Origin of the sequence: Pseudomonas graminis, from assembly GCF_900111735.1 — a bacterium.
Classification (GTDB): Bacteria; Pseudomonadota; Gammaproteobacteria; order Pseudomonadales; family Pseudomonadaceae; genus Aquipseudomonas; species Aquipseudomonas graminis.
In genome coordinates this window covers 1-115,343 of record NZ_FOHW01000011.1, presented here as the reverse complement: position 1 = coordinate 115,343, position 115,343 = coordinate 1, and the positions used below count along the sequence as shown (strand labels likewise).

At 59.1% G+C, this 115,343-nt stretch carries 101 protein-coding genes, 3 tRNA genes, 1 other RNA gene and 2 pseudogenes (1 of these 107 running past the window's edge); 50 read left to right on the top strand and 57 right to left on the bottom strand.

Going from position 1 to position 115,343, the window contains the following annotated elements; genetic code table 11:
- From BMY98_RS10910 to BMY98_RS10885, 6 genes are all read right to left on the bottom strand, one after another.
- A protein-coding gene (locus BMY98_RS10910) for a cytochrome ubiquinol oxidase subunit I (RefSeq protein ID WP_074888620.1) crosses the window boundary here: on the bottom strand, positions 1–1,070 show its 5' portion. 370 nt of this gene lie to the left of the window's left edge; 1,070 of the gene's 1,440 nt are visible here — the first part of the coding sequence; the start codon lies at positions 1,068–1,070; its stop codon lies beyond the left edge, outside the window.
- Between the two features lie 338 nt (positions 1,071–1,408).
- A complete protein-coding gene (locus tag BMY98_RS10905) occupies positions 1,409–2,344 on the bottom strand; it encodes an alpha/beta hydrolase (protein WP_074888617.1) in 936 nt (311 codons plus the stop codon).
- Between the two features lie 39 nt (positions 2,345–2,383).
- Positions 2,384–3,325, bottom strand: a complete 942-nt coding sequence (choX, locus tag BMY98_RS10900; RefSeq protein ID WP_074888615.1) for a choline ABC transporter substrate-binding protein — start codon at positions 3,323–3,325, stop codon at positions 2,384–2,386.
- A gap of 369 nt (positions 3,326–3,694) precedes the next feature.
- A complete protein-coding gene (locus tag BMY98_RS10895) occupies positions 3,695–5,914 on the bottom strand; it encodes a xanthine dehydrogenase family protein molybdopterin-binding subunit (protein WP_074888612.1) in 2,220 nt (739 codons plus the stop codon).
- The gene (locus BMY98_RS10890) at positions 5,914–6,900 is read right to left on the bottom strand and encodes an FAD binding domain-containing protein (protein WP_074888610.1); all 987 of its coding nucleotides are present in this window, start codon (positions 6,898–6,900) and stop codon (positions 5,914–5,916) included. Before BMY98_RS10890 ends, BMY98_RS10895 begins: the two co-directional genes overlap by 1 nt.
- Positions 6,897–7,421 carry a (2Fe-2S)-binding protein gene (locus tag BMY98_RS10885; protein ID WP_074888607.1) on the bottom strand — a complete coding sequence of 175 codons (525 nt, stop codon included), beginning with the start codon at positions 7,419–7,421 and terminating at the stop codon, positions 6,897–6,899. Before BMY98_RS10885 ends, BMY98_RS10890 begins: the two co-directional genes overlap by 4 nt.
- A gap of 306 nt (positions 7,422–7,727) precedes the next feature.
- Between BMY98_RS10885 and BMY98_RS10880 the strand changes: the two genes are divergently transcribed.
- From BMY98_RS10880 to BMY98_RS10840, 8 genes are all read left to right on the top strand, one after another.
- Positions 7,728–9,020, top strand: coding sequence for an NCS2 family permease (locus BMY98_RS10880; RefSeq protein WP_074888604.1), 1,293 nt, complete (start codon positions 7,728–7,730; stop codon positions 9,018–9,020).
- Positions 9,017–10,102: a tRNA (uridine(54)-C5)-methyltransferase TrmA gene (gene trmA / locus BMY98_RS10875; protein WP_074888601.1), complete on the top strand. Its 1,086-nt coding sequence runs from the start codon at positions 9,017–9,019 to the stop codon at positions 10,100–10,102. Before BMY98_RS10880 ends, trmA begins: the two co-directional genes overlap by 4 nt.
- Positions 10,103–10,472: 370 nt before the next feature.
- Positions 10,473–11,765 (top strand): MFS transporter, encoded by a 1,293-nt coding sequence (locus BMY98_RS10870; RefSeq protein WP_074888597.1) that lies wholly within the window; start codon positions 10,473–10,475, stop codon positions 11,763–11,765.
- A gap of 238 nt (positions 11,766–12,003) precedes the next feature.
- Positions 12,004–12,492, top strand: coding sequence for an Hcp family type VI secretion system effector (locus BMY98_RS10865; protein WP_074888594.1), 489 nt, complete (start codon positions 12,004–12,006; stop codon positions 12,490–12,492).
- 9 nt (positions 12,493–12,501) lie between these two features.
- Positions 12,502–13,455 carry a hypothetical protein gene (locus tag BMY98_RS10860; RefSeq protein WP_074888591.1) on the top strand — a complete coding sequence of 318 codons (954 nt, stop codon included), beginning with the start codon at positions 12,502–12,504 and terminating at the stop codon, positions 13,453–13,455.
- Positions 13,456–14,568: 1,113 nt separating this feature from the next.
- Entirely contained in the window at positions 14,569–14,937 is a 369-nt protein-coding gene (locus tag BMY98_RS10850; RefSeq protein ID WP_139214475.1) for a hypothetical protein, read from the top strand.
- A gap of 228 nt (positions 14,938–15,165) precedes the next feature.
- The gene (ypfJ, locus tag BMY98_RS10845; protein WP_074888585.1) at positions 15,166–16,059 is read left to right on the top strand and encodes a KPN_02809 family neutral zinc metallopeptidase; all 894 of its coding nucleotides are present in this window, start codon (positions 15,166–15,168) and stop codon (positions 16,057–16,059) included.
- A 4-nt stretch (positions 16,060–16,063) separates the two neighbouring features.
- Positions 16,064–17,053, top strand: coding sequence for a hypothetical protein (locus BMY98_RS10840; RefSeq protein ID WP_074888583.1), 990 nt, complete (start codon positions 16,064–16,066; stop codon positions 17,051–17,053).
- Positions 17,054–17,378: 325 nt separating this feature from the next.
- On the opposite strand, the gene BMY98_RS10835 is transcribed toward BMY98_RS10840, so the two are convergent.
- The 3 genes from BMY98_RS10835 to BMY98_RS10825 form a co-directional block, all read right to left on the bottom strand.
- On the bottom strand, positions 17,379–17,978 hold the full coding sequence (locus BMY98_RS10835; RefSeq protein ID WP_074888581.1) for an HAD family hydrolase: 600 nt from the start codon (positions 17,976–17,978) through the stop codon (positions 17,379–17,381).
- Positions 17,975–18,844, bottom strand: a complete 870-nt coding sequence (tesB, locus tag BMY98_RS10830; protein ID WP_074888578.1) for an acyl-CoA thioesterase II — start codon at positions 18,842–18,844, stop codon at positions 17,975–17,977. Before tesB ends, BMY98_RS10835 begins: the two co-directional genes overlap by 4 nt.
- Before the next feature lie 128 nt (positions 18,845–18,972).
- On the bottom strand, positions 18,973–19,536 hold the full coding sequence (locus BMY98_RS10825) for a GNAT family N-acetyltransferase (RefSeq protein WP_074888576.1): 564 nt from the start codon (positions 19,534–19,536) through the stop codon (positions 18,973–18,975).
- A 127-nt stretch (positions 19,537–19,663) separates the two neighbouring features.
- Between BMY98_RS10825 and BMY98_RS10820 the strand changes: the two genes are divergently transcribed.
- Both BMY98_RS10820 and BMY98_RS10815 read left to right on the top strand, forming a co-directional pair.
- The gene (locus BMY98_RS10820) at positions 19,664–20,581 is read left to right on the top strand and encodes a histone deacetylase family protein (protein WP_074888573.1); all 918 of its coding nucleotides are present in this window, start codon (positions 19,664–19,666) and stop codon (positions 20,579–20,581) included.
- Between the two features lie 195 nt (positions 20,582–20,776).
- Positions 20,777–22,015: a TIGR03862 family flavoprotein gene (locus tag BMY98_RS10815; protein WP_074888570.1), complete on the top strand. Its 1,239-nt coding sequence runs from the start codon at positions 20,777–20,779 to the stop codon at positions 22,013–22,015.
- A 23-nt stretch (positions 22,016–22,038) separates the two neighbouring features.
- Here the strand turns inward: BMY98_RS10815 and BMY98_RS10810 are convergent, their stop codons facing one another.
- The gene (locus BMY98_RS10810; protein WP_074888566.1) at positions 22,039–23,214 is read right to left on the bottom strand and encodes an acyltransferase family protein; all 1,176 of its coding nucleotides are present in this window, start codon (positions 23,212–23,214) and stop codon (positions 22,039–22,041) included.
- Positions 23,215–23,519: 305 nt separating this feature from the next.
- Here BMY98_RS10810 and BMY98_RS28070 point away from each other — a divergent pair.
- The 3 genes and pseudogenes from BMY98_RS28070 to BMY98_RS10800 form a co-directional block, all read left to right on the top strand.
- Positions 23,520–24,539 (top strand): annotated as a pseudogene (locus tag BMY98_RS28070) (methyl-accepting chemotaxis protein); the annotation flags it as partial.
- Positions 24,525–25,442 carry a methyl-accepting chemotaxis protein gene (locus tag BMY98_RS28065; RefSeq protein ID WP_425438864.1) on the top strand — a complete coding sequence of 306 codons (918 nt, stop codon included), beginning with the start codon at positions 24,525–24,527 and terminating at the stop codon, positions 25,440–25,442. The pseudogene BMY98_RS28070 and the gene BMY98_RS28065, both read left to right, overlap by 15 nt.
- Before the next feature lie 173 nt (positions 25,443–25,615).
- Positions 25,616–26,407 (top strand): substrate-binding domain-containing protein, encoded by a 792-nt coding sequence (locus BMY98_RS10800; protein WP_074888561.1) that lies wholly within the window; start codon positions 25,616–25,618, stop codon positions 26,405–26,407.
- Positions 26,408–26,557: 150 nt separating this feature from the next.
- Here BMY98_RS10800 and BMY98_RS10795 read toward each other — a convergent pair whose 3' ends face one another.
- Positions 26,558–27,025, bottom strand: a complete 468-nt coding sequence (locus BMY98_RS10795) for a metallophosphoesterase family protein (protein ID WP_074888559.1) — start codon at positions 27,023–27,025, stop codon at positions 26,558–26,560.
- Between the two features lie 3 nt (positions 27,026–27,028).
- On the bottom strand, positions 27,029–28,237 hold the full coding sequence (locus BMY98_RS10790; RefSeq protein WP_074888556.1) for an MFS transporter: 1,209 nt from the start codon (positions 28,235–28,237) through the stop codon (positions 27,029–27,031).
- A gap of 425 nt (positions 28,238–28,662) precedes the next feature.
- Here BMY98_RS10790 and BMY98_RS10785 point away from each other — a divergent pair, with 425 nt between their 5' ends.
- A complete protein-coding gene (locus tag BMY98_RS10785; protein ID WP_139214474.1) occupies positions 28,663–29,316 on the top strand; it encodes a hypothetical protein in 654 nt (217 codons plus the stop codon).
- Positions 29,317–29,505: 189 nt separating this feature from the next.
- A complete protein-coding gene (locus BMY98_RS10780; RefSeq protein WP_074888550.1) occupies positions 29,506–30,522 on the top strand; it encodes a LacI family DNA-binding transcriptional regulator in 1,017 nt (338 codons plus the stop codon).
- A 221-nt stretch (positions 30,523–30,743) separates the two neighbouring features.
- Here the strand turns inward: BMY98_RS10780 and BMY98_RS10775 are convergent, their stop codons facing one another.
- The 6 genes from BMY98_RS10775 to BMY98_RS10750 all read right to left on the bottom strand — a co-directional run bounded on the left by BMY98_RS10775 (position 30,744) and on the right by BMY98_RS10750 (position 37,971).
- Positions 30,744–31,481 carry an SDR family oxidoreductase gene (locus BMY98_RS10775; RefSeq protein ID WP_074888547.1) on the bottom strand — a complete coding sequence of 246 codons (738 nt, stop codon included), beginning with the start codon at positions 31,479–31,481 and terminating at the stop codon, positions 30,744–30,746.
- Between the two features lie 2 nt (positions 31,482–31,483).
- The gene (locus tag BMY98_RS10770) at positions 31,484–33,016 is read right to left on the bottom strand and encodes an FGGY-family carbohydrate kinase (protein ID WP_074888544.1); all 1,533 of its coding nucleotides are present in this window, start codon (positions 33,014–33,016) and stop codon (positions 31,484–31,486) included.
- A gap of 150 nt (positions 33,017–33,166) precedes the next feature.
- Positions 33,167–34,255: an alcohol dehydrogenase catalytic domain-containing protein gene (locus tag BMY98_RS10765; RefSeq protein WP_074888541.1), complete on the bottom strand. Its 1,089-nt coding sequence runs from the start codon at positions 34,253–34,255 to the stop codon at positions 33,167–33,169.
- Between the two features lie 172 nt (positions 34,256–34,427).
- Positions 34,428–35,387 carry an ABC transporter permease gene (locus BMY98_RS10760; RefSeq protein WP_074888538.1) on the bottom strand — a complete coding sequence of 320 codons (960 nt, stop codon included), beginning with the start codon at positions 35,385–35,387 and terminating at the stop codon, positions 34,428–34,430.
- A gap of 4 nt (positions 35,388–35,391) precedes the next feature.
- Complete coding sequence (locus BMY98_RS10755; RefSeq protein WP_074888713.1) at positions 35,392–36,903, bottom strand: sugar ABC transporter ATP-binding protein; 1,512 nt, start codon at positions 36,901–36,903, stop codon at positions 35,392–35,394.
- 120 nt (positions 36,904–37,023) lie between these two features.
- Positions 37,024–37,971, bottom strand: coding sequence for a substrate-binding domain-containing protein (locus BMY98_RS10750; RefSeq protein ID WP_074888535.1), 948 nt, complete (start codon positions 37,969–37,971; stop codon positions 37,024–37,026).
- A 509-nt stretch (positions 37,972–38,480) separates the two neighbouring features.
- On the opposite strand from BMY98_RS10750, the gene BMY98_RS10745 reads away from it, so the two are divergent.
- From BMY98_RS10745 to BMY98_RS10715, 7 genes and pseudogenes are all read left to right on the top strand, one after another.
- A complete protein-coding gene (locus BMY98_RS10745; RefSeq protein WP_074888532.1) occupies positions 38,481–39,737 on the top strand; it encodes an OprD family porin in 1,257 nt (418 codons plus the stop codon).
- A gap of 365 nt (positions 39,738–40,102) precedes the next feature.
- Entirely contained in the window at positions 40,103–40,927 is an 825-nt protein-coding gene (locus BMY98_RS10740) for an NAD-dependent epimerase/dehydratase family protein (protein ID WP_074888529.1), read from the top strand.
- 63 nt (positions 40,928–40,990) lie between these two features.
- A complete protein-coding gene (locus BMY98_RS10735; RefSeq protein WP_074888526.1) occupies positions 40,991–41,878 on the top strand; it encodes an SMP-30/gluconolactonase/LRE family protein in 888 nt (295 codons plus the stop codon).
- 82 nt (positions 41,879–41,960) lie between these two features.
- The gene (locus BMY98_RS10730; protein WP_074888523.1) at positions 41,961–42,944 is read left to right on the top strand and encodes a TRAP transporter substrate-binding protein; all 984 of its coding nucleotides are present in this window, start codon (positions 41,961–41,963) and stop codon (positions 42,942–42,944) included.
- A 63-nt stretch (positions 42,945–43,007) separates the two neighbouring features.
- Positions 43,008–43,535 (top strand): annotated as a pseudogene (locus BMY98_RS10725) (TRAP transporter small permease).
- Entirely contained in the window at positions 43,535–44,815 is a 1,281-nt protein-coding gene (locus BMY98_RS10720) for a TRAP transporter large permease (RefSeq protein ID WP_074888520.1), read from the top strand. The pseudogene BMY98_RS10725 and the gene BMY98_RS10720 overlap by 1 nt, the downstream one beginning before the upstream one ends.
- Positions 44,816–45,178: 363 nt before the next feature.
- Positions 45,179–45,940 (top strand): hypothetical protein, encoded by a 762-nt coding sequence (locus tag BMY98_RS10715; protein ID WP_074888517.1) that lies wholly within the window; start codon positions 45,179–45,181, stop codon positions 45,938–45,940.
- A 159-nt stretch (positions 45,941–46,099) separates the two neighbouring features.
- Here BMY98_RS10715 and BMY98_RS10710 read toward each other — a convergent pair whose 3' ends face one another.
- The 18 genes from BMY98_RS10710 to rlmE form a co-directional block, all read right to left on the bottom strand.
- The gene (locus BMY98_RS10710; RefSeq protein ID WP_074888514.1) at positions 46,100–47,059 is read right to left on the bottom strand and encodes a sensor domain-containing diguanylate cyclase; all 960 of its coding nucleotides are present in this window, start codon (positions 47,057–47,059) and stop codon (positions 46,100–46,102) included.
- A 3-nt stretch (positions 47,060–47,062) separates the two neighbouring features.
- A complete protein-coding gene (locus BMY98_RS10705; protein WP_074888511.1) occupies positions 47,063–48,064 on the bottom strand; it encodes a response regulator in 1,002 nt (333 codons plus the stop codon).
- Between the two features lie 460 nt (positions 48,065–48,524).
- Complete coding sequence (locus BMY98_RS10700) at positions 48,525–48,875, bottom strand: BON domain-containing protein (RefSeq protein ID WP_074888508.1); 351 nt, start codon at positions 48,873–48,875, stop codon at positions 48,525–48,527.
- 294 nt (positions 48,876–49,169) lie between these two features.
- On the bottom strand, positions 49,170–51,275 hold the full coding sequence (gene pnp, locus BMY98_RS10695) for a polyribonucleotide nucleotidyltransferase (RefSeq protein WP_074888505.1): 2,106 nt from the start codon (positions 51,273–51,275) through the stop codon (positions 49,170–49,172).
- Between the two features lie 172 nt (positions 51,276–51,447).
- A complete protein-coding gene (rpsO, locus tag BMY98_RS10690; RefSeq protein ID WP_037015114.1) occupies positions 51,448–51,717 on the bottom strand; it encodes a 30S ribosomal protein S15 in 270 nt (89 codons plus the stop codon).
- Positions 51,718–51,868: 151 nt separating this feature from the next.
- Positions 51,869–52,786, bottom strand: a complete 918-nt coding sequence (gene truB / locus BMY98_RS10685) for a tRNA pseudouridine(55) synthase TruB (RefSeq protein ID WP_074888502.1) — start codon at positions 52,784–52,786, stop codon at positions 51,869–51,871.
- Between the two features lie 3 nt (positions 52,787–52,789).
- Positions 52,790–53,188, bottom strand: a complete 399-nt coding sequence (rbfA, locus tag BMY98_RS10680) for a 30S ribosome-binding factor RbfA (RefSeq protein WP_074888499.1) — start codon at positions 53,186–53,188, stop codon at positions 52,790–52,792.
- Between the two features lie 161 nt (positions 53,189–53,349).
- Positions 53,350–55,887 carry a translation initiation factor IF-2 gene (gene infB / locus BMY98_RS10675; protein ID WP_074888495.1) on the bottom strand — a complete coding sequence of 846 codons (2,538 nt, stop codon included), beginning with the start codon at positions 55,885–55,887 and terminating at the stop codon, positions 53,350–53,352.
- Positions 55,888–55,914: 27 nt separating this feature from the next.
- Positions 55,915–57,396: a transcription termination factor NusA gene (gene nusA, locus BMY98_RS10670; RefSeq protein WP_074888492.1), complete on the bottom strand. Its 1,482-nt coding sequence runs from the start codon at positions 57,394–57,396 to the stop codon at positions 55,915–55,917.
- Positions 57,397–57,455: 59 nt separating this feature from the next.
- Complete coding sequence (gene rimP / locus BMY98_RS10665; RefSeq protein WP_074888710.1) at positions 57,456–57,914, bottom strand: ribosome maturation factor RimP; 459 nt, start codon at positions 57,912–57,914, stop codon at positions 57,456–57,458.
- Between the two features lie 128 nt (positions 57,915–58,042).
- Positions 58,043–58,119: transfer RNA gene (locus BMY98_RS10660), tRNA-Met, on the bottom strand.
- Between the two features lie 97 nt (positions 58,120–58,216).
- Positions 58,217–58,302: transfer RNA gene (locus BMY98_RS10655), tRNA-Leu, on the bottom strand.
- Positions 58,303–58,346: 44 nt separating this feature from the next.
- Positions 58,347–58,730: a preprotein translocase subunit SecG gene (secG, locus tag BMY98_RS10650; RefSeq protein ID WP_074888489.1), complete on the bottom strand. Its 384-nt coding sequence runs from the start codon at positions 58,728–58,730 to the stop codon at positions 58,347–58,349.
- A gap of 4 nt (positions 58,731–58,734) precedes the next feature.
- A complete protein-coding gene (tpiA, locus tag BMY98_RS10645; RefSeq protein ID WP_074888486.1) occupies positions 58,735–59,490 on the bottom strand; it encodes a triose-phosphate isomerase in 756 nt (251 codons plus the stop codon).
- A gap of 66 nt (positions 59,491–59,556) precedes the next feature.
- Positions 59,557–60,900, bottom strand: coding sequence for a phosphoglucosamine mutase (glmM, locus tag BMY98_RS10640; RefSeq protein WP_074888483.1), 1,344 nt, complete (start codon positions 60,898–60,900; stop codon positions 59,557–59,559).
- Positions 60,901–60,916: 16 nt separating this feature from the next.
- Entirely contained in the window at positions 60,917–61,768 is an 852-nt protein-coding gene (folP, locus tag BMY98_RS10635; RefSeq protein WP_074888480.1) for a dihydropteroate synthase, read from the bottom strand.
- Positions 61,769–61,776: 8 nt separating this feature from the next.
- Complete coding sequence (gene ftsH / locus BMY98_RS10630; protein ID WP_074888478.1) at positions 61,777–63,687, bottom strand: ATP-dependent zinc metalloprotease FtsH; 1,911 nt, start codon at positions 63,685–63,687, stop codon at positions 61,777–61,779.
- A 189-nt stretch (positions 63,688–63,876) separates the two neighbouring features.
- On the bottom strand, positions 63,877–64,527 hold the full coding sequence (gene rlmE, locus BMY98_RS10625; protein WP_074888475.1) for a 23S rRNA (uridine(2552)-2'-O)-methyltransferase RlmE: 651 nt from the start codon (positions 64,525–64,527) through the stop codon (positions 63,877–63,879).
- Between the two features lie 107 nt (positions 64,528–64,634).
- Between rlmE and BMY98_RS10620 the strand changes: the two genes are divergently transcribed.
- Positions 64,635–64,943 carry a YhbY family RNA-binding protein gene (locus tag BMY98_RS10620; protein WP_074888472.1) on the top strand — a complete coding sequence of 103 codons (309 nt, stop codon included), beginning with the start codon at positions 64,635–64,637 and terminating at the stop codon, positions 64,941–64,943.
- A 181-nt stretch (positions 64,944–65,124) separates the two neighbouring features.
- On the opposite strand, the gene greA is transcribed toward BMY98_RS10620, so the two are convergent.
- The 7 genes from greA to grpE form a co-directional block, all read right to left on the bottom strand.
- Positions 65,125–65,601, bottom strand: a complete 477-nt coding sequence (greA, locus tag BMY98_RS10615; RefSeq protein WP_037015137.1) for a transcription elongation factor GreA — start codon at positions 65,599–65,601, stop codon at positions 65,125–65,127.
- Entirely contained in the window at positions 65,598–68,819 is a 3,222-nt protein-coding gene (gene carB, locus BMY98_RS10610; RefSeq protein ID WP_074888468.1) for a carbamoyl-phosphate synthase large subunit, read from the bottom strand. Before carB ends, greA begins: the two co-directional genes overlap by 4 nt.
- A 122-nt stretch (positions 68,820–68,941) precedes the next feature.
- Positions 68,942–70,078, bottom strand: coding sequence for a glutamine-hydrolyzing carbamoyl-phosphate synthase small subunit (carA, locus tag BMY98_RS10605; protein ID WP_065987610.1), 1,137 nt, complete (start codon positions 70,076–70,078; stop codon positions 68,942–68,944).
- A 301-nt stretch (positions 70,079–70,379) separates the two neighbouring features.
- On the bottom strand, positions 70,380–71,186 hold the full coding sequence (dapB, locus tag BMY98_RS10600; protein WP_074888465.1) for a 4-hydroxy-tetrahydrodipicolinate reductase: 807 nt from the start codon (positions 71,184–71,186) through the stop codon (positions 70,380–70,382).
- A 10-nt stretch (positions 71,187–71,196) separates the two neighbouring features.
- Positions 71,197–72,327 (bottom strand): molecular chaperone DnaJ, encoded by a 1,131-nt coding sequence (gene dnaJ / locus BMY98_RS10595; protein WP_074888462.1) that lies wholly within the window; start codon positions 72,325–72,327, stop codon positions 71,197–71,199.
- A 323-nt stretch (positions 72,328–72,650) separates the two neighbouring features.
- A complete protein-coding gene (dnaK, locus tag BMY98_RS10590; protein ID WP_074888458.1) occupies positions 72,651–74,570 on the bottom strand; it encodes a molecular chaperone DnaK in 1,920 nt (639 codons plus the stop codon).
- A 102-nt stretch (positions 74,571–74,672) separates the two neighbouring features.
- Positions 74,673–75,239 (bottom strand): nucleotide exchange factor GrpE, encoded by a 567-nt coding sequence (gene grpE, locus BMY98_RS10585; RefSeq protein ID WP_074888454.1) that lies wholly within the window; start codon positions 75,237–75,239, stop codon positions 74,673–74,675.
- A gap of 277 nt (positions 75,240–75,516) precedes the next feature.
- Here grpE and recN point away from each other — a divergent pair, with 277 nt between their 5' ends.
- Positions 75,517–77,190, top strand: coding sequence for a DNA repair protein RecN (gene recN, locus BMY98_RS10580; protein WP_074888451.1), 1,674 nt, complete (start codon positions 75,517–75,519; stop codon positions 77,188–77,190).
- Between the two features lie 110 nt (positions 77,191–77,300).
- On the opposite strand, the gene fur is transcribed toward recN, so the two are convergent.
- Positions 77,301–77,708, bottom strand: a complete 408-nt coding sequence (fur, locus tag BMY98_RS10575; RefSeq protein ID WP_065987616.1) for a ferric iron uptake transcriptional regulator — start codon at positions 77,706–77,708, stop codon at positions 77,301–77,303.
- A gap of 98 nt (positions 77,709–77,806) precedes the next feature.
- Here fur and BMY98_RS10570 point away from each other — a divergent pair, with 98 nt between their 5' ends.
- Complete coding sequence (locus BMY98_RS10570) at positions 77,807–78,331, top strand: outer membrane protein assembly factor BamE (RefSeq protein WP_074888447.1); 525 nt, start codon at positions 77,807–77,809, stop codon at positions 78,329–78,331.
- Between the two features lie 87 nt (positions 78,332–78,418).
- On the opposite strand, the gene BMY98_RS10565 is transcribed toward BMY98_RS10570, so the two are convergent.
- From BMY98_RS10565 to BMY98_RS10555, 3 genes are read right to left on the bottom strand one after another with little or no spacing between them, the layout of a single operon-like run.
- Positions 78,419–78,739, bottom strand: coding sequence for an RnfH family protein (locus tag BMY98_RS10565; protein ID WP_074888444.1), 321 nt, complete (start codon positions 78,737–78,739; stop codon positions 78,419–78,421).
- Positions 78,732–79,166 carry a type II toxin-antitoxin system RatA family toxin gene (locus BMY98_RS10560; protein ID WP_074888440.1) on the bottom strand — a complete coding sequence of 145 codons (435 nt, stop codon included), beginning with the start codon at positions 79,164–79,166 and terminating at the stop codon, positions 78,732–78,734. The genes BMY98_RS10565 and BMY98_RS10560 overlap by 8 nt, the downstream gene beginning before the upstream one ends.
- 7 nt (positions 79,167–79,173) lie before the next feature.
- Positions 79,174–80,577: a sodium-dependent transporter gene (locus BMY98_RS10555; RefSeq protein WP_074888707.1), complete on the bottom strand. Its 1,404-nt coding sequence runs from the start codon at positions 80,575–80,577 to the stop codon at positions 79,174–79,176.
- Positions 80,578–80,704: 127 nt separating this feature from the next.
- On the opposite strand from BMY98_RS10555, the gene smpB reads away from it, so the two are divergent.
- Positions 80,705–81,187: an SsrA-binding protein SmpB gene (smpB, locus tag BMY98_RS10550; protein ID WP_074888437.1), complete on the top strand. Its 483-nt coding sequence runs from the start codon at positions 80,705–80,707 to the stop codon at positions 81,185–81,187.
- 121 nt (positions 81,188–81,308) lie between these two features.
- Here the strand turns inward: smpB and BMY98_RS10545 are convergent, their stop codons facing one another.
- Positions 81,309–82,076 carry a GntR family transcriptional regulator gene (locus tag BMY98_RS10545; protein WP_074888434.1) on the bottom strand — a complete coding sequence of 256 codons (768 nt, stop codon included), beginning with the start codon at positions 82,074–82,076 and terminating at the stop codon, positions 81,309–81,311.
- A 428-nt stretch (positions 82,077–82,504) separates the two neighbouring features.
- Here BMY98_RS10545 and BMY98_RS10540 point away from each other — a divergent pair, with 428 nt between their 5' ends.
- The 8 genes from BMY98_RS10540 to BMY98_RS10505 all read left to right on the top strand — a co-directional run bounded on the left by BMY98_RS10540 (position 82,505) and on the right by BMY98_RS10505 (position 90,745).
- The gene (locus tag BMY98_RS10540; RefSeq protein WP_074888431.1) at positions 82,505–84,211 is read left to right on the top strand and encodes a lactate permease LctP family transporter; all 1,707 of its coding nucleotides are present in this window, start codon (positions 82,505–82,507) and stop codon (positions 84,209–84,211) included.
- A gap of 68 nt (positions 84,212–84,279) precedes the next feature.
- On the top strand, positions 84,280–85,425 hold the full coding sequence (lldD, locus tag BMY98_RS10535) for an FMN-dependent L-lactate dehydrogenase LldD (RefSeq protein WP_074888426.1): 1,146 nt from the start codon (positions 84,280–84,282) through the stop codon (positions 85,423–85,425).
- 74 nt (positions 85,426–85,499) lie between these two features.
- Complete coding sequence (locus tag BMY98_RS10530; RefSeq protein WP_074888423.1) at positions 85,500–88,310, top strand: FAD-binding and (Fe-S)-binding domain-containing protein; 2,811 nt, start codon at positions 85,500–85,502, stop codon at positions 88,308–88,310.
- 211 nt (positions 88,311–88,521) lie between these two features.
- Entirely contained in the window at positions 88,522–88,812 is a 291-nt protein-coding gene (locus BMY98_RS10525) for a hypothetical protein (protein ID WP_074888420.1), read from the top strand.
- A 113-nt stretch (positions 88,813–88,925) separates the two neighbouring features.
- Positions 88,926–89,317, top strand: a transfer-messenger RNA (tmRNA) gene (gene ssrA, locus BMY98_RS10520).
- A gap of 200 nt (positions 89,318–89,517) precedes the next feature.
- On the top strand, positions 89,518–89,907 hold the full coding sequence (locus BMY98_RS10515) for a hypothetical protein (RefSeq protein ID WP_139214473.1): 390 nt from the start codon (positions 89,518–89,520) through the stop codon (positions 89,905–89,907).
- Positions 89,908–89,981: 74 nt separating this feature from the next.
- Complete coding sequence (locus tag BMY98_RS10510; RefSeq protein ID WP_074888416.1) at positions 89,982–90,428, top strand: DUF1493 family protein; 447 nt, start codon at positions 89,982–89,984, stop codon at positions 90,426–90,428.
- The gene (locus BMY98_RS10505) at positions 90,425–90,745 is read left to right on the top strand and encodes a YceK/YidQ family lipoprotein (protein WP_074888414.1); all 321 of its coding nucleotides are present in this window, start codon (positions 90,425–90,427) and stop codon (positions 90,743–90,745) included. Before BMY98_RS10510 ends, BMY98_RS10505 begins: the two co-directional genes overlap by 4 nt.
- Before the next feature lie 141 nt (positions 90,746–90,886).
- Here the strand turns inward: BMY98_RS10505 and BMY98_RS26740 are convergent, their stop codons facing one another.
- A complete protein-coding gene (locus BMY98_RS26740; protein WP_139214472.1) occupies positions 90,887–91,090 on the bottom strand; it encodes a DUF6021 family protein in 204 nt (67 codons plus the stop codon).
- Positions 91,091–91,484: 394 nt separating this feature from the next.
- Here BMY98_RS26740 and BMY98_RS10495 point away from each other — a divergent pair, with 394 nt between their 5' ends.
- From BMY98_RS10495 to BMY98_RS10480, 4 genes are all read left to right on the top strand, one after another.
- Entirely contained in the window at positions 91,485–92,663 is a 1,179-nt protein-coding gene (locus BMY98_RS10495) for a sugar transporter (protein ID WP_074888407.1), read from the top strand.
- Between the two features lie 452 nt (positions 92,664–93,115).
- Positions 93,116–93,397, top strand: a complete 282-nt coding sequence (locus tag BMY98_RS10490; protein ID WP_074888404.1) for a hypothetical protein — start codon at positions 93,116–93,118, stop codon at positions 93,395–93,397.
- A 193-nt stretch (positions 93,398–93,590) separates the two neighbouring features.
- Positions 93,591–94,439, top strand: a complete 849-nt coding sequence (locus BMY98_RS10485) for an HPP family protein (protein WP_139214476.1) — start codon at positions 93,591–93,593, stop codon at positions 94,437–94,439.
- 103 nt (positions 94,440–94,542) lie between these two features.
- The gene (locus tag BMY98_RS10480; RefSeq protein ID WP_074888396.1) at positions 94,543–94,815 is read left to right on the top strand and encodes a hypothetical protein; all 273 of its coding nucleotides are present in this window, start codon (positions 94,543–94,545) and stop codon (positions 94,813–94,815) included.
- A gap of 42 nt (positions 94,816–94,857) precedes the next feature.
- Here BMY98_RS10480 and BMY98_RS10475 read toward each other — a convergent pair whose 3' ends face one another.
- The 5 genes from BMY98_RS10475 to BMY98_RS10455 all read right to left on the bottom strand — a co-directional run bounded on the left by BMY98_RS10475 (position 94,858) and on the right by BMY98_RS10455 (position 102,681).
- The gene (locus BMY98_RS10475; protein WP_074888392.1) at positions 94,858–97,143 is read right to left on the bottom strand and encodes an Orn/Lys/Arg family decarboxylase; all 2,286 of its coding nucleotides are present in this window, start codon (positions 97,141–97,143) and stop codon (positions 94,858–94,860) included.
- The gene (potE, locus tag BMY98_RS10470) at positions 97,140–98,549 is read right to left on the bottom strand and encodes a putrescine-ornithine antiporter (RefSeq protein ID WP_074888389.1); all 1,410 of its coding nucleotides are present in this window, start codon (positions 98,547–98,549) and stop codon (positions 97,140–97,142) included. The genes BMY98_RS10475 and potE overlap by 4 nt, the downstream gene beginning before the upstream one ends.
- A 366-nt stretch (positions 98,550–98,915) precedes the next feature.
- A complete protein-coding gene (gene ampE, locus BMY98_RS10465) occupies positions 98,916–99,752 on the bottom strand; it encodes a regulatory signaling modulator protein AmpE (protein WP_074888387.1) in 837 nt (278 codons plus the stop codon).
- A 15-nt stretch (positions 99,753–99,767) separates the two neighbouring features.
- Positions 99,768–100,316, bottom strand: a complete 549-nt coding sequence (gene ampD / locus BMY98_RS10460; RefSeq protein WP_074888384.1) for a 1,6-anhydro-N-acetylmuramyl-L-alanine amidase AmpD — start codon at positions 100,314–100,316, stop codon at positions 99,768–99,770.
- A gap of 124 nt (positions 100,317–100,440) precedes the next feature.
- On the bottom strand, positions 100,441–102,681 hold the full coding sequence (locus BMY98_RS10455) for a DUF1631 domain-containing protein (RefSeq protein ID WP_074888381.1): 2,241 nt from the start codon (positions 102,679–102,681) through the stop codon (positions 100,441–100,443).
- A 384-nt stretch (positions 102,682–103,065) separates the two neighbouring features.
- Here BMY98_RS10455 and nadC point away from each other — a divergent pair, with 384 nt between their 5' ends.
- The 3 genes from nadC (at position 103,066) to BMY98_RS27805 (ending at position 104,399) form a co-directional block, all read left to right on the top strand.
- Positions 103,066–103,914: a carboxylating nicotinate-nucleotide diphosphorylase gene (nadC, locus tag BMY98_RS10450; RefSeq protein ID WP_074888378.1), complete on the top strand. Its 849-nt coding sequence runs from the start codon at positions 103,066–103,068 to the stop codon at positions 103,912–103,914.
- An 80-nt stretch (positions 103,915–103,994) separates the two neighbouring features.
- Positions 103,995–104,225, top strand: coding sequence for a hypothetical protein (locus BMY98_RS10445; RefSeq protein WP_074888375.1), 231 nt, complete (start codon positions 103,995–103,997; stop codon positions 104,223–104,225).
- A 45-nt stretch (positions 104,226–104,270) separates the two neighbouring features.
- Complete coding sequence (locus BMY98_RS27805; protein ID WP_281248165.1) at positions 104,271–104,399, top strand: hypothetical protein; 129 nt, start codon at positions 104,271–104,273, stop codon at positions 104,397–104,399.
- Positions 104,400–104,468: 69 nt separating this feature from the next.
- On the opposite strand, the gene BMY98_RS10440 is transcribed toward BMY98_RS27805, so the two are convergent.
- Positions 104,469–104,544 (bottom strand) — tRNA-Thr (locus BMY98_RS10440).
- A gap of 19 nt (positions 104,545–104,563) precedes the next feature.
- Positions 104,564–104,986, bottom strand: coding sequence for a pilin (locus BMY98_RS10435; RefSeq protein WP_074888371.1), 423 nt, complete (start codon positions 104,984–104,986; stop codon positions 104,564–104,566).
- 223 nt (positions 104,987–105,209) lie between these two features.
- On the opposite strand from BMY98_RS10435, the gene pilB reads away from it, so the two are divergent.
- Genes pilB through yacG form a run of 5 tightly spaced genes read left to right on the top strand, consistent with a single transcriptional unit; the run spans position 105,210 to position 109,819 of the window.
- The gene (gene pilB / locus BMY98_RS10430) at positions 105,210–106,904 is read left to right on the top strand and encodes a type IV-A pilus assembly ATPase PilB (protein WP_074888367.1); all 1,695 of its coding nucleotides are present in this window, start codon (positions 105,210–105,212) and stop codon (positions 106,902–106,904) included.
- Positions 106,905–106,906: 2 nt separating this feature from the next.
- Positions 106,907–108,124, top strand: coding sequence for a type II secretion system F family protein (locus tag BMY98_RS10425; RefSeq protein ID WP_074888362.1), 1,218 nt, complete (start codon positions 106,907–106,909; stop codon positions 108,122–108,124).
- 2 nt (positions 108,125–108,126) lie between these two features.
- The gene (locus tag BMY98_RS10420) at positions 108,127–108,999 is read left to right on the top strand and encodes a prepilin peptidase (RefSeq protein ID WP_074888359.1); all 873 of its coding nucleotides are present in this window, start codon (positions 108,127–108,129) and stop codon (positions 108,997–108,999) included.
- Positions 108,996–109,616 (top strand): dephospho-CoA kinase, encoded by a 621-nt coding sequence (gene coaE / locus BMY98_RS10415; RefSeq protein WP_074888356.1) that lies wholly within the window; start codon positions 108,996–108,998, stop codon positions 109,614–109,616. The genes BMY98_RS10420 and coaE overlap by 4 nt, the downstream gene beginning before the upstream one ends.
- Entirely contained in the window at positions 109,616–109,819 is a 204-nt protein-coding gene (yacG, locus tag BMY98_RS10410; RefSeq protein ID WP_074888353.1) for a DNA gyrase inhibitor YacG, read from the top strand. The genes coaE and yacG overlap by 1 nt, the downstream gene beginning before the upstream one ends.
- Positions 109,820–110,173: 354 nt before the next feature.
- Here yacG and BMY98_RS10405 read toward each other — a convergent pair whose 3' ends face one another.
- Positions 110,174–110,818 carry a hydrolase gene (locus BMY98_RS10405; protein WP_074888350.1) on the bottom strand — a complete coding sequence of 215 codons (645 nt, stop codon included), beginning with the start codon at positions 110,816–110,818 and terminating at the stop codon, positions 110,174–110,176.
- Between the two features lie 155 nt (positions 110,819–110,973).
- Between BMY98_RS10405 and BMY98_RS10400 the strand changes: the two genes are divergently transcribed.
- The 4 genes from BMY98_RS10400 (at position 110,974) to BMY98_RS10385 (ending at position 114,790) form a co-directional block, all read left to right on the top strand.
- Positions 110,974–111,873: a LysR family transcriptional regulator gene (locus tag BMY98_RS10400; RefSeq protein ID WP_074888348.1), complete on the top strand. Its 900-nt coding sequence runs from the start codon at positions 110,974–110,976 to the stop codon at positions 111,871–111,873.
- A gap of 200 nt (positions 111,874–112,073) precedes the next feature.
- Entirely contained in the window at positions 112,074–112,703 is a 630-nt protein-coding gene (locus BMY98_RS10395) for a DUF1780 domain-containing protein (RefSeq protein WP_074888345.1), read from the top strand.
- On the top strand, positions 112,700–113,239 hold the full coding sequence (locus BMY98_RS10390) for an MOSC domain-containing protein (protein ID WP_074888340.1): 540 nt from the start codon (positions 112,700–112,702) through the stop codon (positions 113,237–113,239). The genes BMY98_RS10395 and BMY98_RS10390 overlap by 4 nt, the downstream gene beginning before the upstream one ends.
- A 252-nt stretch (positions 113,240–113,491) precedes the next feature.
- Positions 113,492–114,790 carry an NAD(P)/FAD-dependent oxidoreductase gene (locus BMY98_RS10385; RefSeq protein WP_074888337.1) on the top strand — a complete coding sequence of 433 codons (1,299 nt, stop codon included), beginning with the start codon at positions 113,492–113,494 and terminating at the stop codon, positions 114,788–114,790.
- Positions 114,791–115,343: the final 553 nt, after the last annotated feature.

Here is a 115,343-nt window from a genome sequence, read left to right as displayed (position 1 = left end):
CAGCGATTGGTGTACAGCCCGCCGCGCCAGCGCAACCAGGCGCTCCACAGACCGACCGCGATCATCAGCAGGCCCAGCGCCACCATTACGCGGAACGACCAGAACACGATCAGCGCATTCGGACGGTCTTCCGGCGGGAAGGACTTCAGCGCCGGGATCTGCTTGTCCAGGCTGTGGGTCAGGATCAGGCTGCCCAGATAGGGAATCTCGACCGCGTACTTGGTGCGCTCTTCTTTCATGTCCGGGATGCCGAACAGAATCAGCGGGGTCGGTTCGTCACCGACGTTTTCCCAGTGACCTTCGATGGCGGCGATCTTGGCCGGTTGGTGCTCAAGGGTGTTCAAGCCGTGAGCATCACCCACCATTGCCTGAATCGGCGCAACGATCAGCGCCATCCACATGGCCATGGACAGCATTCTGCGGATCGCCGGATTGTCACGGCCGCGCAGCAAATGCCAGGCCGCCGATGCGCCGACGAAGAACGCCGTGGAAACGAACGCGGCGATTGCCATGTGCATCAGGCGATACGGGAACGAGGGGTTGAAGATCACCGCGAACCAGTCCACCGGGATGATCCGGCCATCGATGATCTCGAAGCCCTGAGGGGTCTGCATCCAGCTGTTGGACGCCAGAATCCAGAAGGTCGAAATCAGTGTGCCGACCGCCACCATGGACGTAGCGAAGAAATGCAAGCCACGGCCGACGCGGTTCCAGCCGAACAGCATGACGCCGAGGAAGCCTGCTTCGAGGAAGAACGCCGTGAGCACCTCATAGGTCAGTAACGGCCCGGTCACAGCACCGGCGAAGTCAGAGAACCGGCTCCAGTTGGTGCCGAACTCGTAGGCCATGACCAGACCCGAGACCACACCCATGCCGAAGTTGACGGCAAAGATCTTCGACCAGAAGTGATAGAGGTCGCGATAAGTGTTGTCGTGAGTCTTCAGCCACAAGCCTTCCAGCACCGCGAGAAAGCTCGCCAGACCGATGGTGATGGCCGGGAAAAGAATGTGAAATGAAACGGTGAACGCAAACTGGATTCGGGCGAGATCGAGCGCCTCTAAACCGAACATAGGTCTTCCTCTATCAGGTGGAACTGGCTTCAGACTCGGGGCCTGCAGCGACTGCCCCCACGGTGTATTGAGTACGAGGTGTGGCGTTTGTTCTCGTGGTTTCGTGCTCAGGTCGGCAACCGGGGAGATGCGTCAGGCGGCCAGTTCGATCAACACACGCCAAGGTATTGATCCAGGTCAGCTGACATTGAAAGAGTAGTCCCATTTCGGCACTTGCTGTGCGTGGTCTTTTGTCGCGTGGCGAGTTGACTCACCTGTCAGAGCGGTGCAGTTAGAGGGAAGCAGAACAGAGTGGGCGGATTCATAGCTTAGCCCTTACAGCGTCGAAGCAAGAGGTCCTACAGCGGATCGCGAATAAAGCCCAATAGTGCGGAAATCAGTCGCTGATAAAGCGCGTCCACTTCCGGCACCTGGCCTTTGGCCCTGAGACTACCGTGAAGCAGCCCGAGCCCGGGATCGTACTCGGTGCGCACGCCCGCTTCACGCAACGCGCGCTCGTAGGCGATGCCGTCATCACGCAAGGGGTCGAACTGCGCGACGACGATGAACGCAGGCGCCAGATCATGGAAATCACCGGCCTTGAGTGGCCGCGCATAAGCCGATTGTTCGGCCTCCGCCATGTAAAGCTGGCGGTAATATACCAGCTCATCAGTGGAAAGAAGTGGTGCGTCCGCGCACTCACGGCGCGAGGGCAAATCGTTTGCGCCCCCCAGTTCCGGGTAAATCAACGCCTGCCCGACCGGCTGAGGCTCACCGGAATCGCGCAATGCGAGGCACAGTGCAGCGGCGAGATTGCCGCCAGCGCTGTCCCCGGCGATGGCGATGCGGCGCGGGTCGATGTCCAGCCGCTGCGCCTGAATCTGCAAGGCGTGCCAGACCGCCAGACAGTCACCGAATCCCGCAGGGAACGGGTGTTCAGGGGCCAGCCGGTAATCGACGGCGACGACCACCGCGTTGAGGTCGGCCGCCAGGGCAGCGGTCAGAAAGTCGTGAGAATCGAGATCGCCGACGACCCAGCCGCCGCCGTGGATGTACATCACACACGGCGCCGGATGTTCAAGGGAAAGCCGCTGGGGCCGGTAACTGCGCACCGCCACGCCGCCGAGGGAGAAATCCCCTACATCGAGGTGCGCCGGACGGGTGGGCGTGAACGCTTCACTCATCCGCGAATACGCGCGGCGCTGCTCATTGATGTCCTCGGATGCGCTGCTGAAGCTCAGTGTTTTGGCCAAAAACTCGGACATTTCGGAGGACAGCGGGTAAGACGTAGGCATTGGCGGCTCCAGCCCGAGCCCTTGGCCAGGCCTGCTTGGTTACTTGTTCACCGCCACTTGCACGGCGGCGGCGGCGTCTTTGCCATCGAAGGTCGTCACGCCATCCAGCCAACGCTTCATGTCTTCCGGATGATCCTTGAGCCACTGGCGGGCAACGTCGGTCGGCGCCTTGCGGTCCATGATCGGCACCATCATCTGGCTCTCCTGAGCGGCGGTGAACTTCAGGTTGCTCATCAGCTTGCTGACGTTCGGGCAACGGGACGCGTAATCCGGCGCGGTTACGACTGAAACGGTCGCCGCCCCTTCACTCGGGCCGAACACGTCTTCGCTGCCGGTCAGGTAGGCGATCTTCATGTTGATGTTCATCGGGTGCGGCGTCCAGCCTACGAATACCACCCATTCATTACGCTTGATCGCACGTTGCACCGCCGCGAGCATGCCCGCCTCGCCGGACTCGACCAGCTGGAAGCCGCCGAGGCCGAACTGGTTCTTCTCGATCATGCCCTTGATGTTGGCGTTGGCACCGGTGCCGGGCTCGATGCCGTAGATCTTGCCGCCAAGTTTGTCCTTGAACCTGGCGATGTCGCCGAAGGTTTTCAGCCCGCCCGACGCCACATAATCCGGCACCGCCAGGGTTGCCTGGGCATCGCTCATGCTGGGTACGTCGAGGACCTTGACCTGATTGGCCGCCACAAACGGCGCGATGTTTTTGTCCATCGCCGGTTTCCAGTACCCCATGAACACGTCGAGCCGATCGTCGCGCAAGCCGCCGAAGACGATTTGCTGGGCGGCGCTGGTCTGTTTGACCTCATACCCCATGTTCTGCAGCAGCACTTCGGCCACCGCGCTGGTGGCGACGACGTCTGTCCAGTTGACCACGCCCATGCGCACGTTCTGGCATTTGGCGGGTTCCGCTGCCAGCAGGACGGTGCTGCTCAGCATCAACGCAGCGCAACTGATATGACGAATAAATGAGTTCATGGGTGCTCCTCGGGTCGGCTCGTTATTTTATTCAGCTCTTTTCGGCAGTTTTTCAAGGCGTGAAGACCCACGGCAATTCGGTGGCTGCCGCGTTGATGCAAGGTACGCAGCAGGCCTGAGCATCAAGCGCACCAGCGCGACCTGTGCTTGCACTGGGGCGACATTCAATAAGGGGGGGTTTAGCAGCAGATGATCGTTCCCACGCTCTGCGAGGCAACGAAGTTGATGACGGTCTGATCGTTCCCACGCTCCGCGTGGTAATGCAGTGGATGACGCTCGGCGTCATTGGGACGCAGAGCGTCCGAGGAGAGGCGTTCCCACGCAGAGCGTGGGAACGATCAGGCGCGCTCCTGCAAGGTACCGAGTCGGTTACAGCACCTTATCCAGCGTAATAGGGAATTCCCGAACGCGCTTGCCCGTGGCATGGTAGATCGCATTGGCGATGGCCGAGGCCACGCCGACGATGCCGATCTCGCCCACACCCTTGGAGCCCAGGTCGTTGACGATGCTGTCGTTCTCTTCCACGAACAGCACGTCGATCTCGCCGATGTCCGCGTTCACCGGGATGTGGTACTGGGCCAGGCTGTGGTTCATGAAGCGCCCGAGGGTGTGGTCGGTCTGGCTCTCTTCCTGCAGAGCCTGACCAATGCCCCAGACGACGCCGCCGAGAATCTGGCTGCGTGCGGTTTTCGAGTTCACCACCCGTCCCGCCGCAACAGCATCCACTACGCGATTGACGCGAATGGTGCCCAGGTCTTCATCCACCAGCACTTCAACGAACACCGCCGAGTGCGTCGCCGTCGAATAGCCTTCGCGCTTGTCGTCAGGCTTGGCGTCGATCTGCACCTCCAGCGTCTCGTGAGAGGACTCGCGGACGATGTCTGCGTAGGCAAAACGCTGATCGTCGATCAACAGGTAGCCATCGCCGTAACCGACATCGGCCATGTCCACCACCGCGTATTGCGGATGCGCCATGCGCACGGCGTCGAGCAACTTGGCGCGCAACGCACGGCAGGCCTGCTGCACCGCCGTACCCACTGAAGACACGGTGAACGAGCCACCCTGCAACGGCGACGTCGGCAGCGACGAATCACCCAGCACGAAGGTGACGTCTTCAGGATTTACGCCCGCTGCCTCGGCGGCAATCTGAGTCATGACCGTGTAAGTGCCAGTGCCGATGTCAGTGGTGGCGCTGCTCACGGTGATCTTGCCGCTGCTGTCGATGCTGGCCTTGGCGCTGGCCGGCATCTGCATGGCTTCCCATACACCGCCGGCCATGCCCCAACCCACCAGTTGCCGGCCCTGACGCATGCTGCGCGGCTCCGGGTTGCGCTTGCTCCAGCCAAAGCGCTGTGCGCCTTGCTCGTAGCAGGCCAGCAGTTCTTTGCTGGAGTACGGCTTGCCCTCGTTGCCGTTGCTGTCAGCAAAGTTGACGATCCGCAATTGCACGGGATCGATGCCGGCCGCAATGGCCAGCTCGTCCATCGCACATTCCAGCGCGACCATGCCGGAGGCGGCGCCCGGTGCGCGCATGTCCAGCGGCGTGTAGACGTCCAGCGGCGCCAACTTGTAGCTCAATGCCACGTTGTCGCACTGATAGAGCATGCCGCTCCATTCAACGACGTGCTCGGCAAAGTCTTCAAAGCGCGACGTCTGGCCGATCGCGTCGTGGGCGATCGCCATCAGCTTGCCATCCTTCGAGGCACCGAGACGCATGTGCTGGAGGGTCTGCGGGCGGTAACCGAAGGTAAACATCTGCTGACGGGTCAGCGTCAGACGCACCGAACGCTGGAGCTTCAACGCCGCCATGACGGCCAGCGGCAGTTGGTATTGCGGACGCAGGCCGGAACCGAACGCGCCACCGACGAAGGCAGCGAGGATGCGGATCTTTTCTTTCTCCAGACCAAACACGCTGTGCAGGTAGTCCTGGCAGTTCTGCGTACCCTGGGTCTTATCGTGGATCTCCAGGCTGCCATCAGCCTTGTAGAACACCGTCGATGCGTGGGGCTCCATCGGGTTGTGGTGCTCGTTGGGCGTGCTGTAGTGGGTGTCGACCGTCACCGCAGCTTGGGCAAATGCACCCGAAAAATCCCCGCGCGGCTTCGGTGTTTCCGCCGGTGCCGTGTGGGCGTCACTCTGGCCGACGCTGAGGTCGGTCTGGTGCGACTCGGTTTGATACTCGATGCGCACGAGGGAGCCGGCATGCCGCGCCAGTTCAAGGGTGTCAGCCACGACCAATGCCAGCGGCTGGCCGCTGTAGAGCACGTGATCGTTATAGAACGGGCGGAACGGCGAACCTTCCGCCGAGTCGGCGTCCTGATAGTCCTCGTCATAGCTGGCGATGTGCGGGCGGTTGGTGTGGTCAATGACCGCGATTACGCCAGGGACTGCCAGCGCCTGCGAGGCATCGATGCGCACGACGCGGCCCGAAGCGATGGTGCTGGAGACCACGCTGCCATGGAGCAAGCCGTCCTCCGGATACTCACCGGCATAGCGGGCCTGACCGGTCACTTTCAGGCGTCCGTCGACGCGGTCCATCGGTTGGCCCAGCGCAGAGGCCTTTCCCGGGGTGGGTGTATTGGCGTTCATTAAACAGTTCCTCCCAAGGTGGCGTCGCTCAAGGCGCGAACGATCGCGCGGCGCGCCAGCTTGATCTTGAAAGCGTTGTGCGCCAGCGGTTGAGCGTCGCGCAGCATCGCGTCGGCAGCAGCAACAAAGTTTTCCCGGGAAACCGGCAGGCCCTTGAGCGACTGCTCGACGGCCGTGTCGCGCCATGGCTTGTGTGCCACGCCACCCAGGGCGATGCGCACATCACGGATCACGTCGCCATCGAGCTCAACGGCCGCTGCCACCGAGATCAGGGCAAAGGCGTAAGACGCGCGGTCACGGATTTTCAGGTAATGGCTGTGCTGCTGAAAACGTGGCGCTGGCAGTTCGACGGCGGTAATCAGTTCATCGTCGGCAAGCTGGTTGTCGCGCTGGGGCGCATCGCCGGGCAGGCGGTGGAAGTCAGCAAACTCGATGACCCGGGCACCGGCACGACCCTGGACGTGAACGCGGGCTTCGAGCGCAGCCAGCGCAACGCACATGTCCGACGGGTGAGTCGCGACGCACGCATCGCTGGCACCGAGAATCGCGTGAATGCGGTTCAGGCCGTCTTTGGCCGGGCAGCCAGTGCCAGGCTCGCGCTTGTTGCACGGCACGGTCGAATCGTAGAAGTAGTAGCAGCGAGTGCGCTGCAACAGGTTGCCACCGGTGCTCGCCATGTTGCGCAACTGCGGCGAAGCGCCGGCCAGAATGGCTTGGGACAGTAGCGGATAGTCACGCTCGATCAGCGGGTGCCACGCCAGGTCGGCGTTACTCACCAGCGCGCCGATCATCAGGCCGCCGCTGTCGGTTGCGCGGACATCTTTCAGCGGGAGCCCGGTGATGTCGATCAAGTGCTCGGGGCGAGCGATGTTTTCTTTCATCAAATCCAGCAGGTTCGTGCCACCAGCGATGAATCGGCTGGCAGGACCTGCGAGATTGACCGCCTGAGCGATGTCGGACGGCTTGCTGTAGCTGAAGGGATTCATTGGCCACGCCCTCCCTGATCCGGCGCGGCATTCATGGATGGCAAGACCTCCACCACCGCCGCACGTATGTTGCTGTAGGCGCCGCAACGGCAAAGGTTGCCGCTCATCAGTTCTTTCACTTCATCGTCGGTGCTGGCGCGGCCTTCGTTGGCCAGGCCCACCGCCGAGCAGATCTGGCCGGGCGTGCAGTAGCCGCACTGGAAAGCGTCATGCTTGATGAACGCTTGCTGCATCGGATGCAGCGTATCGCCATCTGCAAGCCCTTCGATCGTGGTCAGCTCGGCGCCGTCACACATGATCGCCAGGGTCAGGCACGCATTGATGCGCTTGCCGTCGCGCAGCACGGTGCATGCACCGCATTGGCCGTGGTCACAGCCCTTTTTGGTGCCGACCAGATCGAGCTGCTCGCGCAGCAGATCCAGCAGCGTGGTCCAGGGCTGTACGTCCACTTGTCGGGTCTGGCCGTTCAACGTCAGGGCGATGGAATGCCCTGCGAACGCCTGTTCATTGGTTGCACTCATGGGAAGCCTCACGGTAGGTACTCGATCAGCGCAGTGATCTGCGTCTTAAGGAGTACGACTTGCGCGATTTCGGAAACGTTCAGGGTTTATGACGGGCGTTTTGACGCAGCGGTGCGCCTGCCTGGGGCAAGCCAATTCGGACATTTGCAATCTGACGACAAGCGCCAGGCCCCATCGCCCGGAGCTGCTGGTATGATGCGCGGCTTTTTGCAACTGGCAGAATTTGTGCAAGCCGTTTCGGTGAGCTGTGCTTTGCTGTTTCAGTCGACTACATAAATGACGCGGAGCGTCACCGGGGAGCCTTAAATGCTGGAGCGGTTGTTTCAACTCAGGGCACATAACACCAATGTGCGCACCGAAATTCTGGCCGGGGTCACGACCTTTCTGGCCATGGCCTACATCCTGTTCGTGAACCCGAGCATCCTTGGCGAGACCGGCATGGACAAGGGCGCGATTTTCGTCGCCACCTGTCTGGCCGCCGCCATCGGCTCCACGGTCATGGGCCTGATCGCCAACTACCCGATCGCCCTCGCGCCGGGTATGGGCCTCAATGCCTTCTTCACCTACACCGTCGTGCTGCACATGGGCCACACCTGGCAAGTGGCGCTGGGCGCGGTGTTCATTTCTGCGGTGATGTTTTTCCTGCTGTCGATCTTCCGCATACGCGAATGGATCATCAACAGCATCCCGCTGCCGCTGCGCTCGGCCATTGCCGCCGGTATCGGCCTGTTCCTGGCGCTGATTGCGCTGCACAACGCCGGCATCGTCGTCACTAACCCGGCCACTATGGTCGGCCTGGGCGATCTGGCCAAACCGGCACCGATTCTTGCGGCGCTGGGCTTCGCGCTGATCGTGGCGCTGGAGGCCCTGAAAGTGCGCGGCGCAGTGCTGATCGGCATTCTGGCCGTCACCATCATCTCGATTGTCATGGGTTTCTCACCCTTCGGCGGCGTGATATCGATGCCGCCTTCGCTGGCACCGACCTTCCTGCAGCTGGACATCCCCGGCGCACTGAACATCGGCCTGGTCAGCGTGATTTTCTCTTTCCTGTTTGTCGACCTGTTCGATAACTCCGGCACCCTGATCGGCGTCGCCAAGCGCGCGGGCCTGATGGGCAAGGACGGCCACATGCCGAAGATGGGCCGTGCGCTGATCGCCGACAGTACCGCGGCAATGGCCGGCTCTCTGCTGGGCACCTCGACCACCACCAGTTACATCGAGTCGGCTGCGGGCGTGAGCGCTGGCGGGCGAACCGGTCTGACGGCCATTGTGGTTGCCGTGCTGTTTCTTTTGGCGCTGTTTTTCGCACCGCTGGCCGGCAGCGTTCCGGCATTCGCCACTGCCCCTGCCCTGCTGTTCGTGGCCGTGTTGATGACCTCGGGCCTTGCCGAAATCAACTGGGACGACATCACTGAAGCAGCACCGGTGGTGATCACCGCGCTGGCCATGCCGTTCACCTATTCGATCGCCAACGGTATCGCCTTTGGCTTCATTTCCTGGACCGTGATCAAGCTGTTGTCGGGCCGGGGCCGCGAGCTGAATTCGGCGCTGGTCGTGCTGTCGATTCTGTTCGTGATCAAGCTGGGCTTTTATCCATGAGTTCTACGTTCGACCCTGCAAGCTACACCGCTCAGCTCGATGAGAAGGCCACGCGCCTGCGCGAGCTACTGGCGCCTTTCGCGGCGCCCGAGCCTCAGGTCTTCGATTCGCCGCGCGAGCATTACCGCCTGCGCGCCGAATTCCGCCTGTGGCGCGACGACGGCAAGCGTCACTACGCGATGTTCGCGCCGGGCGACAAGCACACGCCGATCCTGATCAACGACTTCCCCATCGCCAGCCAGCAGATCAACGCGCTGATGCCGGTGTTGCGGGATCGCTGGGAGGCGAGCAAGACGCTCAATCACAAGCTGTTTCAGGTGGATTTTCTGACCACGCTGGCCGGCGACGGCATGATCACCCTGTGCTACCACCGCCCGCTGGACGACGCCTGGCAAGTCGAGGCTGAGCAACTGGCGGCTGATTTGAAGGTCAGCGTGATCGGCCGTTCGAAAGGTCAGCGTCTGGTGATCGGTCGCGATTACGTGACTGAGCAGCTGGATGTCGCTGGTCGCACGTTCAGCTATCGCCAGCCGGAGGGCGCATTCACCCAGCCTAACGGCACGGTGAACCAGAAAATGCTGAGTTGGGCGTACGAGGCATTGGGCGATCGCGATGACGATTTGCTTGAGCTGTATTGCGGCAACGGCAACTTCACGCTGCCGTTGGCGACCCGCGTGCGCAAGGTGCTGGCGACGGAGATCAGCAAGACGTCGGTCAATGCAGCATTGAGTAACCTGGCGGACAACGGGGTGGATAACGTGTCGCTGGTGCGCCTGTCGGCGGAAGAGCTGACCGAAGCCCTGAATGAGGTGCGCCCGTTCCGTCGTCTGGCCGGTGTCGATCTGAAAAGCTACGACTTCGGCAGCGTGTTCGTCGACCCGCCCCGCGCCGGCATGGACCCGGACACCTGTGAGCTGACGCGGCGTTTCGAACGCATTCTGTACATCTCGTGCAACCCGGAAACCCTGGCCGCGAACATCGCACAGCTGCACGACACCCACTGGGTCGAGCGCTGCGCGCTGTTTGATCAGTTTCCGTATACCCACCACATGGAGTCGGGGGTTTTGCTGGTTCGCCGCTGAAGGCGATTCTGGCAAGTTCTTCGCATCAACCCATTTTGTAGGGGCCAGCCCGCTGGCGAACGCATTTTTGAGCCGGCTGGCTGGCGAACGCAGGGCGTCAGTCGACATCTATGTGTCTGACACTCCGCGTTCGCCAGCAAGCCGGCTCCTGCAGAGCGAGGTGTCAGCAGAACCGGCTTCAGCTGGAGAGGGTGTTTGAGTGGGACCGGCTTCAGCCGGGAATAGCGGTAATTGCAAACGCCCACACTACCTCCATGCGCCCGCAGCATATCCCGCACCATCCATCATTAAATTCCTGACAGCTAGCGGCGAACCGCGCCAGACCGGTGTATAACTCTCGGCCGTCTTTCGCTTCGATGGATGCCTTGCCTTGAGCTCCGAATCGCCCGCCCCGCCCTCTGAATCCTCCGCTAAAAGCGCCCTGCGGCTGCCCGGTTTTTTCGCCTTCCTGACTGCGCGCCTTGCTGCCGTTTTCGCCATGCAGATTCAGGCAGTGGTCGTCGCCTGGCAGGTCTACGACATGACTCGCAGCCCGATTTCGCTGGCGTATGTGGGTCTCGCGCAGTTCATTCCCATGCTGCTGTTGTTGATGCCGGCCGGCGACCTGATCGACCGCTACGATCGCAAGATGATCCTGACCATCAGTTGGTCGGTCCAAGCGGTGTGCAGCCTGATGCTGATGCTGTTCTCGGTCACGCACCATCAAGACACACGCCTGATCTACGCCACCCTGGCCTTGTTCGGTTGCGCACGGGCGTTCACCGGGCCGGCGCTGCAGAGCCTCCTGCCGCAAGTCGTCCCGCGCGAAAAACTAGCGTCGGCCATCGCGACGAACAGCATGATCATGCGCATCGCCACCATCGCCGGGCCTCTGGTCGGCGGCGGCTTATATGCAGCGGGCGGCGGCGGTTTGACCTACTCAGTGTGCATGGCCAGCTTCATCGCTGGCGTACTGTTGCTGATCCGCGTGCCGGTGCTCTATGCCGGCAAGAAGCAGATTCTCGAGTCCACGGCCTGGAAGCGCTTTACCGCGGGCATCGCCTTCATCCGCTCGCGGCCGATCATCCTCGGCACCATTTCCCTGGACCTGTTCGCCGTGCTGCTCGGCGGCGTGGTGGCGCTGTTACCGATTTATGCCCATGAAGTGCTGCACCTGGGGCCGCAAGGGCTGGGCGCGCTGCGCAGTGCAATGAGTCTGGGGGAGGTCAGCACCGGTCTGTACCTGAGCTTCCGGCCTTTTGATCGACACGTCGGTCTGGTCATGTTCATCGCCGTCGCGGTGTTCGGTGTCGCCAATCTGGTGTTCGCCCTGTCGACCCTGTTCTGGCTGTCGCTGCTCGCTTTGATGATTGCCGGTGCGGCGGACATGGTCAGCGTCTACATTCGCTCCACGCTGGTGCAGTTCTCGACGCCGGACGACATGCGCGGACGGGTCAATGCGGTGAATATGCTGTTTATCGGTTCGTCCAACGAGCTGGGCGAATTCCGCGCCGGGAGCAGCGCAGCGCTGTGGGGTGCCGTGCCCGCTGCGATCATCGGCGGCCTGTGCACACTGGGTGTCGTTGGCGCCTGGATGGTTGGCTTCAAGGCCCTGCGCCAGGTGAACCACTTCGCCGATGCCTCGCCGGTCGAGACCACCGAGAAGCAGACGGCGAGGGTCTAACCCATGTGGTTTTAGCTGTTGGCGCGCACCCTCTGCGCCAGCAGCGAATACAGCTATTTCCCACCTTTTCGACAGATCACTGCCGCGAACATCACCCTGACGGAATCTTCCGTAAGACGCGCTATGGCTCCAGCGTAGGACCGATCCGAATCGTACTTTTGCCCCCCCTCTTGGCGCTTCAAAGCCACGAATACGCTCCCTATCCTTGCTGGATCTGAACTCAGCAAGGACACGCGGCATGGCATTTGACGGATTCATCAGGCTGGACGGGATCGACGGCGAGTCGCTGGATGAGCGCAACAAGGGCTGGATCGAAATCGTGGCCTACGACTTCGGCGTCAGCCAAAGCACTTCGGCCACCGCCAGCTCAAACGGCGGCGCGGGCTCGGGTCGGGCCAGCCTCAGCGACTTCAGCTTCAGCAAGCGCCTGGATAAATCCAGCGCTGCGTTGTTTGAAGCCAGTTGCGCGGGTACGCACATCAAGGACCTGACCTTGTCCCTCTACCGCGCCGGTGGAGATAAGTTGAAGTACTACGAAGTGCGCCTCGAAGAAGTCATCATTTCTGACTTCAGCCAAAGCGGTGAAAGCGGCGAGCCCCTGGAACACGTGCAAATCAACTTCGGCCGCGTCCGCATTCTGTACACCCAGCAGAAACGCAGCGACGGGGCGGCAGCCGGCAATGTAGTCGGCGGCTGGGACCGCATCGCCAACAAGCGCTTTAGTTGAGGACAGCCCGTGTCCAAGCCCTATGTGTTTATCAATGACCGCATACAGACCTATTTCACACTCAAGGCACGGGTGAGCGGGGGTGCGAAGTTCGATGTGCTTAACGCGCACATTCGAAACGTTGTGGTGATGCCGGGCCAGCTGGTGATTGTCAGCGACGGTTCAAACGGCACTCTCACGGCGGAAGAGAAAGAGCTGATGAACCTGGCGCGTAACGTCCATCGTCAAGTGAAAGGCGCGGGCAGCCAGCTCATCGAGAACTACGACTTGCTGCAGAACATGCTCAGTTATGGATCGCTGGGTATTGGCGCTGCCACCGGGAGTTGGGGCAAGCACCTGGAGGGCGTGAAGAAAACCCTGGAAGAGATCGAGCGGCTTTACAAACTGTCGCTGGCGCGCGGAACACCCATTGCCCGGCAAGAGTTCATCAACCAGCGACGAGCGCTGTTTGCCACGCTTGATAAGCAACTGGAAGGCATTGCTCGCTGGGGGACGGGCTTACGCAAAAGAGGCTCTCTAAAGAAGATGCTGGGGTTGTCGACCAAGAGTTATCTGCATACGGGCGAGATTCAAGGATATGCAGAGCGAGTTGCGAAGATAGCCAAGGCGGCTAAGTTGTTGAAGCATGGGACGGCGATTGGGATCGGACTTAGCAGTTTTTCGGCTTACCTTGAGCTTAGAGAAGCTTGCTCCCTGGGGCGGGCGGATGATTGCACCAAAGCGAAGTACGTTGGAGGGATCAAGCTGGTATCCGGCGTTGTGGGAGGGATGGCAGGGGGCTCTGCTGGGGCTGTAGTTATTGGGCCCATTTGCATGGCGATATTGGGAGCCCCTACTGGAGGAATAGGCGCATTGGGATGCGGCATTGTTGGTGGAATGATAGGGGGCTACGGCGGTGGGGTTGGCGGCGAGATCGTGGGCGAAGACTTCGGCGAGATGATCTACGAGTGGATGCCGAAATGAGCCCACACCCAACGGGTCCCCTGGGGCTAATTTTAATAACATCGATGTGGATCAATATCTTCGTAATGATTTGGTTCACTCACAAATACATTAACCACCTTGAAAGCCTGCTGTCTGACTGCAAGTGCATCAGTGACACAAGGGCTCTTTGGCAAGGGGGATTAATTGGCAGGCACATGCGATTAAATATGGTTGTGACAGTGATTACGCTGCCCAGGGAGATGTACCGGCGGGGCCATGCCCCAAGAAATGCGCACCTCTGTGTTCCTCGCCATCTGAAATGGTGGATTTGGGTAATTTACGGTTGGCTTTTCGTTAATTGTTTCTGCCTGGCCGTATTAGTGTGGGTAATAAAAAACCGTTGAGAGCCTACAACCTGAAGGGTTTGAACTGACGAGCAAGATAGTTGCTGCAGCGAAAATGACAGAAAACACTGGAAGACATTGATTGGCTGTACCTACTGTCGGTAGCACGCGGAATACCGATTGCCCGGCCGGAGTTCATCAACCAGCCCAGCCGCAGGGGCCTATGCGTTTACCAACTTTAGCATCGCCGTGTTTGTAGCCCCCTTGAGTGGGCTGAGCGTTCTTGGCTGCGGAATAATTGGTGGACTGGTTGGAGGGTTCGGCGGCGGCAAAATCGGTGAGGCTTTTGGCGAGGTTACGGGCGAATTGGTTTATGACTGGGTACCTTGAACAATGCATCTATTAATTGACCTACTGTCAATGGCAATGTCCTTTTGGATGATCGCGACCGCCTTAGCGATGACAATTTTTTGCTACAGAAAAATAGAGGTAATTGAAAGTTATCTAAATGACTGCAGATGCATATCTGATGCTCGAAGGATGTGGGGCGACGGCATTATTGGAAGACAGATGCGCATGAACATGGGGACTGTCCTCCTTACTTTTCCGCATTTGATGTACCTCCGTGGAGATATTTCAAAAGACGCAAACTTAAGAGTGCCACCACATTTAAGGGCCTGGATACTCTGGCTCTACATCAATCTAAACACAGTATTTGTGTGCATGATCGGACTTTATGCCTTTATCAAAGCACAGTGAGAGAAGTGACAGAAATGACCGACGAATATCTCTATGAATGGGCGCAGTAATGGTAGATATCCCTGCCGGACTCTTGGCACTCATTTTGACAGTAATCACGGCCTTACATCTCGCCGGCTACTATATCTTCTTCTACATCAACTTGGAAAAAATCGAAAACTACCTATGCGACATTGAAATGTTCTCATTGAATCGAGAATTCTACGGAGACAGTTTTTTCGGACGAAGAATGAGGGAAACGTTCGTGATGCTTGTTGCAGTCGCACCTGAAATTTTCTGGAGGCAGGAGCGCATTCCCAGGCAAAAGCTTCTCAAATTACCTCGCCGACTGCTTTGGGGAGTGCGGATAATTTATGGCTCGATGATTCTCATCAGTGTGAGTAGCGGACTGCTCTATTATTTTCGCGCCCCTCATTAGCGCACTCAAAGGGCGCTACCTTGGCATGGGTCTACTTCTCCGCAGATTGAAAAATGAAAATGAAGGTACTGAGCTGCCAACCTCCATCAACAAGCTTTGCAGGTCAGCGATACCTCTGAAGAACCGATTCGCGAACTATTCCCCCTCCCCTCCTCTCTTAGTCCAGCAGACCAGACGGCGCACGCCCGCCGTCTACACTTCCCACACGACCAAAAAGAGGATTCCCCCATGCTATGGAAAAAAGGACGTCGCAGTGACAACGTCGTGGACGCACGTGGCGATTCCGGGGGTGGCGGTGGCGGCGGGATGCGCATTGGCGGCAAGGGGTTGGGGCTTGGCGGGATTGTGATCATCGTCGCAATCGGCCTGCTGACCGGGCAGGACCCGATGCGGATTCTGGGTGAGATCACCGGCCAGATGGGTTCGGAGCAGACCGCAGCGGTCAATCCGCAAACGCGCCAGGCGCCACCGGCCAATGACGAGCAGGCCGACTTCGTGCGCGCGATCCTGGGCGACACCGAGGACACGTGGCAGCAGGTGTTCCAGCAAATGGGGAGCCAGTACAAGGCACCCGCCTTGATTCTGTTCAGCGGTCGGGTGCAATCGGCGTGTGGTTCGGCGTCTTCGGCGAGCGGCCCTTTCTACTGCCCGGCTGACCAGCGCGTGTACCTGGACATGGAGTTTTTCCGTGAAATGAGTCAGCGCTTTAAAGCGGCGGGAGATTTCGCTCAGGCTTACGTGATTGCCCACGAAGTTGGCCATCATGTGCAGACCTTGCTGGGGGTTTCGGCTAAAGTTGACGCCGCCCGCCAACGCGGTATGAAAATGGAAGGTGACAACGGTTTGCTGGTGCGTCAGGAGCTTCAGGCTGACTGCCTGGCAGGCGTTTGGGCCAACAACGCACAAAAGCGTTTGAACTGGCTGGAGCCGGGTGATATTGAAGAGGCGCTGAACGCCGCCAACGCCATTGGCGACGACCGCTTGCAGCAACAGGGTCAGGGCCGGGTCGTGCCAGACTCGTTTACCCACGGCACTTCTGCCCAGCGGGTCCGCTGGTTCAAGACAGGTTTTGCCGCAGGACAAATCAACCAATGCGATACGTTCGCCGCCAAGAGCCTCTGATCACATGATGAAACCGCTTTCGATCCTGTTGTTGGGCACCCTGATGAGCCTCAATGCTCATGCAGCGGATCAGGCGGTTAAATCCATCAGCCCCGACCGGCTGCAGATCAACGGGACGACCCAGGCCACGCTCGGCCTGAGCCAGAGCTGGGTTCGTCCCAGCCCGCAGGTCCAGCAGGTCGTTATCGTTTTTCACGGCCGGCTGCGCAATGCTCAAACCTACCTGCGCAGTGTCGAGCGTGCGGCCAACCAGTCACGCCAGCGCTCGAAAACGCTGCTAATCGCGCCGCAATTTCTCGATGAAAAAGACATTGCACAGCACCGCCTGCCCGAATCGGTGCTGCGCTGGCACACCAATGACTGGATGGCGGGCGAGAAGTCGTTGGGCTCCAAGCCGGTCAGCTCTTTTGTGGTCATCGATCACATCCTCAAACGTTTGAGTGACAGCAAGCTGTTTCCCAACTTGAAGGAGATCGTGATCGCTGGCCATTCGGGCGGTGCTCAAGTGGTGCAGCGCTACGCAATGATTGGCGGCAAGGAAGATGCATTGCTGAAGAAGGAAGGCATCAAGCTGCGCTATGTGATCGCCAACCCATCCTCGTATGCATATTTCGATGCGACTCGGCCTGTGCCGGTTGATGCGGCAAGCTGCCCGACCTTCGACACATGGAAGTACGGCCTGAACAAGCTGCCAGCCTATGCCGGCAAGGAAACACCGGCTGAGCTGGAGGCTGCGTACGTAAAGCGGGACATTACTTATCTTCTGGGCGAGCTGGACACCGATCCGGACCATCCGGCGCTGGACAAGGATTGCGGTGCCGAAGCCCAAGGGCCACAGCGTCTGGCCCGTGGTCACAACTATTTCGACTACCTCACCAAGCGTCATCCGGAAGGCTTGAATCAACGCCTGGTTGAAGTGAAAAACGTCGGGCACAACGGCGACGCGATCTTCACCTCACCTGAAGGGCAGACGGCGCTTTTTAAGGCTAATTGACTTAGTGTTTTGAGGGAGGCGCTGGGCGATAACGCCTTCGCGCCTTGCATCAATTCCCTGTAGGAGCCGGCTTGCTGGCGAACGAGTCTAGTCAGGCGACAAAGGTGTCGCAGCAAGATCGCCTTCGCGGGCAAGCGCGCTCCTACAATTGGATCAGCGTCTAAACCGAAGTTTAGAGGCGCCGCGAAACCTGTAGGAGCGCGCTTGCCCGCGATCGCGGTGTGTCAGTCGCCATTGATGTTCCTGACAAGACGCCTTCGCGGGCAAGCGCGCTCCTAGAAGGGATTTGCCGCACGCCGGACCTTACCGATTGAACGCCGCCGCATCAGCGACTCGCGCCAATCATCTCCCGCAACGCCACGCAATCCTCCGCATGCCAGTCGGTCAGTTCTGGCCACGGGTTTTCCGGGAGATTGACCAGTACGGTCTGGGTGCCTGCCGCGCGGCCGCAGGCCAGGTCGAACTGATAGTCACCCACCATCACCATTTCCGAAGGCTGCACATTCCACGCTTGCGCCAGCTTCAGGAGGCCACCCGGATCGGGTTTCGGCGCCGCTTCGTCGCGACCGAGCACGTCGTCCACCGCAAAGCAGTCCGCGATGCCAATGGCCTCCAGCGTCACATGGGCAAGCTCCCGTGCATTGCGAGTCAGGATACCGAGCCGATAACCCCGCCCTGCCAGCTCCCTCACCAATTCGACAGCCCCCGTCGCGGGTTTGGACTCAATCGCCACCGCACGCTCGTGCTCCAGCAGCCAGGCATGTTTGGCCGCCGCGACGTCGGCCGGCAGCGCAGCGAGATGCCCGAGGATGTCGTCCTCCTGAGGGATATCCAGCGCGCGTTTGATGGCTGGAAAATCATGGGCGGCGACGGTCAGCGTGCCGTCCATGTCAAATACCCAGTGGCGTACCTGTGTAAGGCTCATGACCAATCCTTGCGATGGCGAATCAAACCTTCCTGGCTGACCGACGCCACAAGTTTGCCCGCACGGTTGAACACGCTGCCGCGGGAGAATCCGCGTGCGTTGCCGGCCCATGGACTGTCCATGGCATAGAGCAGCCAATCGTCAGCGCGCAGTTCACCATGGAACCACAGCGAGTGATCAAGGCTGGCGATCTGCATGTCTTTCTGCCAGACCGTCTTGCCGTGAGGCAGCAGAGAAGTGGTCAGCAGGTTGAAATCAGAGGCGTAGGCGAGCATGTAGCGGTGCAACGCGGGGATATCGGGCAGCGTGCCGTCGGCGCGAAACCACACGTATTTCACCGGGTCCGCAGGCTTGGGATTGTAGGGATCAGACTCGGTGACCGGCCGGAATTCGATGGGCTTGGGGCACAGCAGCTTGTCCTTCATGTGCTCCGGAATCAGGTGCTCGCGCTGACGCATCAGCTCAAGCTCGGACGGCAGACTTTCAGGACCGACCACGTGTGGCATTTGAGTCTGGTGCTCGAAGCCCTCTTCGTCGTACTGGAAAGACGCGCTGCAGGTGAAGATCGGCTGCCCCTTCTGGATAGCCGTCACCCGGCGCGTGCTGAAACTGCCGCCATCACGGACCCGGTCGACCTGATACACCACTGGCAAGTGCGCGTCGCCGGGGCGCAAAAAATAGCCATGCAGTGAATGCACATGGCGGGCGTCTTCGACCGTCTTGCTCGCCGCCGACAGCGACTGACCCAGCACCTGACCGCCAAACAGCTGGGGAAAGCCAAGGTCCTGGCTGCGCCCGCGGAAGAGGTTTTCTTCGATCGGCTCCAGGCTCAATAGCGACACCAGATCATCCAGCACGTGACTCATTCAGGGTTCCTCACACGGTCGTCTCGCCGACCGTCATTACATCAATCAGGCCATGGGCGCCGAAGTTCGGCGCAGATGGAAGTAGGACGAAATGATACAGAGGTTTGTAGCCCGATTCCCGCAGCGAATCACAGGGTCGCCAGCCAGCCTTTTCGGTTGATGCGATACAACACGTGGGGCCTGAGGGCATGGCCGTCGGGCAATTTCGGATGATCGAAGTTGTCAGCCGGATCGTTGCGCATGCCGATGGCCTGCATGACCTTTTGCGAAGGCAGATTGTTCACCGCCGCAAAGGCCACGATTTCATCCAGGTCCAGATGCTCGAAACCGCAGCCAAGCACCGTCCAGGCGGCTTCGCTGGCGTAACCCAGGCCCCAATGCTCGCGAGCCAGGCGCCAGCCGATTTCCACCGCAGGGGTAAATCCTGCGTCGAAGCCCACTACGCTCAGGCCGGTGAAGCCGATGAATTCGCCCGTATCCTTGCGCTCAAGGGCCCAGAACCCAAATCCGTACTCGGCAAAATGCCCGCGCACGCGGCCAATCAGCTTGGCGCTTTCCATGCGGCTCAAGGGCTGCGGGAAATAGCGCATCACTTGGGGATCGGCGCACATCTGCGCGAAAGTCGGCAAATCATCATCTCGCCATTGACGCATCAACAAGCGTGCGCTGTTGAGCTCAAGAATCGGCTCCATCGATCTTCTCCCTGTGCCTCGGCTTTCAAATTCCCTGCCGGCTGGCGATCTTCCCGCTCAGGCAAATCGCTGTGCGGTGATCGTCAGAACTGGCAAGATTCCCCTTCGAACCAGACGCGTGCCCACCATGCCCCTGCCCCTTATTTATCACGAAGACTACAGCCCGGACTTTCCGCCGGACCATCGCTTCCCGATGGACAAGTTCCGGCTTCTGCACGACCACCTTATCGACACCGGCCTGACGACAGATGCTCAATTGTTTCGCCCGCAGGTCTGCCCAACGGACATCCTCGCGCTCGCCCATGACCCTGGCTACATCAGCCGTTATATGGACGGCGCGCTGTCGCGGGAGGATCAACGTCGCCTTGGCCTGCCCTGGACCGAGGATCTCGCCCGACGTACGGTGCGTGCGGTGGGAGGTTCTTTGCTGACCGCAGAAATGGCGCTAAAACACGGACTGGCCTGTCACTTGGCGGGCGGGACCCATCATGCGCATTACGATTACCCGGCCGGTTTCTGCATCTTCAACGACCTGGCGATCATCAGTCAGTACCTGCTGCACAGCGGACGCGTCGACCGGGTGCTGATTTTCGACTGCGACGTGCATCAGGGCGACGGCACCGCGCGGATTCTCGAACACACCGATGACGCAATCACCGTCTCGCTGCACTGCGAAAAGAACTTCCCCGCGCGCAAGGCCCAGAGTGACTGGGACATTCCGCTGCCAATGGGCCTGGGTGACGACGATTATCTGAAAGTGGTCGACGACACCCTCAATTACCTGCTGCCGCTGTATCGGCCTGATCTGGTGCTGTACGACGCTGGCGTGGATGTGCACAAGGACGACGCGCTGGGGTATCTGCAGCTGACCGACACAGGGGTTGCCCGCCGTGACGAGGCGGTGATGCGCCATTGCCTGGGCCGGGACATTCCGGTGATGGGCGTGATTGGCGGTGGCTACAGCAAGGACCGGGAAGCGCTCGCCCGGCGGCACGGGATTCTGCACCACAGTGCCCAGCGCGTGTGGGTAGAGCGCGGCCTGTGAGCGATCGCAGAACTTACCCACATCCCCTGTGGAACCGCCTGTGGATAACCTGAGTGCAAGGCCACGATTCCCTGATAACACTGGGCCTGGCGCACGCTGTACGTTTTTTGATCAAAAAGTTTTCCACAGGCTGGCCGCGTTTCACGAAGCTCGCGTAGAATGCGCGCCCCTCTTTCCACCAGTGTCCGCCCAGCCATGACGTTTCCCGCCACCTCAAGCACCCAGACAGTCGTCATCATCGGCGGCGGACCTGCCGGCCTGATGGCCGCTGAAGTGCTGAGCCAGGCGGGGCTCAAGGTAGATCTCTACGACGCCATGCCCTCGGTCGGGCGCAAGTTTCTGCTGGCTGGTGTGGGCGGCATGAACATTACCCACTCCGAGCCGTCGCCTGCGTTCGTTTCCCGCTATGCCGAACGCGCCCCGCTGATCGCGCCGCTGCTGCGCAGCTTCGGCGCGCAGGCGCTGTGCGAGTGGATTCACGGTTTGGGCATCCAGACCTTCGTCGGCAGTTCGGGCCGCGTGTTCCCCACCGACATGAAAGCTGCGCCACTGCTGCGCGCCTGGCTCAAGCGCCTGCGTGAGTCCGGCGTAGTTATCCACACCCGTCACCGATGGCTGGGCTGGAATGCCGACAATACGTTGCGCATATCCGGTCCCGATGGCGAACTCGCCCTGAACCCTGCCGCCACGCTGCTGGCGTTGGGCGGGTCCAGTTGGTCGCGGCTGGGTTCGGATGGCGCGTGGGTGCCACTGCTTGAAGAACGCGGGGTCAGGATAGCGCCGTTGCAAGCCGCCAATTGCGGGTTCGACGTCTCGGCCTGGAGCGAACTGCTGCGCAGCAAGTTCGCCGGCGCGCCGCTGAAGAACATCGCGATGGGACTGCGAGACCAGACCTTGCGCCTGGGCGAATGCGTGATCACCCAGACTGGCGTGGAGGGCAGCCTCGTTTACGCCTTGTCCGCGCAGATCCGCGAGGCGATCAATCAGTCGGGCTCGGCCACGGTCGAGATTGATTTGCTGCCCGGAAAAACCGTCCCCCAGGTACAGAAGGCCCTGAGCAAACCGCGCGGTTCACGCTCGATGTCCAAGCATCTGCACAGCCAGTTGGGCCTCGACGGCGTGAAGGCGGCGCTGTTGCGCGAGCTTACCCCCGCAGTGACATTCGCTGATCCAGCCTTGCTTGCGCTGGCGATCAAGGCCTTGCCGCTGACACTGATCAAGCCGCGCCCGCTGGATGAAGCCATCAGCACAGCGGGCGGGGTGAGATTCGAAGCGCTGAACGAGCAATTGATGATCCCGTCCCTGCCGGGCGTGTTCTGCGCCGGAGAGATGCTCGACTGGGAGGCGCCCACCGGCGGATATTTGCTCACCGCCTGTTTCTCCAGCGGCCGCGCGGCAGGGCTGGGAATGGTGGACTGGCTCCGCCGCGAGTAGGCCTCAGCGTATCCATCGGGGGTTCACGCCGCGCGATCCACCTGCGGCTTCAAGCCATCACCCATGCCCTGACTGACCGGTGCTTTACTCGGCGATTGCCCGACCATCCGCTTGCCCAACTCGACGCCCTTCAGCTCGATGTACGTGTGAGCCAGGGCTGCCAGGCCAATCGCTACGAGGGTCACCGCGATCACCAGCGCGTTGTTGGCCAGCTCTGAGCCGGTGTCCATGAAACGCTGACCGTTGATCATCGGCGACAGATCTCGCCCGGTGAGCTTCTGCGCCACGATGAACACCGTCGACAGGCAAAACAGCAGCGCGGCGTGGGTCATATAGATGGAGTACGACAACTTGCCCAGCAGCCTGAATACCGCAGTTTTCAGGAAAGTCGATACCAGCCCGGCCTCGAACGCGAACACCAGCACCAGCACGCAGAACGTCAGGCTGGCAATGGGCGAGCGGTCGCTGTAGTCGTTCATCACCATCCAGTACGTTGTGCACGTCAGCCCCACTTCGAGCACCGTCATCAGCCAGCACACCGGCACGAATCGGTCGCGAATCAGCAGGTAAGCCAGGTACGTGATATTGCCGGCAAAGAAGCAGGACAGCCCCATCATGGCCCGCCAGACCAGCGGTTCGTGTTCAGTGAAGATCATCGTGAATGCAACGATGGCCACGCAGGCAAACATCACAAAGCGGCTTTTCAACGAAAGCAGGCACAGCGCGCCGAAGAGCAGGTAGATGTAGAACTCGATGCTGATGCTCCATGACGGGTAATTGAACGACATGGTTTCAGTGAGCGTCGTCCAGGCTTGCACCAGTAGCAGATTGGGCAGGATCTCTGACGGGTCGAACAGCCCGGTGAACGGCACGTTGTTCAGGGTAAACCCTTTCTTGTAGGCCGCCCAACGCACGCCTTCGAAGAGGATAAACACCAGCAGCATCACGACGTGCAGCGGGTACAGGCGGAATATTCTCGATATGACGAAACGCTTGAAGCCAAACGGCGCCTTCAGGCCATACGAGTGGGCAAGGACAAAACCGCTGAGCACAAAGAAGAAGTTGAGCAGGATCTCGGCTCTGCGAAAAAACGGCAGCTCGATGAACGCGCCCACGACATGCAGGTGATGGAACACCACCAGCAAGGCGAAAACGCCCCTGAAGCTGTCTAGCGTGGTAAATCGCTGAACTGACCCCATGGCCAAACGTCCTGTCGTGATTAGAAAATCGCCATCGGTGGCGGCGAAGTCTCGCGGCCTTTACACGGTAGTGCGTTAGCGGGCTTGCCAACAGTTGAAAGATTTCATGCCCGTTACAGATGACGGCGAAAAGATTGGCGCCAGCATTTGCCAACCTCGTACACGCTCATCAGACAAGTCACACATCGGTTACAGATTCTCCGCAGCCTGCCGATGCATTCGTACACATGAATGTTTCGCTGGCTCCATAACAACAACTCTCCAGCTGACGATTTCAAAAAATTACGGATTCTGGAGAAAATGGAATGAACAGCTGGATGGCCAACATCAGCGTCAATAAGAAGCTAGCCCTGGGCTTCGGCGTCGTGCTTGTACTGACTGCCCTGCTGGCCCTGGTGGGCTGGAACAGCCTGGGCCAGATGAGCTTACGCAGCCAATGGGTGGGTGATATCACCAAGCTCAGCCAGAAGCTCACCGACCTGCGGGTGACGCGCCTGCAATATATGCTCAGCAACGGCGACGAAGTGGCCGCGCAAAGCGTTCAGACCGCGCTCGACGCATTCAAGGCGCAGCAGCAATTTCTGCAAAAAACCTTCACTAACCCGCAGAACGTCCCGCTCATCAAAACCATGGGCGAGCAGATCAGCGCTTATGAAGGCTCGTTGAAAAAAATGCGCGAGTCCTACCTTGCGAGCGCCAAGGTGCGCGATAGCATGGGCGTCGACGCGGTGAACGCAGCCGACCTTATTGCCGCGATCAGCGATGATGTGATGAAGCTCGACCCGACGGATGAACGCCGTTTCGAGCAGTACCAGGCCGTCATCAAAGCCCGCGAAGACGTGATGCTGGTGCGTTATGAAGTACGCGGGTACACAGGCAGCGTCTCGGCCAAGACTGAAGAAGCGGCCATGCGCCAATTGACCACCGCCCTCGACGGCCTCGCGCCACTCAACGCCATGTTTGGCGGCACTCAGGCCGAGCGCCTGAAGCAGCTGGAAGCGGCGCTGATCGGCTATCGCAACTCGGTGCAGGGATTCAAGCTCGCCACTGGCAATATCAATGCTGCGCGCACCGAGATGACCGAGGAACAGGGTGTCATCGTGAAGCTGGCGCAACAGCTCACTGATCTGCAGAACACCTTGGGCCAGGCTGACATTCAGCAAGCCCGCACGCTGCAGTTGGCAGGCACGCTCCTGGCGCTGATTCTCGGCACCCTGGCGGCGATCATCATTACCCGCCAGATCACCCGTCCACTGCAGCAGACTCTGGCTGTCGTCGACCGCATTGCCTCCGGCGACTTGTCCCACAACATGGTCGTGACCCGCAAAGATGAACTGGGCGTTCTGCAAATGGGCATCCAGCGCATGGGCGCCACGTTGCGTGAGTTGATCGGCGGCATCCGTGACAGTGTCACGCAAATTGCCAGCGCAGCTGAAGAGCTGTCGGCCGTGACCGAACAGACCAGCGCCGGGGTCAACAGCCAGAAGGTCGAAACCGACCAGGTCGCCACCGCGATGCACGAAATGTCAGCCACTGTTCACGAGGTGGCGCGCAACGCCGAGCAGGCGTCGGTCGCCGCTTCTGCCGCTGACAAGCAGGCACGTGAAGGCGACAAAGTGGTAGGCGAAGCGATCGTGCAGATTGAGAAACTGGCCAGTGAAGTGGTCCGTTCCACTGACGCGATGTCGGTGCTGGAACAGGAAAGCGACAAGATCGGCAAGGTCATGGACGTGATCAAGGCCGTTGCCGAGCAGACCAACCTGTTGGCCCTCAACGCGGCCATCGAGGCGGCCCGTGCCGGTGAAGCCGGTCGCGGTTTTGCCGTGGTCGCCGACGAGGTGCGAGGCCTGGCGCAACGCACTCAGCAATCCACCGAAGAGATCGAAGGTCTGGTCGCCGCGCTGCAAAACGGCACTCGCCAGGTATCGGAGATCATGCTCAGCAGCCGCAACCTGACCGACAGCTCGGTGGCCCTGACCCGCAAGGCCGGAACGTCGCTGGAAAACATTACCCAGACAGTGTCGAACATTCAGGCCATGAACCAGCAGATCGCAGCCGCTGCCGAGCAGCAAAGCTCGGTGGCCGAAGAGATCAGCCGCAGCATCGTCAACGTGCGCGACGTGTCCGAACAGACGGCCGCCGCCAGCGAAGAAACTGCCGCTTCAAGCGTCGAACTCGCACGATTGGGCAACCAGCTGCAAATGCTGGTCAGCCACTTCAAGGTGTAAATCCGCTTTATCTGCGTCGGGCGAAAAGCCGCCCGACGCAGGCGGTGCAAGGGGTTGAAGACGAACATCGCAGGTGCACTGGCAAGAAAGGGATTTACTGATCTCACAATTGCCACATACTGCCCGCGCTGTTTTATTTCGTCATATTCATCTCCAACGCCGGGTTTATCTCCATGAAAAGAATGTTGCCTTATCTCCTCAGTGCCGCCCTCTCCCTCGTTCCTGTCGCCTTCTCCCACGCCGCCACGGCACCTGCACCGGTCCAGCTGATCGTGCTGAGTTCGGGCGGGATCATGGGCGCGTTCAAGGCTGTAGCCCCCGATTACGAACAGCGCGCCGGCGTGAAGCTGCAAGGAGAAGTGGCGCCTTCAATGGGCGCGACGCCCCAGGCAATTCCCAACCGACTGGCGCGCCACGAGCCGGCCGACGTGGTGTTGATGGTCGGTGCGGCGCTGGACAAGTTAATCAAGGAAGGCAAGGTCGATCCGAAGACCCGCGTCGATCTGGGCAAATCCTACATCGCCATGGCCGTGCGTCACGGCGCGCCGCACCCGGACATCAGCACCATGGAAGCCTTCAAGCAGACCCTGCTGGACGCCAAAAGCATTGCCTACTCGGACAGCGCCAGCGGCGTGTACTTGTCCCGCGTGCTGTTCAGCCAGATGCACATCGCCGACCGGATTCAGAGCAAAAGCCGCATGATCCCCGCCGAGCCCGTCGGCGAAGTCGTCGCACGCGGAGACGCCGAGATCGGCTTTCAGCAGCTGAGCGAGCTCAAGCCGGTGGAGGGCATCGACATCATCGGCCTGATCCCCGACCAGGCGCAGCAGATGACCCTCTACTCCGCGGGCGTGGTGATCCAGAGCAAACACCCTGAGCAGGCCAAACAGTTTCTGGAGTTTCTGAGCTCATCGGCAGCCGCGCCAGCCATCAAGGCCAGCGGCCTGGACCCGATTGCGAAGTAACCGGGATATTCGGCGAACGCTATCAGATCAAGGAGGCGGCTTGCTGGCGAACGCGGCGTGCCAGGCGACAGGGATTCATAGACTGAACGCCATCGCGGGCCAGCGCGCTCCTACGCCGGTCGGCAGAGGCGAGACCAAGACAAGCCGGGGTTATGTGAGCGCCAGCTCGATCAACTCACCGCGCACTTCGTCGCCATCGATGTGCAGCAGGCCGATCGTGATCGGCAATTTAAATCGTCGCGGTCCGGCGCTGCCCGGGTTGATGAACAGCACGCCGTTGCGCATCTGCTGCAAGGGCCGGTGGGAGTGCCCGGTGACCACGACACGGACACCTTCGGGCAATGCTTTCGGCACATCGGCCAGTATGTGCGTGGTGTAAATCGCTAGGCCGCCGATCCGCAAAACCGCTTCGTACGGCACGTCGCAGGCCCAGGCGTCGTCGGTGTCATTGTTGCCTCGCACCACCGTGAGTGGCGCGATGGCCTTCAACGCCTCGAGGATTTCCGGCTTGCCGATGTCGCCACCGTGGATCAGGTAATCGCAGCCCTGCAATGCCTGCAGTGCCTGAGGGCGCAGCAGGCCGTGGGTGTCCGAGATCAAGCCGACTTTAACGCTCATTGTTCAGCTCCCGGACGCCGACAGGGCGGCCTGTTTTGACTGCACACGCTTCATGCTGATCATCGCCAGCAAGGCCACGACGGCCACCAGCGCGGCGAAGAATTCGCCCACATGCTCCAGACCAAACACTCGCACGCTGAAACCCACCGCCACCACCGGCACCGAGATCGACACGTAAAGCACCACGAAGAATGCTGACGTCACGGCAGCCTTCTGATGAGGCGGGCTACTGGCCGTGACCGCGCCCATGCCGGCGCGCAGGATCATGCCCTGGCCGACGCCTGCCACCAGCCCCGCCGCAATCAACAGCCCCAACTGCGAGGTAGCAATGCTCAGCCCCAGACAAATCATGCCGATGATCAACCCGACGCAACCGAGGGTCATGTGCCGGTCCTTCGGCAAGACCTGCAAAAGCGCCTGGCCGATGATGGAGGCGACGAAGAACAAGCCGATCACCGCGCCGATCAACAGCCCGCCTTGCTCATGCATGACGTGGATCATCACCGACGGCACCATGCTGGTGAACAATCCTGCCACGCTGAAACCCGCCAGCCCGGCGATGGACGCGGAGATAAACACGCTGCGCACGGAAGCCGGAACGGAAGGCTTTTGGATGCCCAGTTTCAGCACCGCAGGACGCTGTACGGTTTCGCGAATCAGCGCGATGCCGAGCGTCGCCAGCACGAGCATTCCCAGGTGCACGTAGAACACCAGGTGCAGCGCGTCCGGCAGAAACTGGGAGGTGTAGCCAGCGAGCAGAGGCCCGATGCCGAGGCCGAACATGTTGGCGGCCGTGGCCACGAGCGTGGCGTTCTTCCAGCTCTTGGGGGCCAGTTCGATGACGGCAACAGTGGCCGTGCCGGTCATGATGCCCGCGCTGAAGCCGGAAAAAAGCCGGCCGATCAGCAGGCCGCCAATTGAATCGCTGAACAGAAAGATGACCGCGCTTATAGCCCCCATCGCCAGCCCTGCCAGCAACAACGGCTTGCGCCCTAATTGATCGGACCAGCTGCCGACCGCCAACAGTGCTGCGATAACGCCCGCCGCATAGATCGAGAAAATGATCGTCAACCAGCTCGCGTCGAAGCCGAGCCGCTGTTGATAGAGCGCATACAACGGCGTGGGCAGCGTGGTGCCGACCATGGCAATGAGCAACGCGCAAGCGGCGAAGATGAAATCGCGCGTGGAAGAAGGGGAAGCAGGCAAGGACATGAGCGCTCCGGGCACCGGTATAAACAAGACACGCAGTGTCGCTGATCCAGACCAGGCAAGGTAGACCTGAGAGCGTTGTCGAGGTTCATGCTCAGCCGATTTTGAAGTATGCGTGAACATATTCAACATCAGGTTAAACACTTTGACTTTGTGTGTTTCACGCCCATCAGCCCGCATGAGCGGCCCGATCCCGCAATGCTGCGGTAGTATTCACGCGGAAACTGCGGATTTAAAAAATCGCAAGAGCGGATATAACAAAAGACTGTTACTGAAGAAGAGAAAAAGCGGAAGAATGAACTTATCTGCTGTTTGGCGAGCCCGGAAAAGTTCTTTAGAGTCGCGCCCCTTAATACCGGCTCGGCAGTGAAAAACTTGTGAACAACGATCTAAAACTTATTAAATCGGCACTGACGCGCTTTAGCGTCATGCTGACGCTTACCCTCTTCAGTATCGGCATGGTGTTCATCGACATCTTCGTCGCTAAAACGGACATCCTCGAAACCTCGTTCACCGAAGTCAGCCAGGAAGTCATGCTGGCGATCATCGCGGGGGTGTTCTGGGTCTCGGCGCGCCAACCAGGGCAACGAGGCATTGGCATCCTGATTGGCGGCTTCTTTGCCTGCATGCTGATTCGTGAGCTGGACGGGTTGTTTGACCCGATCAGTCACAGTTTCTGGCTATGGCCCGCCCTGCTCACTGCTGGCACCTGCGTCTACAAGGCGTTGGGCAACAAGAGTGCGCGGCGCGACGTGGTCTCGGGCCTGGCTCGCTTCTCAGTGCGCCCAGCCTTCGGCTTCGTCATGGCGGGCCTGCTGGTGCTGATCTTCTCGCGACTGTTCGGCATGGGCTCGCTGTGGCACGGCATCCTTCAGGGCGGCTACGCGCGACTGGCGAAAACCACCGTCGAAGAAGGCGTCGAATTGCTGGCTTACAGCATTTGCCTGAGCGGCGCGCTGGATTACATGCTTGAGCTGCGCCGCGAGCTTTCCCGCTTTGACGAGCTCACCGAATTGCAGATTTCCACTCCCGTCAAAGCCAGACCCCGCGCACACGCCCAGGCAATGGAAACCAGCGTCTGACCCTGGCGCCCGGTTATCGGCAGAGCGTCATCAGACAGTCAGCCAGCGTCCGAAAATAAAGCCGTCGCATTGCTTGCCAGCCCCGACATCGTCATCCCTTTCGCGCCCTCCATCGTGCTAGCCTTGGCACTCTTTGGAGGGATGCGACTGCCCCGCAGGTTGTCCCGGATTTCAGGCAGCCAATCGCCCATGAGCAAGAAAACCCCCGTCACCATTTCCGACATCGCCCGCCGAGTGAACATGACGCCTGTCACTGTTTCCCGGGCGCTGAACAAACCCGATCTGGTCAAGCCCGCCACCCTGGCGCGCATTCTGGAAGTGGCGCAAGAGCTCGATTACGTCCCCAATGCCTTTGCCCGCAGCCTCAAGCGCAGCGAGAGCATGATCATCGGGGTCATTACCGCGTCGGTGGACAACCCCTTCTACAGCGAGATGATCAAGGCGATTTCCCGCGAGGCGAAAACCCGCGGTTACACCATCATGCTGGTGGACACCGACGGCTCCGAAGAACTCGAAGCCAAGGCAGTGGATACGCTGCTGAGTTATCGCGTGGCCGGCATCGTGCTGTCGCCGGTGTCGGACGAGCCGGCGTACCAGCCGGTCTATCTCAGTCGCCTGGGCAACGGCGACATTCCCGTGGTGCAACTGGACCGCGCATTGCCTGCCAGCCCGTTCAGCCATGTGGTGCTGGATAACTATCACAGCGGCTTGAAAGGCGCCCGCTACCTGCTGGCGCAAAGCCCGACGATGAGCCGCATGCTGGTGCTGACCGGCCCTGCGCATTCGCGGATTTCCGAGGAGCGTCTGAAGGGCGTGAAAGCGGCGATTGTCGAGAGCGGCAAGCCGGTGCAACTGGATGTGTTTGCCGGTGATTACACCCTGGAGCCGTCGCACCAGAGCACGCTGGATTACCTGCGCGACCATCCAGTGCCAGACGCGATTTTCGGCTTCAACCAGCTCATCACCCTGGGCGCCATGAAAGCCCTGCGCGACCGCGATATCGCCCACAACAGCGTGGCCATCTGCGGCATTGACCGGCTGCCGTTCGCCGACATCTTCGGCATCCCCATCGCCTGCATCGCCCACGATGCGTCTCTGGCCGGAAGCAGCGCGGTGAAACTGCTGCTGGAGCGAATCGAGGACCGGCATCTGCCGAAGGCCCAGGTGGTGATTGTCGGGGAGTTGGAGAATGGCGTTGGCGGGTGAGCCTTTATTATCGACTCATCGCCAAACCTCTCCCGTGAAACTCTTACCCTCCCCAACTCGACGCGGTCCCCTGTAGGAGCGTGGCTTGTCCCGCGATCGACCGGGAACCGGTCGCGATGACAGACGCTACGGTATTTCTGTTTCACCGCGTCGACAGACTTTGCTGCCGGTGCCCGGCAGATCGCGGGACAAGCCACGCTCCTACCATTGCGAGTTGCGTTCTACCGGCTCGTGTAACCCCCATCAATCGGCAACGACACACCACTGATCATCGACGCCGCGCTGCTCAGCAGGAACAGGATCGGCGCCGCGACTTCTGCGGTTTCAGCGAAGCGGCCGAGGGGAATGGCTGCCAGCGCCGGGTCGCGTTTGCTCGGCTCACTCCAGGCCATCTGCGCCATGGGCGTCAGGGTCACAGTCGGGTTCACGCTGTTGACGCGAATCCCGTGCCGGCCCCATTCGCCACACTGCACACGGCTCATGGCATCCATCGCGCCCTTTGACGCGCAGTAGCTCAAGTGATCGTCCAGCGCCACCAATGAGGCTTGGCTCGACACGTTGACGATGCTCCCCGCCACGCCTTCAGCGATCATCTTCTTCGCCACTGCCCCCGCGATCATCGCCGCCGCCCGCACATTGACCGACATGACCTGATCGAACGCCTCAGCGCTCACCTCGGTCGCGGACTCCAATATGGAAATCCCGGCGCAGTTGACCAGGCCGTGCATCACCGGCAAGTCCGCCAGCACTGCGGCCAATGACGGCTGATCAGCCACGTCCACGCGCAACGCCAAACAGCCCTGCCCCGCGAGCTTTTCCAGCGCCGACGCATCGCGGCCGATGGCATACACCTCGGCGCCGCTGCTCAACAGTTGCTGCGCGACCTCCCAGCCAATGCCGCTGCTGGCGCCGGTGACCAAAATGCGCTGGCCGCTGAAATCAAATTGAGCCGTGTTCACAGTCACGCTCCCTGCAAGCGATGCATGATCGGTTTCAGCGCCGGGTACAGCGCCACGTAATCGGCGAACAGCCGCGAATACAGCGCGACGTTCTCCGTTTGAGGCTCGGCCCGTAGCTCCAGTTGGACCCAGCCTTTGTGGACCTGCGCCTCATCCACCAGACCGACCGCATGAGCAGCGAGCAGCGCGGCACCGAGCGCCGCTTCGACTTCCTGGACGATGGTGTAGACCGGAAAGTTGGTGACGTCGGCGATGATTTGCATCCACAGGTCCGAGTGGCTGGCACCGCCGACCACGATCAGCCGAGGGTCCAGGGATTGCGCGCCTTTGGTGCCCGCTTCGATGTTGTGCCGAAGCGCGAAAGTGACGCCTTCGAGCACCGCGCGATACAGATGGATTCGACTGTGATAAAGGCTCAGGCCGACAAAGCTGCCGCTGGCTTTGGCGTCCCATACCGGACTGCGCTCGCCCATCAGGTACGGTTGGAACAGCACGCCATCGCTACCGGCCGGGATCTTCATTGCCGCGCGCTCGAGTATCACGTGGCTGTCTTCGCCGGTCTCGCGGCCTTGCTGCTCTTCAGCCTGACAGAACTGCTCGCGAAACCAGCTGACCGAGGCGCCGGCGGTGATTGCGCCGCCGAAGATGTAGAGGTCCTTCGCGCCGTTGAAGACGTGGGGGAAACTGACCAGGCCGTGCCGGGCGTCTACCTGCTGATTGAGGTAGCCCCAGCACATGCTGGTGCCGATCATCGCCACGTGATTGCCGGCCTGGGTGACGCCCGCAGCGAAGGTCGCCATGGCGGCATCGACACCGCCACCGAGCAGCGGAATGTGAGGGGTGAGCCCAAGGCGGTCGGCCCATTCGGGCAACAAGCCACCGACCACATCACCGGAGTGAACCAGGCGCTCGGGCATCATCGACGCCGGGATGCCCAGCGCGTCGAGCATCTCTGCCGACCAGCCCCGCGCCTTGACGTCGTAGACGCCGCCGATGTTGCCGGCAGAGCTGTGGTCCACCGCGACCTCGCCGGTCAGGCAGTAATTGACGTAGCTATTGGGCGGTAGCAGGTAGCGCGTGTCGGCCCAGACTTGCGGCTGTTTGTCCTTGAGCCAGAGCATTTTGGTGAAGCCGTAATAGCTGTCCACCGAATTGCCGGTGATCGTGTAAAGCCGCTCAAGGTCGACGTGTTGATTGACCCACTCGACCTGGGCTTCGGCGCGGCGGTCCATCCAGATCAGGCACGGGTACAAGGGTTTGATCTGAGCATCGACGGCAATGCCGGAGCCGCCATACAGGCTGCTGACACACAGGGCTTTGACGCTGTCTTTGGGCAACGCGCTTTTGCGCATGCAGGCGGCGACACAGATTTCCACGGCGTCGAGCCAGACCTGCGGCCATTGTTCGGCCCAGCGCGGTTTGGGGGTGTCGACCTTATAACTGTGGCTGTGCTGCGCGATGATCCGGCCTTGGGCATCGACCAGTAACGCCTTGGTGCTTTGGGTGCCGATGTCGACACCGATGACGTAATCCATCCGGGTGCGCTCTTGTTGTTATTGGGTTGTTTGAGGCGTGCCACGGTCCCCTGTAGGAGCCATCGGAGGTCACGACGGTCGCGAAAGCGTTGTGTCAGGTACACCGCATCGCGACCGTCGTAACCTCCGATGGCTCCTACAGAGACAGCGTTATGCGTTGACCGGCTTGAGCAGCACCTTGATCGACTTGGTCGAATCGGCCAGGGCGAACGCTTCGGCGTAGTCGTCCAGACCGAAGTCGTGGGTGACGATGCCTTCCGATGTCACCAGCCCGCGCTCGAACAGGTCGATGGCGATCGGGTAGCAATAGGGCCCCAAGTGAGCGCCGCGTACATCCAGTTCTTTACGATCGCCGATGATCGACCAGTCAGCGCTGGTCTCGGCGCCGAACACGCTGAACTCCACAAAGCGGCCCAGCTTGCGGATCAGATCAAGGCCTTGGGTGACGCCGATCGGCACGCCCGTGGTCTCGATGTAAACGTCGCAGCCGTAGCCATCGGTGAGCCCGTTGATGATCTCTTTCGCGTTGTCTCGGCTCGGGTTGATCACCACGTCGGCGCCGAATTTTTTCGCCAACTCCAGGCGCTCGTCGACCATATCGATGACCACCAGCTTCTTCGGCGTTTTCAGCGCAGCGACCTGCACCATGCACAGACCGAGGGTGCCGGCGCCGGCAATCACCAGGACGTCGTCGAGCTGAACATCACCGCGGTTGACGGTGTGAATCGAGCAGGCCATCGGCTCGATCAGCGCCGAATCTTCCAGTGAAACCGACTCGGGAATGTGGTGCACGATGGCGGTTTTCGGGATGCGCATGTACTGCGCCATGCCGCCCTCGGCGACGTCTTTCTGGAAGCCGAAGATGTTGTGCACTTCGCACATCCAGTACTTGCCGGACTTGCAAAACTTGCACTTCTCGCACGGGACGATCTGCTCGGCGATGACCTTGTCCCCCACCTTTACGCCGAAGTGCTCTTCAGCGCCCTCGCCCACCGAGTCGACATAACCGAAAAACTCGTGGCCGGGCACCACAGGCGCTTTCACCCACGGGCTCTCGCCCCCCCAGAACATCGCCGCGCCCGAGTGACATTTGCAGTCACTGGCGCAGATCCCGCAGGCTCCGATGCGGATCACCAGTTCATTGGCCCGCGCAACGGGTTTGCTGATCTGCTCCAGACGGTAGTCTTTCGGAGCATGGCAGACGACGGCTTGCATGGTGGTTTTTGTGTTTTGTTCCATGTCGGGTTACCTGTTTTGATGTTTGGATGACGGCTGAGATAGCCGATATCGTTTCAAATTCATCAGTGACTGGACCGGCCCTATCGCGAGCAAGCTCACTCCTACAATGATCGCGTCGCCCTGTAGGAGTGAGCTTGCTCGCGATGAGGCAGGCACGGACGTCGCAGATCCATCATTTATGCCGCTGCCGACTGATGAAAATCGCCAGCAAAATGATTCCGCCCTTGATCACGCTTTGCACATAGGGCGACACGCCGAGCATGTTCAGGCCGTTGTTCAGCACGCCAAGCAGCATCGCGCCCACCAGCGTGCCGATGATCACGCCACGACCGCCGGCAATCGACGCACCGCCGAGCACCACAGCCGCAATGGCGTCCAGTTCGAAGCCGACGCCGGCGTTCGGTTGCCCGCTCATCAGCCGTGACGACAACACCAGCCCGGCAATCGCTGCCGTCAGCCCGCTGATCGAGTACACCAGCAGCTTGAACCGCGAGGCGCGCACGCCGGACAGCCGCACGGCTTCTTCGTTACCACCGATGGCGTAAATGTAGCGACCGACGCGGGTGTGCTGCAGCAGCACCCAGGCGAAAAAGTAGGTCGCCAGCATGATCAGGATAGGCACTTGAATGCCGAACAGCGTGCCGCGTCCGAACCAGGCGAACCAGTCCGGCATCCCTGCAATCGGGTAGCCGTCGGTGTACATCAGGCCCAGCCCGCGCGCGATGCCCATGGTCGCCAGCGTGACGATGATCGGCGGCATTTTCAGGTAAGCCACAAAGATACCGTTGCCCACCCCGAAGCCCACACCAATCAGCAAGCCGATGAGGATCGCGATCGGCGCCGGGACGCCTGCCACCATCAGCCCGGTGGTCAGCGTGCCGGACAATGCCATCACCGGACCCACCGACAAATCGATACCGCCGGTGAGGATCACGCAGGTCATGCCGACCGCGATGATTGCGTTGATCGACACCTGGCGGGCGATGTTTTCCAGGTTCGCCCCGGTGAGAAACTTGTCGCTGGCGAAAATCATGAAGACCGTCACCACCACCAGCCCCACGAAGGGATAGAAGGCGGGCGAGCGGATCAATCGAGCGAAGTTGAGCTGCATCCGGTTGGGCTGCGCGGTCATGGGTTTAATGGAGGTGTTCACTGTTCAGGCTCCCGGTGGCGTGGCGCATCACTTCCTGCGGATTGATGGCCGAAGCCTCCAGCACATTGACGATAGCGCCCTTGTTGAAAACGGCCACGCGGTCGCACATACCGATGATTTCCGGCAGTTCCGAAGAGATCATGATGATCGCGAAGCCTTGTTCGGTGAGTGTGCGCATCAGGGTGTAGATCTCCGCTTTCGCGCCGACGTCGATGCCTCGGGTCGGCTCGTCGAAGATCAGGATGTCGCAGTGGTGATTGATCCAGCGCGCGATGACAACCTTCTGCTGATTGCCGCCGCTGAGGTTGATGACCCGGCTTTCACAGCTCGGCGCCTTGATCGACAGCTGCTTCATCAGCTCGGCGGTGGTGGTGTCCTCCTTGTGCCGGTCGAGCAGGTGCGCCGCGCCTTCGTACTTGCCCAGATTGTTCAGGGAGATGTTCTCGCGAATGGTGAAATCCACGATCAGCCCTTCGCTCTTGCGGCTTTCCGGCAGCAGTCCAATGCCACTGGCCAGCGCCTGCGCCGGATCATTGAGGTGCGCCGGCTGTCCCCGCAGCAGCACATCCTTGCTGACCACCGGCAACGCGCCGATCACGCCCAGCGCCAGCTCGGTACGCCCGGACCCTACCAGCCCGGCAAACCCGAGAATCTCGCCCTTGTGCAGGTTGAAGCTGTTGTGCGGACCATTGCGGGTCAGCTGGATGTCACGCACTTGCAGCACGACTTCGCCCTGAGCGCGGGACTGTTTGGGCGGAAAGCTCGCTTCCAGACGCCGCCCCACCATCATCTCCACCAGGGTGTCGATATCGCTGTTGGCGACGGTCAGCGCGCCCACGTTGGCGCCATCGCGCAGCACACTGATGCGGTCGCAGACCTGAAAAATCTCTTCCAGGTGGTGAGAGATGAAGATAACCGCCACGCCCTGGCTTTTCAGCTCGCGCACGATGTCGAACAGCAGCGCGGCCTCGGACGGCGTCAGGGTGGCGGTCGGTTCGTCGAGAATCAGCAAACGCGCTTCAAGGGCCAGTGCCTTGGCGATCTCGACAAACTGCTGCTCGGCCACGCTCAAGTGCTGCACTGAACAATCCAGATTGATCTTCACGCCGAGGCGGTCGAACAGCGCGATGGCTTTCTCGCGCATCTCCCCTTTACGCAGCAAGCCGAAGCCGTTGACGATCTCGTGGCCGAGAAAAATATTCTCCACGGCATTGAGATAGGGGATCAGGCTGAACTCCTGAAAGACAATGCCGATGCCGGCGGCGATGGCCTCGTTGTAGGTCGCGAAATGCTGCTCCGCGCCATCAATGAGAATGCTGCCTTTGTCCTGATGTTCGACGCCCGCGAGGATCTTCATCAGGGTCGATTTGCCCGCACCGTTTTCGCCGAGCAGCGCGTGGATTTCGCCGCGCTCGACCTTCAGGTTGATCGACTTGAGCGCCTGCACGCCCGGGTAGCTTTTACAGATGTTTTCCAATTGCAGAAGGCAGCTCATGGGCACCTCGTCGCAGCAGAACATCGCTGCGCAACTCACAAGAATCCGGGGCCAAACTCCCTGGCCAGAACCCGTGGCGCCCGCCTGACCGAAAACCTCAGGCGAGCAGCGCCACGGCCGTTACCAGGTGAAGGTTTTCGCCTTCGCCTGATCCACCAGCAGGATGTCGACCGGAATGGTCGCCGGGACTTGTGAGCCCCACTTCTTGGCGAGCGCCAGCCCGAGGGCGAGACGTACCTGATCGCGAGGGTATTGGGCGGAAGTGGCGATGAACTTGCTGTTGGGCTTCTGGATTTCCTTGATGGCTTCGGGCGCGCCGTCGACGCTGGTCAGCTTGACGTCCATGCCGCTGGATTGAATAGCGGCCAGGGCACCGAGGGAACCGTTGTCGTTGACGCTGAACAGGCCTTTGAGATTGGGCTGCGCCTGCAGCATGTTTTCAGTCACGGTCAGCGCTTGATCACGCTCCTGCTTGCCGTTCTGAATGCTGACGATCTTGATGTCTTTGTACTTGCCCAGCGCCTCTTTGCAGCCGCGCACGCGCTCAAGAATCGGCACCACCGCGATGCCGTCGAGAATCCCGACGTCACCCTTCTCGCCGATGTTCTTGGCCAGGTAATCGCAGGCCTGAACACCCGCGTCGAAGTTCTTCGAGCCAACGAACGAGTCCAGTGGGCCATTGGCCTGAGCGTCAACGGCAACCACTACAACGCCTTTGTCGTGGGCCTGCTTGACGGCGGACTGAACGCCGACCGAATCGGTGGGGTTGATGATCAGGATATCGATGCCTTTCTGCAGCATGTCTTCGATGTCGCTGATCTGCTTGGACACGTCATGGCGCGCGTCAGTGACCAGCAGCGTTGCGCCGATGCTGGCAGTGGCATCCTGAAGGGCGTCCTTCATGGTCACGAAATAGGGGTTATTGATCTCTTGAAACGAAGCACCGATTTTCAGCGGACCGGTCTTTGCGGCGTCGGCGGCTTGAACGTTGAGGGCGCTGCCGCAGGCGATAGCCACGGCGAGGGAACAGAGAACGGCGGAAAAGCCTTTCTTGAGGCGAGTTGTCATAGCGAAAAATCCCGTTGTTTTTATTGTTAAAGCGGAAATGTCATCGTTAACATTTTCGAAATTAGCAGAGAAACAAGGGGGCCGCAATATCCGCTGGCGACCGTTGGTAAGCCCGGCATCACGACCGTTGGCGAGTTTCCTGGCCGGGCGCGTTGACAGCCTAGGGATCTCTGCCGATACTCCAGTTCGCGTTGTACGACAACGCATAACCGATAACAAAAATAAAAAGGAATGCTTCCATGACGATGACTGTCGATCGGCGCCTGTCGCCTCAGCAAATCCGCTACCCCTCCCTTTTTCATTCTGCTTTTTCCGCTCTGGCTGTGCCCGCGTGTGCGCCTGTGTTTGCCCAGGCAGCCGTCAGCGATTGATCGACACGACCGTTTCGATCAGGCAGTAAGCCTCATTCAAAACCGGTGACTTGAGCACCCCTGTCAACGCCTTGGACGCCCTGGTGGCTACCTTCGGTGCGGGACCGTTTTGTCAGCAGAAAGGGAGAACAATAAGAAATGAAGATCCAGACCAACCGTTCGTGGCTGTTGATTGGCGCTGGCAGCGTCGCATTCAGCCTGCCGTTGATGAGCCTCGCTGAAGGTTTTATCGATGACACCAAGGCCACGCTCAACCTGCGCAATGCCTATTTCAACCGCAACTTCACCAATGCGGCGAACCCTCAGAACTACGCGGAAGAGTGGACGCAAAACTTCATCCTCGATGTGAAATCGGGGTTCACACCGGGCACGGTCGGCTTCGGCCTTGATGTGCTGGGTCTGTACTCACAAAAGCTCGATGGCGGCAAGGGCACGGGCGGCACTCAGCTGTTGCCGATCCATGATGACGGACGCCCCGCCGACAACTTCGGCCGGCTGGGTGTGGCGGCGAAGGCGCGAGTTTCCAATACGGAATTGAAGGTCGGCGAATGGATGCCGGTGCTGCCGATCCTGCGCTCCGATGACGGCCGCTCTCTGCCGCAAACCTTCCGCGGCGGGCAGATCACCTCCAAGGAAATCGCCGGCCTGACGCTGTACGGCGGCCAGTTCCGCGGCAACAGCCCACGCAATGACGCGAGCATGGAAGACATGTTCATGAACGGCAAATCCGCTGCGTTCAAGTCGGACCGCTTCAACTTTGGCGGCGGCGAATACACCTTCAACGAGAAGCGCACCCAGGTCGGGCTCTGGTACGCGCAGCTGGAAGACGTCTACCAGCAGGAGTTCTTGAATCTCATCCACAAGCAGCCGATCGGCGACTGGACCCTGGGTGCCAACCTGGGCTACTTCCTCGGCAAAGAGGACGGCAACAAGCTGGCCGGCGAGCTGGATAACAAGACTGCCTACGCCATGCTGTCCGCCAACTACAAAGGCAACACCGTCTACCTGGGCCTGCAAAAGGTCTATGGCGACGACCAGTGGATGCGCGTCAACGGCACCAGCGGCGGCACGCTGGCCAACGACAGTTACAACTCCAGCTACGACAACGCCAAAGAGCGCTCCTGGCAACTGCGTCACGACCTTGACTTCGCGATATTCGGCGTCCCCGGCCTGACGATGATGAACCGCTACATCAGCGGCGGTAACGTGCACACCGGCACCGTGACCGACGGCAAGGAGTGGGGACGTGAATCCGAGCTGGCGTATACGGTGCAGAGCGGCACGTTCAAGAGCCTCAACGTCCGGTGGCGCAACTCCTCGATGCGCCGTGATTACAGCACTAACGAGTTCGATGAAAACCGAGTGTTCGTCAGCTACCCGATCTCGCTGATGTAAGGGGCAAACGCCGTCGCATGCAGTGAGTGGGACCGGCTTTAGCCGGGAAGGCGTCGGGTGTCACACTGCAAAAGTGATGCTGCTCAAACTGGCCTCTTCCCGGCTGAAGCCGGTCCCACTATAGGAATGCATACCCCTGGTGGGACCGGCTTTAGCCGGGAAAGCGTCGGGCCTGACACAGCGAAGTGAAGGCGCGGCATTCTCCCGGCATCTGCACTGTGCGGACGACATTTTCAGACCGGCGTCAAAGGGGCTTACACCTTCGTCGCGTTGACAAAATTTGTGAGCACTGTTGATAATCCCGCAAACGTCATACGACAACCGATGACACCATAAAAACAACATCAGAATCAGGGCTTCCCACGATGACTGAATTCAACGCCCAGGCCCCGCTCAACCGTATTTTGCTGACGGGCGCCGCTGGCGGCCTCGGTAAAGTCCTGCGCGAAAGCCTGCGTCCGTTTGCCAGGATCCTGCGCCTTTCCGATATCGCCGACATGGCACCGGCAGCCGGCCCCCACGAAGAAATCCAGATCTGCGACCTGGCCGACAAAAACGCGGTTCATCAGTTGGTCGACGGCGTCGATGCCATCGTCCACTTCGGCGGCGTCTCGGTGGAGCGATCCTTTGAGGAAATCCTCGGCCCGAACATTTGCGGCATCTTCCACATCTACGAAGCAGCGCGCCGGCATGGTGTGAAGCGGGTGATCTTCGCCAGTTCCAACCACGTCATCGGCTTCTACCGCCAGGATGAAGTCATCGACGCCAGCGCCATGCGTCGCCCGGACAGCTATTACGGCTTGTCGAAATCCTACGGCGAAGACATGGCCAGTTTCTATTTCGATCGCTACGGCATCGAGACCGTCAGCATCCGCATCGGCTCCTCATTCCCTGAAGCCCAGAACCGCCGCATGCTCGCCAGCTGGCTGAGCTACGACGACCTGACCCAACTGATCGAGCGCGGCCTGTTCTCTCCGAACGTCGGCCACACCATCGTTTACGGCGCATCGGACAACAGCAAGGTCTGGTGGGATAACCGCCTGGCCAATCATCTGGGCTATCAGCCGAAAGACAGCTCCGAGCAGTTCCGCGCCAAGGTGGAAGCGCAGCCGATGCCGGCGTCCGATGACCCCGCCATGGTTTATCAGGGCGGGGCGTTCGTAGCGAACGGGCCGTTCGGCGACGAGTAAGACTCAACGACGAAGCCGACTGCGATGTCGGCCTCTCACCATCAAAATCAGGGAATGATCGTCATGGACGCAGAGCTGATTCTCGATGCACGCAACGCCACCGGTGAGTCGCCGGTATGGAACGCCCAGGAACAGGCGCTTTACTGGGTCGACATTCCGGCCCGTCACCTCCATCGCTGGAGCTCCCAAGACGGTCTCACCACACGCTGGGAAGCACCGGAAATGCTCGCTTGCATCGCACGCTACAGCGACGGCAGCTGGCTGGCCGGCATGGAAAGCGGCCTGTTCCACCTTCATCCCCAGAACGATGGCACTGTCACTACGCAACTGCTGAGCAGCGTCAAACACGCCAGCGACAATATGCGTTTCAACGACGGTCGCTGCGATCGCCAGGGCCGTTTCTGGGCCGGCACCATGTTCATGGACATGGCGAAGGCGTCGGCCGTAGGTTCGGTGTATCGCTACAGCGCCGACCAGACCGAACCGCTGACCGCGCAGATTACCGACATGATCGTGCCTAATGGACTGGGCTTCAGCCCGGACGGCCGTGTCATGTACCTTTCCGACTCCCACCCCTCCGTGCAGAAGATCTGGGCGTTCGATTACGACATCGACACCGGCACGCCGCACAACCGCCGACTGTTCGTGGACATGAATCACCACGCCGGCCGCCCTGATGGCGCAGCGGTCGACGCCGATGGCTGCTACTGGATCTGTGGCAACGATGAAGGCGTGATCCATCGTTTCACTCCCGAGGGCAAGCTGGATCGCTCGCTCACCGTGCCAGTCAAAAAGCCCGCGATGTGCGCCTTCGGCGGCTCGAATCTGGACACGCTTTACGTCACCTCGATACGCCCCGGCGGCGACATCAGCGACCAGCCGCTGGCTGGCGGCGTGTTTGCGTTAAACCCCGGAGTGAAGGGCCTCGAAGAACCCCTGTTTAAAGGCTGAGCCAGAGACTCGGCCAACGCTGCGCCGCCTTACCGCTTTCCCGTTCGATCTGAAAAAACAATAACAACACCGGAGAACATCCATGGACTTCAAACGCAAGTTGATCCTCGCCGCACTCCCTTTGGCGCTGTGCCTTTCAAACACAGCGCTGGCCGAAATCAAAATCAAGTTCGCTGAAGTACACCCTGCAGGTTACCCACCTGTTGTCGCTGAACAGAACATGGGCAAAAAACTGGAGGAGCAAAGCAAAGGCGAGATCAGCTTCAAAATGCACGCCGGCGGCGTGCTCGGCTCCGAGAAGGAAGTCGTCGAGCAGGTGCAGCTCAACGCCATCCAGATGACCCGCATCAGCCTCGGCATCGTCGGACCGGTGGTGCCGGACGTAAACGTCTTCAACCTGCCCTTCGTGTTCCGTGATCACGCCCACATGCGCCACGTGATCGATGGCCCGATCGGCCAGGAGATCCTCGACAAAATCACCCAGTCCGAAGCCAAGCTGGTCGCGCTGGCCTGGATGGACGGCGGCACGCGCAACCTCTACACCAAGAAGCCGGTACGCGACATTGCGGACCTAAAGGGCATGAAGATTCGCGTGCAGGGCAATCCGGTGTTCATCGACACTATCAACGCGATGGGCGGCAACGGGATTGCTATGGCGACCGGTGAAATTTTCAGCGCCCTGCAGACCGGCGTCATCGACGGCGCCGAAAACAACATGCCTACCCTGCTCGAGCACAACCACTATCAGAACGCCAAGTTCTACACCCTCACCGAGCATTTGATTCTCCCGGAGCCGGTGGTGATGTCCAAAGCCGCTTGGGGAAAACTGAGCCCTGAACAGCAGGCGCTGGTGAAAAAACTGGCGGTCGAAGCCCAGGCTGAAGAGCGTGTCTTGTGGGACAAAAAGTCAGCCGACAGCGAAACCAAGCTGAAGGCGGCGGGCGTCGAGTTCATCACGCTGACGCCGGACCAGAAGAAAGCCTTCTACGACGCGACGGCGAGCGTACGCGCTCAGTACGGCGCGCCTTATGCCGACTTGATCAAGCGTATCGAAGCCGTTCAATAAGCCCTTCAGCCCGATAGCACTGCGGTGGCGGCCAACGCCGCTCACCGTTGTTGTGGTGAGCCTATGAAAAACACGATTCTGCGTTTCAATGACGCACTGTATCGCCTCTGCATCGGGATCGCGGGCCTGTCGATGCTGACCATGGCGCTGATCATCCCGTGGGGCATCTTCACCCGCTACGTCCTGGGTACCGGCTCTAGCTGGCCGGAACCCACCGCCATTCTGCTGATGGTGGTGTTCACCTTCTTTGGCGCCGCCGCCAGTTACCGGGCCGGCGCTCACATGGCCGTGAATATGGCCACTGACCGCCTGCCGGAAGCCGCGCGTAATGCCGCCGCTGTGCTGGTGCAAATCCTCATGGCCGTGGTGTGCGTATTCATGGCGGTCAAGGGCATGAAGCTGTGCCTGAGTACCTAGAACCAGTTTCTGGGCGAGATGCCGTCATTGCGGGTTGGGATTTCCTACCTGCCGATTCCCATCGGTGGCGCACTGACGTTGATCTTCGTCCTGGAGAAACTGTTCCTGGGGGACCAGCGTCACCGTCGGGTGGTGAGTTACGACGTGGTCGAATCCAGCGAAGAGGCAGCATGATGGACGCATTTATTCTGTTGGGCAGCTTCATCGCACTGATCCTGGTCGGCATGCCGGTGGCATTCGCCCTGGGCCTGTCTGCGCTGATCGGTGCGTGGTGGATCGAGATCCCTTTCGACGCACTGATGATTCAGGTCGCGGGCGGCGTGAACAAGTTCTCGCTGCTGGCGATCCCGTTCTTCGTGCTGGCCGGCGCGATCATGGCCGAAGGCGGGATGTCACGGCGTCTGGTGGCGTTCGCCGGTGTTCTGGTCGGCTTCGTGCGCGGCGGGCTGTCGCTGGTGAACATCGTCGCCTCGACGTTCTTCGGCGCCATCTCCGGCTCGTCGGTGGCCGACACGGCGTCGGTGGGTTCGGTGCTGATTCCGGAGATGGAGCGCAACGGCTATCCCCGGGACTTCTCCACCGCGGTGACGGTGAGTGGCTCGGTGCAAGCGTTGCTCACCCCCCCCAGCCACAACTCGGTGCTGTATTCGCTGGCCGCCGGCGGAACGGTGTCGATCGCCTCGCTGTTCATGGCCGGGATCATGCCGGGTCTGCTGCTCAGCGCCGTGTTGATGGTGCTGTGCATGATCTTCGCCCGTAAGCGTAATTACCCGAAGGGCGAAGTGATCCCGCTGCGCAAGGCGCTGAAAATTGCCGGTGAAGCCCTGTGGGGCATGATGGCGATGGTGATCATCCTCGGCGGTATCCTGTCGGGCGTGTTTACCGCCACCGAGTCCGCTGCGATCGCTGTGCTGTGGGCGTTCTTCGTGACCATGTTCATCTACCGCGATTACAAGTGGCGTGACCTCCCCAAGCTGATGCATCGGGCCGTGCGCACGGTGTCCATCGTGATGATCCTGATCGGTTTCGCCGCCAGCTTCGGTTACATCCTGACGCTGATGGAAATCCCGATGAAGATCACCACAGCGTTCCTGACGCTGTCGGACAACCGCTACGTGATCCTGATGTGCATCAACGTCATGTTGCTGCTGCTGGGCACGGTGATGGACATGGCGCCGCTGATCCTCATCCTCACCCCGATACTTTTGCCGGTGATCGTCGGTATCGGCGTCGATCCGGTGCACTTCGGGATGATCATGCTGGTCAATCTCGGCATCGGTCTGATAACGCCGCCTGTGGGGGCTGTGCTCTTCGTCGGCGCTGCAGTCGGCAAGGTGACGATCGAGGCCACGGTGAAAGCGCTGCTGCCGTTCTATGTGGCGCTGTTCCTGGTACTGATGGCGGTGACGTACATCCCTGCGATCTCGCTGTGGCTGCCAAGCGTGGTGCTGTAAATCACGCGAGTCGAAAGCGCTGAGAAAACGCCCTCTTTCCGAGGGCGTTTTGCTTAGTGGTCCACGTAGACATCGTCGCCTGTCTCAACGACGAAAAGGGATTCGACATATTCAGTGACACAAACTTGTTACGCTTCATCGCGCGCCTAAATCGGGCGATCTGCGTCGATCTGTTTCAGAAACGGACAGAAAACAGCGATTTCTCACATGAAAATAAACATTTGGAAATATTCCTTCCTTGCACGTGGATAACGTTGTGCTAGGTGCTAGGCTCTGGCCTCGCCCGGCTGAAACGGCACATCTCAAGCAGTAGGTCCGATGGGCTTCTTCGTTCCTCGGTCCACGCTATGAGGTTACCGCCACATGCCCTACACGACTTTTTCGGAAGTTCAGGTCCAGGACTTGATCAAGGCCATCGACAGTAACGGATACGCCGTCCTGCCAAACTGGGCCAGCCCCTCTCAACTCGAATCACTGCAAGCACTGGTGGCCCGTACTGTTGCCGATTGCGGCAACGATTACGTGGCCCTCTCAGGCCCAAAGGCCGTGCAAGGCACGCCGCTTCATGAATGGGGCACGTCGCCGGACTTCATCGATTTATGCCGACGCATCGTCGAGGGCGTCACCGGTGAGCGCTCAAGGGACAATGGCATGACCCAGACATTGCGCTGTCTGACCGGCAGCGGCGGGCGCCGCGAATCCCTGATCTTCCACTACGACTCGTTCGTGCTGACTACCATCATGCCGGTCTGCATGCCCACCAGCGGAGAACGCGGCGACCTGCTGATGCTGCCCAACCGTCGGCCGATCCGCCGCTCCTACTTCACCAACTTGCTCGACAAGGTGCTAGTGGACAACGGCTGGGTGCAGCGCCATCTCAGGAGCAAAGTCGCGAAGGATGAGAACGCCTTTACGCGGATCGCCATGCAACCCGGCCACCTGTACCTGTTCTGGGGCTATCGCTCACTGCACACCAATATGCCCGTGGCCGAAGACGCACTGCGCGCCACGGCGGTGTTCCACTACCACAACGTGCACGGCAGCAGCTCGCTGGCCAGCCGACTGCGTCGATCACTCGGGACCTGGAAAGATAAGGGTTTGCAGGAGGATGTGCCGCAGATCTGAGGTGATCAGGTGGCACGGCAACCGTGATGCCTGGCGCACGGTGGTGACTGGGCACCACCTTGCAGGAGCCGGCTCCGACAGAAATCGCATGCTCAGCGATTTCGCGGAGTTGTCCCAAGGGCCGAGGACCGCCGTCGAGGCAGTCCTACGTTGGCACCTTCAATCCGAGGCATCCACCGACACGCGATTGCGCCCGTTCTTTTTGGATTCGTACAGCGCTTGATCTGCGCGCTCGATGAGCATCTTGTGGTCGTCCATCGGCGAGGTCATGTCAGCGACGCCCAGGCTGATCGTGCAATGAATGGCTTCGCCTTCATGCATGACCTCCAGCGCCTCGACGGCGACGCGCAGACGCTCGGCGAACATGGCGCCACCTTGCCTGTCGGTGTCGGGCAGCAACACTGCAAACTCTTCGCCGCCGTAACGGCCGGCAATGTCAGCGTCGCGGATGTGCTCACGGACCACGTCCGCCACCCGCTGGATCACCCGGTCGCCGCATTGGTGCCCGTAAGTGTCGTTAACGCGTTTGAAGTGATCAATGTCGAACATCACCAACGCTGCACTGGTGCCGTAACGCACATGCCGCGCATGCTCCAGACGCAGCGCTTCTTCCCAGTGGCCGCGGTTGTACAGGCTGGTCAGGCGGTCGGTGCTCGACAGCTTCTGCAGCTCGCGGTTGGCCGCCTGCAATTGCAGACGGTTCGTCGCCACATCGGTGACGTCGTAGATCACCAGGCAGACATGGGTCACCGCGCCGGTCGTCGAGCGCAGCGGATACATCGTGGTGTTCTGGTACATGAAGTCTTCTTGCCCGGTGATGGGCTGATAACTCTTGAAATGAACCAGAAAAGGGCGCTGTTCCCAGATCGTGAACGCTGGCGTACCAAGGGTAATCACGCTGTCGATCTTGTTTCTCAGCCAGCGTTCGTTGATCTCCGGGAACAACGAAAAGAACGAACGGGTCGACGCTTCGTAAGACAGTATTCCGGAACGGTTCTCCATGAAGGTGTTCCAGACCTGCACCCGGTATTCCTGATCCAGCACCACCACGCCGACGTCGATGCTCTGCGTCACGGTGAGCAGCCAGTGCAATTCCTTGAAATCGATACGATCGTTCATGAATCAGCTCATCATGTGGGCGAGTTTCCGCGAAAGCAGCTCGGCCGAGTCTTCGGTGAACAACATCAACAGATCGAAATGGATGTTATAGCCCTCCAGGCTGTAACTGATCTCCACAGCCAGCGTCTTCTTCCAGCGCCGCTCGTTGAGACTGATCAGCTCTTCAATGCCACTGTGCAAACCCAGCACTTGAGGGTGGCTCTGGGAAAATGCGATGTCTAGCTGCTCGGCAATGCCGCTCAGACAGGCACCGATCAGGATCGAAGACAGATCCAGCAACATCTCCATGTCGGAGTAGTCGGCGTCATCGATCTTCATCAGCTGCGCCATGTCGGCGATTTCCGAATCATGAAACAACAACAGCGCTTCGCCTGCGATCCCGCCACCGATATAACCCTGACACACCGCCGTGAGCCGGTCGTTGGCCTGGGCATCGGCCAGCGCCATGTGCAACTCGCCCACCTCCAGCATATTGACGTTGGGCACCGGCAGCCGCACGAATACGCCCAATACCCTCGCCAGCAAAGCGGCCGCGCGGCCCATTGCGACGTTCACGGTTTCGCGGAACGCGTCATTGAAACTGATGGCCGACTGGTCGAAGATCGACGCCGGGGCCAGCGACTGATTGGCGCTCTCCCCCAACAGGCCTAGCCGCTTGAGGGTCTGCTGCAGTTGATCCGGGTCGGCCGGCTTTTTCAGAAAGGCGAGCGCGCCCAGTTCGAGGGTACGGCGCACCGCCTCTTCCTGTACGTCACCGGAGACGACGATGACGCTGGTCTGCAGGCTTTCCGCGCGGATGGCGGCCAACGTCTGGTAGCCGTCCATGTCCGGCATTGTCAAATCGAGCAATACCACGCGGCCCAGACCCTGACGAATCGCCTCGATCCCCTCACGGCCGTTGGTCGCCGTGGTCACTGACACATCCCACTCGGGCGGCAGGGCCTTCATCAGTTGTTTGCGCGCCATGTTGGAGTCGTCGCAAATCAGTAAGGGAATCGTGGGCATCTACTTCTCACAGCAAAAGAGTTTCAGGCTTGGCCCGGTGTACAGCGTTGTCACAACTAGGTGAGCAAAGACTCACGCCAGACTGTAGCTGATGACAAGTCATCAAAGCGTTAAGGGGTGGGTAGATTCACCACCCATTTAACAATGGGCTGCGGGATATGCAATTAATGTGCTCAGCTTATTCCATTCATCCCGGTTGGATAGGCTCTACCACCTCATTTGGATAGCAACGCGCCCTGCAGAGTAACGCAGCGAGCGCGCCGAGAGTATGTCAAATACCTCCTTCATGGGTGAGACAGTCAGGAAGACGCGCGGAAATCAGGGCATAAAAAAAGCCCCGACGCGAGCGCCGGGGCTTTTGTTGACCACATCCTTGTGGCCTTTCGCATGAACCTTGAATCAGTCGGCTGACGACTTTCACACTGTCAGCAGGCTATTGCACAGGTTCGATCGAATGTAATTACTCAGCTTTCAGGCCATCAGCCGAAACAGCTTTCACGCCTTTGATTTTCTTGGTGATAGCTACAGCGGTAGTTTTCTGTGCTTCGGTAACAGCAACAGTCGACGACAGGGAAACCACGCCTTTGTTGGTTTCAACCTTGATGTCCGAGCCTGGGATGCCTTTCTCGGTCAGCAGATCAGATTTGACCTTGGTGGTGATCCAAGTGTCCGAAGTAGCTTCTTTGGTTTTGGCAACTTCGTTTGCAGCAACAGTCATTGGAGCTTGTGCAGAGGTCTGAGCCATGGCTACGTTGGCCATAGTCAGAGTCAGAGCAGTGGCGGTAGCAGCAGCAATAGCGAACTTCTTCATACGGGTAACTCCTGTTTTTCTCAGAATCTGCGCCAATCTGGTTGGCTGCAGGGTTACCTATATGTCGCAAGCGCTGTGCCAACCCCCTGATTCAAATAATTACTATATAAATCAATAGCTTATATTTTTAAGGATCCACTGCTGTCGTGCAGATTGCCCGCTTTGGGAAAGTTCCGCTTGCAAGATGCATGTTCTGACGGGACGCCCAGCCAAGGATTTCGTCGCTAAGCCCTTAATTGCGCTCAAAAAAAAGAGCCCCAAAGGGCTCTTCTTTAACAGCAGCGGGAGCGCGGGTTAAACCCCCGACGCCTTGGCAGCTGCGACGTCTTTGATCGACAGCTTGATGCGACCGCGGTTGTCCACGTCCAGCACCAGTACTTCGACTTCCTGACCTTCTTTCAAGATGTCGGTGACTTTCTCTACGCGAGCGTCGCTCAACATGGAGATGTGCACCAGACCGTCTTTGCCCGGCAGGATGTTAACGAACGCGCCGAAGTCGACGATGCGCTCAACCTTGCCGACGTAGATCTTGCCGATCTCGGCTTCAGCGGTGATACCCAGAACGCGCTGACGTGCAGCTTCAGCTGCTTCCTTGGTTTCGCCAAAGATCTTGATCGACCCGTCGTCTTCGATGTCGATCGACGCCTTTGTCTCTTCGCAGATGGCGCGGATGGTCGCGCCGCCTTTGCCGATCACGTCGCGGATCTTGTCGGTGTCGATCTTCATCGCGATCATGGTCGGTGCGTTTTCCGACAGCTCGGTGCGCGACTGACCAATGATGGTGTTCATCTGACCCAGGATGTTCAGACGTGCTTCCAGCGCCTGACCCAAAGCGATCTCCATGATCTCTTCGGTGATGCCCTTGATCTTGATGTCCATCTGCAGCGCGGTCACACCTTTGGCGGTACCGGCCACTTTGAAGTCCATGTCGCCCAAGTGGTCTTCGTCACCCAGGATGTCGGTCAGGATGGCGAACTTCTCGCCTTCTTTAACCAGACCCATGGCGATACCGGCAACCGGGGCCTTCATTGGAACACCAGCGTCCATCAGGGCCAGCGAAGCACCACAGACCGAAGCCATGGAGCTGGAACCGTTGGACTCGGTGATTTCCGACACAACACGGATGGTGTAAGGGAACACGTCGGCAGCAGGCAGCATGGCCTGAACCGAACGGCGGGCCAGACGGCCGTGACCGATTTCACGACGACCTGCGCCACCCATGCGACCACACTCGCCCACCGAGAACGGAGGGAAGTTGTAGTGCAGCATGAACGGGTCTTTCTTCTCGCCCTCAAGGGTATCGAGCAACTGAGCGTCACGGGCGGTACCCAGGGTGGCCACAACCAGTGCCTGAGTTTCGCCACGGGTGAACAGCGCCGAACCGTGAGTCTTCGGCAGAACGCCGACTTCGATGTTCAGTGGACGAACAGTCTTGGTGTCGCGACCGTCGATGCGCGGCTTGCCGTTAACAATGTTTTCGCGAACGGTGCGGTATTCGATTTCGCCAAATGCGGCTTTGACTTCGCTGGCGGACGGGCTGCCGTCTTCAACAGCCAGCTTGGCAACGATCTGATCCTTCAGCTCACCCAGGCGAGCATAACGATCGGCCTTGACGGTGATGGTGTAGGCCTCGGAGATCGCTGCACCGAACTCGGAGCGGATGGCGCCTAGCAGTTCAGTGGCTTCAGCTTTCGGCGCCCAGTTCCAGGTTGGCTTGGCAGCTTCGGCCGCCAGCTCTTTAACGGCCTTGATGACCGACTGGAATTCGTCGTGGGCGAACAGCACGGCGCCCAGCATCTGGTCTTCGGTCAGTTCTTTGGCTTCCGATTCAACCATCAGTACCGCTTCTTCGGTACCGGCAACGATCATGTCCAGGCTCGATGCTTTCAGCTGCTCGTAAGTCGGGTTCAGCAGGTAGCCGGTGCTCTCGTGGAACGCAACGCGCGCGGCACCGATCGGGCCGTCGAATGGAATGCCGGAGATGGCCAGGGCAGCCGAAGTACCGATCATCGCCGCGACATCCGGATCGGTTTTCTTGCTGGTGGAGACGACGGTGCAGACAACCTGCACTTCGTTCATGAAGCCTTCTGGAAACAGTGGGCGGATCGGACGGTCGATCAAACGCGAGGTCAGTGTTTCTTTTTCGGAAGGACGGCCTTCACGCTTGAAGAAACCACCAGGGATCTTGCCAGCGGCGTAGGTCTTTTCCTGGTAGTGAACGGAAAGAGGGAAAAAGCCTTTGCTTGCGTCTGCATGCTTGGCGCCGACCACAGTCACGAGAACGGTGACGTCGTCGTCAACGGTGACCAATACAGCACCAGAAGCTTGACGGGCGATACGGCCAGTCTCGAGGGTTACGGTCGATTGACCGAATTGAAATTTCTTGATTACCGGGTTCACGGTTTCCTACCTTCTTTGTGGCTCTTGGGGAACTGGTTTCTTGCGAATTCTTGGGCAGCGAGGGGAATCGGACCCTTCGGCAGTCCAGATACAACTAGAGGCTGGGAGGCCGCCAGCCCACTGGTAAAACCAGCGGAACATGACGACCAGCCAACCTCTATCCGAGTCGTTATTAGCGACGCAGACCCAGACGACCGATCAGGGCGCTGTAACGGCTAACGTCCTTACCTTTCAGGTAATCCAGCAGCTTGCGACGCTGGTTTACCATACGGATCAGACCACGACGGGAGTGGTGGTCCTTGCCGTTGGCCTTGAAGTGGCCTTGCAGTTTGTTGATGTTGGCGGTCAGCAGTGCAACTTGCACTTCTGGCGAACCAGTATCACCAACAGCTTGCTGGTAGTCGGTTACGATCTGAGCTTTATCTTCAACGCTGAGTGCCATGTGGGCATTCCTTTTATCAAGAAACCGCTCCGGGGAGACGGCTTCAACAGGCCGAGAGCTGACTCTCGTATTTAAATGTGAGGAGTGACCATGCCTGTTAACAGCCACCCTCGTACCGCCGTGCCAGGAAACCCTGCCGCGACGGGTCCGGTCACTCTGACCGAATCAGTCGACGAGGCGCAATGCGCCCGTCTTCACTCACTTCACCGATACCGATGAAGCGCCCTTCATGATCTTGCACCCGCACCATGCCAAACTTCGGCGCGTCGGGGGCTCTTACTGGCTGACCATGCAGCCAGTAAAACGAACTGTGCTCCGAGAACTGCAGCAGCGGCCAGTCCAGCAAACCGCTGTCCGATGGCATCAGGAAGCGATCAACTGCTTCGTTCCCGCCTTCGGCATGCACCGCTTCCAGCTCTTCCAGCGTTACCGTCTGGGCCAGCGTGAAGGGGCCGGCCTGGGTACGACGCAACTGGGCGACGTAAGCACCGCAGCCCAGCTTTTCACCGATATCTTCCACGAGGGTCCGGATATAGGTGCCTTTGGTGCAGTCGACAGCCAAACGAGCGGTGTCACCTTCGCACGCCAATAATTCCAGGCGCGCAATAGTAACAGAACGCGGTTCGCGCTCCACCACTTCCCCTGCCCGGGCCAGCTTGTATAACGGCTGACCATCCCGCTTGAGGGCGGAGTACATCGGCGGTATCTGACTGATATCCCCGCGAAATGCCGGAAGCACCGCTTCGATATCCGAGCGACCAACGGTCACAGGCCGCGTCTGCAAAACCTCACCCTCGGCATCGGCCGTAGTGGTGGTCTTGCCGAGCTGCATCAGGGTTTCATAACCCTTGTCGGAATCGAGCAGATACTGGGAAAACTTGGTCGCCTCACCGAAACACAGCGGCAAAACGCCGGTTGCCAGCGGATCAAGACTGCCCGTATGGCCGGCTTTTTCTGCGTTGAGCAACCAGCGCACTTTTTGCAGCGCGGCGTTGGACGTGAAGCCCAGCGGCTTGTCGAGCAGGATGATACCGCTGACGTTACGGCGAATACGCTTGACCTGAGCCACGCCTTATTCCTCCGGACCGTCTTGCTTGGGCGCCTGGTGCTGACCGTCTTCAGCCACTGCACGCTCGATCAATGCCGACAAATGCGCGCCACGGGCAACGCTTTCGTCGTAATGGAAATGCAGTTGCGGAACGCTGCGCAGCTTCATCTCACGCGCCAGCTGCATGCGCAGGAAGCCTGCAGCAGCATTGAGCACCTTGATCGACTGCGCGATTTCTTCGGCGCTGTCCTGCCCCATCACGGTCATGAAGATTTTCGCGTGGCCAACGTCACGGCTGACATCGACGGCGGTGATGGTGACCAGCCCCACGCGGGGGTCTTTGATTTCACGACGGATCAGCTGTGCCAGCTCACGCTGCATCTGATCGCCGATACGCTGGGTACGGCTGTATTCTTTTGCCATGTCTTGTTACCTGTCACTGCTGACCCATGGCAAAAGCCATGTGGTCTGAAAGCGGCAAACGCCCGGCCTGGCGAGAGCCGGACCGGGCGTTGCGTTTAGAGTCCATGACCGGTGCGGGGCATTTTCATGCTGCGCCTGCCATGACTCCTGAAGCTCGCGATTTAGAGGCTGCGAGCCACTTGGACCTTCTCGAAGACTTCGATCTTGTCCCCGACCTTGACGTCGTTGTAGCTCTTGACGCCAATACCGCACTCCATGCCGGCACGTACTTCGGAAGCGTCATCCTTGAAGCGGCGCAGGGATTCCAGCTCGCCTTCGAAGATAACGATGTCCTCACGCAGCACACGGATTGGACGGTTACGGAAGACAACGCCTTCAATGACCATGCAACCTGCGATCGCGCCGAATTTCGGCGAGCGGAACACGTCGCGGACTTCAGCGATACCCAGGATGTTCTCCCGAACGTCGCTGCCAAGCATGCCGGTAAGGGCCTTCTTGACGTCTTCGATGATGTCGTAGATGACGTTGTAGTAACGCATATCCAGACCTTCCTGCTCGACGATCTTGCGCGCGCCAGCATCGGCACGCACGTTGAAGCCGAACAGTACAGCGTTGGAGGCCAGTGCCAGGTTGGCGTCGCTTTCGGTGATACCACCGACACCGCCGCCCACTACACGCACTTGCACTTCGTCGTTACCCAGGCCATTCAATGCACCCTGCAACGCTTCCAGAGAACCACGGACATCGGATTTGAGGACGATGTTGAGCGTCTTCTTCTCTTCCTGACCCATGTTCTCGAAGATGTTTTCCAGCTTGCCAGCGTGAGCGCGGGCCAGCTTGACTTCGCGGAACTTGCCTTGACGGAACAGAGCCACTTCACGGGCTTTCTTCTCGTCGGCAACAACGCTCATCTCGTCGCCAGCGTCCGGCGTACCGTCCAGGCCGAGAATCTCGACAGGGATCGACGGACCGGCTTCTTTGATTGGCTTGCCGTTCTCGTCGAGCATCGCCCGAACGCGACCGTAGTTGGAGCCAACCAGAACCATGTCGCCCTGACGCAGCGTACCGTCCTGAACCAGAACAGTCGCAACCGGGCCGCGGCCCTTGTCCAGACGCGATTCAACTACAACACCACGACCCGGAGCCGATGGCGTTGCCATCAATTCCAGAACTTCGGCCTGCAGCAGAACGGCTTCAAGCAGCTCGTCAACGCCGGTACCCATCTTCGCGGAGACCGAGACGAAAGGTGTCTCGCCGCCCCACTCTTCAGACGTCACGCCGTGAACCGACAGTTCACTGCGGATACGGTCCAGGTCAGCGCCCGGCTTGTCGATCTTGTTCACGGCAACAACCAGCGGAACACCGGCAGCCTTGGCGTGTTGCACGGCTTCGATGGTCTGCGGCATTACGCCGTCGTCGGCAGCGACAACCAGAATCACGATGTCGGTCGCCTTGGCACCGCGGGCACGCATTGCGGTAAACGCAGCGTGACCCGGGGTATCGAGGAACGTCACCATGCCACGCTCGGTTTCTACGTGGTACGCACCGATGTGCTGAGTGATACCACCGGCTTCGCCAGCAGCAACCTTCGCACGACGGATGTAGTCGAGCAGCGAGGTCTTACCGTGGTCAACGTGACCCATGACCGTTACAACCGGCGCACGGGAGAACGTCTCACCTTCGAACTTCAGGGACTCGGCCAGGGAATCTTCCAGCGCGGTGTCGCTGACCAGGGTCACTTTGTGGCCCAGTTCTTCAGCGACCAGCTGGGCAGTTTCCTGATCCAGAACCTGGTTGATGGTGGCCGGAGTACCCAGCTTGAACATGAACTTGATGATCTCGGCAGCTTTGACCGACATCTGCTGAGCGAGATCGCCCACGCTGATGGTTTCGCCGATCTTCACTTCACGAACGACAGGGCCGGTAGGGCTCTGGAAACCGTGCGCGTTGCGCTTCTTCAGCTTGGCCTTGCCGCGACCGCCGCGACGGAAGCCATCGCTTTCTTCATCGGTAGTACGAGGAGCAACGCGTGGCGTTGGCGCCTTTTCCTTGACCGACGCACGATGCGGAGCGTTCTTGCGATCGCCATCACCACCGCCGCCGCTGCGACGATTGTTGTCGTCGTTGCGTGGTTTGTCAGGGCGACGCTGTTCGTCTTTCTTGCGATCAACGACATGTGCAGGTGCAGGTGCAGGTGCCGCAGCCGGAGTTTCCCGAGCTGGCTCTGCAGCTTGCGATGCAGGTGCCGGCGCCGCAACGGCGTCAGTTGCAGGAGCACCCGACGAAGGCTGACGGCGCGCTTCTTCTTCGGCACGCTGACGGGATTCTTCTTCAGCCTTTTGACGAGCGGCATTTTCTACCGCACGACGTTCGTCCAGCTCGCGCTTGCGTTCGGCTTCGATTTCTTCCGGGCTGCGCTGAACAAAGACTTTCTTTTTGCGTACTTCAACGCTGATGCTTTTGCTGCCAGCAACGCGGAGGGTACTGGTGGTCTTGCGCTGCAAAGTGATCTTGCGCGGCTCTTCCACCTTGGCCTTGTGACCGCTTTTCAGGTGCGTCAACAGGGCTTGTTTTTCGATATCGGTCACAACTTGTTCGGCGGCGTTGTGCGGCAAACCTGCCTCACGCATCTGCTGTAACAGGCGCTCTACCGGTGTGTCGACCGTCTTGGCCAGTTCTTTCACCGTGACTTGCGTCATGCACTTCTCTCCTCAGGCCGCATCTACTTACTCGAACCAATGGGCTCGGGCGGCCATGATCAACTTGCCGGCACGATCATCGTCAATGCCGTCGATGTCGAGCAGATCGTCAATAGACTGCTCGGCCAGGTCTTCGCGGGTAATTACGCCGCGCACCGCCAGTTCCATCGCCAAATCCTTGTCCATACCCTCAAGCGAGAGCAGGTCTTCGGCCGGATGGGCGTCTGCCAGCTTTTCCTCAGTAGCGATGGCTTTAGTCAACAAACGATCCTTGGCACGAGCGCGAAGCTCGTTGACGGTATCTTCGTCAAAGCCGTCGATGTTGAGCATTTCTTCCAACGGTACGTAGGCAATCTCTTCCAGGCTGGTGAAGCCTTCGTCTACCAGAACCTGAGCGAGATCCTCATCGACTTCCAGCTCGTCGATAAAGTTGCGCAGGATGTCACCGGTTTCCGCTTGCTGCTTGGCCTGGATGTCCGATTCGGTCATCACGTTAAGGGTCCAGCCAGTCAACTGACTGGCCAACCGCACGTTCTGGCCACCGCGGCCAATCGCCTGGGCGAGGTTATCTGCGCCTACAGCGATGTCCATGGCGTGGGCATCTTCATCAACGATGATCGCTGCCACTTCGGCAGGCGACATGGCATTGATGACGAACTGCGCCGGGTTATCGTCCCAAAGCACGATATCCACACGCTCGCCGCCCAACTCGCCGGAAACAGCCTGCACGCGCGAACCACGCATGCCGATGCACGCGCCCTGCGGGTCAATGCGTTTGTCCTTGGAGCGAACTGCGATCTTTGCACGCGAACCAGGATCACGAGAGGCAGCCATCACCTCGATGAGTCCTTCAGCGATTTCCGGAACTTCAATCCGGAACAGCTCGATCAACATTTCCGGCGCGGTACGCGACAGGATCAGCTGAGGGCCGCGGTTTTCGGTGCGGATCTCTTTGAGCAAAGCACGGACGCGGACACCTACGCGGAAAGTCTCCCGCGAAATGATGTCTTCACGCGCCAGCAGAGCTTCGGCATTGTTGCCAAGGTCGACGATGACATTGTCACGTGTAACTTTTTTAACAGTGCCGGAAATGATTTCGCCCAGACGCTCACGATAGGCGTCCACGACTTGAGCTCGCTCGGCTTCGCGAACTTTCTGCACAATGACTTGCTTGGCAGTCTGCGCGGCGATGCGGCCGAACTCGATGGAATCGATCTTTTCTTCTACTACGTCGCCAACGTTGGCACCCGGATGCGTCAGGGCAACCTTGCTCGGCCACGTTTCGATCGCCGGGTCGTCGAGATCGTCTTCTTCGACGACGGTCCAACGACGGAAAGTCTCATAGGCACCTGTATGACGATTGATCTCGACACGCAGGTCTACTTCGTCTTCAAAACGCTTCTTGGTGGCCGTAGCCAGAGCTATCTCAAGCGCTTCAAAAATCACATCGGCCGGTACGCCTTTTTCATTGGATACCGATTCAACAACCAGCAGTACTTCTTTGCTCATCGTACGCCTCGCCTTTCGCAAGCCATTGGATCCGCGGGATCCGCTGTATCTGGCACGTCTTAGTCAAACGTGGGAATAATGTTGGCTTTGTCGATCAGATCGATCGGCAACAGAAACTCGTGATCTTCAACCTGAACCACGACGTCCTGCTCCTCCACCCCGCGGAGAAGGCCTTGAAAGTTGCGTCGACCTTCAAAGGGTGAACGCAGCTTTATCTTCACTTGTGCCCCGGCAAACTCCGCAAACTGCTCAATGGTGAACAGTGGGCGTTCCATGCCTGGAGAGGAAACTTCGAGCGTGTATTCGGAGCTGATCGGATCTTCTACATCCAGAATACCGCTGACCTGACGGCTGACGATCGCGCAATCGTCCACCAACACGCCGCCTTCTTTATCGATATAGACGCGCAACATCGAGTGGCGCCCTTGAGACGAATACTCGATACCCCAGCATTCATAGCCTAGGGCCACGACCACCGGGGCCAGCAAGGCCTGCAACTCTTCTAGCTTGCTCGACACCTGAACCCCCTCGTGCATGCTGCAAATAAAAAATGGGCAAAAGCCCAATCATGAAAAACGCCTGCGAATAGCGGCGTCATAAAGTGTCCAGCTAACAAAAAGCCCCTGAAAAGGGGCTCCGCTAAAACTGGTTGCGGGGGCTGGATTTGAACCAACGACCTTCGGGTTATGAGCCCGACGAGCTACCAGACTGCTCCACCCCGCGACAAAGCTGGGGCGGAAGTATACGACCGATCCAAATCTGGGTCAATCCGACACATCCACCTACAAGAAAGCCCGCTACTGCGGGCTTTCTTGTTAATTGGTACCGAGAAGGGGACTCGAACCCCTACACCCTATGGGCACAACCACCTCAAGGTTGCGTGTCTACCAATTCCACCACCTCGGCATTACAACTCTTTTGCAGCCCCAAAAACAGCTGCGAATCCGGTATTACTTCTGCTCTGGTGTAGCAGGAACATCAGCAGGTACTGCAGCTGGTTTCTGTTGCCCTTCCAGAACCGGAACATCATCTGCTGCCGGCTTTTGCTTCACTTCCAGTACCGCTGGATTTGGCAAACCTACTTGAGTCAGCTGGTGAGCTTTCTCTTTAGCAAAGTAACCTAACCCTAAGCTGGTCATGAAGAAACAGGCGGCAAGTATAGCAGTAAGTTTACTGAGAAAGGTAGAGGAACCTTGTCCACCGAACACAGTATTTGATGCACCTGCTCCAAATGATGCGCCAGCGTCAGCACCTTTACCCTGCTGCAGCAAAACCAGAGCAACAACGCCCAGAGCACCCAGCAGATGAAGAACGACTACGACTGTTTCCAGCATTTTTTCAGTTTCCCGCGGCGCGAATGATCGCACCGAACTCATCTGCATTCAGGGAGGCGCCACCAATGAGGCCTCCATCGATATCCGGCATGCCGAACAGTTCGACCGCATTGGCCGCCTTCACGCTGCCGCCATATAGAAGACGCACACCTTGTGCGACTTCAGAATTCTCTTTCTTCAACTGCGCACGAATCGCTGCATGCACTTCCTGCGCCTGTTCCGGCGAGGCAGTCAGTCCGGTACCAATTGCCCAGACTGGCTCATAAGCAATGACCGCATTAACGAAAGCACCAATACCAAGTTCTTCGATGATGCTGCCAAGCTGCTGACCAACCACTTCGAGCGTCTTGCCGGCTTCTCGCTCTTCGAGCGTCTCACCAATGCACAGTATCGGGATCAAGCCTGCTGCCTGAGCAGCCTCGAACTTGCGATTCAGAACCTCATTGCTTTCGCCCATTATCTGGCGACGCTCCGAGTGCCCCACGAGCACGAACTTGCAACCTGCATCAGCCAACTGAGTCGACGACACTTCTCCAGTCAACGCGCCCTGCCCGGCCTGAGGGGCGCAATTCTGCGCACCGACAGAGATCGACTGCCCTTCCAGGCAATCAACCACAAGACTCACGTGCAGGCTTGGCGGGAAGACCGCCACATCTACGCCACCCGGAAGGGCGAGATTTGCAAGACCCTCGATCAGCTCAGCGACGCTGGCGCGGGTACCGTGCATCTTCCAGTTACCAGCTACCATAGGGCGACGCATGCTGTACCTCGTCGGTCAAAGTGGGCGCAGATGTTACCCAACAGTTTCAACACTGGCAAGCCGAAATCAGGCGCAAACTTCAGCAACCAGTTTTGCCAGTTGATCGGCATACCCGCGCACCACGATTTCGTCCTCGCCCTCGACCATCACACGCACCAGCGGCTCGGTCCCGGACTTGCGCAGAAGCACACGTCCACGCCCTGCCATGGCGGCGGTCACACGATCACAGGCCTCAATGACGGCGGGGTGCTTGACCGGATCGACACCTCCACCCTCAAAGCGAACATTGATCAATACCTGAGGGCATTTCTTAAGGCCTTCGCGCGATTGCGCCAGGCTCTGCCCGGTACGCTTCATCGACAGCAGTACCTGCAATGCAGCAATGATCGCATCCCCCGTCGTGGTATGCCGGAAGCACACGACATGGCCCGAGTTCTCGCCGCCCACTTGCCAATCGCGCTCAAGCAGCTCGGCGATGACATAACGGTCGCCGACGTTGGCGCGCACGAACGGGATGTCGAGATCCGCAAGCGCCAGCTCCAGCCCGAGGTTGCTCATCAGGGTGCCAACGACGCCTCCCTGCAATTGCCCTCGCTCCTGAAGGTCGCGCGCAATGATGTAAAGCAGTTCGTCACCATCGACGATCGCGCCGGTATGGTCGACCATCAGTACGCGGTCGCCGTCACCATCGAAACCGATGCCCAGGTCAGCACCATGCTCGACAACGGCAGCCTGTAGCGCCCCCATGTGGGTGGAACCGCAGTTGTCATTGATGTTGAGCCCATTGGGAGCGGCCGACAGCACAGTAACGTCGGCGCCAAGCTCACGGAACACATTCGGCGCTACCTTGTACGTCGCACCATGGGCGCAATCGACAACGATCTTTAGCCCGTCGAAATCGGTACTGGTCGGAACACTGCTTTTACAGAATTCGATGTAGCGGCCCGCGGCGTCGTTGATACGGGACACCTTGCCGAGCTTTTCGGATTCCTCGACGGTCATCGGTGCATCGAGCAGTTCTTCGATCATCAGTTCGATCTCGTCAGGGAGCTTGGTGCCCTGCCCGGAGAAGAACTTGATGCCGTTGTCATAATGCGGATTATGCGACGCACTGATCACGATGCCCGCTTCGGCATGGAATGTACGCGTCAGATAAGCGATCGCCGGCGTCGGCATCGGACCAAGGAGCATCACGTCCGCACCCGCAGCAGATAATCCGGCTTCGAGCGCCGACTCAAACATGTAGCCCGAGATGCGCGTGTCCTTACCCACCAGAATCCGGCATGCGCCCATTTTCCGGAAGGCCATCCCTGCCGCCCATCCCAGCTTCAGCATGAAATCAGGGGTGATCGGGAATTGACCAACACGACCGCGAATACCGTCGGTACCGAAATATTTTTTAGTGCTCATGGGTGCTCCAGATTTCTTATTTTGCTGACTGAACAGCAGCAATCATACGCACCACATCTACCGTCTCCGGGACGTCGTGCACACGTAGAATTTTTGCGCCATTGATCATCGCCATGGCGGCCAGCGCGAGCGCGCCATGCAGACGCTGATCAACAGGCTTGTCGAGAACCTTGCCGATCATGCTCTTGCGAGAAACACCGACCAGCAGAGGACGGCCCAATACATGAAGGGCCTCCATGTGCTTGAAGAGGCTCAGATTATGCTCAAGGGTCTTGGCGAAGCCAAACCCTGGATCAAGGATGATCCTCTCGACAGGGATGCCTGCCGCGACACACTGCTCCATGCGCTCGCGCAAGAATGCACTGACCTCACCAACCAGATCAGTGTAGTGAGGGTCATTCTGCATGTCCGTCGGCTCGCCGCGCATGTGCATGAGGCATACGGGTAAGCCCGTTGCCACAGCGGCATCGAGCGCCCCGTCACGACGAAGCGCGCGAACATCGTTGATGAGTCCTGCTCCCAGGCGGGCGGTCTCGCGAATGACAGCAGGCGTGGAAGTGTCTACCGAAATGATCACATCCAACTCGGCACTGATTGCCTCAACGACAGGCGCCACGCGCTCCAGTTCTTCAACGGGAGAAACAGATCGCGCACCGGGCCGAGTTGACTCGCCCCCGACGTCGATCAGGGTCGCACCGGCCAGCATCATCGCTTCGGCATGACGCAGCGCCAAGTCTCGCTGCGCAAAGCGGCCGCCGTCCGAGAACGAATCAGGTGTGATATTGAGGATCCCCATCACGTGCGTGCGGGATAAATCAAGAACCCGGTTGCCGCAAGGCAACCGGGTCGGGTGAAGCGCAGAAGTCATGTCAGACCTTAGTGTTCGGCAGCAGGACCGCCAATCGGCGATTCCGGACGCGGACCTACAGGTGCGATAGGGGTGCCGGAATCCCCGGAGCCACCTTCCCAGTCGCGAGGTTCGCGTGGCGGACGGCCTGCCATGATGTCATCGATCTGTTCAGCGTCGATCGTCTCGTATTTCATCAGCGCATCAGCCATCGCTTCCAGCTTGTCGCGATTGTCAGTGAGGATCTGTCTTGCAGTTCCGTAGCACTGATCAATGATGCTCCGCACTTCGGAGTCGATCAGACGCGCCGTGTCACCGGAGAGACTGGCATTCTGACCGCCACCGCCGCGACCCAGGTAACCGCCTTCTTCCTCGTCCGAATACATCAAAGGACCGAGCTTCTCGGAGAGCCCCCACTTGGTAACCATGTTTCGAGCGATCTGACTGGCTCGCATGATGTCGTTGGAAGCGCCGGTGGTTACACCATCGAAGCCCAACGTCATTTCTTCCGCAATACGACCGCCGTACAGCGAACAGATCTGACTGATCAGCGCACGCTTGGACAGACTGTAGCGGTCTTCCTCGGGGAGGAACATCGTTACACCCAATGCACGACCGCGCGGGATGATCGACACTTTGTAAACCGGATCATGCTCTGGCACAACGCGACCAACGATTGCATGACCTGCCTCGTGATACGCCGTATTGCGCTTCTCTTTGTCGGACATGACCATCGATTTGCGCTCAGCGCCCATCATGATCTTATCTTTCGCCAGTTCGAACTCTTTCATCTCGACGATGCGCTTACCGGTGCGGGCGGCAAACAGCGACGCTTCGTTGACCAGGTTGGCCAGATCAGCACCGGAGAAACCCGGGGTACCGCGAGCGATAACGCCTGGCTGAACGTCGTCACCCATTGGCACTTTGCGCATGTGTACTTTAAGAATCTGCTCACGACCGCGGATATCGGGCAAGCCCACCACTACCTGACGGTCGAAACGGCCCGGACGCAGCAGCGCAGGGTCGAGGACGTCCGGACGGTTGGTGGCGGCAATCACGATGATGCCGTCATTCATTTCAAAGCCGTCCATCTCAACCAGCAATTGGTTGAGTGTCTGCTCGCGCTCATCATGACCACCGCCCATGCCGCCGCCACGGTGGCGACCTACGGCATCGATTTCATCGATGAAGATGATGCAGGGCGCGTGCTTCTTGGCCTGTTCAAACATGTCACGAACACGGCTTGCACCCACCCCGACGAACATCTCGACGAAGTCGGAACCGGAGATCGTGAAAAACGGAACCTTGGCTTCACCCGCGATGGCCTTCGCGATCAGGGTTTTACCTGTACCTGGAGGGCCCACCATGAGGACGCCGCGAGGGATGCGACCGCCCAGGCGCTGGAACTTGCCCGGGTCGCGGAGAAACTCGACGAGCTCGCCGACTTCCTCCTTGGCCTCATCACAACCGGCGACATCAGCCAGCGTAGTTTTGACCTGATCCTCGGACAACAGGCGCGCCTTGCTTTTACCGAAGCTCATCGGTCCGCCTTTGCCCCCCGCACCGCCCTGCATCTGGCGCATGAAGAACATGAAGACAGCAATAATCACGAGGATAGGGAAGCTGGCGACAAGGAGCTGAGTCCAGATGCTTTGCTGCTCTGGCTGCTTGCCCTCGATCACAACGTGGTTGTCGACCAAGTCACCGATCAGCCCGTTGTCCTGAATGGCCGGGCGGATAGTTTTGAAGGAGTCGCCATCACTGCGCTTGCCCGTAATGACGTAACCGTCAACGGCAACCTTCTCGACTTTGCCGTCCTTCACCTGCTGGATGAATTCGGAATAGTTGAGGGTCTGCGGCTCGTTAGGACTGGAGAAGTTGTTCATCACGGTCACGAGAACCGCCGCGATGATCAACCACAGGATCAAATTCTTTGCCATATCGTTCAATTAGCTACCCTCTGAAGCAAGCTCCACGCTGGAGCGTGCCTCGCATGATATTTACCGGCCTAACGTACTACAGATCCTACAGGCGTGGCAGGCGGCGTCTGTAACCCTTTGTGAAACTTTGACTACACGATGTTGGTTACGCTCCCTTGATAAAGCCATTTGAAAAAAGCTATCGCTTGATCAGAGGCGCTCATCGCTTGCGGAGCCTTCTATGCCGCGAAAGCCTCGACCCAACAAATATTGCTCTCTTGAACGATCTCGCGACGACAACGGCTTGCGCATCTGCACCTTGTCGAACAGCTTGCGGATGTCCTTGTGGTACACGTCAAAGCCCTCACCCTGGAAGACTTTGATCAGAAAATCGCCACCAGGGCGCAGTACGCGGCCGGCCAGATCAAGCGCCAGCTCACAGAGAAACATTGCGCGCGGCATGTCCACAGCGCTCAATCCACTCATATTGGGGGCCATGTCGGAAATCACAAGGTCTACCTGTGTATTACCGACAGCCTCAAGGATCTGCGCAAGCACCTCATCCCGAGTGAAATCCCCCTGGATGAAGGTCACATCGGGGATGCTGTCCATTTCGAGGATGTCGGATGCAATCAGACGGCCCTGGCCACCAATCAGACGACTGGTCACCTGCGACCAACCACCGGGGGCTGCACCAAGGTCGATCACCGTCATGCCGGGGCGGATGATTTTGTCCTTCTCTTGAATCTCCAGAAGCTTGTAACTGGCGCGAGAGCGATAGCCGTCCCGCTGCGCCATTTTGACGTACTTGTCGTCGAAGTGTTCTTTAAGCCAGTTATGGCTGGTTTTGGAACGTGCCACGGAGCACCTCAAAAAATTAGGACGAGTCGCGATTAACCGGGCGGTCCCGGACTCGCTCGGGTAAACTGGCCGCCGCTTTTTACAAGATCAGACGCAGAGGTCAGATTATGCCGCTCACTCAAGAGCAGAAGAAACAATACAAATCCATTGGTCACCATCTGAAACCGGTGTTGATGGTGGCGGACAATGGTCTGACTGAAGGTGTGTTGGCCGAACTGGAGCGCGCGCTGGGCGATCACGAGTTGATCAAGATCAAACTCAACATCCTCGACCGCGAAAGCCGCCTGGCAGCCATCGCTGAACTGTGCAAAGTCGGCAAGGCCGATCTGGTGCAGGTCATCGGCAAAATGGCGCTGATCTATCGCAAGAACCCGAAGGTCAACAAGCAGCTGTCCAACGTCCACCGCTTCAACTGATCCTGTCAGGTCAGCGACCAAAAATCGCTGGCCTTTCGATTCGGTGCTCACCTGCAAAGATGAGCGCCGACCCGGTCAGACCCCAGCTATACCAGAGCTGCGACCGCCGGTTCGAAGGGTCAGTCGATGACCATCGAACCCGCTGACTGAATCAACACCCGCGCAATGCGGGTGTCGATCATCAAACGTGACGCACTTCCACGATTTCGTACTCGATAACACCACTCGGTGTTTTCACAGCAACGACATCGCCCTCTTCCTTGCCAATCAACGCGCGAGCAAGCGGCGAACCCACCGAAATCTTGCCCAGCTTAAAGTCGGCTTCATCCTCACCCACGATGTGGTAGGTGACGCGATCGTCCGTCTCCACGTTGGCAATTTCGACAGTCGTGCCGAAGATCACTTTGCCGGTGTGAGGGATCGTAGTGACGTCAATGATCACCTGATTCTGAATCCGGCCTTCAATGTCGCGGATGCGCGCTTCGACCATGCCCTGCTGTTCGCGGGCGGCATGGTATTCAGCGTTTTCTTTGAGATCGCCCAGCTCACGCGCAGTCCCGATGTCCTGGCTGAGCTTGGGACGAACCACCTTGGTCAGATGAGCGTGTTCCTCTTCCAGGGCGCGAGCGCCCTGAACGGTCATTGGATACTTGATCATGCTTTCAGTCCTGCATGTAGATCCTGCAAGCGACGCACGGTTTTTTCAGGACCGAACTTCAGCGCTTCACAGATGGCCTCGCCTGCAGCGATGGTCGTGGTGCAGTAGATCTTGTGCTGCAGGGCATTGCGGCGAATGGAGTAGGAATCCGCGATCGACTGGCGCCCTTCGGTCGTGTTGATGATCAGCGTGACTTCGTCATTCTTGATCATGTCGACCACGTGTGGACGGCCCTCGGTCACCTTGTTGACGCGGCGGACTTTCAGCCCGGCCTCTTCGATCAGGCGTGCGGTGCCAGCAGTTGCAACGATGTCGAACCCCAGTTCGATCAAACTGCGTGCGACACCTGCCACCAGCGGTTTGTCGTCGTCACGCACACTGATGAATGCCGTGCCGCCAGTCGGCAACACTTCACTGGCGCCCATCTGGGCTTTCGCGAAGGCTTCGCCGAAGGTGTCACCGACACCCATGACTTCACCGGTCGACTTCATCTCTGGGCCCAGGATAGGGTCAACGCCCGGAAACTTGGCGAATGGGAACACCGCCTCTTTCACGCTATAGAAGTTAGGGATGATCTCTTTGGTGAAGCCGAGTTCTTTCAGGGTTTTGCCAGCCATGACGCGAGCGGCGATCATCGCCAGCGAGACACCGATGCATTTCGACACGAACGGTACGGTACGGGATGCGCGCGGGTTGACTTCGATGACGTAGATGTCCTCGCCCTGCAATGCCAGCTGTACGTTCATCAGGCCGACAACGCCGAGCTCCAGGGCCATTTTCTTGACCTGATCACGCATTTCGTCCTGGATATGCGCCGGCAGCGAATACGGTGGCAGCGAGCATGCCGAGTCACCGGAGTGAACGCCGGCCTGCTCGATGTGCTGCATGATTGCGCCGATCACCACGTCGGTGCCGTCGCAGACCGCATCAACGTCCATTTCGATGGCGCAGTTCAGGAAGTGGTCAAGCAGCACCGGGCTGTCGTTGGACACTTGCACCGCTTCACGCAGGTAGCGCTTGAGCTCTTCTTCTTCGTAGACGATCTCCATCGCACGGCCGCCCAACACATAGGACGGACGAACCACCAGCGGATAACCGATCTTCGCCGCAGCGCGAATGGCTTCGTCTTCGCTGCGCACGGTAGCGTTTGGCGGCTGACGCAGGTTCAGTCGCTCGACCATTTGCTGGAAGCGCTCGCGGTCTTCTGCACGGTCAATGGCGTCCGGGCTGGTACCGATGATCGGCACGCCTGCGGCTTCCAGTGCGCGCGCCAGCTTCAACGGAGTCTGGCCGCCGTACTGAACGATCACGCCTTTCGGCTTCTCGACGCGGACGATTTCCAGCACGTCTTCCAGGGTCACTGGCTCGAAGTACAGACGGTCAGAGGTGTCGTAGTCGGTCGATACGGTTTCCGGGTTGCAGTTGACCATGATGGTCTCGTACCCGTCCTCACGCAGCGCCAGCGCAGCGTGCACGCAGCAGTAGTCGAACTCGATGCCCTGGCCAATGCGGTTCGGACCACCACCCAGAATCATGATCTTGTCGCGATTCGTCGGGTTGGCTTCGCACTCTTCCTCGTATGTGGAGTACATGTACGCGGTGTCGGTGGCGAACTCGGCGGCGCAGGTATCGACGCGCTTGTAGACGGGCAGCACGTCCAGCTTGTGACGGTGCGTGCGCAGGTTTTTCTCGGTCACACCCAGCAGCTTGGCCAGGCGTGCATCGGAGAAGCCCTTGCGCTTCAGGCGATACATCAGGTCGCGGTCAATCGCCGACAGGCCGAGAGTTTTGACCTTCTCTTCGTCCTTGATCAGATCTTCGATCTGCACCAGGAACCACGGGTCGATCATGTTCATGCCGAAAATCTGTTCAACCGTCATGCCGGCACGGAAAGCGTCGGCGACATACCAGATGCGCTCGGCACCCGGAACCGTCAGCTCGCGCTTGAGAATGCTCATGCTTTCCGGATTGCTCAGGTCCAGCTTCGGATCGAGACCGCTGACACCTACTTCAAGGCCGCGCAGGGCTTTCTGCAGGGATTCCTGGAAAGTCCGGCCGATGGCCATGACTTCGCCGACCGACTTCATTTGAGTGGTCAGGCGCGCATCAGCCTTGGCGAACTTCTCGAACGCAAAGCGTGGCAGCTTGGTGACGACGTAGTCGATCGATGGCTCGAACGACGCCGGGGTTTTGCCGCCGGTGATTTCGTTCTGCAGTTCGTCCAGCGTGTAGCCGACAGCCAGCTTGGCTGCGACTCGCGCGATCGGGAAACCGGTAGCCTTGGAAGCCAGCGCGGAAGAACGAGAAACCCGTGGGTTCATCTCGATCACGACCATGCGGCCGGTGTCGGGGCAGATACCGAACTGAACGTTCGAGCCGCCTGTTTCTACGCCGATCTCACGCAGGACCGCCAGCGAGGCGTTACGCAGGATCTGGTATTCCTTGTCGGTGAGCGTCTGTGCCGGCGCGACCGTGATGGAGTCGCCGGTGTGCACACCCATCGGGTCGAAGTTTTCGATGGAGCAAACGATGATGCAGTTGTCCTTTTTGTCGCGGACAACTTCCATTTCGTATTCTTTCCAGCCGATCAGCGACTCGTCGATCAGCAGCTCTTTGGTCGGCGACAGGTCGAGACCGCGGGCGCAGATTTCTTCGAACTCTTCACGGTTGTACGCGATGCCGCCACCGGTGCCGCCCATGGTGAAGGACGGGCGAATGATGCACGGGAAGCCCAGCTTTTCGAGGACCACATTGGCCTCTTCCATGCTATGGGCGATACCGGAACGCGGGCACGCAAGGCCGATGGACTTCATGGCCTTGTCGAAACGCGAGCGGTCTTCAGCTTTGTCGATGGTGTCGGCGTTGGCACCGATCATTTCAACGCCGAACTTCTCCAGAACGCCTTCGCGCTCCAGATCCAGCGCGCAGTTCAGTGCGGTCTGGCCGCCCATGGTTGGCAGCAGCGCGTCAGGGCGTTCCTTTTCGATGATCTTGGCGACGGTCGCCCATTTGATCGGCTCGATGTAGGTCGCATCCGCCATGGCCGGGTCGGTCATGATGGTGGCCGGGTTCGAGTTGACCAGAATGACGCGGTAACCCTCTTCGCGCAGGGCCTTGCAGGCCTGGGCGCCGGAGTAGTCGAATTCGCAGGCCTGGCCGATTACGATCGGGCCAGCGCCAAGAATCAGGATGCTTTTAATGTCTGTACGTTTTGGCATGGGTTGTCACTCGAATCCTGTGTCAGTCGGCAAGCCGTCTTGAACATCTCAGGTGCCGGGCGGGCTATCGGACCTTGTCCGGTCCGCCGCGGCCACCTGCTCGCTACAGTCGCAAAGCAGCCTTAGCGGCGCTTGTCCATCGCTGTGATGAAACGATCGAACAGCGGCGCGACGTCGGTCGGTCCCGGGCTCGCTTCAGGGTGACCCTGGAAGCTGAACGCGTCCTTGTCGGTGCGCTCGATGCCCTGCAAGCTGCCATCGAACAGCGACTTGTGAATCGCGCGAACGTTGCTCGGCAAAGTCGCTTCGTCCACCGCAAAACCGTGGTTCTGGCTGGTGATCATGACCACGCCGGTGTCCAGGTCCTGAACAGGGTGGTTGGCACCATGGTGGCCCAGATCCATCTTGATGGTCCGAGCGCCGGACGCGAGCGCCAACAGCTGGTGACCCAGGCAGATACCAAAGACTGGAATGTCAGTCTCCAGCACGTCCTTGATCGCCTGAATGGCGTAGTCGCAAGGCTCCGGATCACCAGGGCCGTTGGACAGGAAAATACCGTCCGGCTTGAGGGCAAGCACTTCACTGGCCGGGGTCTGCGCCGGTACGACCGTTACACGGCAACCACGCTCAACCAGCATGCGCAGGATATTCAGCTTGACGCCGTAGTCCCAGGCGACCACGTGGTACTTCAAATCGGCTGCGGCAACTTCGGGGCTGCTGTCGGACTGCAGGTTCCAGACCGTGGAGCGCCACTCGTAGGTGTCTTTGGTGCTGACTTCCTTGGCGAGGTCCATGCCTTTGAGGCCCGGGAAACCTCGTGCTGCCGCGATGGCTGCTTCTTCGGAAATGTTGTCGCCAGCCATGATGCAGCCGTTTTGAGCGCCCTTCTCGCGAAGGATGCGCGTCAAACGGCGCGTGTCGATACCTGCGATCGCAACGGTTTTATTGGCCTTCAGATACTCGGCCAGCGGCATCTTGTTACGCCAGTTGCTCGCAACCAGTGGCAGGTCGCGAATCACCAGACCCGCCGCCCAGACGCGGTCAGACTCGGCATCTTCCGGCGTGGTGCCGGTGTTGCCGATGTGCGGGTAAGTCAGGGTGACGATTTGCTGGGCATAGGAAGGATCGGTAAGAATTTCCTGATAGCCGGTCATTGCGGTGTTGAACACCACTTCACCAACGGTTTGACCGTCGGCACCAATGGCTTCGCCGCGAAAAATGCTGCCATCAGCAAGGGCGAGTATGGCTGGCTTAGTCAAGAAGACCTCCCGTAATAAAGCCTGAAAGGGCGATCGCAGGTTGTAAAAAAGCGGAATGACGTATAGACACGTCACCCCGCTTTTTTCATAGAATTATCTGCGCGCTTTTAGTGGACACACTAAAGCTGTAGCTTACAGAAAGAGGTCTTTTTAATCCACCGCTAAAATTGCCCTGAGGGCTGGGGAGTGCGACGGGACATCGCGTAGCGGGTGTGCGATAGCGTAAAACTGCCGGCAGGATACAGGGAAAGCCCCTCTCCTGCCCGCATTGTTACCCGACACGACTCGAGCTCCGATGGGCTTAGCGCAGGTCGAGTACGTCCTGCATGTCGTAAAGCCCCGGCGCCTTGCCATCGAGCCACAGCGCGGCACGCACTGCCCCCTTGGCGAAGGTCATGCGACTCGACGCCTTGTGCGTAATCTCCAGACGCTCACCCTCGGCGGCGAACAGCACAGTGTGATCACCTACAACGTCACCGCCCCGGATTGTGGCGAAGCCGATCGTCTCGCGCTCACGAACACCCGTGTAGCCCTCACGACCATAGACGGCGACCTTGCTCAAATCACGCCCCAGGGCATTGGCAACGACCTCACCCATGCTGACCGCCGTACCCGACGGCGCGTCGACCTTATTGCGGTGGTGAGCTTCGATGATTTCGATGTCCGCGTCTTCACCCATCACTCGCGCCGCCAGATCCAGCAGCTTGAACGACAGGTTCACACCCACACTGAAATTGGACGCGAAGACAACAGGGATATCCCGGCTCGCCTCCACCAGCAAGCGCTTTTGTTCGACGCTCAAACCGGTAGTACCAATGACCATCGCCTTGCCCGCCTTGCGGCAAAACGCCAGGTTTTTCAGCATGACGTCCGGCAATGTGAAGTCGATCAGCACGTCGAACTCGTCGGCGACCTGCTCCAGATTACCGGTCAACTGAACACCGATGCGCCCCAGCGATGCGAGCTCGCCGGCGTCGGCACCGATCATCGTGCTACCGGGCCGCACGATTGCTGCTGTCAGTCCGGTGAGCGGAGCGCGATCCTGCACCGCCTCAATCAGGTTCTTGCCCATGCGCCCGGCGGCGCCCATCACAGCAATGCGTCGCATGCCCTGCTCCTCAGAGATCGCCGAAGAAGCGCTTCACGCCTTCGAACCAGCCGCTGGCCTTGGGCGAATGAGAGCTGTCGCCGTCAAGGGATGCACGGAGCTCTTCGAGAAGCTCGCGCTGACGACGACCCAGGTTGACCGGTGTCTCTACTGCCACACGGCACATCAGGTCGCCGGCGCCGCCACCACGCACAGGGGCAACGCCCTTGCCGCGCAGACGGAACTGCTTACCGGTTTGCGTACCTTCCGGGATCTTCAACTTGACTCGACCGTCCAGCGTCGGCACTTCCAGTTCGCCACCCAGTGCAGCGTCGGTGAAGCTGATCGGCACTTCGCAGTACAGATGCTTGCCGTCGCGCTGGAAGATCGCGTGTTCACGCACATTGATCACGACATACAGGTCGCCGGCTGGGCCGCCCTGGGTCCCCGCTTCGCCTTCGCCCGACAGACGAATACGGTCGCCGGTATCGACACCTGGCGGCACCTTGACCGACAGCGTCTTGGACTCTTCGACACGACCTTCGCCATGGCAGGAGTCGCATGGATCGGAGATGATCTTGCCGTTGCCGTGGCAACGCGGACAGGTCTGCTGTACAGAGAAGAAGCCCTGCTGCATGCGCACCTGGCCAATGCCGCCGCATGTCGGGCAGGTGACCGGGGACGAGCCCTTTTTGGCGCCGCTGCCGTCGCACGGTTTGCAGTTGACCAGAGTCGGCACACGGATGCTGACGGTCGTGCCGCGCACTGCCTCTTCAAGATTCAATTCGAGGGTATAGCGAAGGTCGCTGCCACGCTGGGCACCGCCACGACCACCGCCGCCTGCGCGACCGCCGCCGAAGAAGTCGCTGAAGACATCACCGAAGATGTCGGAGAAGTTGGCGCCACCGCCGCCGAAACCGCCACCCCCCATGCCTTGATCGACACCGGCATGACCGTATTGGTCATAGGCCGCGCGCTTGCTGGCATCGGATAGTACTTCGTACGCTTCGTTGGCTTCTTTGAAGGCGTCTTCCGAAGCCTTGTCACCCGGGTTGCGGTCAGGGTGAAATTTCATTGCGAGACGGCGATACGCCTTTTTCAGGTCCGCTTCGCTGGAGCCACGCTCCACTCCCAATACTTCGTAATAATCACGCTTTGACATAAATTTTCCGCACTCTTGAGGACGTCCGGCATGACCCTCCTGAGCCTGCCGAACTCGTTGAGCCCCTTTCAGGCCCGGACCCAACTCACGTCAATTAAACGATCCTGGTCTTGGTTCAACGGCCTTCGATCGACCGAGAAAAGCGGCTGAACAAGCCGGAGTGCAGGAGCATCCGGCTTTGCCACAAAGCCCGCGAATCAGCTTCGCAAGCTCGAAAATTTTGGGTGTTCCAGACACGCCAACGCGGGAGCAAGCTCCCGCGCGGCGACATCCTACCAGCGACCACTGGAAAGCGGTCAACCGACGATCAAGTGAGCCTGCGCTTACTTGTGGTCTTTTACTTCTTCGAACTCGGCGTCGACAACATCGTCCGCCGGCTTGCTTTCTTCCTGAGCCGGCTGAGCACCGCCTTCAGGTTTCTCGGCTTGCTCGGCGTACATCTTCTGAGCGACCGGCGCAGAGACTTTCGACAACTCTTCGATCTTGGCGTCGATGGCAGCTTTGTCGTCGCCTTTCACAGCGGCTTCAAGTGCAACCAGTGCGGCCTCGATAGCGGTCTTCTCTTCGGCGGTGACTTTATCGCCAGCGTCCGAGATCATTTTGCGAGTCGAGTGAACCAGCGCATCGCCCTGGTTTCGGGCAGAGGCCAGCTCTTCGAACTTGCGGTCTTCGTCCGAGTTTGCTTCAGCGTCGCGAATCATCTGCTGGATTTCTTCATCCGACAGACCGGAGTTGGCCTTGATCACGATCGACTGAGTCTTGCCAGTCGCCTTGTCTTTCGCGCCGACGTGCAGAATGCCGTTGGCATCGATGTCGAAGGTCACTTCGATCTGAGGTACACCGCGTGGCGCTGGTGGAATCTCGGCCAGGTCGAACTTGCCCAAAGACTTGTTCTGAGCGGCTTGCTTACGCTCACCCTGCAGCACGTGAATGGTCACAGCGCCCTGGTTGTCATCGGCAGTCGAGAACACTTGCGATTTCTTGGTAGGAATCGTGGTGTTTTTCTCGATCAGCGCAGTCATCACGCCGCCCATGGTTTCGATACCCAGGGTCAGCGGGCTGACGTCCAGCAGCAGAACGTCTTTCACGTCGCCGGCCAGTACCGCACCCTGAATGGCAGCACCCATGGCCACGGCTTCGTCAGGGTTGACGTCTTTGCGCGCTTCTTTACCGAAGAACTCGGTCACCTTCTGCTGAACCAGTGGCATGCGGGTCTGACCGCCGACCAGGATCACGTCGTTGATCGCGCCGATGTCGATACCGGAGTCTTTCAGCGCAATGCGGCAAGGCTCGATGGTGCGTTGAACCAGGTCTTCAACCAGCGATTCCAGCTTGGCGCGCGAGATCTTCACGTTCAAGTGCTTGGGACCGGTGGCATCTGCTGTGATGTAAGGCAGATTCACGTCGGTCGAATTGCTCGAAGACAGCTCGATCTTCGCTTTCTCGGCAGCTTCTTTCAGACGCTGCATCGCCAGCGGATCACCTTTCAGGTTCATGCCGGATTCTTTCTTGAATTCGTCGACCAGGTAATCAATCAGGCGGATGTCGAAGTCTTCACCGCCGAGGAAGGTGTCGCCGTTGGTGGCCAACACTTCAAACTGGTGCTCGCCATCGACTTCAGCGATTTCAATGACGGAGACGTCGAACGTACCGCCACCCAAGTCATAGACGATGACAGTGTGATCGCCCTTCGCTTTGTCCATACCGTAAGCCAATGCAGCTGCGGTCGGTTCGTTGATGATGCGCTTCACGTCCAGACCGGCAATACGACCGGCGTCTTTGGTGGCCTGACGCTGGCTGTCGTTGAAGTAGGCAGGAACGGTGATGACCGCTTCAGTCACAGTCTCGCCGAGGTAATCTTCGGCGGTTTTCTTCATCTTCTTCAGGATTTCAGCCGAAATCTGAGGAGGAGACATTTTCTTGTCGTTGACTTCAACCCATGCGTCGCCGTTGTCAGCCTTGGCGATTTTGTAAGGCACCATCTTGATGTCTTTCTGCACGACTTCTTCGTCGAACTTGCGACCGATCAGACGCTTAACCGCGTACAGGGTGTTGTGCGGATTGGTGACTGCCTGACGCTTGGCCGATTGACCCACGAGGATCTCGCCATCATTGGCGTACGCAATGATCGAAGGGGTGGTACGAGCGCCTTCGGCGTTCTCGATAACCTTGGCCTTACCGTTTTCCAGAACCGAGACGCAGGAGTTGGTGGTCCCCAGGTCGATACCGATAATCTTGCCCATTTTTGAATCTCCCGAAACTTAAATTTGGTTGCCGCAACTGCATTTACAAATTGCGGTAATTCTTAAACGCTTGGCCTGTAAATGGGGGCCACTCAGCTAATTTCAAGCCTGCTCGTCAATAGACGGCGAAACAGGCGATGGCGCCTTGCTGACCACGACCATGGCCGGGCGAAGCAGACGACCATTGAGCTGATAACCCTTCTGGAACACCTTGAGCACGCTGTTCGGCTCCACGTCGGCGCTCTCCTGCATCGCCATTGCCTGATGGTGCTCGGCATTGAACGGCTGGCCATGAGGGTCGATGGCTTCAAGGTTGTAACGCTTGAGCGTGTCGTAGAACATTTTCAGCGTCAGTTCGATACCTTCACGCATCGGCCGGATGCTCTCGTCATCCGAGTTCGACAGGTCCAGACCACGCTCAAGGCTGTCGACGATTGGCAGCAGATCGCTGGCAAACTTCTCAAGCGCAAACTTGTGCGCTTTCTCGACGTCTTGCTCAGCACGTCGGCGGACGTTCTGCAGATCCGCAGCCACACGCAGAGACTGGTCCTGCGCCGCCTTCAGCTGTTCTTCAAGCACTTGCACACGCGTTGCCAGATCATCTTGAGAAGTCGCCGCGTCGGCAGCCTGATCCTGGGCCTGCATGTCCGGGTTCTGTTCGTCAGCCATAAACTCTCTCCTTCTAATTACATCCGTGAGCTCAACTCACGCCTCTGCCCGGCTATATGGGGTCGTAATTTTCGGGTTCAAGGGGTTTGGGTGCAGGATCGGCTGAATAACCCTACAAATGTTCCGACATGAGTTCAGCGGCCATGGGCGGTGGCGAAATACAGAATTGATGCTAAAAATTGGCGATGACCTTTTAAATCGAGCTAAGGCCGGGCATTGTCAGCCCAAAGCAAAACACTGTATAAATAACCAGACAAATTGTTTGGGAGCCGCTCTGATGCTGGTCCACCTGTCCATACATAACTACGCCATCGTTGAACATCTCGATCTCGAACTCGATCGCGGCATGAGCGTGATCACCGGGGAAACCGGGGCCGGCAAGTCGATCATGCTCGACGCGCTCGGCCTGACGCTGGGCGATCGCGCCGACAGTGGCGTGGTGAGGCCAGGTGCCGACAAGGCAGACATTCTGGCAACCTTCGACGTGTCGGATATCCCTGAAGCAAGCGCCTGGCTCAAAGAGCGAGACCTCGAAACAGACGGCCCCTGCATTCTGCGGCGTGTTATCACTGCCGAAGGCCGCTCACGCGCCTATATCAATGGGACACCATGCCCTCAGGGCGACCTGAAAGCACTTGGCGAGCTGGTCATCGACATTCACAGCCAGCACGAGCACCAGTCGCTGCTCAAGACCGATACCCATCGGCGACTGCTGGACGAATACGCGGGCGCCACTGACCTCGCCCGCCAGGTGCAACTGGCCTCTCAGCGCTGGCGGCAGACGCGTCAGGAGCTTGAACGTCTTTCCAATTCAGGCGACGAGCAGCGGGCCAAGCATCAGTTGCTGAGCTACCAGCTTGAAGAACTGGAAAGCTTGAGCCTTGGCGAAAACGAGCTCGAGCGCCTGGAACAGGAACACACCACGCTGACCAATGCCGAAAGCCTGCTGGGGATCTGCCGGCAAGTCGTCGAGCTGTGCAGTGAAAGCGATTCCGGCAATGCGCTCAACGCACTGACCGCCAGCCTCAACCGACTCAGCAGCGTGAACAACACGCCCGATGCACTCAATGAAGCAACCAACCTGCTTTCCAGTGCGCAGATTCAGGTCGAAGAGGCCGTCGGCGAGATCAATCGCTTCCTCGATCGTTTTGAAGCGGATCCCGCCCGCCTGCAGCAAATCGAAGAGCGCCTCGACACCATCTATACGCTGGCACGCAAACACCGCGTGCAGCCGACAGAAGTCGCGGCGCTGCATCAGAAATTGCTCGACGAGATCGAGACCCTCAACGCCAACGATGAAGCGATCGAGAGACTGGAACACGAGGTAGGTTCCTACGCGCGGCACTATCAAGAGAAGGCGCGCGAGCTGAGCGACTTGCGTCACCGTGCTGCGCCGGAGCTGGCCCACAAGGTCGAGCACGAAATTCAGCGGCTGGGCATGCCGGGCGGCCGCTTCAATATCGAGCTGCGCGAGAATGTAGACAAAGAGCTTTCACCCAACGGGCTGGAGCAGGTTGAACTGCTGGTCAGCGCCAACCCGGGTCAGCCGCTTAAGGCGCTGGCGAAAGTGGCATCGGGCGGGGAATTGTCGAGGATCAGCCTGGCGATCCAGGTGATCACCGCACAAACCTCTCGAGTTCCGACGCTGGTGTTTGACGAAGTGGACGTGGGTATCGGCGGCCCTACGGCTGAAATCGTTGGCCAACTGCTGCGCCGCCTGGGCGAACGCGGCCAGGTCATGACCGTCACTCACTTGCCGCAAGTCGCTGCCCAAGGGCATCAACACCTCTTCGTGCACAAGGTTCGTGAGGCGGATGTGACCCGCACGGCGGTGTCCAAGCTGAGCAAGAACGAGCGAGTGGAAGAAGTGGCGCGCATGCTGGGAGGGATCGATCTGACCAAAGAGTCGCTCGCGCACGCCAAGAAGATGGTGGTCACCTCCAAATCGTGAGGCCCATCACCGCCTGATCTGGGCGTCGCCTTTCTGGCAGCATTCGACCGACAAATGCAGAAACAACAAAGGCGACCCGCGGGTCGCCTTTGTCGTACTTCACAAGAGGCTTACACCTTTTGCTTGCGTACGTAGAGCACTAGATTGTGATCAACCAGCTCGAAGCCGTGCTTGCTCACAATAGCTTTTTGCAGTTTTTCGATTTCTTCGTCGAAGAACTCGATGACCTCGCCGGATTCCACGTTAACCATATGGTCGTGGTGGCCTCCGTCAGCCAGTTCGAACACCGCATGGCCGCCGTCGAAATTGTGGCGAACCACCAATCCGGCTGCTTCAAACTGAGTCAGAACTCGGTAAACCGTTGCCAGACCGACGTCTTCGTTGGCCTCCATCAGCGCCTTGTAGACATCCTCCGCGCTCATGTGACGCTGCTGGGCAGAATCGAGCATTTGAAGGATCTTGACCCGCGGCAGGGTCACTTTAAGTCCGGCTTTGCGTAGTTCGCTATTTTCAACCATGGTCAGCTTTCTCGCAGACGCTGCTTCGCAGCTTCTCTTAATGCAGGTATGATCGGGGTTTACGTTGTCCCAGCCAAGATAGTGGAAGTCGCCCACCGATGCAAAACACCAAGCTCTTGCTAACCAGTTTCACCTTCGTGGGACTGCTCGCACTCGCCGGTTGTTCATTCCCCGGGGTTTATAAAATCGACATCCAACAGGGCAATGTCGTCACGCAGGACATGATAGACCAGTTACGCCCGGGAATGACCCGTCGGCAAGTAAGGTTTATCATGGGCAACCCCTTGTTGACCGACACCTTCCACCCTGAGCGCTGGGACTATCTGTACAGCCTGCAGCCTGGTGGTGGCGAACGCCAGCAGGAGCGCGTCAGCCTGATCTTCAATGGCAACGACCAGTTGGCAAGCTTGTCCGGTGACTTCAAGCCGGGTGTCAGCCGCGACGAGGCCATCCTCGGCAAGAGCAGCGACACGACTGTCACCCCCGAAAACCAAGGGACGCAGCCGCCGAAGGAAGAGCCGCCGAAGCCTGGATCGTTGCTTGAGCAGATTCAGAACGACGTCGACAAAGTCGAGACCGTGCCCGTGCCTTCTCAGGAGCCACTGGACACAAACCCGCGCTGATCCTTTGTTCCCTTCTGGAATGAGCCGTATAAAAAAGCCCGGAAACCCCGGGCTTTTTTACGTCTCTCAATCGACTCGATGAGAAAATTAAATCGGTTTTTGCGCCTTCCTGGCATTCGCCGCTTTTAAAGCACGCAGACGACGTACCTCTTTCGGATCAGCCAGCAACGGGCGATAAATCTCGACCCTGTCTCCGGCTTCCAGCGCACGCTGATCGGGGTCGCCAACCAGCGTGCCGAAGATGCCCAACGGGCACTGTGCGAGATCCAGCTCAGGGAAGCGCTCGGCCATCCCCGATGCAAGAGCCCCGGCGCGTACCGATGTTCCGACGGGCAAGTCCAGCGCGAGCAACTCCTGACGGTCGACGGTGGCATAGACCACCTCGACGCGAATCATCGGCTCAGCCATGCAGCTCTTTGGCTCGCTGACAGAAAGCATCAACCAAGGTGTTGGCCGCCTGATTAAACAGCGGCCCCAAGGTCGCGCGGACGATCGAGCCGCTGTAGTCGAACGAAAGGTCCAGGCTGATCTTGCAGGCCTTTTCGTTCAGGGCCTTGAAGGTCCAGACGCCGTGCAACTGGCTGAAAGGCCCCTCCTCCAGGTTCATCTCGATGACCTGTCCCGGCGTCAGCGTATTACGCGTGACGAAGTGCTGGCTCAGGCCACCTTTGGCGATCTCGACACGCGCACGCATTGAGGTATCACTCTGCTCCAGCACGGTGCCGGCGGAACACCACGGCAGAAATTCGGAGTAGCGACTCACGTCGTTGACCAGGTCATAAAGCGCCTGGGCGGGATATGGCAAAAGGGCGGAACGTTGAATATGCGTAGTCATGTCAGCGTCATTTCCAAAGCTGAGCGGCAAAGACAATCAAGATGCCGATCGGCGCCACATAGCGCATCAAAGAGAACGTTAAAGCGAACAGAACCGGGCTGCGCACCGACAATTCGTCGCGTACCGCACCGCGTCCCATCACCCAACCTGCGAATACCACAAAACACAATCCACCCAGCGGCAGCATGATCCGCGAGGTGAAGAAATCGATCACGCCAAAGAAATCCAGCCCCGACGACGCTCCCCACTGATAGAGATGGAAGCCTGCGCCTTCGTTCACGAAAAATTTGGCCTGCTTCCAGATGTTGAACGAGAAGACCGTCCCGAGACCGACGAACCAGCAGATGAACGATAGCCAGAAAGTCACCCAGCCGCGGCGAACCTTTGTCCGCTCGACCAGGTACGCGACCATGGGCTCGAGCAAGGAAATGGCAGAGCTCCAGGCCGCGACGGCGACAAGGATAAAGAACACCACGCCCATGACGGTACCGAAGGCGACGTTACCAAATGCATACGGCAACGTAACGAACATCAGCCCTGGCCCTTCGCTTGGGTTCAGGCCCGCTGCGAACACAATCGGAAACAATGCAAGGCCTGCCAGCAGCGACACAAACGTGTCGAGCAATGCCACACCCACCACCGTCGCGCTGATCGACGCTTCTTTGGTCATGTACGCGCCGTAGATCATGATCGAACCGACGCCCACACTGAGCGAGAAGAACGCGTGGCCCATGGCAGGGAGCAGACCATCGAGCAGCTTCTCCGGTGTGAAGTCGAACATGAAATGCACGCCTTCCATGAAGTGCCCGGTGGTCAGGCTGTAGCCCAACAGAATGACGATGAGTACGAACAGCAAGGGCATCAGGATGCGCAGGCTGCGCTCAAGGCCGGCGTTGACGCCCTTGGCAATGGTAATCGCAGACAGCAGCATGAACAGCGTATGCCAGCCGACCAGGCGCCATGGATCAGCGATCATCTCGCCAAAATAGGCACCGACACCGTCAGGCGTCACGCCTTTAAAATCGCCTTTGCCGACATCAATGATGTACTCGAGCGACCAGCCACCCACGACGCTATAGAAAGAGAGAATCAGTAGCGCGGTCACCATGCCGGCAAAAGCGCCCCACGACCACTTCGACGAATGTCCGGCCGCCAGTGCCAGCGATCGCAGCGCGTTGGCCGGGCTCTGCCGTGCGCGACGGCCGATGAGCGTTTCGGCGATCATCACCGGAATCCCGATTAGCGCGATGCACGCCAGAAACACCAGCACAAATGCACCGCCGCCGTAGACGCCGACCATGTAAGGGAATTTCCAGATGCTGCCCAACCCCACGGCAGAGCCGGTGGCAGCAAGGATGAACACCCAGCGACTGGCCCAACTCCCGTGAACCGAAACCTTGTCCGTCGACATCGTTGACACGTCCAACACGCAAAAAAGATCGCGCATTGTCCGGGATTCACTCCACGCGCTCAAGCACACAGCTTCAGCGTGCGACCCCATAGCCGAGAAGCCCGTTGATCCCTATAATGCGTCGCCTATGGCTAAGCTCAAGAAACATCCCACAGGGACCATCGCGCAAAATAAAAAGGCGCGTCACGATTACTTCATCGAACACAAGTTCGAGGCCGGTCTGGTCCTGGCTGGCTGGGAAGTAAAAAGCCTGCGTGCCAACAAGGTGCAGCTGGTTGACAGTTACGTGTTGCTCAAAGACGGTGAGGCCTGGCTGATGGGTAGCCATATCTCGCCACTGACGACAGCCAGTACCCACGTCATCGCTGATCCGACACGCACCCGTAAACTGTTGCTCAACAAGCGCGAGCTGGAAAAGCTGACGGCGTCTGTTCACCAAAAAGGCTATGCCTGCGTGGCCCTTGCCCTTTACTGGAAGCAGCACTTGATCAAGTGCGAGATTGCTCTGGGCAAAGGCAAGAAGGAATACGACAAGCGCGACACCGAGCGCGAACGCGATTCCAATCGCGAGCTGCAACGCGCAGTGCGGAACAAGGGCAAGGAAGACTGATTCAGTCTCTCCCGCCTGTTTCGGCAAGACCGGGTCTCGGCTGAGGCCCGGTAAAATGCACGTTCAGCAGCGCCGGCTGGTTATAAGCGGCACTCTCCCCATCGTGCGCAACATCACCTCTTCAAATCCGGCTGCGCCGCTCAGCCCGCGCAGTACGCTTCACTTGCTGGCGCACTTCCTCCAGCACTTCCTGCACGTACAGCAAGTGACGGCTCGACACTTCTCGAGCATCGTCCGCCCGCCCTTCGATAATCGCCAGGTACAACTCACGATGCTGATCAATCAGCATGTCGCGGGTTTCTGCGCGCTGTTTGTACATGCCGCCAATGTTAGTGACGACACTGCGCCGCAGCAGATCGAACAGACCGCGAATCGTGTGCAGCAACACGGCGTTATGGCTGGCTTCGGCGATGGCGAGGTGGAAATTGGCGTCCGCCGCGCCCTCCTCCGCGCGGCTCACCTCCTCTGCACGGCTGTAGCAATCCTGCAACGCATCGAAGGCTTCGCGCAGCTGCAGCCGATCAACATCCGTCGCACGTATCGCCGCGTAGTAGGCGCATGAGGCTTCAAGTGTGTGGCGAAACTCAAGCAAGTCGCGCTGGGCTTCAGGACTGCTTTCCAGAAGATGAAGCAGCGGATCGCTGAACGTCGACCCGATGCTGTCGACGACGTAGTTGCCGCCTCCCTGACGGCTGACCAATAACCCTTTGGCCGTCAGCTTTTGGATGGCTTCGCGCAAAGAGGGACGCGACACACCAAATTGCTCGGCCAGCGCTCGCTCAGCCGGAAGACGACCGCCGGAGCGCAACGTGCCCTCCAGAATCATCCTTTCCAGCTGTTCGACAATGTCGTCGGACAAGCGGCGCTGACGCACCTGATCAAAGCCCATAACCCTTCACTCCACAACCCGACTGCCCCGTCTGACGTAGCTGCGGGGCGCATATTCTCGCCGATCACGATCAGACATTCACCCGGCAGATGTAGGAGAAATCGCCCTCTCAGGCGAAAAGCGGGCAAAATCCAGGCGAGCTGCTACGAAAGTTTACGCGTCATAAATTGACACACCGTCAGCAAGGCTTCTAACCTAGCTCCAAGACATTGTAAATTGGTATTACCAATTTACAATGCCGGCGATGGACGGCTTATCACTGTCCCACGCTGCAGGCACTTCCCGACGGCGGAACGCTTGAGCTGGTGAGCTGTGCGACTCGTTCGTCAGCGCCGACAGGAAGACAGACAAGCAGTTGTCACCTGCAGGAGCCGCGCACGTAAGACATGGACACCGGGCCTAACCAAAAACAATTAGGGGCCTCATACATGCAAACCTGGCAACAGCTCTACACACCTCTTGGCGGCCTGGGCCTTTCGGCGCTGGTGGCTGTCATTCCGATTATTTTCTTCTTTCTGGCGCTCGCGATATTCCGGCTCAAGGGCCACGTCGCAGGCGCCATCACGCTTCTGCTCGCCATACTGATCGCGATCTTCGCGTTCCATATGCCCGCCGACATGGCCGTCGCGTCCGCCGGTTATGGATTCCTCTACGGCTTGTGGCCCATCGCGTGGATCATCATCGCGGCCGTGTTTCTCTACAAACTGACGGTGAAAAGCGGCCAGTTCGAGATCATTCGCAGCTCGGTCATGTCGATCACGGACGACCAGCGCCTGCAGGTCTTGCTGATCGGTTTCTGCTTCGGCGCGTTTCTGGAAGGGGCAGCAGGCTTCGGCGCACCGGTGGCGATCACCGCTGCCTTGCTCGTTGGCTTGGGATTGAACCCGCTGTACGCCGCTGGCCTCTGCCTGATCGCCAACACCGCACCGGTGGCGTTTGGCGCATTGGGCATCCCGATCATCGTAGCCGGTCAGGTGTCCGGCCTCGACCCGTTCAAGATCGGCGCCATGGCCGGTCGCCAATTGCCGCTGTTGTCGGTGTTCGTGCCGTTCTGGCTGATGTTCATGATGGACGGCGTGAAAGGCGTCAAGGAGACGTGGCCAGCGGCGCTGGTCGCGGGCGGCAGCTTCGCCGTCGTGCAATTTCTGACCTCCAACTTCATTGGCCCGGAACTGCCTGACATTACCTCGGCGCTGGTCAGCCTCGTGGCCCTTACCTTCTTCCTGAAAGTCTGGCAGCCCGCTCGCTCAGCCGACGCGCAAATCGTCGGTACGTCAGGCGGTGCTGCAGTCATGGGCGGCGGCGCAGGTAACGCAGGCGGCTTTGGTCAACCGCGCACTACCAAGAAATCGCCTTACTCGGCGAGCACTATTATCAAGGCATGGTCGCCCTTCCTGATTCTGACCGTTGTCGTGACGATCTGGACGCTGAAGCCGTTCAAGGCGCTGTTCGCTGCGGGCGGTCCGCTGCAAGCGCTGACCATGAACTTCCCGGTGCCGCACCTGGATCAACTGGTCATGAAGATGGCGCCGATTGTCGCCAACCCAACCGCCATGCCGGCTGTGTACAAGTTTGACCTGCTCGCTGCATCGGGCAGCGCGATTTTGATCTCGGCCATTCTGGCGATGATCGTACTGCGCATCAGCGCCAAAACCGGCCTGACCACGTTCAAAGAGACGCTGATCGAACTGCGCTGGGCCATCGTGTCCATCGGCATGGTGTTGGCCTTCGCCTTCGTCATGAACTACTCCGGGATGTCCTCGACGCTGGCCTTGGTCCTCGCCGGGACAGGCAGCGCGTTCCCGTTCTTCTCGCCGTTCCTCGGCTGGCTGGGCGTGTTCCTGACGGGCTCCGACACCTCGTCGAACGCGCTGTTCGGCTCGTTGCAGGCCACCACCGCGCATCAACTGGGCGTCAGTGACGTGCTGATGGTGGCGGCCAACTCCAGCGGCGGCGTGACCGGCAAGATGATATCCCCGCAATCGATCGCTGTGGCCTGCGCCGCGACCGGGCTGGTAGGCAAAGAATCCGACCTGTTCCGCTTCACCCTCAAGCACAGCATTTTCTTTGCCACCATCGTGGGTTGCATCACCTACGCCCAGGCGTACTGGTTCACCGGCATGCTGGTTCATTAATCAGACGAGCGCCGGGCGTGCTTCTTGCGCGCCCGGCTGTGGCCCCGCTCACTCATCTGCGAGATCCCATGATCATTTCTGCCTCCACCGACTACCGAGCCGCCGCCCAGCGCAAGCTCCCGCCCTTCCTGTTTCACTACGCTGACGGTGGCGCCTACGCCGAGCACACCCTGCGCCACAACGTCTCCGACCTGGCCGACATCGCGCTGCGCCAGCGCATCCTGAAGAACATGTCCGAGCTGAGTCTGGAGACGACGCTGTTCGGTGAAACCCTGAGCATGCCGATGGCACTGGCACCGGTCGGCCTTTGCGGCATGTACGCCCGCCGTGGCGAAGTGCAGGCCGCACGCGCCGCAGACGCCAAGGGCATTCCGTTCACGCTGTCGACGGTTTCGTTGTGCCCGATTGAAGAAGTCGCCCCGGCGATCAAGCGGCCCATGTGGTTTCAGCTGTATGTTCTGAAAGACCGCGGCTTCATGCGTAATGCGCTGGAGCGAGCCAAAGCCGCCGGCGTGAAAACACTGGTGTTCACCGTCGACATGCCCGTACCCGGCGCTCGTTACCGTGACGCGCACTCCGGCATGAGCGGCAAAAGCGGGCCGATGCGCCGTGTCCTGCAAGCCATGACTCACCCGCAATGGGCGTGGGATGTAGGCATCAACGGCCGTCCCCACGACTTGGGCAACGTGTCGGCCTATCGCGGCAACCCTACCGGACTTACCGATTACATCGCCTGGCTGGGCAATAACTTTGATCCGTCGATTTCATGGAAAGACCTGGAGTGGATTCGCGATTCCTGGGACGGCCCGATGATCATCAAAGGCATCCTTGATCCGGACGATGCGCGGGATGCGGTGAAATTCGGAGCCGACGGCATCGTTGTGTCCAACCATGGCGGCCGCCAGCTCGATGGCGTGTTATCCAGTGCCCGAGCACTGCCCGCCATTGCCGACGCCGTGAAAGGCGATCTGAAGATTCTCGCCGACTCCGGCATTCGCAGCGGCCTGGATGTGGTGCGCATGATTGCCCTCGGTGCCGACACCGTGCTGATCGGCCGCGCGTTCATCTACGCCTTGGCCACCCACGGCGAGGCCGGGGTGAAAAACCTGCTGGACCTGTTCGAGAAGGAAATGCGCGTGGCGATGGTCCTGACCGGCGCCAAGTCGATCAGCGAGATCACCCGCGATTCGCTGGTTCGCGAACTGGGCGCCTGACCCGCGCTGATTCCGACCCATGCGGCCCGACAGAGGCCGCAGCGCTACCGAGATGCCCCCACGAGGAAAAATGCATGACCTTGCCCGCCGCGTTTCTGGCCGGTGTGAACAGCCTCATTCCTGCCGGAAGACGCTTCGACGACCCACTCTCGACCCTGGCCTTCGGCACTGACGCCAGTTTTTATCGGCTCATCCCCAAGCTGGTCATCCGCGTCGAATCAGAAGACGAAGTCGTGACGCTGCTCAAACTGGCGCAGGCGGATAAAGTCCCTGTGACCTTCCGCGCGGCGGGCACCAGCCTCTCGGGGCAAGCCATCAGCGACTCGATATTGATCGTGCTCGGCGATAACTGGAATGGCCGTGAAATACGCGAGCACGGCGCGCAGATCCGTTTGCAACCGGGCGTTATCGGCGCGCAGGCCAACGTCTGGCTCGCGCCATTTGGACGCAAAATCGGTCCTGACCCGGCATCGATGCACGCAGCAAAAATCGGCGGCATCGTCGCCAACAATTCCAGCGGCATGTGCTGCGGCACGGCCCAAAACACCTATCACACCCTCGCCGGCATTCGGCTGGTGCTCGCCGACGGAGCCCGCCTGGACACGGAAGACGGCGCCAGCGTCGCTGCGTTTCGCCTCAGCCATGCCGAGCTGCTTGAGCGCCTCGCGCAACTGGGTCGTGAGACCCGCGCCAATACCGACCTCGCCGCGAAGATTCGCCACAAGTACCGTCTGAAGAATACTTGCGGCCTGTCGCTGAACGCTTTGGTGGATTTCGACGAGCCGCTCGACATCCTCAGCCACCTGCTGGTGGGGTCAGAGGGCACGCTGGGCTTCATCAGCGCGGTGACCTACGACACGGTGCCCGATCACCCGAACAAGGCAACGGCGCTGATTGTCTTTCCCGACATCGAAACCTGCTGCAACGCCGTGACGGTTTTGAAAACTCAGCCGGTCGCTGCTGTCGAACTGCTTGATCGGCGCAGCCTGCGCTCGGTGCAGAACAAGCCAGGCATGCCGGCATTCGTTCGTGAGCTATCTGAAGGCGCTTGCGCCCTGTTGATCGAAGCCCGCGCCGCGACACGACCGTTACTGCACGAACAACTGGCGCAGATCATGGCGTCCATCGCGCATTTCCCGGTCGAGAAGCAGGTTGATTTCACCGAAGACGCGACCGAGAACGCACGGCTCTGGGCCATTCGCAAAGACACCTTCCCTGCCGTCGGCGCAGTGCGTGAGACCGGCACGACGGTGATCATCGAGGACGTGACCTTTCCCGTCGAGCAACTGGCCATCGGCGTTCGGCGATTGATCGAACTGTTCGAAAAGCACCGCTACGACGAGGCGATCCTGTTCGGCCACGCGCTGGAGGGCAACCTGCACTTCGTCTTCACCCAGGGCTTTAATGATCCGCAGGAGGTCGCGCGTTATTCCGCGTTCATGGATGACGTCACTCAACTGGTGGCCGTGGAGTTCAATGGCTCACTTAAAGCCGAACACGGCACCGGCCGCAACATGGCGCCGTTCGTGGAGCTTGAATGGGGCAGCGAGGCGTACGCGCTGATGTGGCAACTCAAACGTCTGCTCGATCCCGCCGGCATTCTCAATCCGGACGTCGTGCTCAGTGAAGATCCGCAGGTGCACCTCAAGCACCTCAAACCCATGCCCGCTGCCGATGCGATCATCGACAAATGCATCGAGTGCGGATTTTGCGAGCCGGTGTGTCCGTCAAAAGGGCTGACCCTGAGTCCGCGCCAGCGCATCGTCATCTGGCGGGACATCCAGGCGAAAAAACGCGCGGGTGCCGACACGACTCAGCTCGAGCGTGACTATCAATACCAGGGCATCGATACCTGTGCAGCCACCGGACTCTGCGCTCAACGTTGCCCGGTCGGCATCAATACCGGCGAGCTGGTGAAAAAGCTTCGCGGGGAACAAGCGCAACACGGCAAGGCTGCCAGCTGGATCAGCCAGCACTTCGCGACAGCGTTGAAGGGCGCGCGATTTACACTGCATGCAGCCAATGGCGCGCGCATGCTGCTCGGCGCACCGAGGCTGGCGAAGATATCCAGCGCGTTGAGCAGAGCGTCTTCGGGCCGCGTGCCTCAGTGGACTCCGGCAATGCCACAGCCCGAGAACGATATTCGCTTCACGCCGCCGACTGAAGATTCGCGCCCGCGAGTGGTCTATCTGGCCGCCTGCGTATCCCGCGTCATGGGCCCCGCAGCGGGCGATCGCGAGCAGATGTCGCTGATGGACAAGACTCAAGGGCTGCTGGAGAAAGCCGGGTATCAAGTGGTGTTCCCGGAAGACCAGGACAGTCTGTGCTGCGGCCAGCCTTTCGCCTCCAAGGGCTACGCCGAGCAGGCAGAAGAGAAGCGCCAGCAGATGCTCGCTGCGCTGATCAAGGCCAGTCGCGGCGGGATCGATCCGATCTACTGCGACACCAGTCCCTGCACCCTGCGTTTGGTTCAGGACCTCAGGGAAACCCGGCTCGACCTGTATGACCCGGTACGCTTCATCCGCTCCCATCTGCTGGACAAGCTGGTGTTTACCCCGCAGCAAGCGCCCATCGCTGTTCACGTCACTTGCAGCACGCAACACTTGGGCGAGAGCCAGGCGCTGATCGACCTTGCGCGAATGTGCAGCGTGAACGTGGTCGTGCCCGAAGGCATTCACTGCTGCGGATTCGCGGGAGACAAAGGCTTCACCACACCTGAGCTGAATGCCCATGCGCTGCGCTCGTTGAAAGACGCTGTTCAATTCTGCGATGAAGGCATTTCGACCAGCCGGACGTGCGAAATCGGGCTCACGCAACATGGCGGCATCGACTACCACGGCCTGGTCTATCTTGTGGATCGAGTGACGCAACCAAGAACCGCTTGATGCACACAAATGGGGCGGAGATCGCCCCATAATCCCGAAACATCCCGCAACGTGGCTTTTTCACAGCATCGTGAAAAAAAATAGAACCCCTGCGATGGCCGGCAGTCCATCTCTTTAGGCGCCACAACTCATTCGGCGCTTTTTTCCTCTATCTCGGGGCACCGGCGAAATCAGCCGGCGATACCGAGTCAACAGGCTCAAGGAGATACACATGAAGCGCACCGCACTGACTGGACTGTTTCTTACCGCTGCACTGTTGGGCTCCCCGGTTTTCGCTGCTGATGACCTGTGCGGCGCGAACATCGCGGCACTGAAGAATGCTGAAGCGTCGACGACCACCAACCTGACTGGCGACAGCAAGACCGACATCGAAAAAACCGTTGCCGATGCCACCGCCGCGCAAAAACGTGGCGATGACAAGGAGTGCATCTCGATCACTACCAAAAAAATCACCGAGCTGAAAACCGGCGGTGACGGCAGCGACGGCGGTGCCGCGAAGTAATTGCCGGATCGCGACGGTCACAAGCCCGTCGCGAGCGGAATGTCAGGCGGACGGTCGACGTATCTCATTGATTCGGGTAGACTCCGCCGCCTGACTGCTAGAGCAGCAGAATTGGGGCCGATTAGGATTCGACGCCGGTGATGAAACTCTAGGGGCATGCCGACTTGGTAACAGAAGTCGTAAATCCACTGTTGCAACTTTCTATAGTTGCCAATGACGAAACCTACGGGGAACAAGCTCTCGCCGCGTAAGCGGTGCTAGCCTTCCTTCTGGTAGCTTCGGCTCCAGCAATCACCAGGGGATGCCTGTAAACCCAAAGTGATTGTCATATAGAACAGGATCGCCGTGCAGTACGCTGTGGACGAATCGGCTAAAACTTACACAGCTCGCCCAAAGCACCCTGCCCGTCGGGTCGCTGAGGGTTAACTTAATAGACACGGCTAAGCATGTAGGCCCGAAAGCGGAGTACTGGCGGACGGGGGTTCAAATCCCCCCGGCTCCACCAAACACGCAATACAAATCAAGCACTTAGCGTTTATCGCAAGTGCTTTTTTTGTGCCTTTTTGGGCGGTTTGAGCCTTTCGCGGTCGGGCGTCGAGTGGTAATGAGCGTACAAGACCATGCATAAGGGCTCAATCAAGGGGGATCTGCGTGCCATCGGCTTCCTGTGAGACATGGGTGTGTGACCCCGGTTGAGCTGAAGCAGTGACTGGTACTTATCAGATCTTCACCATCACAGGGAGTAGAGGCGTGGATCATGGGTGGGGCATTTTTGCGGTAATAGGCGTCGGGCTGGCCTTGCTAGTCAGAGTCATATTCAGTCTTCGCGGCAACAAGAGGTGGGAATCTGAAGTCAGCGCAGATTTCGACGCAGCGCTTATGCGTATGCACATACACAGCTATAAATTTCTGGTGGATCGAACGGTCGCCCCGGGCTACGAAACATCCGAAGCGGTGTACCGGATACTCCTCGATCAAGACGGTCGATACTTTCTGTACATGCTGGTTGAGGGCACCACGGGGCTGATGACGCCTATTTCCAAGGAGCGCGCACTCTTAGCCGCCAAGACAAACGGATATAAAAGCGAGAGCTGACCGAGCATTTGATCTCGGCTAGGCTATCGGGGACCTCCATTGCCAATGCGCACCCTGACTATCAGGTATATCGAATGGACAACGATGACGTTGATTATGAACTGCTGGGCAAAATAATAGAGTGCGTCCAAGAAACATTTGAGTTCGGCGCCAATGCGTTTAAAGACTTGAGTCTGTCGACAGACCTCAATCGTCAGCTGGGCATTGAAGGGGATGACGCGAACGAGCTGATGCCTGAGTTTTTCCAGCGGTTCTCTGTGGACCTCGGAAACTATGACGCATACAGATATTTCGTGCCGGAAGGTTACGACCTGCTTTCATTCAGACGGGGCAAGGATAGGCGAGGGAAAATACCGATCCAGCTAGGCATGCTGTACTTGGCGGCCATAACGAAGACTTGGGATCCGACACTGCTGGAGCAAGTTCACTACAGCAATATTCCTCTGTACCAGCGGAAAGCCGACATACCGCTAACCGGGTATGAGATGCAACACCAACCGCAAAACAAGGACTCCCCGTGAAGCAATGGATTGCAGCATTCCTCATCACAACCTTAACCGGCTGCGGCACAATCATCACGATCTACAACCCGCCCAAGGCATCGGACAATCTGGCGGGTTGGCATTCGTACTGTTCGCAGATCCCCCGAGTTTACAGCGGCTTCGCTTACGGGTATTGCACCCTGAATGCGCCGGAACGGTATGGCGTTCATGACTCCGCGCCGATCGCTGCGGCTGACATGTTGCTCTCAGGGATCACAGACACCCTCGTCTTGCCCTACACGATCTATCAGCAGAATGAGCTCGGCGTCGTCCCAGTCAAACGCAACCAGCGCTGATCAGCACGCCGTTAGCCCTCACGATGGCTGCCGCAAAACCTTGGCGGCTCTGGAAGCGCGACACCTCGATGGCTCGCCGAAAGTCAGCCATAAAAAAGCCCCGCTTCACTCAGCGGGGCTTTTGGGTTCAGCGCAAGTCGATCAAACCCCGCCCTTCCCCGGCAGCGGCTCATCATTCCCACGGCGAGTGGTTGGCTCGTCAGTCACCGGGTCATTCTCGGTACGCGCGGGCTCGGTCGGGTCTACCTGCGGATCGGAAACATCGGGCGAGTCCTCATTAAAGCCAAGGTCCTTATCCGGATCCGTCTGCGCGGTGGTCCCTGTAAGCGAAGTGTCATTAGCCATGAAATCGATCTCCTCGTTTACGTGCGAGTTATCCGCACCATGACCATGAGAATCCCCTGAGCCCGCCAAGTGCCCCGGATTAGACGGGCGGTTTGTCCACGACATCTCATATTGAACGCCGACCTCATCGCGCCCCACATGCTGGCGACCGCTGCTGAAAGCAAGCGCCGCAGCACACCTGCGACAAATGAACGCCCCTGAGACCCCGGACCTGCGTTGTGACAACGTTAACAACGGCGTAGAATCCGCAACATCTCGTCGCATCTCCCCATACTCATAATATTCAGCTGACCGCATGCACCGCCCAGGCCTACGCCTCGAGCGGTCTTCCTGCTTGTCGGCGTTTTTGTTGGTGAAGCGGCAAACCGAATTCTTCAGGAGGGCATTCGTTTTAATGAATACCACTAACGCACACACCGGAAGTTGGCTGAGCGTCATCGCGCTGGCCCTGGCGGCCTTCATTTTCAACACCACGGAATTTGTGCCGGTGGGTTTGTTGAGCGCCATCGGTCATAGCTTCGACATGACCACTGCCCAGGTCGGCCTGATGCTGACGGTCTACGCGTGGATCGTGTCGCTGACCTCCCTGCCGATGATGCTGCTGACCCGCAACATCGAGCGGCGCAAGTTGCTGTTGTTTGTGTTTCTGACGTTCATCGCCGCCCACGTGATGTCGAGCGTGTCGTCGAGCTTCGGCATGCTGCTGGTCAGTCGTGTCGGTATCGCGGTGGCCCATGCCGTGTTCTGGTCGGTGACCGCGTCTCTGGCCGTGCGGGTGGCGCCGGAGGGCAAGCAGGTACAAGCCCTCGGGCTCCTGGCAACCGGCACCGCGCTGGCGATGGTCCTCGGCATTCCGCTGGGGCGGATGCTGGGCGAAGCGCTGGGTTGGCGCGCAACATTCCTGGCGATTGCCATTGCCTCGGGTCTTACCGTCTTGGTGCTGATGAAATCGCTGCCGCTCCTGCCGAGCCAGAACTCCGGTTCGTTGCAGAGCCTGCCGATGCTGTTCAAGCGGCCGGCGCTGATGTTGCTCTATCTGCTGACGGCTCTGGTGGTCACGGCGCAGTTCACGGCCTACAGCTACATCGAACCGTTCGCACAGATCGTGGCGAAGATGGATGGCGACATGACTACCGTTATCCTGTTGCTGTTCGGCGGCGCCGGGATCGTCGGATCGGTGATCTTCAGCCGCTACAACAACCGTTACCCGCGCGGCCTGCTGATCACCGCGATCGGCGCGCTGGCGGCGTGTCTGATTCTGTTGCTGCCGCTGTCCGGCAATGCCTCGTCGATGGGTACGCTGAGCGTGGTCTGGGGCATGGCGATCATGTGCTTTGGGCTGGTGATGCAGTCCAAGGTGCTGGCGATGGCGCCGGATGCGACGGACGTGGCCATGGCCCTGCATTCAGGTATCTACAACATCGGCATCGGCGGCGGCGCGCTGCTGGGCAGCGTGGTGATCAGCCAGCTCGGCGTGGCGAACATCGGTCTGGTCGGCGGAATGGTGGCGATCAGTGGTCTGCTGCTGGCGTGCCTGGCAACGCATCGGTATGGCGAAACGATTCGGGCGTAGGCCACAGAACCCAGCAGTCGGGCGGGCAAATGCACGACCAGCAATAGGCGCGCGATTACCCGCGAATCACGTTGGGTCAGGAATTCTGATGCGCCTGACTGGACGCATTCGCGGGCAAGCGCGCTCCTACAGGATTCCCGCTCCATCATTCCCATCGATAACCAACATTCCCGCGAATGCCTTCCGCTCAACACTCATGGGCGTACCATCGCCCTCACACCCAAACACGAACCGAGGGCAGGAAAAATGATCGTTCATCTCCTTACTTGCTTGACGCTCGCAGCGCTAACCAGCTACGTCGTCGCCCTCAAACTCTTCGATCTGGCGTCGGTCGTCATGACCGCGGACGAAGAGGACAGTCGTGTTGTGGCACCGGCCAATTAAGGCCAAGTAGCTGACACTTATCAGCACCTTTCACGCTTTCAACTTCTGTTAAATGCGGAGCAATCGACATGACCCGAGACGTCACTTTGCACGTTAGCTTTCCGATATTTGGAAAGAACTATTACTCACAACATGTCATCGCCCGCAAGAACAGCCACGGTCTCGTTGAGGACAATCGCTTCGGCGCCTTCATGATGCCCTCGGCGGAAAACCACTTCAGTAATGAGGTGGTGGGCTTCAACGATCAGTTCCGGTTTTTGACTGACGTATTGGCCATGCACTTGCTGGAAGTTGAAGAGGCACGACCTGCACGTCGAGTTCGACAGTCAGCTCAGTCGCGCAGTTTGTAAGTGCAGCTTTGAACTACGCCACCTACGCGGCCAGGTAACCCCGACCTTGGCGACGTGGGTGGCTTTCTTTTGCGCGGCTCTGTCCCATGTCTCAAGCCTCTTGAATCGAACCAGCGCTGTTCACGTTTGCCTTGCCCGGCCAATGCATTGAAAATCTCCGCGCTTTTATCCCCTCTCTTGAAATGTGTTGATCGTGAAAAACCTCCTGCGTAGTTTTATCCCCCAATCTTCCAACACTCATCCTGTCGAGTGGTGGCGGGCCGCAATCGGTGCGTGCCTGGGCATCTTCGTCAGTGCAGTGTTCTGCCGCGAGCTGTATGGCATCGATATCACGCTGCACCTGCTCGGCCCGGTCGGTGCGTCGGCGGTGCTGCTGTTTGCGGTGTCGACCGGGGCGCTCGCTCAGCCTTGGTCGATCCTCGGCAGTTACCTGATCGCCGCGCTGGTGGCGCTCTTGTCCATCAGGCTGTTCGGCAACACCATCAACGCCGCCAGCCTGGCGGTCTGCTCGTCCATCCTGCTCATGTGCGTGTTCCGCTGCCTGCATCCGCCCGCTGCAGCGGTGGCGATCTGCATCGTCACGTCGAAGAACGAGCTGTCGCCCTTGGGGCTGTATGTGCTTGGCCCGGTGATGCTCAACGCGGTGTGTCTGCTGGTCGGCGCGCTGATCTACAACAACCTGACCAGGGTGCGCTACCCCAAGGCGCAGGCCAGTGAGTTGCCGGCGACCGAACAGCCGCCACTCAACAACGACGGCTTCAAGACCGAGGATCTCGACAAGGCGCTGGAGGAGATGGGCGAGTTCGTCGATGTTTCTCGGGAGGACCTTGAGGAGATTCTGCACAAGACCGAAGAGCACGCGCTGCGGCGTAACCGTTCCGATATCGACGCCGCTCGGACTCTCTCACGCAGTACGGAAAGCCTGTCCCTGGAGCATTCGATGGCGGACGCGATGAAGATGCTGGCCAGGAATGACAGCAATTACTTGCCGGTGCTGGATGGCGACAAGAAGGTGGTCGGCATCATCACACTGGTCAAGTGACAGATCGCGTTAAGCGGCCACTGGCGGAAATCCGGAATCTGAGGTCTGATGCGGAAAGCTCGTACAGATAACGAGCCACACCCCTACTTCTGCGGAAACCCACATGAAACACGCCCTGCTTGCCGGCTTGCTCCTGACTGCATGTGCCCTGCCCTTCGCGGCAAATGCCAACGACGACAACAATCAGTGCCAGATGAACCTGAGCAAGGTTCGTGACGCGAAAGTCGCCAATCCCAACCTCAGCGACGCCGTGAAAAGCGATATCGACACCACCGTGCACCGGGCCGAAGCGGCCCTGGCGCGGCACAACGATGACGGTGGGCGTGAATGTGTGGCACTGACGCAGCAAGCGCTGCAAAAGGCCCAGAGCAACTGAGCCAGAGGTGCGCCAGACGGCCCACCTCTCTCAACGCTGAAGCTATTTCAGCACCAGCATCCGATAAACCCCCGCATCGCTTTCAATCCCGTGGGTGTCGTGGGTGAAGCCGGGGAATGATCGATCAAAGCTTTCCAGCGCCCGAAGATAGGACAGCACCGGCCCATCCGCAGGGCCTGCGTTTTCTCCCGGCATCAGCAGCGGGATGCCCGGCGGGTAAGGCACGATCCCTGTCGCGGCAATTCGCCCGGCGGCCTCTTCCAGAGTGACCTGCTCCACCTCGTTTCTGACCAACTTCTCATACGCCTCCACCGGGCTGAATTCCGCCTTGGGCAACGTGCCGAACGCCTTCGACATGGCGGCCGTGGTCTTGGTCTCTTTCATCGCGGCAAAGATAGCTTGCGCCAGATCCTTTAGTCCCATGCCGGCATAGCGCTGCTGGTTCGCGGTCAACAGTTCGGGCAGGCAAATTTCCAGTTCCAGGTTGGTGTCGTAGTCGCGCTTGAAGTCGAGCAATGCGTTGACCAGCGTGCCCCACTTGCCCTTGGTGATGCCGATGGAGAACAGGAAAAGGATGGTGAAGTCGGTGGTCTTCTCAACGATGATGCCTTGCTGGCCCAAGTAGGCAGTGAGCAAGCAGGCCGGAATGCCGAAGTCCAGCAGGTTGCCGTCGTCGCCCATACCCGGACTGAGGATGGACACCTTGATCGGGTCGAGCATGCAGTAGCCGTCTTCGATGTCGCCGAAGCCGTGCCACACCTCGTTGGGGTGCAAGACCCAGCAGTTTGGATCGGTCTTGAGCCGCACCGGATCGACTTCGTGAAACGCAATCGCCGTAGCCCCGACCTGCACGGTAGGCGGCTGCCAGCAGGAGAAAAACCAGTCGTCGCGGCTCAGCATGTCGGTCTGCATGCGCGAGATGACCTGACGGAACGCCACCGCTTCTTCGATGGATTCGTTGGTCAGAATTTGTCCACTAGGCGCCTCCATTATCGCCGAGCTGACATCGCAGGACGCCATGATCGCGTAATTGGGCGAGGTCGACGCGTGCATCATGTAGGACTCGTTGAACCGCCCGTGGGGAATCGGGTTGCGGCCATTACGGACATGAATCATCGAGGCCTGGGACAGCGCCGCGAGCAGCTTGTGGGTCGACTGCGTGGCGAACACGGTGGGCTTGGACGGATCGTGATCATCCGGGCTGCCGTGCATGGCGAAGCGGTCCTTGTACAGCGGGTTGAACCGCGCATAGCCGTACCAGGCCTCGTCAAAATGCAGCCGATCAACGCTCTGCCCCAGCAGCTCTTCGACGCGGGTGACGTTGTAGGTCAGGCCGTCGTACGTGGAGTTGGTGACGATGGCATGCACCGGCGTCGGGTCGATGTGGCTTTTGACCAGCGGATTGCTGGCGATGGCGGCTTTGACGCTCTCGGCGCTCAGGGTTTGCGGCAGGATCGGGCCGATGATGCCGAAGCGGTTGCGCGTGGGCACCAGGTAAGTCGGGATCGCGCCGGACAGCGTCATCGCGTGCTCGGCGGACTTGTGACAGTTGCGGTCGCACAGGGCGATCTGGTCGCGGGTGACGCTGGCCATAAGGATCACACGGTTGGACATCGACGAACCATTGGTCACGTAGTACGTGCGATGGGCGCCGAACACCTTCGCGGCGTAGCGCTCGCCTTGGCCGATCGGGCCGCTGTGGTCGAGCAACGAGCCCAGTTCGCCAACAGAAATCGACAGGTCGGAGCGCAGCAGGTTCTCGCCGAAAAACTCGTAGAAGGCTCGGCCTGCCGTGCTTTTCAGAAAGGCCGTACCGCCGGCATGGCCCGGGGTGTGCCAGGAATATTCGTAGCTGCGGGCGAACTTCAGCAGCGCGCCGAACATCGGCGGCAACACCGCCTGACGATAGCGTTCGATAGCCGCCATGATCCGCCCGCTGAGGAAGCGGCTGGTGTCTTCCGGCAACCAGATGAAGTCATCGGCGTGCTGCATGAAAATCAACGGCACACTCGACGCCGTGCTGCGATCGCTGATCAGAAAAACCGGCACCCGCGTGTTGCGCTCACGCAACGTGGTGAGCAGATCAATGCATTCCTTGTGGTCGTCGCTGCTGTCCATTTCCCAACTGAGCAACACACACTGGATCGCCGGATCGGTGCTGAGGATCGACTTCGCGTCGCTCAGGCTTTCCGAGGTCAACACGCTGATGGCGCGGTCTTCCACGTCGCTGATCAACTGGATCAGGGCCCGGCCGAACACGCTGCGCTTGTCTGGCTGGCTGCTGACCAGCAGCGCCAGCATGCCGAGCAGGTGTCTGTTGTCGCTCATGGTCGAGTCTCCAGGGTGGCGAGGTTCAGGTTATTGACGGGGATCGGCTCGCCGACGATGTGCTGCGCCGCGACGGTCTGGGTCGGCACGCTGTTGTTCAGCCCTTCAAGCTTGATCAGCCGAGTGTTGACGAAGCCGAACAGGGTATAGCCGAAAATGGTCGCCACCCCGCCGAGCATCAACGCTTCGGCGCCGGAGCTGTACAGCGCCAGATAGCTGTACGCGGCGGCGATGGCAGCGACGATGTTGGTGATGAGGGCTTTGTGCGGCGGCACGTTGGAGACCTTTTGCAGGGTCATCAGCGTTGCCATCGAGAGGATGTACGGCACCAGGTTGGTGACCACCGCGAGATTGACCAGCGTGTCGAACTGTTTGGCCAGGTCGGGGCTGATGGTCAGCAGCGCCAGTGCGGTCTGGATCGCCAGCAGGATCAACATGCTGATGATGGGCACTCCGTGCTTGTTGGCCTTGGCGAAGATCGGCAGGAAGTATCCGGTGTCCGCCGAGCTTTTGAACACCTGCGCCACCGTGAACTGCCAGCCCAACAATGAGCCGACACAAGCCAGCACCATCAGCCCCATGACGATGTCGCCGATCATGGGGTTGAACATCTTGGCGAACACCAGCCCGAAGGGTGCGGTTGAAGAAACAAGCTCCGCGTTGCCGACAATGCCGGCGATGACATTGGTCGACACGATGTAGATCACTGCTGCACCGAGGGTACCGCCGAGCACGGCGATGGGCACGTTCTTCTCTGGGTTTTCCACAGCATCACCGTTGGCGCACGCCGACTCCAGGCCGAGAAACGCCCACAAGGTAATCGCCACCGAAGCGCCTGCAGCTTCGTACCAGGATTTGTCGTGGGGATTCCATCCGGCCGCATAGGTGCTGCTGTCGAACCAGAACCAGCCGATGGTCGAGACCAGCACGACCGGTGCAATAACACCCCATACGGTCACCGCGCCAATCTTGCCGGTAATACTCGCGCCGCCGAAGTTGGCGAACGTGGTAATCCACAACAGGGCAATGGTGGCCAGACCGACTTCCAGCGATCCTAACTTGATACCGAACAGCGTCTGAATATATCCAACTGCGGTGATACTGATGGCCACATTGGCAATCAGCAACGATAAACCGTAGGTGTAGTTGGTGATGTAGTTACCCGATTTACCGAAGGTATATTCTGCGTAACCGCCCATGCCGCCGGTCTTGCGACTGAGCATGCCGCAGCGCGCAAAGGCGTAGGCCAGAGCCAGCGAGCCGGTGGCCGTGATCAGCCAGGACAGGATGGAAATACCGCCGACCTCGGCGAGTTTGGTGGGCAATAACACAATGCCGGACCCGAGCATGTTGACCGCAGTCAACATCGTGAGCTGACCGACGCTCATTTTCTTAGCGACTGACATTCCGTTGCCCTGTTTGCAAAAGGTGAGAGGGTTTAGCTATAGCAAAGGATTCTTGTTAATCAAGAAAGCAGCGTCTTGTTAATCATGAATGCAGCCGGCCGCTAGTTGCTGGCGACAAGCCATCTTAACTTAGGCTAGTCATGTTTTATGAAGAGTGAATAACGTGGAGAAGAACTGTCAGTTCAGCGGGATGGCGGCGTCTAGCCGAAGGCAAAAGAGGATAGCGTCAGGGACCGGCGCGGTATTGATTTATATCAATCAGCGGCGAGTTAGCGAAGCAGCAACACGGGTATTTCAGGGAGGACATCTCGGCAAAGCGAAGCCAGGGCTGAACATGCGGGAGCCGGCTAGCCGACTCCCGACAATTCACACGAATAACGTGATCAACGCGAAGCCGACGTACCAGACGATGGCCGAGCGGATCAGCAGCTCCCACAACACATCCAGGCTGTTAACGCCCTCAACGCCCACCACTGGCGCGGGAACCTCGCCGGCGACGCAGCCGACTTTGCTGATCAGGCGCGAAGCACTGATGTTCCAGTTGAGCAGCTCGCTGAGCATCACGCGACTGACCGCGACGAAGTTTCCAACCAGTGCAAAGCTGGCCGCCAGCAAGCGCACAGGCACCCAGTCAAAGGCATGCCTTGCCTGGGTCGCGCGTTCAACGAGTGCAGGTGTTTTGCCGTGCTCAGAAGCGAGCGCCAACAAGCGGTAGGCCAGCGCGGCGACCGGGCCGAGCACGAAGTACCAGAAAATCACCGCGAAAAACCCCTGATAAATCTCCCACAACAAATACGTCTGAGCGCCGCCCAACAGCTGCTCTTCATTCTCGGCCCGGACACCCAGGTCACGTTCGGCCACCAGCACCGCCGCTTCCTGATCACCCCGACGGCAGGCGTCCCTGAACGAGCCGAGCGCGGCTTTGACGTCGCCGCGGCCAAGGCTGTAAATCAGCACCATCAAGTGGATCGGAAGGGCGAGCCAGCCGTAGGCCACCGATCCGACAATCACCAGCACCAGGGCCAGGACCACCAAAGGCAGCACTACCGTCAGCATCAAAATCCACCACGGCCGCTTGGCTGAATGCGGGTTGGATTCCAGCCGGCTCAATTGATTGAGCCATGGCCTGTCGCGCTGAATACGCTGACGCAGGGCCGAGAACTTCTCGATCCACACCGCCAGCAGCAAAACCAGAAAACTCATTAGCTGTTCCTCACTTCAAACATCCAGGGCGGCACGAAACCGCGCCCAGTCAAAACATGGACCCGGGTCGGTCTTGCGTCCCGGCGCAATGTCGCTGTGACCGCATATGCGTTGCACCGTAATTGCCGACCACGCCGCCTGCAACTGGCGAGTCAACTCGATCAATGCCTCATACTGCGCCTCGGTGAAAGGCTGATCATCCGTGCCTTCAAGCTCGATGCCAATGGAAAAGTCATTGCACGTTTCGCGACCGTCAAATACCGACACGCCTGCGTGCCAGGCACGATCGAGGCACGACACGAATTGAGTCACCTCCCCGTCGCGCTCAATCAGGAAATGCGCAGACACACGCAGCTCGGCAATGCCTTCAAAGTAAGGGTGTTCTGTGACGTCCAGCCGGTTCTGAAAAAACGCCTGGACCTTGCCGGTTTTGAACTGCGCGGGCGGCAGACTGATGTTGTGGATCACCAGCAACGAGATCTCGTTTTCCGGTCGGGCGTTAAAATTGGGTGAAGGGCAGTGCTGCGCGCCATGGCACCAGCCGGTGGCAGGGTCCAGATGCATAGGAAGTCCTTAGGGCGTGAAACGACAGCGCGCAGTATGCCCGCGGCGGGAAAGGATGTGGATGGCGAATCTACGCTGAGGTCATGCGGATTCGCATTTGGAAGTCGTAGGACTGATCTGGCGCTTAGCCCTTGAGCTTGCGCAGATTGCCCAGTACGGACTCCAGCGCGCGGTCGAACAGCAGGGCGTCGTCGAGAACACGAATGGTGCCGCGACGGAATTCAACCGCCAGGCCCATGCGGGTTTTCTCCAGTACCTTCATGCCGGTGCGATTGACGAACACATAGCGTCCGCTCGGCTCAACGATGGCGGCCAGTTTGCAGCGCAGCTTGTGGGATTCGTCCTCGTGGATTTCGACCCAACTGCCCAGACGAAGCTTTTCGACTTGCATCAAACCTTCGTCGTCTGCAGGCAACTGCGTCGACGGCTCAGTCTGAATCTGCTCGCCAGGCCCAACCAGGATGATCTCTTCGACAACGGCCATCATCGCCGGCCCGTTGTCAGACCCGGCCTGATCGTCATCAGGCCCCGTGCCTGGTGCCCTGGTCACGTGGCTGAACGCCTGGACGTGAAGCACTTCGAGCTGACTGAAGAATTCGCTGGTGGCAAAAGGATCAAAAGCGGCACTGCTCAAGCCATCGCGCAGGGACTTCAGTAGTCCAGGCACCAGCTCAAGCAGACGCTGTCGCGCTTCCGGCTCGTCGTGGGACTCGACGCTCCAGATCAGATCATCCATGGCCTGAAGACCTGACGTCCATTCAACTGACTGGTCGCCGTGCTTCAGGCATGTGAGCAACAGCACCTTGCTCCACGCCTCCTGCAATAGCCGAACAACCACCTGCGGCAGGGTCTTGCCGAGCAGCCGGTCATTCAGCGCCTGCTGCACCCGCTGACGCGCCAACTCGGCCAATGCACGACCCTGTTCGGCATCACGGGTGCGCTGCTCCAGCAGTTCACTGCGACGACGCTCGTCGCTGGTGAACGCCAGGAAATCCACCAGCAACTCAGTGAAAATTGCCGGGTCATCGACAAAATCGTGGAGCAGGCGCTGGACGATCTGGTCTATGCGGGCATAGAGCGAGTCGCGCTGGGTGTCGTCGCGACCACCCCAGCCGAGCGCAGCAGAAGCGATTTCGTTCAGCAGCCGGCGCGCAGGATGGCTGCCACGGCTGAAGAAACTCTTGTCGATGACCGCTACCTTGAGCATTGGAATCTGCAAACGGCCGATCAACGCGCGCAGCGAACTCGGCAGGTTGCGGTCGTCGAGAATGAATTCAAAGAGCATCGAGATGAGGTTAATAACGTCCTCATCCATCGTGCCGACCACGCGAAACTTGCCGCTTCTCGCGCTCACACGGCTGATCAACTGCTCAAGCTGGGCGCGCAGATCAAAGTCGTCACTTTCTTCGACTTTCGGTACGTACTGTTGCAAATGGGACAGCAGACGCAGCAGATCCTGACTCGAAATCGGACGCGCCTCGGTCACCGAATCGGGGCGCGGAGTCAGGTGGCCACGCACGTGAACAAGCAAATCCTGCAATGCAGAAAACACGTCCTGAACACTTTTATCGAGGCTCTCCGTCGCCTGAAGAATGGCGGCGTTGTCGGCGCGCATGGCTTCACTCGACAGCGGCACGCTGGCGATGCGATCAGTCGAGCGACGGGAAGGCAGCGCCTTCAGTTCCGGCAATACACCTGCGGAAATTAGCAACTGGTTGGCTTCCTCAAAGAGCTGATCGGCGTTGCTCAAAGCGTACTTCTCAAACAATTTGAGAATGATCAGCTTCACCTTGATTTCAACGCCAAGGCTGCGCCCGGCCTGCAGGAAATAGTCACACAGCAGCGTCGGACCCATCGGATTGGTCTCGTCGGTCAACGGCTGGGGGATCAGTACATTCAAACGTGTGGTCAGTTGACCAAGGGCGATACCGTCGCGACTCATGACCTTGACCACCATGGCGTCTACCGCCACGGTTCGCTCAAGATCGTCGTTGTGAACCAGCGCGAGCTTGTCGTAGGAAACGGGCTCGGGCATCGGTGGCTCAGCCACTTCGTACTGACCCAGGCGCAGGAACGCCTCAAAGAATTTGTCGAGGAAATTGCGCTCGATGCTTTTGCGCTTCAGACGCAAGTCGCGCATGGCCTCGAAAAAGATGTTCTGTTCGGCGTTGTTGTGGGCACGATCAGCCATTTCGAACAGCGTGTCATCAGCGTTATCGAACAGCGTCTGCAGGCTTTCCTTCAACTGCTGAGCGGCCCGATCACGCACCTGAAGCAGAACGACGGGCAGCCGAGCGAGAGGCGAGGAACCGGGATTATCCGGACCCGCCTTCAAGGGCACCACTTTGTTACTGTCGTTCTGCATCAAGGACTCCTTCACACCGTCGACACAACTGCTTTAACAACAGCTACACCCCGCAGCGAATGAAGACTCGACTCCATTCGGACGGATCTCAAAATTTTATCCCTGGGGATGTTGCAGGCTAACGTCAACGCTATGACGTCAAATACAAGGCGAAAGTATCAGGTAAATCAGACCCGCTCGCCAGCGGTGTCTTCGCCTTAGTTGGAATAATAGGAGGCGGCGAAGGGACGTGCGCAGCGATAGACCCTCAAAATCGCAATCTGTCGCATAACCGAGTAAAAAACCGACAAAGTGCAGGTTATGCACCCGACTGAGCACCTGGCCTACTTAGGTTGGTACACAAGTCTGCCATATACTCGGCGCACTTAGTCCGTGGAGCCTGATATGCCAAACCTACGTCTTGACGCCCTCACTGCTGAAATCGAAGCAAACGTGCGCCGTGCGTTACTCGAGGATGTCGGCACTGGCGACATCACTGCGCAGCTTATACCGGCGGAGCGACTGGCCAAGGCCACCGTGATCTCCCGCGACGCAGCGGTGATTGCGGGCACGGCGTGGGTTGACGCAGTCTTCCGTCAGCTTGACCCTCGCGTCGCGGTGCATTGGCAGGTTGTTGACGGCGATCGCGTGCAGCCCAACCAGGCGCTGTTCCACCTGGAAGGCCCTGCCCGTTCGCTGCTGACGGGCGAACGCAGCGCGCTCAACTTTTTGCAGCTGCTGTCAGGCGTTGCGACGCGCGCACGGCACTACGCCGACATGGTAGCGGACACCCAAGTCAAACTGCTCGACACACGCAAAACCCTCCCGGGTTTAAGAATGGCTCAGAAATACGCCGTCACCTGCGGCGGCTGTCATAACCACCGCATCGGCTTGTTCGACGCCTTCCTGATCAAAGAAAACCACATCGCTGCCTGTGGCGGAATTGCGGAAGCCATCACCGCCGCGCACAGAATCGCGCCGGGCAAGCCCGTGGAAATCGAAGTGGAAAGCCTCGACGAACTCAAACAGGCCCTCGACGGCGGCGCCGACATCGTCATGCTCGACGAACTCAGCCTGGACGACATGCGCGAAGCCGTGCGCCTTACTGCGGGTCGCGCCAAGCTGGAGGCCAGCGGCGGTGTGACTGACGCTACCCTGAGGACCATTGCTGAAACGGGCGTTGATTACATTTCCATTGGGACGCTGACTAAGGATGTGAAGGCGGTGGATTTGTCGATGCGGTTGAGCCTCTGAATCCGTCCCGACGTCTTAAAAGTTGAACTGCGCTGGCTGGTCGGGCTCTGCTTGTTATTACCTTCATAGGGAGAACGGGCATGAATTGTTATCTGTGCGGGATCGAGGCTGAGAAGCGTGAGTCGGCGCAGGGTGGCAAGGTTGTTATCTGCCGCGACTGCGGGGAGTACGTGATCTCTGACGTCGTGCTCCGGCAGTTGGCGTCGAAGCCGCTCAATTTTTCCAAAATGCGCGAAGACCTGCATCACCAAAGGCAGAGCAACGCTACCTCCCTGGCACAGATCAACAGCGAGACGGCGGTTTGGGCTTGAGGCTTATGGGTCTGGATTGTTCTTAGCACTGATGAGGAAATGATGATGGCTGACGAGAAGAAACCTGACGAGAAAGAACAACCTGAGAAGGACGTCCCGGCTCATGCGACAGAGGAAGAGAAGGAACGGTTGAAGGATTTCAACAAGGACGGGATTCCGCCTGGGATTTGTTGATTGGCAGGACGACATGTGGATGTTGGGTACGAAAAAGCCCGGTCTTGAGGACCGGGCTTTTTGTGTTTCTGGTGCCGAAAATAGGAATCGAACCTACGACCTTCGCGTTACGAGTGCGCTGCTCTACCGACTGAGCTATTTCGGCAAACTGTTAGTAACTAAAATTAGTTCTTCACATAGTTATTGTCGACACATTTGCCGCTGTACTGCCAAGTAAGCACGCCACTGGATAATGTGGGCTTCAAGCTACAGGTGTCTTTCGCGTCAATCCCTTTGTAGCCGTTAGGTGTAGCAACAATAACCGCCGTTGTCGCTGTAAGTTCAATTTTGTTCAAAGCACCGGTTGTCAAACCAGTTGGAAGAGGCTGCTGAATCTTTGCTTCAGTGTCGCATGACGCAAGTGCCGACTCTTGAGCCACACATACGCCGATCGCAGCTTTAACAGAGGTCATTCCATTGATGACTTCAGAGTAAGCCGCCTTTTTTATGTAGCTCTGATAAGCCGGCAGCGCAATGGCAGCCAAAATGCCGATAATCGCGACCACGATCATTAACTCAATCAGAGTGAAACCTTTTTGTGACTTCATCGCTACTACTCCAGGTGTCAATTAGGTGTTGCTCGAACCACACACTGCACAGTACGTGCCAGTTCCCGAACTACTCATCATAGAAACACAAAGCTTGTGAAAGGCCGCCCGAACTGACCTCCCATCCGCACTAAGTGACAATTTTCGTCACAACGGCGCTGTCCATTTGGCAGCACAGCTTGACTACGCTATAACGGTCCAATGTCCGTGTCTGGTGGCTACAATGACTGATGTCGTCCTAACTGGTTTGGCCAAACAACTCGTTGTTGCCGAGCTGATAAGTGAAAAAACGGTTCAAAAAGCCTACGAACAGGCGCGTCGTGACAGGGTCACGCTGGTTCACCATCTCGTTGAGAACAAGCTGCTCAAAAGCATCACGCTCGCCGAGATCGCCTCGGACCAATTTGGCATACCATTTCTCGATCTCAGCGCGCTCGAAAAAGACGGTCAGCCAAAAGGGCTGGTGAGTGAAAAGCTCATTCGGCAGCATTGCGCGCTTCCGCTATGGCGCCGTGGCAACAAGCTTTTTGTGGGGATATCCGATCCTACTAATCATCAAGCAATCACTGACATCCAGTTCAGCACAGGCCTGACGACCGAAGCGATCTTGGTCGAGGATGACAAGCTAACAAACGCCATCGACAAGTTTTTTGATAGCCATTCGGGCATGGGCGACCTTGCAGACGTCGATCTGGGGCTGGAGGTTGAAGCTGTCGACGAAAGCAAGGAATCGGCGATCGGGGGTCAAGACACTGACGACGCGCCAGTTGTACGCTTCGTCAATAAGATGCTGATGGACGCCATCCGTCTAGGTTCATCTGATCTGCATTTCGAACCCTACGAAAAGATCTTCCGGGTAAGGCTCCGCACCGACGGCATCCTTCATGAGGTGGCGAAGCCGCCCATTCACCTTGCCGGGCGAATTGCTGCACGCCTGAAGGTCATGGCGAGCCTCGATATTTCGGAGCGTCGCAAACCGCAAGACGGCCGCATCAAACTAAGAATCTCTAAAAACCGTGCCATCGATTTCCGGGTCAACACGCTGCCCACGCTGTGGGGAGAAAAGATTGTGATGCGGATTTTGGACCCTACTACTGCGCAGATGGGCATCGATGCGCTGGGGTACGAGCCGGAACAGAAAGCTCTTTACCTTGAGGCCCTTCGCCAACCCCAAGGCATGATCCTAGTGACCGGCCCTACCGGCTCGGGTAAAACGGTGTCGCTCTATACCGGATTGAATATTCTCAACACTGTGGATATCAATATCTCCACAGCAGAAGACCCGGTAGAGATCAACCTCGAAGGCATCAACCAGGTCAACGTAAATCCGCGTCAGGGGATGGACTTCTCTCAGGCACTGCGGGCGTTTTTGCGTCAGGATCCTGACGTAATCATGGTGGGCGAAATTCGAGACCTGGAAACAGCCGAAATCGCGATCAAGGCTTCGCAAACCGGACACATGGTTTTATCTACTTTGCACACCAACAGCGCGGCAGAAACGTTGACTCGCCTGCACCACATGGGCGTTGCTGCGTTCAACATTGCGACGGCAATCAACCTGATCATCGCTCAACGTCTTGCGCGAAAGTTGTGCCCGCATTGCAAAAAGGAAGTCGAAATCCCTCGGGAGACTTTGATTGCTGAAGGTTTCCCCGAGTCGCAAATCGGCTCATTCCAGCTTTACTCTCCAGTAGGCTGCGAGCACTGCAACGGCGGCTACAAGGGCCGAGTAGGTATCTATGAAGTGGTGAAGAGCACGCCGGCGCTGGAGCGCATCATCATGGAGGAAGGCAACTCGATCCAGATTTCCGAACAGATGCGCAGAGACGGTTTTAATGATTTGCGCACCTCCGGGCTTATGAAGGCGATGCAAGGTTTGACGAGTCTTGAAGAAATAAACAGGGTGACCAAGGATTAAGCATGGCGACCAAAGCAGTAAAAGTCAGCGTCTATGCTTGGGAAGGGGTAGATAAAAAAGGGACCAAGGTCACTGGCGAAATCAATGGCCACAACCCTGCGCTGGTGAAAGCGCAGCTGCGTAAGCAAGGAATTAACCCGACCAAAGTCCGTAAAAAATCGGTTTCGATCTTCGGTAAGGGTAAGAAGATCAAACCGCTGGACATCGCCTTCTTCAGCCGACAGATGGCCACCATGATGAAAGCAGGTGTTCCGCTGCTGCAATCGTTTGACATCATCAGCGAAGGCCATGAAAACCCTAACATGCGCAAGCTCGTGGACGACCTCAAGCAGGAAGTGGCTGCTGGGCATAGCTTCGCGACCGCATTGCGGCAAAAGCCGCTGTATTTCGATGACCTGTTCTGTAACTTGGTGGACGCAGGCGAACAGGCGGGTGCTCTTGAAGCGCTGCTTGATCGTGTTGCGACTTACAAGGAAAAAACTGAATCGCTGAAGGCGAAGATCAAAAAGGCGATGACTTATCCCATCGCCGTAGTGGCCGTTGCTTTTATCGTGACAGGGATCCTTCTCCTCAAGGTGGTGCCGCAGTTCCAGAGTATTTTTGACGGCTTCGGTGCGAAGCTTCCGACTTTCACCCTGATGGTGATCGGGTTGTCTCAAATTGTTCAGGACTACTGGTGGATATTGCTCGCCGGGATCGCATTAGGAATCTTCCTGTTCAGACGCGCCTATAGAAATTCAGAGAAATTCCGAAACGGATTGGACCGAACGCTTTTGAAGGTTCCCGTAATAGGACCTCTGTTGTACAAATCCGCAGTGGCCCGTTATGCCCGCACTTTGTCTACCACATTCGCCGCCGGTGTTCCGCTAGTTGAGGCGTTGGATTCAGTGGCCGGCGCAACTGGCAACGTCGTCTTTAGAAATGCCGTCAACAAAGTCAAACAAGACGTCTCCACCGGCATGCAGCTTAATTTCTCCATGCGCAGTACCGGTGTCTTTCCCATGCTAGCGGTTCAGATGACGGCCATCGGCGAAGAATCCGGCGCGCTGGACTCCATGCTCGACAAGGTCGCGACCTACTACGAAGACGAAGTTGACAACATGGTTGATAGCCTCACTGCGCTAATGGAACCCATGATCATGGCAGTGCTCGGGGTGATCGTCGGTGGCTTGGTAATCGCCATGTACCTCCCCATTTTCCAGCTCGGACAAGTCGTCTAACCATGCTCCTCTTCGATCTCCTGGCCAGCTCCCCGCTGGCCTTCGTTCTATGCACGCTCATCCTTGGCCTGCTCGTCGGCAGTTTCCTCAACGTAGTCGTCTACCGCCTCCCCAAAATGATGATCCGCGACTGGAAAACCCAGTCCCGTGAAATGCTCGACCTCCCCGCCGAACCCCAAACAGAAACCTTCAACCTCATCCTCCCCCACTCCACCTGTCCGCATTGCTCACACAAAATCCGCGCGTGGGAGAACATACCGGTGGTGAGCTACCTGTTCCTCGGCGGCAAGTGTTCCCAATGCAAAGCCCCGATCAGCAAGCGCTACCCACTGGTGGAATTAGCATGCGGGTTGCTCTCGGCTTTCATCGCCTGGCATTTGGGTTTTGGCTGGCAGGCTGGGGCGATGCTGGTGCTGACGTGGGGATTGTTGTCGATGAGCCTGATCGACGCCGACCACCAGCTTCTGCCGGACGCAATCGTGTTACCGCTGTTGTGGCTCGGCCTGATCGTGAATGCGTTCGGGCTGTTCACGTCGCTGACCGATGCGCTGTGGGGTGCGGTCGCGGGGTATCTGGTGTTGTGGTGTGTGTTCTGGCTGTTCAAGCTGATCACCGGCAAGGAAGGCATGGGTTATGGCGACTTCAAGTTGCTGGCGATGCTCGGCGCGTGGGGCGGGTGGCAGATTCTGCCGCTGACGATTCTGCTGTCGTCGATTGTCGGGGCGGTGTTGGGCCTGATTCTGCTGCGTTTGCGCAATGTCGAAACCAGCACGCCGATCCCCTTCGGTCCTTATCTGGCGCTCGCGGGGTGGATCGCATTGCTCTGGGGTGATCAAATAACCACTTCGTATTTGCAGATCGCCGGCTTCAGATGACTTCTCCTGCGTCAAAACCCTGGATTCTCGGCCTCACCGGAGGCATCGGCAGCGGCAAGAGTGCGGCCGCTCAGTGCTTCGTCGATCTCGGCGTGCATTTGGTGGACGCCGATAACGCTGCACGCTGGGTCGTCGAACTCGGGCGCCCTGCCCTGACGCAGATTGCCGAGCACTTCGGCCCGAGTGTGCTGCAGGCTGATGGCACGCTGAATCGTTCGGCGTTGCGCGAGCTGATTTTCAAGGATCCGCAGCAGCGGGTCTGGCTCGAAAGCCTGTTGCATCCGCTGATCCGCGAGGAAATCCGTCAGTATCTGGCGCGCGCTGAGTCGGCTTACGCGATTCTGGTGTCGCCGTTGCTGCTGGAGACTTCTCAGCATCAGATGGTGCAGCGGGTGTTGGTCATTGATGTGCCGGAATCGGTGCAGATTGCGCGCACGGTGTTGCGCGACAAGACCAACGAGGAACAGGTGCGGGCCATTCTCAAAGCGCAGGCCAGTCGCGAGGAGCGCTTGAGCCGGGCCGATGATGTGATCGTCAATGACCGTGACCCGGCCTGGCTGAAAAGCGAAGTCGAGCGCCTGCATCACTTTTATTTAACTTTGCGTGGAGGCCAATGATGAGCCAACCAATGACCGTCGATTGCCCAACCTGCGGAGCGCCCGTCGAGTGGACGCCGGAGAGTAAATTCCGGCCGTTCTGTTCGGACCGTTGCAAGCTGATCGACCTGGGTGCCTGGGCGTCGGAAGAACATGCGATTCCGGTTGCGCCGGATGCTGAAGACGAGTTGTTTTCGGGCGACCTCGACCCGCGTCAGCATTGATCAGACTCGGCGCTCGAAGGCTTAGTCTTTTCAGAGCGCCGGTAGGTAACGCGTGCGGTTGACGTTCTTCAACCACTCCTGGCCGAACATCACCAGCGACGCTACATTCCCCTCGTTCCGGATCGATATCTAACTGTAGGAGCGCGCTTGCCCGCGATGGCGGTGGGTCAGGTAGTAGGATGTTGACTGTGCTGACGCATTCGCGGGCAAGCGCGCTCCTACAGTGGACTGCGGTGTCAGGTGAGTTTGTGGACATATTCCGCTCGGAATGACCGGAACCGTGCTCGACGATAAACCGCAGAAAACAAAAAGCTTCGCGACGTTAATCGCGAAGCTTTTTTTTGGCCGAGGATTTTAGCCCAATTTACGCTGCGGCGCGCCGTGAACCATGGTGTAGGCGTAGTCGACGCCCATGCCGTATGCGCCGCTGTGCTCCAGGACCAGCTCCATCACTGCTTCGTAGGTTTCCTTGTGTGCCCAGTCGCGCTGGAATTCGAGCAGCACCTGCTGCCAGGTCACCGGCACTGCGCCCGCCTGAATCATTCGCTGCACCGACATGTCGTGGGCTTCCTTGGTCGTGCCGCCGGAAGCGTCTGTGACGATGTACACCTCGTAGCCTTCAGCCAGTGCGTCCAGCGTCGGGAAGTTCAGGCAGACCTCGGTCCACAGCGCGGCGATGATCAGCTTCTTGCGACCGGCCGCCTTAACCGCTTCCACCAGTTTCTTGTCTTCCCACGAGTTCATCGACGTACGCTCGATCGGCTGCTGATCCGGGAACACCGCCAGCAATTCAGGCCAGATAAAACCGCTGAAGCTTTTGGTTTCGACCGAGGTGTAGATGGTCGGCACGTTAAAGATCTTCGCGGCTTTGGCCAGGCCGACGGTGTTGTTCTTCAGCGTCTGGCGATCAATCGACTGAACGCCGAAGGCCATTTGCGGCTGGTGGTCGATCAGGATCAAGGCAGCGTTCGTTGGGTTCAGCAGTTCGCGAATGGACATGGGTAGATTCCTTAAAGGTCAGCAGTGAGTTCGATATGGGTTAGCCGCTGCGCTCGTCGCGCTTGTTGGCTGGCTTGGGAGTGAATGTACGGACTGGCTGCTTGGGGAACAATCCCATAGAATCGGGACTCATTGTTTCCAATTCAGGGACGGTCATGGATCGTATCGAATGCATGCGCGCTTTTGTTGCCACGGTGGGTGCCAATGGCTTTGCCGCAGCAGCCCGCGCGCTGGATGTGCCGCGCTCGAAAGTAAGCAAACAGATTCAGGCGCTGGAAGAGGCCATCGGCGTGCAGCTGTTGCAACGCACCACGCGCAGCCTGCATCTGACCGAAGCGGGCGCCGAGTACTACGACGCGTGCCGGGATGTCATCGCATCGCTGGACGAAGCCGAGCAACGGGCGCGGACCGGCATGGGCGAGATACGCGGCGTATTGCGGGTCAACGCGCCGATGTCGTTTGGGCTGAGTCGTCTGGGACCGCTGATTCCGCGCTTCAACGAATTGCATCCGAATGTCGAGCTGCAGGTGGTGTTGAGCGATCAGCAGGTGGATCCGGTCAAGGGCGGTTTCGACGTGACGATTCGGATCGCCAGTCTCCCGGACTCGTCGATGATCGCGCGCTCACTGGCCCCGGCGCCGAGGATCATGGTGGCCTCGCCTGATTACCTGGCCCGCGAAGGCACGCCGCAAACGCCCAAGGATCTGGCACACCACAAGTGCCTGAGCTACGGCTATCTGCAGAGCGGCGCGAGTCTGCAGTTATGCAACGGTAAGGAAACCCAGCGGGTGACGGTAAGTGGGCCGTTGCACGCGAACAACGGTGACATCCTGGCGCAGGCTGCTGTGGCGGGAATGGGCATCGCACTGCTGCCCAATTTCATCGTCGAGCGCGCAGTGGCGGACGGGCGGCTGGTGCCGGTGCTGTGCGATTGGGAGGCGCCGGCAATTACGGTGAACGCGGTGTATCCCTCGGCCCGGCGAGTGCCGATGAAGACGCGGGCGTTTATTGATTTTCTGGTGGCTGAATTGTCCGTTGAGTCCGGAGCGTTTTAAGAGATCCCATGGCATTAATGCTCTCTTCGATGCGTAGGAGCCGGCTCACTGGCGAAGGCAATCTGTCAGATACATCAAAGGGGACTGACGCACCGCATTCGCCAGCAAGCCGGCTCCTACGGGGTAAATACGAGCAAACCAGCCAACTTTAAATCTAACCCGGTGTTTCTTCTCCCCTCCGGAGCGTTAAGCTTGGCGTCATGGATGATTCCGATTATCTGCGTCTCTTGACGAGCCAGGCCGAGCAAGCCAATGCGTTTCTGTCCAATGCGCGCAAGTGGGAGCGCGAACGTTGGGTGTGCGAACGATTGCTGCAAGGCCTGAACATTCCCCATCGCACCGACGACTTCTTGCCTGCCGGGCAAGAGCCGCCGGACGTACTGTTTCGCGATGCGTGTTTTGAAGTGTTCTTCGTTCTGGATGAAGGCCGTCGACTCAACGATGAGTGGCGTGAAGAACTGCAACGCCGACGCAGCGCGTTTTCACTCAGTCAACTGGTGAGACGAGAAGCCAAACCCAAGCGCATTCCCGCCGCCGAATTGCTGCGGCGCCTGGCGCCAACCCTGCGCAAAAAGGCCCACAACTACAAGGAGCGTGGACTGGATTTGGGCGAGCTGGACATCATTGCCTTCGCCAGCCTCAAACGCGAGGTGCTGGACCTGAACAGCCACTTTCCACCGCCCACCGAGTATTTACGTCAGGGCTGGCGATCACTCTCGCTGGTCGGACCGACCTTCGCCCGGGTATTGTTCGCCCATCCGGATGCTCCGGATTTTCTGCGGACCAATTTGGGCCGTAGCGTGGTGTTTGATGTGGGAATCAGTTTATGAGTCCGTTGCAGGAATTGATCGCCGATGTACCCCAGCGCGGGCGCGTGCGCTGGATCGGCGTGCGCCCGGAATCCCGTGGCGAGATGGTTGAACTTGACGCCGTGGAAGCTCGCCGCGAAGCCGGCCTGACCGGTGATCACGCACGGCCGGGGCCGCGCAACGCACGACAGGTTACGCTGATTCAGTGGGAGCATTTCGCCGTGGTCAGCTCGATGATGGGCCGGGCCGAGGACAACCCGGTGTTGCCTCAGGATTTGCGACGCAACATCGTGATCAGTGGCATCAACCTGTTCAGCCTGAAAAACCGACGCTTCCGCATCGGTCAGGCAATCTTCGAAACCACCGGCTGGTGCCAGCCCTGCGCACGCCTTGAGCAACGCCTGGGCCACGGCATTTTTCAGGCCGTTCGCGGCCATGGCGGAATCACCGCGCGGGTGATACAAAGCGGCATCGTGCGTGTGGACGACGTTTTGTGTATCGAGCCGATCGAACCGAGCGTCCAGGACTTTAACGCAGTCAACAGCGCCGTTTCCTGATCGGGGTCAAGATTGATTAAGAGCCTCAAATGATCAGCCGCCTGAAACCTGCCGACCCAGGGCGTGTCGAAGAGTACCTTCGAGCCCCCAGCCCAAGTCGAGCGCCGGCCTTTTTGGCTTCGGCTGCTCCTTGTGGTGGTGCTCGGACCGGGCCCGTTGAACCGTTTACCAAGCGATCTGCCGCTATGAGCTGCCTTGCGCTCGCGCGGATTGCGCTGACACAGAATTCCTTAAGCCTTATGAGATATCCCCATGACCCATCGTATTGTGATTGTCGGCGGAGGCGCTGGCGGTCTGGAACTGGCTACCCGTCTGGGTAAAACCCTGGGCAAGAAAGGCAAGGCCAGCGTCACGCTGGTCGACGCCAACCTGACCCACATCTGGAAACCGCTGCTGCACGAAGTGGCCGCCGGTTCGCTCAACTCCTATGAGGATGAGCTGAACTACGTCGCGCAAGCCAAGTGGAACCATTTTCAGTTTCAGATGGGCCGCATGACCGGGCTGGACCGCGAGAACAAGCAGATCCATCTGGCCGAGACCCTCGACGAAAACGGTAACGAGTTGGTCCCGGCGCGCAGCCTGGATTACGACTCGCTGGTCATTTCCGTGGGTAGCACGACCAATGATTTCGGCACCAAAGGCGCGGCTGAGCACTGCCTGTTTCTCGACACGCGCAAGCAGGCCGAGCGCTTCCATCAGCAATTGCTCAATCGCTACCTGCGCGCCCACGCCAGCCAGAATGATGCGGCCGAAGAGATCAACGTCGCCATCGTCGGTGCCGGCGCCACGGGTGTCGAACTGGCCGCAGAGCTGCATAACGCCGCGCACGAACTGGCGGCCTACGGGCTCGGGCAGATCAAGCCGGAAAACCTGCGCATCACCGTGATCGAGGCCGGGCCACGTGTGCTGCCGGCACTGCCGGAGCGTATCGGCGGCCCGGTGCACAAGACGCTGGAGAAACTGGGCGTCACGGTGCTGACCAATTCGGCGGTCAGCGAAGTGACGGCTGACAGCCTGGTGACCGCGACCGGCCAAGTGATTCCTGCAACGTTGAAGGTCTGGGCGGCTGGCATCCGCGCTCCGGCATTTCTGGAGGGCATCGCCGGTCTTGAGACCAATCGCATCAATCAGCTGCAAGTGCGTCCGACGCTGCAGACCACCCGCGACGACAATATCTTCGCCTTCGGTGACTGCGCGGCCTGCCCGCAAAAAGGCACCGATCGCAACGTCCCGCCCCGCGCGCAAGCGGCGCATCAACAGGCGTCGTTGCTGGTGAAATCGCTGAAGCTGCGCATCGAGGGCGGCACGCTGCCGGAGTATCGTTATCAGGATTACGGCTCGCTGATTTCACTGTCGAAGTTTTCGGCGGTCGGCAATCTGATGGGCAACCTGACGGGCAGCGTCATGCTTGAAGGCTGGCTGGCGCGGATGTTCTACGTCTCGCTGTACCGCATGCACCAGATGGCGCTCTACGGCATGTTCCGCACGCTGATGCTCATGTTGGGCAGCCGAATCGGTCGCGGCACCGAGCCACGGATGAAGCTGCACTAAGGCTGAGAGTCCTGCATGTCCGCCGCGTCGATGCGGCGGGCATAGCTTCAAATAACCTTCTCAGGCATATCTCGCTCCCGCTTCTGCCGAAGGCGTAGGAGCGCGCTTGCCCGCGAAAGCGTTGATACATCCGGCGCATCTCTATCGGTTGTCCGTAAGTCTTCGCGGGCAAGCGCGCTCCTACAATAATCTGTGCCAGGCGCTGGACGTCCGGCGCATGCAAGTTGGGTAGGAGCGAGGCTTGTCCCGCGATCTGGCGCGTAGCGGCAGCAAACCGGCCAATGCGGTGCGCCAGATGAAACAGAGTCGTCTGGTCGACTGCGGTTCCCGGCAGATCGCGGGACAAGCCACGCTCCTACGCCATCCGGCGAGAATCAAAACACCAGAGTTCAGGCATACCCCGCCCTGCTTCTGCCGAAGGCGTAGGAGCGCGCTTGCCCGCGAAAGCGTTGGTACACCCGACGCATCTCTATCGAATGTACGTAAGCCTTCGCGGGCAAGCGCGCTCCTACAATGATCTGTGCCAGGCGCTGGATGTCCGGCGCATGCAAGT

Bases quoted from the DNA above. Each gene is read 5' to 3' on its own strand.
- BMY98_RS10720 (WP_074888520.1), top strand. From the start codon at position 43,535: ATGGACGCATTTATTCTGTTGGGCAGCTTCATCGCACTGATCCTGGTC.
- BMY98_RS10705 (WP_074888511.1), bottom strand. From the start codon at position 48,064: ATGCCCACGATTCCCTTACTGATTTGCGACGACTCCAACATGGCGCGC.
- BMY98_RS10405 (WP_074888350.1), bottom strand. From the start codon at position 110,818: ATGTCCATTCGCGAACTGCTGAACCCAACGAACGCTGCCTTGATCCTG.
- BMY98_RS26740 (WP_139214472.1), bottom strand. From the start codon at position 91,090: ATGGCTAATGACACTTCGCTTACAGGGACCACCGCGCAGACGGATCCG.
- BMY98_RS10545 (WP_074888434.1), bottom strand. From the start codon at position 82,076: ATGGGCTTTGATCAGGTGCGTCAGCGCCGCTTGTCCGACGACATTGTC.
- ypfJ (WP_074888585.1), top strand. From the start codon at position 15,166: ATGCTATGGAAAAAAGGACGTCGCAGTGACAACGTCGTGGACGCACGT.
- BMY98_RS10565 (WP_074888444.1), bottom strand. From the start codon at position 78,739: ATGGCTGAGCCGATGATTCGCGTCGAGGTGGTCTATGCCACCGTCGAC.
- infB (WP_074888495.1), bottom strand. From the start codon at position 55,887: ATGACGCAAGTCACGGTGAAAGAACTGGCCAAGACGGTCGACACACCG.
- BMY98_RS10780 (WP_074888550.1), top strand. From the start codon at position 29,506: ATGAGCAAGAAAACCCCCGTCACCATTTCCGACATCGCCCGCCGAGTG.
- dnaK (WP_074888458.1), bottom strand. From the start codon at position 74,570: ATGGGCAAGATTATCGGTATCGACCTGGGGACCACCAACTCCTGCGTC.
- ampE (WP_074888387.1), bottom strand. From the start codon at position 99,752: ATGAGTTTTCTGGTTTTGCTGCTGGCGGTGTGGATCGAGAAGTTCTCG.
- BMY98_RS10820 (WP_074888573.1), top strand. From the start codon at position 19,664: ATGCCCCTGCCCCTTATTTATCACGAAGACTACAGCCCGGACTTTCCG.
- BMY98_RS10785 (WP_139214474.1), top strand. From the start codon at position 28,663: ATGCTGACGCTTACCCTCTTCAGTATCGGCATGGTGTTCATCGACATC.
- BMY98_RS10765 (WP_074888541.1), bottom strand. From the start codon at position 34,255: ATGGAACAAAACACAAAAACCACCATGCAAGCCGTCGTCTGCCATGCT.
- BMY98_RS10475 (WP_074888392.1), bottom strand. From the start codon at position 97,143: ATGAGCGACAACAGACACCTGCTCGGCATGCTGGCGCTGCTGGTCAGC.
- BMY98_RS10445 (WP_074888375.1), top strand. From the start codon at position 103,995: ATGAATTGTTATCTGTGCGGGATCGAGGCTGAGAAGCGTGAGTCGGCG.
- rpsO (WP_037015114.1), bottom strand. From the start codon at position 51,717: ATGGCACTCAGCGTTGAAGATAAAGCTCAGATCGTAACCGACTACCAG.
- BMY98_RS10495 (WP_074888407.1), top strand. From the start codon at position 91,485: ATGAATACCACTAACGCACACACCGGAAGTTGGCTGAGCGTCATCGCG.
- BMY98_RS10840 (WP_074888583.1), top strand. From the start codon at position 16,064: ATGATGAAACCGCTTTCGATCCTGTTGTTGGGCACCCTGATGAGCCTC.
- BMY98_RS10560 (WP_074888440.1), bottom strand. From the start codon at position 79,166: ATGACTACGCATATTCAACGTTCCGCCCTTTTGCCATATCCCGCCCAG.
- trmA (WP_074888601.1), top strand. From the start codon at position 9,017: ATGAGTTCTACGTTCGACCCTGCAAGCTACACCGCTCAGCTCGATGAG.
- dnaJ (WP_074888462.1), bottom strand. From the start codon at position 72,327: ATGTCAAAGCGTGATTATTACGAAGTATTGGGAGTGGAGCGTGGCTCC.
- BMY98_RS10700 (WP_074888508.1), bottom strand. From the start codon at position 48,875: ATGAAGAAGTTCGCTATTGCTGCTGCTACCGCCACTGCTCTGACTCTG.
- rbfA (WP_074888499.1), bottom strand. From the start codon at position 53,188: ATGGCAAAAGAATACAGCCGTACCCAGCGTATCGGCGATCAGATGCAG.
- BMY98_RS10745 (WP_074888532.1), top strand. From the start codon at position 38,481: ATGAAGATCCAGACCAACCGTTCGTGGCTGTTGATTGGCGCTGGCAGC.
- BMY98_RS10455 (WP_074888381.1), bottom strand. From the start codon at position 102,681: ATGCAGAACGACAGTAACAAAGTGGTGCCCTTGAAGGCGGGTCCGGAT.
- fur (WP_065987616.1), bottom strand. From the start codon at position 77,708: ATGGTTGAAAATAGCGAACTACGCAAAGCCGGACTTAAAGTGACCCTG.
- nadC (WP_074888378.1), top strand. From the start codon at position 103,066: ATGCCAAACCTACGTCTTGACGCCCTCACTGCTGAAATCGAAGCAAAC.
- greA (WP_037015137.1), bottom strand. From the start codon at position 65,601: ATGATCAAGTATCCAATGACCGTTCAGGGCGCTCGCGCCCTGGAAGAG.
- BMY98_RS10480 (WP_074888396.1), top strand. From the start codon at position 94,543: ATGAAACACGCCCTGCTTGCCGGCTTGCTCCTGACTGCATGTGCCCTG.
- BMY98_RS10865 (WP_074888594.1), top strand. From the start codon at position 12,004: ATGGCATTTGACGGATTCATCAGGCTGGACGGGATCGACGGCGAGTCG.
- lldD (WP_074888426.1), top strand. From the start codon at position 84,280: ATGATCATTTCTGCCTCCACCGACTACCGAGCCGCCGCCCAGCGCAAG.
- secG (WP_074888489.1), bottom strand. From the start codon at position 58,730: ATGCTGGAAACAGTCGTAGTCGTTCTTCATCTGCTGGGTGCTCTGGGC.
- BMY98_RS10490 (WP_074888404.1), top strand. From the start codon at position 93,116: ATGACCCGAGACGTCACTTTGCACGTTAGCTTTCCGATATTTGGAAAG.
- smpB (WP_074888437.1), top strand. From the start codon at position 80,705: ATGGCTAAGCTCAAGAAACATCCCACAGGGACCATCGCGCAAAATAAA.
- BMY98_RS10390 (WP_074888340.1), top strand. From the start codon at position 112,700: ATGAGTCCGTTGCAGGAATTGATCGCCGATGTACCCCAGCGCGGGCGC.
- carB (WP_074888468.1), bottom strand. From the start codon at position 68,819: ATGCCAAAACGTACAGACATTAAAAGCATCCTGATTCTTGGCGCTGGC.
- glmM (WP_074888483.1), bottom strand. From the start codon at position 60,900: ATGAGCACTAAAAAATATTTCGGTACCGACGGTATTCGCGGTCGTGTT.
- potE (WP_074888389.1), bottom strand. From the start codon at position 98,549: ATGTCAGTCGCTAAGAAAATGAGCGTCGGTCAGCTCACGATGTTGACT.
- BMY98_RS10525 (WP_074888420.1), top strand. From the start codon at position 88,522: ATGAAGCGCACCGCACTGACTGGACTGTTTCTTACCGCTGCACTGTTG.
- ampD (WP_074888384.1), bottom strand. From the start codon at position 100,316: ATGCATCTGGACCCTGCCACCGGCTGGTGCCATGGCGCGCAGCACTGC.
- BMY98_RS10905 (WP_074888617.1), bottom strand. From the start codon at position 2,344: ATGCCTACGTCTTACCCGCTGTCCTCCGAAATGTCCGAGTTTTTGGCC.
- BMY98_RS10620 (WP_074888472.1), top strand. From the start codon at position 64,635: ATGCCGCTCACTCAAGAGCAGAAGAAACAATACAAATCCATTGGTCAC.
- BMY98_RS10730 (WP_074888523.1), top strand. From the start codon at position 41,961: ATGGACTTCAAACGCAAGTTGATCCTCGCCGCACTCCCTTTGGCGCTG.
- BMY98_RS10425 (WP_074888362.1), top strand. From the start codon at position 106,907: ATGGCGACCAAAGCAGTAAAAGTCAGCGTCTATGCTTGGGAAGGGGTA.
- dapB (WP_074888465.1), bottom strand. From the start codon at position 71,186: ATGCGACGCATTGCTGTGATGGGCGCCGCCGGGCGCATGGGCAAGAAC.
- grpE (WP_074888454.1), bottom strand. From the start codon at position 75,239: ATGGCTGACGAACAGAACCCGGACATGCAGGCCCAGGATCAGGCTGCC.
- BMY98_RS10395 (WP_074888345.1), top strand. From the start codon at position 112,074: ATGGATGATTCCGATTATCTGCGTCTCTTGACGAGCCAGGCCGAGCAA.
- tpiA (WP_074888486.1), bottom strand. From the start codon at position 59,490: ATGCGTCGCCCTATGGTAGCTGGTAACTGGAAGATGCACGGTACCCGC.
- BMY98_RS10400 (WP_074888348.1), top strand. From the start codon at position 110,974: ATGGATCGTATCGAATGCATGCGCGCTTTTGTTGCCACGGTGGGTGCC.
- BMY98_RS10790 (WP_074888556.1), bottom strand. From the start codon at position 28,237: ATGTCCTTGCCTGCTTCCCCTTCTTCCACGCGCGATTTCATCTTCGCC.
- folP (WP_074888480.1), bottom strand. From the start codon at position 61,768: ATGACTTCTGCGCTTCACCCGACCCGGTTGCCTTGCGGCAACCGGGTT.
- BMY98_RS10750 (WP_074888535.1), bottom strand. From the start codon at position 37,971: ATGACAACTCGCCTCAAGAAAGGCTTTTCCGCCGTTCTCTGTTCCCTC.
- choX (WP_074888615.1), bottom strand. From the start codon at position 3,325: ATGAACTCATTTATTCGTCATATCAGTTGCGCTGCGTTGATGCTGAGC.
- tesB (WP_074888578.1), bottom strand. From the start codon at position 18,844: ATGAGTCACGTGCTGGATGATCTGGTGTCGCTATTGAGCCTGGAGCCG.
- BMY98_RS10555 (WP_074888707.1), bottom strand. From the start codon at position 80,577: ATGTCGACGGACAAGGTTTCGGTTCACGGGAGTTGGGCCAGTCGCTGG.
- BMY98_RS10540 (WP_074888431.1), top strand. From the start codon at position 82,505: ATGCAAACCTGGCAACAGCTCTACACACCTCTTGGCGGCCTGGGCCTT.
- BMY98_RS10815 (WP_074888570.1), top strand. From the start codon at position 20,777: ATGACGTTTCCCGCCACCTCAAGCACCCAGACAGTCGTCATCATCGGC.
- ftsH (WP_074888478.1), bottom strand. From the start codon at position 63,687: ATGGCAAAGAATTTGATCCTGTGGTTGATCATCGCGGCGGTTCTCGTG.
- BMY98_RS10715 (WP_074888517.1), top strand. From the start codon at position 45,179: ATGCCCTACACGACTTTTTCGGAAGTTCAGGTCCAGGACTTGATCAAG.
- BMY98_RS10880 (WP_074888604.1), top strand. From the start codon at position 7,728: ATGCTGGAGCGGTTGTTTCAACTCAGGGCACATAACACCAATGTGCGC.
- BMY98_RS10850 (WP_139214475.1), top strand. From the start codon at position 14,569: ATGGTAGATATCCCTGCCGGACTCTTGGCACTCATTTTGACAGTAATC.
- BMY98_RS10420 (WP_074888359.1), top strand. From the start codon at position 108,127: ATGCTCCTCTTCGATCTCCTGGCCAGCTCCCCGCTGGCCTTCGTTCTA.
- BMY98_RS10825 (WP_074888576.1), bottom strand. From the start codon at position 19,536: ATGGAGCCGATTCTTGAGCTCAACAGCGCACGCTTGTTGATGCGTCAA.
- BMY98_RS10570 (WP_074888447.1), top strand. From the start codon at position 77,807: ATGCAAAACACCAAGCTCTTGCTAACCAGTTTCACCTTCGTGGGACTG.
- BMY98_RS10740 (WP_074888529.1), top strand. From the start codon at position 40,103: ATGACTGAATTCAACGCCCAGGCCCCGCTCAACCGTATTTTGCTGACG.
- BMY98_RS10510 (WP_074888416.1), top strand. From the start codon at position 89,982: ATGGACAACGATGACGTTGATTATGAACTGCTGGGCAAAATAATAGAG.
- BMY98_RS10770 (WP_074888544.1), bottom strand. From the start codon at position 33,016: ATGGATTACGTCATCGGTGTCGACATCGGCACCCAAAGCACCAAGGCG.
- BMY98_RS10890 (WP_074888610.1), bottom strand. From the start codon at position 6,900: ATGAATCCCTTCAGCTACAGCAAGCCGTCCGACATCGCTCAGGCGGTC.
- BMY98_RS10760 (WP_074888538.1), bottom strand. From the start codon at position 35,387: ATGACCGCGCAGCCCAACCGGATGCAGCTCAACTTCGCTCGATTGATC.
- coaE (WP_074888356.1), top strand. From the start codon at position 108,996: ATGACTTCTCCTGCGTCAAAACCCTGGATTCTCGGCCTCACCGGAGGC.
- BMY98_RS10530 (WP_074888423.1), top strand. From the start codon at position 85,500: ATGACCTTGCCCGCCGCGTTTCTGGCCGGTGTGAACAGCCTCATTCCT.
- pilB (WP_074888367.1), top strand. From the start codon at position 105,210: ATGACTGATGTCGTCCTAACTGGTTTGGCCAAACAACTCGTTGTTGCC.
- BMY98_RS10385 (WP_074888337.1), top strand. From the start codon at position 113,492: ATGACCCATCGTATTGTGATTGTCGGCGGAGGCGCTGGCGGTCTGGAA.
- BMY98_RS10735 (WP_074888526.1), top strand. From the start codon at position 40,991: ATGGACGCAGAGCTGATTCTCGATGCACGCAACGCCACCGGTGAGTCG.
- BMY98_RS28065 (WP_425438864.1), top strand. From the start codon at position 24,525: ATGGTCGTGACCCGCAAAGATGAACTGGGCGTTCTGCAAATGGGCATC.
- BMY98_RS10435 (WP_074888371.1), bottom strand. From the start codon at position 104,986: ATGAAGTCACAAAAAGGTTTCACTCTGATTGAGTTAATGATCGTGGTC.
- BMY98_RS10795 (WP_074888559.1), bottom strand. From the start codon at position 27,025: ATGAGCGTTAAAGTCGGCTTGATCTCGGACACCCACGGCCTGCTGCGC.
- nusA (WP_074888492.1), bottom strand. From the start codon at position 57,396: ATGAGCAAAGAAGTACTGCTGGTTGTTGAATCGGTATCCAATGAAAAA.
- BMY98_RS10895 (WP_074888612.1), bottom strand. From the start codon at position 5,914: ATGAACGCCAATACACCCACCCCGGGAAAGGCCTCTGCGCTGGGCCAA.
- BMY98_RS10710 (WP_074888514.1), bottom strand. From the start codon at position 47,059: ATGAACGATCGTATCGATTTCAAGGAATTGCACTGGCTGCTCACCGTG.
- recN (WP_074888451.1), top strand. From the start codon at position 75,517: ATGCTGGTCCACCTGTCCATACATAACTACGCCATCGTTGAACATCTC.
- yacG (WP_074888353.1), top strand. From the start codon at position 109,616: ATGAGCCAACCAATGACCGTCGATTGCCCAACCTGCGGAGCGCCCGTC.
- BMY98_RS27805 (WP_281248165.1), top strand. From the start codon at position 104,271: ATGGCTGACGAGAAGAAACCTGACGAGAAAGAACAACCTGAGAAGGAC.
- BMY98_RS10810 (WP_074888566.1), bottom strand. From the start codon at position 23,214: ATGGGGTCAGTTCAGCGATTTACCACGCTAGACAGCTTCAGGGGCGTT.
- BMY98_RS10885 (WP_074888607.1), bottom strand. From the start codon at position 7,421: ATGAGTGCAACCAATGAACAGGCGTTCGCAGGGCATTCCATCGCCCTG.
- BMY98_RS10835 (WP_074888581.1), bottom strand. From the start codon at position 17,978: ATGAGCCTTACACAGGTACGCCACTGGGTATTTGACATGGACGGCACG.
- BMY98_RS10755 (WP_074888713.1), bottom strand. From the start codon at position 36,903: ATGAGCTGCCTTCTGCAATTGGAAAACATCTGTAAAAGCTACCCGGGC.
- BMY98_RS10800 (WP_074888561.1), top strand. From the start codon at position 25,616: ATGAAAAGAATGTTGCCTTATCTCCTCAGTGCCGCCCTCTCCCTCGTT.